Source organism: Thermomonas aquatica (genome assembly GCF_006337105.1).
Taxonomy (GTDB): domain Bacteria; phylum Pseudomonadota; class Gammaproteobacteria; order Xanthomonadales; family Xanthomonadaceae; genus Thermomonas; species Thermomonas aquatica.
This window is the reverse complement of record NZ_CP040871.1, coordinates 566,073-678,166: the sequence shown is the minus strand read 5'-3', so window position 1 is coordinate 678,166 and position 112,094 is coordinate 566,073. Positions and strand designations below refer to the sequence as shown.

Sequence of the window (112,094 nt, the reverse complement as noted above, 5' to 3'; positions counted from 1 at the left end):
CGTGGCGATCAACCGCGGCAATTCCGGCGGCCCGCTGCTGGACACGCGCGGCCAGGTGGTCGGCATCAATTCGCAGATCTTCAGCAATTCCGGCGGCTACATGGGGGTCAGCTTCGCGATCCCGATCGACGTGGCGATGAACGCGGTGCAGCAGCTCAAGGCCACCGGCAAGGTGATCCGCGGGCAGCTGGGCGTGGTGATCCAGGCGATGGATCGCGACCAGGCCCGGTTGCTGGGCCTGGCCGATGGGAACGGTGCGCTGGTGGCCGACGTGCAGCCGGGCAGTCCCGCGGCGCGCGCCGGCATCCTGCGCCAGGACGTGATCCGCGGCATCAACGGGCAAGCGATCCTCGAATCCAGCGACCTGCCGCCGATCGTCGGTGCGATGGCGCCGGGCACCAAGGTGACGGTGGAACTGATCCGCGACGGCAAGCCGCGCACGGTCGTCGCCACCCTCAACACCCTGGATGAGCGCGTGGCCGGCGCGGAGGATGGCGACGACCAGGATGCGCCGCGCCCGGCCGCCGCGGCGCAGGCCAATCCGCTGGGCATCGTCGGCGAGAACCTGGACGCCCAGCAGCGCAGCCGGCTCGGCCTGCAGCCGGGCGAGGGCGTGCTGATCGCGCGCGTGGAAGGGATGGCGGCGCGCGAAGCCGGCCTGCGCCCGGGCGACGTGGTGCTGGCGGTGGGCCGCAACGACGTCGGCAGCGCCAATGCGCTGAACGCGCAGCTGCGCGGGCTCAAGCCCGGGCAGGCGGTCATGCTGCTGGTCCGGCGCGGCGGCGGCACCCAGTACGTCACCGTCGACCCGGGCGAGGAATGAGCCCGCGGACGCCTGCGCCAGCCGAGGCGCAGGCGGGGCTGTGCGATAATCCGGCGTTTATCCAGGCAGGCAGCCGCCCCGCTGCCGCCACCGCCAGAAGCAGCCCTACGTTCATGCAGCAAGACGCCATGCGGGTCATCCGCAACTTCTCGATCATCGCCCACGTCGACCACGGCAAGTCGACCCTGGCCGACCGCATCATCCAGCTTTGCGGCGGCCTGCAGGACCGCGAGATGGAAGCGCAGGTCCTCGACAGCAACCCGATCGAGCGCGAGCGCGGCATCACCATCAAGGCGCAGTCGGTCTCGCTGCCGTACACCGCGAAGGACGGCGTGACCTACCAGCTGAACTTCATCGATACCCCCGGCCACGTCGACTTCAGCTACGAAGTCAGCCGCTCGCTGGCCGCGTGCGAAGGCGCGCTGCTGGTGGTCGATGCCGCGCAGGGCGTGGAAGCGCAGTCCGTCGCCAACTGCTACACCGCGGTGGAGCAGGGCCTGGAGGTGGTGCCGATCCTCAACAAGATCGACCTGCCGACCGCCGACATCGACAAGGTGAAGGAAGAGATCGAGGCCGTGATCGGCATCGATGCCGCCGATGCCGTGGCGATTTCCGCCAAGACCGGCCTGAACGTGCGCGACGTGCTGGAAGCCATCGTCCAGCGCATTCCGCCGCCGCAGCCGCGCGAGACCGACAAGCTGCAGGCGCTGATCATCGATTCCTGGTTCGACAACTACCTGGGCGTGGTTTCGCTGGTGCGGGTGATGCAGGGCGAGATCAAGCCCGGCGACAAGCTGCTGGTGATGTCGACCGGCCGCACCCACCAGGTCGACAAGGTCGGCGTGTTCACCCCCAAGCGCAAGGAGCTGGCGAAGCTCGGCGCCGGCGAGGTGGGCTGGGTGCATGCCTCGATCAAGGACGTGCACGGCGCGCCGGTCGGCGACACCCTGACCCTGGCCGGCGATCCCGCACCTGGGCCGCTGCCGGGTTTCCAGGAAATGCAGCCGCGCGTGTTCGCCGGCCTGTTCCCGGTCGATGCCGAGGACTACCCCGACCTGCGCGAGGCGCTGGACAAGCTGCGCCTCAACGATGCCGCGCTGCGCTTCGAACCCGAGAGCTCGGAGGCGATGGGCTTCGGCTTCCGTTGCGGCTTCCTCGGCATGCTGCACATGGAGATCGTGCAGGAGCGGCTGGAGCGCGAATACGACCTCAACCTGATCAGCACCGCACCGACGGTGATCTACGAGGTGCTGAAGACCGACGGCGGCGTGGTGCCGATGGACAACCCGGCCAAGCTGCCGCCGGTGAACATGGTGGCGGAGATCCGCGAGCCGATCATCCGCGCCAACATCCTGACCCCGCCGGACTACATCGGCAACGTGATCAAGCTGTGCGAGGAAAAGCGCGGCGTGCAGGTCGGCATCACCTACATGGCCAGCCAGGTGCAGGTCAGCTACGAATTGCCGATGGCCGAGGTGGTGCTGGATTTCTTCGACAAGCTGAAGTCGGTGAGCCGCGGCTACGCCTCGCTGGACTACCACTTCCTGCGCTTCGAGGCCGGCCCGTTCGTGCGCGTGGATACGCTGATCAACGGCGACAAGGTGGATGCGCTTTCGATCATCGTCCACCGTTCGCATGCGGATCGCCGTGGCCGCGAGCTGACCGAGAAGATGAAGGAACTGATCCCGCGGCAGATGTTCGACGTGGCGATCCAGGCCGCGATCGGCGCGCAGATCATCGCCCGCACCACGGTCAAGGCGATGCGCAAGAACGTGCTGGCGAAGTGCTACGGTGGCGACGCCACCCGCAAGAAGAAGCTGCTGGAGAAGCAGAAGGCCGGCAAGAAGCGGATGAAGCAGGTCGGCAGCGTGGAGATCCCGCAGGAAGCCTTCCTCGCCGTGCTGCAGATGGACAACAAGTGAGCCCGACGCAACCCCCGGAGAACGCCGCATGATGGTGTGGTTCGAAACGATCTTGGTCGCACTGACCGCGCTGACCGGCCTGATCTGGCTGCTGGACAAGCTGTTCTTCGCCAAGCGCCGCCTGGCCGCCGCGGGCGTGCTGGAAGAGGCGAGGGAGCCGGTGGTGGTCGACTACGCCAAGGCCTTCTTCCCGATCCTGGCGCTGGTGCTGGGCTTGCGCAGCTTCGTCGGCGAACCGTTCCGGATCCCGTCCAGCTCGATGATGCCGACCCTGCTGATCGGCGACTTCATCCTGGTCAACAAGTTCGCCTACGGCCTGCGCTGGCCGATCACCAACAAGAAGTTCCTCGACAACGGCGAGCCGGAGCGCGGCGACGTGGTCGTGTTCCGCCCGCCGCACCACCCGCGCGAGGACTGGATCAAGCGCGTGGTCGGCCTGCCCGGCGACACCGTCGGCTACCACGACAACAAGGTCACCGTGAACGGCAAGGAATTGCCCTACCGCGCCGAGGGCGTGTACCAGGGCACGGGGCAAGGCGCGCGCGAAACCGGCGCGACCAAGCTGACCGAAGGCATGCCCGGACGCCCGCATTTTGTCCTCGAGCGCGAGGATTCGCCGTTCATCCCGCAAGGCGAAGGTGACTGGACGGTGCCGGCGGGGCATTATTTCGTCATGGGCGACAACCGCGACAACAGCGAGGACAGCCGGTTCTGGGGGTTCCTGCCGGAGGCCAACCTGCGCGGCAAGGCGATCCTGGTCTGGATGAACTTCGACTGGAGCGCGGATCGCAAGGTGGATGTCTCCCGCCTCGGCACCAGGATTCCTTGAACGACCACCGCGTAAACGACCATCGAGGGGAGCCTTATGAATCGCAAGCAAAGCGGCATGACCATGCTCGGTTTCCTGATCACCCTCACGGTGGTCATGTTCTTCCTTTACTGCGGCATGAAGGTCGTGCCGATGTACACCGAGTACTACTCGGTGAAGAAGGCACTGGCCAGCATTGCCAGCGATCCGGAAGCAGGGGTGTCCAAGGACAAGATCCGGGCATTGTTCAGCAGGCATATGGAAATCGACTACGTCTCCGTGATCAAGCCGGAGATGTTGCAGATCGAGTCCACCGATACCGGCTACAACATGATCATGGATTACGAACGGCGGACCCCGCTGTTCGCCAACCTCGACGTGGTGGCGAAGTTCCATGCCGAGCAGGCCGTTGCGCGTGGCACAGGCGGGCAATGACGCCACGCGATTGCGGGAATTCGCCGGGTACGCATTCGCGGCTCCGGCCCTGCTCGCGCAGGCCCTGACCCATCGCAGCGCCGGCAGTCCGCACAACGAACGCCTCGAATTCCTCGGCGACGCGCTGGTCAACCAGTTCGTCGCCGAGGCGCTTTATCTGCATTGGCCGAAGGCCGACGAGGGCGCGCTGACCCGCGCCCGCGCCGAACTGGTGCGCGAGTCGGCGCTGGCGGGCCTGGCCCGCGAATTGAAGCTGGGCGAACACCTGGTGCTGGGCCCCGGCGAGATGAAGACCGGCGGCCACCGGCGCGATTCGATCCTGGCCGATGCGCTGGAAGCGCTGGTCGCGGCGATCCACCTGGATTCCGGGTTCGAGGCTTGCCGCGCGGTCGTGTTGCCGTGGTTCGCCCCCCTGATCGAGGCCCTGCCGCCGCCCAACAAGGTCGGCAAGGACGCCAAGACGCGCCTGCAGGAATGGTTGCAGGCGCGCCAGCGGGCGTTGCCGGCGTACGCGCTGGTCGAGGAAGGCGGCGACGACCATGCGCGCATCTTCCGGGCGAGTTGCACCCTGGCCGAACCGGCCGTCCACACCGAAGGCGAGGGCAGTTCGCGCCGCGCCGCGGAACAGCAGGCGGCGGAAGCCGCGCTACGGATCATCGAAGCATGAACAGTGAAGCGCAGCGCAGCGGCGCGGTGGCGGTGATCGGCCGGCCCAATGTCGGCAAATCGACCCTGGTCAACGCATTGGTCGGAGCGAAGATCAGCATCACCTCGAACCGGCCGCAGACGACCCGCCACCGCTTGCTCGGCATCGCCAGCTTCCCGGGTGGCCAGCTGCAATTGGTGGACACGCCCGGCATCCACGGCGAGCAGGGCAAGCGTTCCGGCAAGGCGATGAACCGGATGATGAACCGCGCCGCGCGCGGCGCGCTGGAAGGCGTGGACGCGGCGGTGCTGGTGGTCGAGGCCGGCCGCTGGGACGCCGAGGACGGCCTGGCCTTCGAGGCCCTGCGCGATGCCGGCCTGCCGGTGGTGCTGGTGGTCAACCAGGTCGACAAGGTCAAGGACAAGGGCAGCCTGCTGCCGTTCATCGCCAAGGTCAGCGAAGGCCGAGAGTTCGCCGCGGTGCACCCGCTGTCCGCGCTCAAGCGCAAGGGCCTGGAATCGCTGGTCGAGACCCTGCTTGGACTGGTGCCGGAAGCGCCGCCGATGTATGCGGAGGACGAGATCACCGACAAGAGCCAGCGCTTCCTGGCCGGCGAGCTGGTGCGCGAGCAGCTGATGCGCCAGCTGGGCGAGGAGCTGCCGTACGCGACCACGGTCGAGATCGAGAAGTTCGAGGAAGAGCCCTCGCCCAAGGCCGGGGTGATGTACCGGATCGACGCGGTGGTCTGGGTCGAGCGCGACGGCCAGAAGGCGATCGTGATCGGCAAGGGCGGCGAGCGCCTGCGCGAGATCGGCAGCCGCGCGCGCCAGCAGATGGAACGCCTGTTCGATGCCAAGGTGTTCCTGCAGACCTGGGTGCGCGTGCGCGAAGGCTGGAGCGACAACGAAGCCGCCCTGCGCGAGCTGGGCTACCACGACTGAGCATGCGCTACCTCGCCGAGCCGGCGTTCGTGCTGCATGCGCGGGCCTGGCGCGAGACCAGCCTGCTGGTGGAAGTGCTGAGCGCCGAACACGGGCGCATCGGGCTGGTCGCGCGCGGCGTGCAGGGACCGAAGCGCCACGTGCTGCGCGCCGCGTTGCAGCCGCTGCAGTCGATCCGCTTCGATGCCGTGCAGAAGGGCGAGCTGGCGCAGCTCACATCCGCCGAAGCGGTGGATGCCGCGCCGCTGCTGCAGGGCGATGCGGCGATGGCGGCGTTCTACGTCAACGAGCTGTGCCTGCGGCTGGCGCCACGGCACGATCCGCAACCCGAGTTGCACGCGGCGTACGCGCAGGTGCGCGAGCGCCTGCGCGCCGGCGAACCGCTGGCCTGGACGCTGCGCCGCTTCGAGCGCGACCTGCTGGCGGCGCTCGGCTTCGGCTTCGATTTCGCCAGCGATGGCGATGGCGCGCCGGTCGATCCCGCCGCGCGCTATCGGCTGGATCCGGAACAGGGGCCGCGTCGCGTACTCAGCGAACGCGCGGGCGAACGCCGCGATTCCGCGACCGGACAGGCCTTGCTGGCGCTGGCCGACGACGCCATGCCAACGACGGATGCGATCGCCAGCCTGCGCCAGCCCCTGCGCGCGGTATTGCTGCATCACCTCGGCGGGCGCGGGCTGAAGTCGTGGGAGATGCTGGGCGAGTTGGGGCGGCTGGGCCGACGGGGAGAAACGGGGCCAGGGTGAATTTCGCGTCGACCAGAATCGGTATCGCCGGGTCGCCCGGCCGCAAGACTCCGCGCTGACCCGTTTCTCCTTACAACAAGTCCTCGGTCGCGAACCCGAACTGCCGCAGGGCCCGCGCATCCAGTGGCGCCGCCTGCAGCTCGCGCACTGCGCTCGCCAGTCTGGCCGCGCCGACGAAACCGCAACTGGCCGCCAGCCGGTGCAACTCGGCGCGGACCGCGGCGTCGTCGCCGGCCGCCGCCGCCGCTTCGATGCGCTGGCGCTGGCCGGGCAATTCCTTCACGAACAGGTCGCGCAGCGCATCGACATGCGCCTGCTGGCCGCCGAGCGCGGTCAGCGCCGCGCGGTCGTCCCAATTCGGCTGCTTGCCGCAGGTCGCCGGCGGCGCAAGCTGGCGGCGCAGCGCATCGTGCAGTTCCGCCACCGCCAGCGGCTTGCACAGCACCTCGATGAAGCCCGCGGCGAGCAGGCGTTCGCGCATGTTCTGCTCGTGCGCGGCGGTATGCGCCAGCGCGGGGGTGGCCAGCCCGCGCCCGCGCAGCTCCTGCAGCAGGGTTTCGCCGCGCCCGTCGGGCAGGTTGGCATCGATCAGGTACAGGTCGTGGGCGCGCGCCGTGGCGCAGGCCAGGGCCTCGGCGATGCTGCCGGCAATCTCGGCCCGGGCCGGCAGGGCGGCGGCCGCGTCGCGCAGGAAGGCCGCGCTGACCGGGTCGTCTTCGACCAGCAGCAAGTTCGGCAGGGTGCCCGGGACTGGATTCATCGTTTCGCGATCCGGTGTTTGTATGCTGCCGGGATGTCGCGACCGATCATAGCCGCAACCCTGGGACTGCTGGCCGCGTTGGCTGCGCTGCCGGCATCGGCCAGGGGCCTGCAGGCGAAGATCGCGAAAGTGACCACCCCGGTGGCGACGCTGGAGCAAGTGCGCGTGCGGGTGGATTGGGCGGCGGGCGCGGACAGCGGCGAATTGCAGCTGTGGGCGGGTCGCGTCGAAGCGCCGGACCTGGGCTATCGCTACCGCGACCTGCACTGGCGCTGCCCGCTGCGCCGCGAGGGCAAGGACGGCTGGCGCTGCGAGGGCGAACTGCGCTCCGGGCGCGCCGCGCCATTGCAGCTGGCCCTGCGTTTCGACGCCGCAACCACGCAAGCGTCGCTGGCGCAGGGCAGGGCGCGGATCGCGCTGGATCGCGATGCCGGATCGCCCGACCTCACCGGCATCGACCTCAGCCGCGTGCCGATCCAGTGGGCACAGGCGCTGCTGGCGAAGGCATGGCCGGACGCGAACTTCAAGGCCGGTGAATTCGATGCAAGCCTCGCGATCGAAGCGCCGGCGAACAGGCCGCTGCGCATCGCGGGCCCGCTGACCTTGCGCGGCATCGGCCTGGAGACCGCCGATGCCGCGATCGCCGGGGAAAGACTCGGCGGCCGCTTCGCCATCGATTACCGCACCACGCCCGCGCTGTCGCTGCTCGCGCTGGATGGCGAACTGCGCGGCGGCGAGTTCCTCGCCGGTAATACCTATGTCGCGCTGCCGGCCACGCCGGTCGGCTTGCGCATCGACGCCATGCGGCATGCCGGCGCGGGCTGGGAATTGCCGCGCATCGAATGGCGCGACGGCGATGCACTGAGCGTCGAGGGCGATGCGCGCTTCGCCAGCGATGCCAGCCTGCAGGCGCTCGAGGTCGACGTGCACAGCGGCGACATGTCGCCGTTGCGGCAACGCTACCTGTCCGGCTGGCTCGGCTTGTTCGGGCTGGGCGAGGTCGACCTGCATGGCGCGATGGACATGCACCTGCAGCTGCGCGATGGGCAGCTGCAGGTCGCGGACGCCCGCCTGCATGGGGTGAACCTGCGCGACCCGGGCGAACGCTTCGTGTTCGACGGCCTGCAGGGCGACGTGCGTTATTCGGCCGGTGCGCCGGTGCAGAGCGAACTGCGCTGGGCCAGCGGCAAGCTGTACGGCCTGGAATTCGATGCCGCGCGCCTGCCGTTCGCCAGCGCCGACGGCCTGCTGCGCTTCCGCGAGGATGCGACGGTGCCGATCATGGGCGGCACGATGACTTTCCGCGGCCTGACCATCCGCCCGCCGCAGGGCGAGGCCGGCGCCGACATCCGCTTCGCGCTGGTGCTGGACGACATCGATTTCGGCCGCGTCTCCACCGCGCTGGGCCTGCCCGCGTTCCAGGGCCGCCTCAGCGGCACCATCCCGAACGCGCGTTACGCCAACGAGCGCATCGATTTCGATGGCGGCCTGTCGATGCGGCTGTTCGATGGCCGCGTCGCATTCTCCTCGCTGGCGCTGGAACGTCCGTTCGGCAGCGCGCCCAGCCTGAGCGCGGACATCGCCTTCGACGACCTCGACCTGCTGCGGCTGACCGAAGTGCTCGGCTTCGGCAGCATCACCGGCCGCCTCGACGGCCGCATCGATGGGTTGCGCCTGGTCGACTGGACGCCGGTGGCGTTCGACGCGCGCTTCATCACCGACGCCAAGCCCGGCATCAAGCAGCGGATCAGCCAGCGCGCGGTGCAGAACATCAGCAGCGTCGGCGACGCCAGCTTCGTCACCAGCCTGCAGGGCAAGCTGATCGGCCTGTTCGACGATTTCGGCTATCGCCGGATCGGCATCGGCTGCCATCTGGTGAACGAGGTCTGTTCGATGTCTGGCCTCCATTCAGCAAGCAACGCCTTTACTATCGTGGAAGGCGCCGGTCTCCCGCGCCTGGGCGTGGTCGGCTTCAACAGGCAGGTGGATTGGCCCACCCTTGTCGAACGCCTGGTCGCGGTCGGGTCGGGCGAGGTGAAGCCGGTGGTCGAATGATCGTTCGAGGAGCAATGCCATGAAACAGTTGTTCGGAGTGCCGGTGATCGGGGCGTTGCTGCTGACCGCCTGCGTGACCATCAATGTCTATTTCCCCGCCGCCGAAGCCAAGGCCGCCGCCCGCGAGTTCGTCGAGAAGGTGATCGACGAAGCCGACAAGGTGCAGATCAAGGACGGCAGCGGCGGCGGCATGGCCGCGCTGCGCGAGCGCGTCGATTTCGATCCGTGGATGCTGCTCGGCATCGGCAGCGCGCAGGCGCAGTCGGCGCCCGACATCAGCATCAAGACCCCGGCGATCCAGGCGATCCAGGCGCGCATGGAGTCGCGCTTCAACGGCACCCTGCGCGCGGGCTTCGACAGCGGCGCGCTGGGCTTCACCAGCGACGGCCTGATCAGCGTGCGCGATGCCGGCAAGCTGGAGCTGAAGGATCGGGTGGCGATGAACGCCGCGGTGGCCGACGACAACCGCGACCGCAAGGCGGTCTATCGCGAGGTCGCGGTGGCCAATGGCCATCCGGAATGGGAAAGCCAGATCCGCGACGTGTTCGCCAAGCAGTGGGTGGATAGCGCCCGCAGCGGCTGGTGGTACCAGTCCGGTGGCGGCTGGAAGCAGAAGTAAGCCGGTTTTCCCGTGCTGCCCGCAACGGCCCGCTTCGGCGGGCCGTTTGCATCCGGGGTCCGCGACGGGCATTTCTGCCAAAATATGCGGCCATTCGCAGCATTGAGCCTCGTGGCCCGCCTCGATCATTCCCCCAAGACCCTGTCCATCGTCAACCTCGGCCATGACGGTCGTGGCGTCGGGCGCTGGCCGGAAGGCCATGCCAACGCAGGCAAGACCGTGTTCGTGGCAGGCGCCTTGCCCGGCGAAACGGTGAGCGTGCAGCAAACCGCGCGTTCGCGGCATTTCGACGAGGCGAAGACGCTGGAGGTGCTCGAGGCATCGCCGGACCGCGTCGAGCCGCGTTGCCCGCATTTCGGCACCTGCGGCGGCTGCGTGCTCCAGCACTTCGCCGAAGACCGGCAGATCGAGGCCAAGCAGCGCCAGTTGCTGGACAACCTGCAGCGCATCGGCCATGTCGCGCCGCAGGCGGTGCTGCCGCCGTTGCGCGGCGACAGCTGGGGCTATCGCCGCAAGGGGCGCTTCTCGGTGCGCCGAGTCGAGAAGAAGGACAAGACCCTGGTCGGGTTCCGCGAGCAGGATCCGCGCTTCGTCGCCGACATCGGCGAATGCCATGTCGTGGTGCCGCAGCTCGGCTTCAAGGTCGCGGCGCTTGGCGCGCTGGTCGACGGCCTGGATGCGCGCCGCGACATCCCGCAGATCGAGTTCATCACCGGCGATGCGCATGTCGCGCTGGTGTTCCGCCACCTGCAGCCGCTGTCGGAGGCCGACAAGGCGAAACTCGAGGCCTTCGGTGCCGCCCAGGGCTTCTCGATCTTCCTGCAACCCGGCGGCAACGATTCCGTGCATCCGCTGTCGGGCGATGCGCCGCAGCTGTCGTTCCGCCTGCCGCAATGGGACATCGAACTGCTGTTCCGCCCGCTGGACTTCATCCAGGTCAACGCCAAGCTCAACGAGGCGATGATCGCGCGCGCGCTGGAACTGCTCGACGTGCAGCCGGGCGAGCGCGTGCTCGACCTGTTCTGCGGCCTGGGCAATTTCACCCTGCCGCTGGCGCGTGCCGCCGGCGACGGCGCGGTGGTCGGCGTGGAGGGTGAGGCCGGCCTGGTGCAGCGCGCCCGCGCCAATGCCGAGCACAATGGCCTTGCGAACGTGCAGTTCCATGCCGCCGACTTGTCGCAGGACCTGGCCGCGCAGCCGTGGCTCAAGGCGGGCTTCGACAAGCTGCTGCTGGACCCGGCGCGTTCGGGTGCAATCGAAGTGCTCAAGCAGCTACCGCTCAAGGGCCTGAAGCGGATCGTCTACGTGAGCTGCCATCCGGGTTCGCTCGCCCGTGATGCTGGCTACCTCGTCAACGAGGCCGGCTGGACCCTGCGCGAAGCAGGGGTGATGGACATGTTCCCGCACACCGCGCACGTCGAATCCATCGCCGTGTTCGATCCGCCGAAGAAGGGTTGAGCGATGGGCATCGAGATCGAGCGCAAGTTCCTGCCGGTCGACGACAGCTGGCGTACTGCCGTGCACAAGACCGTGCCGATGGCGCAGGGCTACCTCAACGACCTCGCAATGGTCGAGTCCGGCGCGATGCAGACCTCGGTGCGCGTGCGCATCGAAGGCGAGGCCGCCTTCCTCAACATCAAGTCGCGCGAGGCCGGCCCGAGCCGGCAGGAATTCGATTACGAAATCCCGGTGGCCGACGCGCGCGCGCTGCTGGCGCTGTGCGTGGGCGGCAAGATCGACAAGCGGCGGCATTACGTCGAGCACGCAGGCCACCTGTGGGAGGTCGACGAATTCCTCGGCGACAACGCGGGACTGGTGGTTGCCGAGATCGAGCTGGGCAGCGTCGACGAGGCTTACGCCAGGCCTGCCTGGCTGGGCGCGGAGGCGACCCATGCGCAGCGCTACTACAATCTGGCATTGGCTTCGCGCCCGTATTCGCAATGGGAACAGGCCGAGCGCCTTGCCCTCGACCTCAAGGAATCGCCCGTGGGACACAAACCGTAATGCTCGTCATCGGTATCGCCGGACACGAACTCACCGCGCAGGAACGCGACTGGCTGCAGCACGAAGGCTGCGCCGGCGTGATCCTGTTCACCCGCAATTTCGCCTCCCGGGCGCAGGTCGGCGAACTCACCCGGTCGATCCGCGAGGCCGCGCCGCGCCCGCAGCTGGTCTGCGTCGACCAGGAAGGCGGCCGCGTGCAGCGGTTCCGCGAGGGCTACAGCAAGTTGCCGGCGCTGGAAGGCTTCGACGCACTGCACCGGCGCGACCCCGCCGCCGCGCTGGCGCTGGCGAAGGAACATGCATGGCTGATGGCCAGCGAAGTGCGCGCCACCGGCGTCGACCTCAGCTTCGCGCCGGTGATCGACCTGGGCCGCGGCAACCGCGCGATCGGCAACCGCGCGTTCTCGCCCGATCCGCAGGTGGTCGCGGCGTTCACCCGCGCCTACGTCGAGGGCATGCACAGTGCCGGCATGGCGGCGACCATCAAGCATTTCCCCGGCCACGGCTCGGTGCTGGAAGACACCCACTACGCGGCCGCCGTCGATCCGCGTTCGCTGGAGGAACTGCGCGGCACCGACCTGGTCCCGTTCGTGGCGGGCATCGATGCCGGCGCCGAGGCGGTGATGATGGCGCACGTGACCTATCCGCAGGTCGCGCCCGAGCCCGCCGGGTATTCGCCGACATGGATCAAGGACATCCTGCGCAAGCAGATGGGTTTCGCGGGCGCCGTGGTCTCCGACGACATCGGCATGGCGGCCGCGTCCAGCGCCGGCGGCATCAAGGGCCGCGTGCATGCGCACCTGGACGCGGGCTGCGATGCGGTGCTGGTCTGCCATCCGTCGCTGGTCGAGGAATCGCTGGCGGCGATGGAAGGCCGCGAGCTCGATGCGACGCGCCTGGCGGCACTGGCGGGGCGCGACGGCGGATCGTGGGCGGCGTTGCTGGCCGACGGCCGTTATTCCGCGGCGCAGGCCGCGATCGAACAGGTGCCGGTGTTCGCCAGCGATGCCGGCGCGACTTCCGGCGCCAACGACGAGGCGAACGCGACATGAGCGCACCCAAGCTTGCCGATGCACTGGCCAATTCGCATGTCGTGCACGACCGGGCGACGCTGGAAGCGGCGATCGAACGCATCGCCGGCGAAATCCGCGGCCAATACGCCGACGGCGAGGTGCCGCTGTTCCTGACCGTGATGAATGGCGGCCTGCCGTTCGCCGCGCAACTCGCGTTCGCGCTGGGCGAGCGCGGGCTGGACCTGCAGTTCGATTACCTGCACGCCACCCGCTATCGCGGCCAGACCAGCGGTTCCGGCCTGGCCTGGCTGCACCGCCCGGCCACGCCGATGCGCGGGCGCAAGGTGCTGCTGGCCGACGACATCCTCGACGAAGGCCATACCCTGCTGGCGGTGAAGCACTGGTGCGAAGACCAGGGCGCGGCCGAGGTGCGCATCGCGGTGCTGGCGGAGAAGGTCCACGACCGCTGCGTGGACGGCATCTGCGCCGATCACGTCGGCGTGCAGGTGCCGGATGCCTATGTGTTCGGTTACGGCATGGACTTCCACGAGCAGGGCCGCAACCTGCCGGCGATCTACGCGCTGGGGGAATGATTGTCTGGCGACGCGCATGTCCGGCAGCCCCGGGCGGACGCAGCGTGTGACGTCCGCGCAGGCTGCCCGGCGGCATCCGTGCCGCCGGGCAGCCGCCCGGCGCCACGCCGCGCATGCGCTTCCGATCCTCCAAGGAGCATGCAATGACCCTCGACCTCGCAGTCATCGGCGGCACCGGCGTGTACGCGCTCGGCGAACTGGCCGATGTCGAAAGCCACCAGCCGGTCACCCCGTACGGCGCGCCCTCGGGCCCGATCCGCGTCGGCAGCTATGCCGGCAGGCGCGTGGCCTTCCTCGCGCGGCATGGCGAAGGCCACTCGCTGCCGCCGCACAAGATCAACTACCGCGCCAACCTGGCCGCGCTGAAGGCGGTGGGCGCCACCCGCGTGCTGGCGATGAATACCGTCGGCGGCATCACCGAGCGCTGCGGGCCGCGCGTGCTGGCCTGCCCGGACCAGTTGATCGACTACACCTGGGGCCGCATTTCCACCCTCTGCGAAGAGCCGGGCAGCGAGGTGCTGCACGTCGATTTCGGCGATCCGTACACGCCTGCGCTGCGCAATGAAGTCATTGCCGCGGCGAAACGGGCGAACGTCGCCCTGGTCGATGCCGGCTGCTACGGGGCGACCCAGGGCCCGCGCCTGGAAACCAAGGCCGAGATCGCGCGCATGCGCCGCGACGGCTGCGACCTGGTCGGCATGACCGGCATGCCGGAAGCCGGATTGGCGCGCGAGCTGGGCCTCGACTATGCCTGCCTCGCCATCGTCGCCAACTGGGCCGCCGGCGCCGGCCCCGACGTCGACGAAGTCATCACCTTGCAGGACGTGCTCGACAACGTGAGCGCGGCGATGGACGACGCGGCGCGCCTGCTGCGGGCGATGCTGGCGGTCTGAGCCGCGCGATGGCGCGCCGGCATGTCGCCATCGTCGGTTGCGGCAGTGGCGGGCAAGCCGCCGCGCTGGCCCTGTCGCGGCTGGGCGACCAGGTCGAGATCTTCGAACGGGTCGCCGATCCGGGGCCGGTGGGCGCCGGCTTCCTGCTGCAACCCACGGGCCTGCAGGCGTTGTGGCGTCTTGGCTTGCTGCAAGCCGCATGCGCCCTGGGCACGCCGGTCGAGCGCCTGCACGGCGAGACCGCGCAAGGCCGCGCGGTGATGGACATGCGTTACGCGGATCTCGATCCGCGCTTGAGCGGGATCGGCATGCAGCGCGGCGCGCTGTTCGCCTTGCTGCACCGGGCCATCGCGGGCGAACGGGACGTCGTGTTGCACAGCGGCTGCGCCATCGTCGAACTGGATTGCGATGGCGGGCGCCTGCGCGATGCGCAGGGCCGGTGGCACGGCGGGTACGACCTGGTGGTGATTGCGGACGGCGCAGCCTCGGGCTTGCGCGCCCAGGTCGGCGATGCGCGCATCGACCGGGCATACCCGTGGGGCGCGTTGTGGTGCCTGTTGCCGGAAGGCGACTGGCCATGGCGACGCGAATTGCGCCAGCGTTATCGGCAGGCGCGGCAGATGGCGGGGATGTTGCCGGTCGGCACCACGCCCGACGACCCGCTGCGCAAGCTGAGTTTCTTCTGGAGCCTGCCGGTGGCGGCATTCGACGACTGGCGCATGGCCGGCCGCGACGCCTGGCTGCGGCAGCTGCATGGGTTGTGGCCGAAAGCGCGGGAACGCTTGGGCGATGATTTCGACGCCGCTTGCCTGGCGCGCGCCGCCTATCGCGATGCCATCCCGCGGCGCTGGTGGCGCGGCCGCGCGGTGCTGCTGGGCGATGCCGCGCACGCGATGAGCCCGCAGCTCGGGCAGGGCGTGAACATGGCGCTGGTGGATGCGCTGGCGCTGTCGGCACGCTTGCAAGATGCGCCGGTCTCGGGCCGGGCACTGCACGCCTACGAACACGAGCGTCGCGCGCACCTGGCCGCCTACCATCGCTACAGCCGCTGGCTGACCCCGCTGTTCCAGTCGGGGCAAGACGGTCTCGCGCGGCTGCGCGACCTGGCCTTGCTGCGCGCGGGGCGCATGCCGCTCGCGCGCGGCCACATGCTGCGCGTGCTGTCCGGTACCCAGCATGGCTGGTGGCGGCGCTATCGTCTGGAAGACGGCTTCATCGATGCCTTGGACGCGGCCCTGCGCGCGAACCGCGCGGAATGAAGGCGGGGCGTTGCATGCAGGCGCGGTTGTTGCATACTCGCGCCGTGCGCCGATGCCCCCGCGCGGCGCGCGTTCCGGCAACCCGCTTTGTGAAAAGCCCCGCTTTTTGAAAAGCATTACGCAAGAGGTCATCTATCCATGCAACACGGCACTGTGAAGTGGTTCAACGACGCCAAGGGCTTCGGCTTCATCTCGCCCGAGGATGGCAGCGCGGACCTGTTCGTGCATTTCTCCGCGATCGATGCCAAGGGCTTCCGCAGCCTGCAGGAAGGTCAGCGGGTCAGCTTTGAAGTCACCCAGGGTGCGAAGGGTGCGCAAGCCACCGGGGTCAAGCCCGCCTGATTGCGGCCTCGCACAGGAATTTTGGAGCCCCGCCCCGTGCGGGGCTTTTTTATGCGCAGAATTGACCCGGTAGCAGAGGACGATGCCGATGTCGCGAACCATGTTCGATACCCATGCCGTCGACAACCAGCCGCCGCCGTTGCTGCCGCGCGACCTGTGGGCGGACGACGTCGCGTTGCGCGAAGCGGTGGCGCGCGAGGCCGGCGATGCCTTCGCCGCGCGCCTGTCGGCCTACGGCCGGCTGGCCGGGGATGCGCTGTCGCGGCTCGCCGATGAGGCGCACCGCGATCGTCCCAGGCTGCGCACGCATGACCGATTCGGCAACCGCATCGACCGCGTCGAATTCAACGCGGCCTACCACGAGGTCATGGCGACCGCGATTTCGAACGGCGTCGCCTGCTTGTCCTGGCACGACGCAGGACCTGGTGCGCATGTCGCGCGCGCCGCATTGAGCTACCTGCACTACCAGGCCGAACCCGGCAGCAGCTGCCCGCTGACCATGAGCCATGCCGCGGTGCCGGTGCTGCGCCGCGAACCCGCCCTGCGCGAGTGGGCGGACAAGGCCGCGCAGCCGCATTACGACGGCCGCGACCTGCCGATGGCCGGCAAGCAAGGCATCACCCTCGGCATGGGCATGACCGAGAAGCAGGGCGGCAGCGACGTGCGCGCCAATACCACGCAGGCGGCGCTGCTGGCGGCGGACGGCGAGTACGAATTGACCGGCCACAAATGGTTCTTCTCGGCGCCGATGTCGGATGCGTTCCTGGTGCTCGCGCAGGCGCCCGCCGGCCTGAGCTGCTTCCTGCTGCCGCGCTGGCGGCCGGACGGCAGCAGGAACGCGCTGCGGCTGCTGCGCCTGAAGGACAAGCTGGGCGACTGGTCGAACGCTTCGTCCGAGGTCGAATTCGAAGGCGCGTGGGCGCGGCGGATCGGCGGCGAGGGCCGCGGCATCGCCACCATCCTCGAGATGGTGATGTTCACCCGGCTGGACTGCATGCTCGGTTCCGCCGGCCTGATGCGGATGGCGCTGGCGCAGGCCGCCCACCACGCGCGGCATCGCAGGGCATTCGGCAAGCGGCTCATCGCGCAGCCGCTGATGCGCAATGTGTTGGCCGACCTGGCGCTGGAATCGGAAGCCGCCACCGCGTTCGCCTTGCGGGTGGCGGGTGCGGTGGATCGCGCCGCGACCGATCCGCGGGAAGCCGCGTTCGCGCGGATCGCCACCGCGATCGGCAAGTACTGGATCTGCAAGCGCGCGCCGGGTTTCGCCAACGAGGCGCAGGAATGCCTGGGCGGTGCCGGTTACGTGGAGGAATCGGGGCTGCCGCGGCTGTACCGGCAGGCGCCGCTCAACTCGATCTGGGAAGGCAGCGGCAACATCCAGTGCCTGGACGTGCTGCGCGCGCTGGCGAAGGAACCGGATACCGGTGAAGCGCTGCTTGCCGAACTGCTCGCTGGATCCGGCATCGATGCCGATTTCGATGCCGTGCTTGCCGATGCGCAAGCGCGATTGGCGCAGGGCTTGGACGAAACCGGCGCGCGCGCATTGGTCGAGCAGTTGGCCTTGCTGCTGCAGGCGGCGATCCTGCTGCGCGCAGGCAATCCGCTGGCCGCTGCGCATTGCCGCAGCCGGCTCGGCGGCGGTCGCGGCGCGACTTACGGCACCTTGGTGAGCGGCATCGACGGAGACGCCGCCATCGCCCGCATCTTCGCCGACTAGCGTTTCAGCAGGTCCAGCCGCAGCAGGCTTTCGGCGGTGGCGACCAGCGCGTCCTCGTTGCTGCGCGGCGACCAGCCGAGCACCCGCCGCGCCTTGCCGGCGCTGGCGTTCTTGTCCTTGTCGAGGTCGGGCACGATCTGGCGCACGGTGGGATCGGCCAGCGCCACCAGCCTGACCAGCCAGCTCGGCAATTCGCGCGTCGGTACCTTGCGCGCGGCGTCGCCCAGGCGCGCCTTCAGCGCCAGCGCCATCTCCCGTACGCGCATGAAATCGCCGGCCACGGCGAGGAAGCGTTCGCCGTTCGCCGCCGGATCGGTCATCGCGCGCAGGTGCAGGTCGACCACGTCGCGCACGTCGACCACGCCGAAGCGCAGTTTCGGGCAGCCGGGCAGGGCGCCGTCCATCAGCCGCTGCACCAGCTGGATCGAGGTCGCGTAATCGGGCCCGAGCACCGGGCCGAACACGCCGACCGGATTCACCACCGACAGTTCAAGGCCGCCGCCTTCGCGGGCGATGAACTCCCAGGCCGCGCGTTCGGCCAGCGTCTTCGACTTTGTGTAGGCCGCGATCGGGCCGTCGAGGTTGGTCCACGTGGTTTCGTCGAACGCCGCCCGCCGTTCGGGATGGCCGTAGCCGATGGCGGCGAACGACGAGGTCAGCACCACGCGCGTCGCCCCGGCATCGCGTGCCGCGCGCAATGCACGCAAGGCGCCGTCGCGCGCCGGGACGATCAGTTCGTCCTCGTGCTTCGGGATGCCGGCGGGGAACGGCGAGGCGATGTGCAGCACGTAATCGCAGCCGGCCGCGGCTTCGGCCCAGCCACTGTCTTCGGTGAGGTCGGCGGCGAAGCAACGCAGGCGCGTGTCGTCGGCCCCGTTGGCGCGCAGCAACGCGCGCAGTCCGCCTTCGCGCTGCAGGTTGCGGAGCGTGGTGCGGACATCGTGCCCGGCGCCCAGTGCCTGCAGGATCGCGTGGCTGCCGATGAAGCCGGAACCGCCGGTGACGAGGACGGTCGCCATGGCTCAGTCGAGGAACTGCAGCTTGGCGAGGTCCGCGTACAGCCCGCCCTGCGCCAGCAGCTGTGCGTGCGTGCCTTCGGCGACGATGCGGCCGGCGTCCATCACCACGATGCGGTCGGCCTTGAGCACGGTGGCCAGGCGATGCGCGATCACCAGGGTGGTACGCCCGTCCATCAGGTTTTCCAGCGCGTGCTGCACCGCGCGCTCGCTCTGCGCGTCGAGCGCGGAGGTGGCCTCGTCCAGCAGCAGCACCGGCGCGTCCTTCAGCAGGGCGCGGGCGATGGCGACGCGTTGCTGTTGGCCGCCGGACAGGCGCGCGCCGCGTTCGCCGAGTTCGCTGGCGAAGCCCTGCGGCAGGGCGTCGATGAACGCGTCGGCTTCGGCGGATTCGGCCGCCTTGCGCACCTCGGCGTCGCTGGCGTCGAGCCGGCCGTAGCGGATGTTGTCCATCGCGCTGGCGGCGAAGATGGTCGGCGACTGCGGCACCAGCCCGATCGCGTCGCGCAACTGCGTGGGATCGAGTTCGCGCAGGTCGATGCCGTCCAGCGAGACCGTGCCGGACTGCGGGTCGTGGAAGCGCAGCAGGATCGAGAACACCGTGCTCTTGCCGGCGCCGGAAGGCCCGACCAACGCGACCGTTTCGCCGGGCCGCACGCGCAGCGAGAACTCCACCAGCGCGGCGCTGTCGGGGCGCTGCGGATAGTGGAAGGTGACGTCGTCGAAGGCGATCTCGCCGCGTATCGGTCGCGGCAATGCGCGCGGCTGCGCCGGCGCGACGATGCCGGCCGATTCCTCCAGCAATTCGTTGATCCGGCCCATGCCGCCGGCGGCCTTCTGCAGCTCGTTCCAGACCTCGGCCAGCGCCGCCACCGAGCCGCCGCCGAACAGCGCGTACAGCACGAACTGGATCAGGGTGCCGGCGCTCATGCGGCCGGCGATCACGTCGTGCGCGCCCGACCACAGCACCAGGGTGATCGCGCCGAAGAACAGGGTGATGGTGGTGCCGGTCATCAGCGACTGCGCACCGATCCGCTTGCGCGCGGTGCTGACCGTGTTGGCGACCGCATCGGCGAAGCGGCCGCGTTCGTAGTCCTCGCGCGCATGCGCCTGCACGGTGCGCACCGCGCCGAGGGTTTCGGTGGCCAGCGCGTTGGCGTCGGCGACGCGGTCCTGGCTGCTGCGCGCGATGCGGCGGATCAGCCGCGAGCCGACGATCACCGGCACCACCGCGACCGGGATCCCGACCAGCGCCCACGCCGCCAGCCGCGGGCTGGTGACGAACAGCATCACCAGCGCGCCGATCGCGGTGATCGTGCTGCGCAGCGCGATCGACATCACGCTGCCGACGATGTTGCGGATCAGCTCGACGTCGGAGGTCAGGCGCGAGACCAGTTCGCCGCTGCGGGTGCGGTCGTGGAAGCCGGCATCCAGCCCGATCAGGTGGCCGTAGAGTTTGGTCCGCAGGTCGGCGACCACGCGCTCGCCCAGCAGCGAGACGAAGAAGAAGCGCGCGGCGGTACCGAGCGCGAGCAGCAGGGCCACGCCGAACAGCAGCAGGAAGGCGCGGTCGATGCCGCCGGCACTGCCGCTCTTGAAGCCGTCGTCGATCATGGTGCGGAAGGCGACCGGCAGGCTCAGCGACGCGCTCGAGGACACCGCCAGCGCCAGCAGCCAGGCGATGAACAGGCCGCGGTGGCGGCGCACGAACGGCCAGAGTGCTCGCAGCGAGCCGATGGGCGCCTTCGTCGGCGCCGGGGCGGGGGAATTCATGCGTGCATGGTAGCCGCGCGCCGCGCGGCCGTCAGTGCTCGAGCTTGCGCAGTTCCGGCGGCAGGCTGGCGTCGGGGTAGCGGCGCCTGAATTCCGCCAGGCTGGCCTTGGCATCGTCGTGCTTGCCCTGTTTCAGCAATTCGCCGATGCGGCGCAGCCAGGCGTCGCGTACCTCGGGCGAATCGGCGGTGGCGGGCGGCACGTCTTCGCCGGGGTCGTCGCCGACGTCCACGGTGTCCAGGGTGCTTGCGTCCGCCGCCATCGCCGCCGCCTCCTGCGCCTGCGCCGCGTCGTTGTCCGCGGCGCGTTCGCGCGCAGCGTCCCCGCTGCGGGCGGCCGACTTGGCCATCATCGGCACCTGCGCGCGCGCGGGTGCCGCGATTTGCCCGGCAGACATCGCTGCCGGCGCCGGGCTGTCGGCGACGACCGGCGCCACCGGCGCGGGCGGTGCCGGTGGCGCGGGCGGCGGGACAGCCGCCGGTTGCGGTTCGGCGGGCGCGGCCTGGCGCGCGTCGGCGCCGGCGATTCCTGCGGCGATCGGGGTTTCGGCGGCGGGCGGCGCCGGTTTCATCTGCGCGGATTCCGGCACCGTTGCGACCGAGGCTGGCGGTGGCGGCGCTTCGATGGCTTGCACCATCATCGCATCGCCGCCCGCATCGGGACCGGCGGAATCGGCGGATGCGGCCGCTGCGGGGGCATCGGGCGCCGGTGGCGGCCGCAATTGCCAGGCCAGGCCCAAGGCCAGCATCAGCGAGGCGGCGACCGCGGTCGGTGCGATCCAGCTCCGGCGCGGCCGGCGCGACGCCGGCTGCGGGTGCAGGGCGGCCTGCGCTGCGGCAAGGATGCGTGCATCGAGGTCGGCGCCCGGTTCGGCACGGCCTGGCACGCGCGGCAGCGACGCGGCCAGCGCGCGCTCCTCGGCATCGAGCCGTTCGCTGGGCGGCAGCGGCGGCTGGCGGTTCATGCGGGCAGCCTCGAACGCAGCTTGTCCATGGCGTAGCGCAGGCGCGACTTCACCGTCTCCCGGCCGACGCCGGTGATGTCGCCGATCTCCTCCAGCGTCAGTTCCTGTTCCAGCCGCAACAGCAGTACCTCGCGTTGTTCCTCGGGCAGGTCGTCCAGCGCCAGTTGCAGCTGGCGGCGGCGTTCGAACTCGGACAATACGCGCTCCGGCGTGTCCGGGTCGGCAAGGCGCGCGGTGCGCTCGTCGGCATCGGCCGGTGCCGACGGACGATGCTTGAGGCTGCGCCAATGGTCGCCCAGCCGGTGGTGGGCGATGGTGTACAGCCAGGTGGCGAAGCCGGCGTCCGCGGATTTCGCCGAATTTGTCCAGCCGGCGCGGGCGCTGATCACCCGCTGCCACACGTCCTGGAAGCATTCGTCGGCGAGCGCGTTGTCGCGCAACTGGCGCAACAGGTAGCGGTACAGCTTGCCGCGATGGCGGGCGTACAACTGCTCGAACGCCCCGGCGTCGCCCGCGGCATAGGCAAGCATCAGGGCTTCATCGCTGGCATCCAGGCCATCCATGCGCGCCAGCCTACGGATTGGCGGCAGCGCAGGGAAGGGTGCGGACAGCGCGAGAGGGCGGGCGTGGGCTGGATCCATGTCCCTGTGAACGAATGCGGGCGGCACTCGGGGTTGCCGGGGATTGCACCGTTCCGCGTACTTGGCAGGTATGCTCACTTCCATGAACGGGGGCAGGATCGTGCAGCTGCAGCAGGGCGCAAACGAGGCGCGGGCGCGCCGTGAAGCGCTCGAAAGGGACGAGTTGGTGCGCCTGCTGGACGTGGCCGAGCAACGCATCGAATCCCTGCGCCGCAACGAACGCCTGCAGCTGGCCCTGTACGAGATCGCCGACCTCGCCGGCGGCAGCCTGGACATGCAGGACATGCTGCGCCGGATCCACGCGATCGTCGGCGAGCTCATGTACGCCGAGAACTTCTACATCGTCCTGTACGACGATGCGCGGCAGAAGATGCGGTTCCTGTATTTCGTCGACAAGCTCGACCCCTACGTCAACGACCCGGACACCGAGCTCGACTTCGACCAGGCCGATGCCAACCTCACCGTGACCTTGCTGCGCGGCGGCGTGGCGATGCGCGGGCCTTCGCGCGAACTGCGCGAACGGCACGGCATCGCCCACGACGAGAGCAACGGCCCGGACAGCGCGGACTGGATGGGCGTGCCGATGCTGCGCGAGGACCTGGTGGCCGGCGGCATCGTGGTGCAGAGCTACGAGCGCCCGGGGGTGTACAGCGAGGAGGAGCGCGTGCTGCTGGCCTACGTGGCCCAGCACATCCTGACCGCGCTCGACCGCCACCATGCGCGCGAGCAGCTCGAACAGCGGGTCGAGGAACGCACCCACGAGCTGCGCCAGGCCAACCTCGACCTGCAGGCGGAAGTGCTGGAGCGGCAGCGCTCGCAGGAGCTGCAGCGCGCCTTGTTCCGCATCGCCGAACTGTCGATGACCAGCGAGACGCTGGAACGCTTCTACGCCGAGATCCACAAGGTGGTCGGCGGCCTGCTGTATGCGCGCAATTTCTACATCGCGATGCTGTCGGCCGACCGCACGATGCTCGAATTCCCCTATTCGGTGGACGAACGCGATGCGGTGCGCCGCCCGCGCAAGGCCGCCAAGGGCCTGACCGAATACGTGCTGGGCAGCGGCAAGGCCCTGCTCGCCGACCGTCCGCGCATCGCCCAGCTGGAAGCGGCGGGCAAGGTGCGCAGCATCGGCACCCTGGCGCATTGCTGGCTGGGCGTGCCGCTGCTGCACGACGACCGGGTGGTCGGGGTGATCGCGGTGCAGAGCTATTCGCCCGAAATCGGCTTCAGCAGCCGCGACCAGGAACTGCTGACCTTCGTCGCCTACCACATCGGCAGCGGCCTGGCCCGCAAGCAGGCGCAGGACCGGCTGGTGCAGGCGCATGCAGGGCTGGAGCAGCGGGTCAGCGAGCGCACCCGCGAACTGGCCGAGGCCAACGCCGAGCTGGTCGAGCAGATGGGCGAGCGCATGCGCGCCGAGCGCAAGCTGACCTACCAGGCCACCCACGACGCCCTGACCGGCTTGCCGAACCGGGTGCAGTTGCTGGAACGGCTGGCGCGCGCGATCGCCGGCGCGCGCGGCGATGCCAACGCCTGCTTCGCCGTGCTGTTCCTCGACCTGGACCGCTTCAAGCTGGTCAACGACAGCGTGGGCCATGCGGTCGGCGACGAATTGCTGATCGAGGCCGGCCGCCGGATCGTCGGCACCGTGCGCGGCACCGACATGGTGGCGCGGCTCGGCGGCGACGAATACGCGATCCTCGCCGAGGGGCTGGACGGCCCGGGGATGGCGGAAGAGCTCGGGCGCCGCGTGCTGGCCGCGCTGGGCGCGCCGGTCTGGATCGCCGGGCGCGAGCTGTTCCCCACCGCCAGCATCGGCATCGCCATGTGGCATCCGCGCTACGAGAACGGCGAGGAGATGCTGCGCGATGCCGATGCGGCGATGTACCGCGCCAAGGGCGAGGGCCGCGACCGCTGCGAGTTGTTCGACGAGGCCATGCGCGAGGAAGCCACGCGCACGCTGGACCTGGAGGCGGACCTGCGCCGCGCGATCAACAGCGATGCGTTCGAGCCGCACTACCAGCCGATCGTGCGCATGTCCGATGCGACGGTGGTCGGGTCCGAGGCGCTGCTGCGCTGGCGCCACGAGCAGCGCGGCCTGCTGGCGCCGGGCGCGTTCCTCGACGTCGGCGAGGAAAGCGGCTTGATCGAACAGGTCGACTGGCTGATGTACGCGCGGGTGATCGCCGACATGGCGCGCAGCGACATGCCGGGCTACGTGGCGATCAACGTCTCGCCGCGGCATTTCCGTTCGCCGGATTTCGCCGACCGGCTGCTCGGCCTGGTCGCGGCGGCGGGAGTGGCGCCGTCGCGGCTGCGCATCGAGATCACCGAAGTGGCGTTGCTGGACGACGCGCCGCGGATCAGCCAGAGCCTGAACCTGTTGCGCGAGCGCGGCGTGCTGGCGCAGCTGGACGATTTCGGCACCGGTTTCTCGGCCTTGTCCTACCTGCACCGGTTCCCGATCGCCGCGCTCAAGATCGACCGCAGCTTCGTCGCCGACCTCAATGGCGACGCGCGCGCGGAAAGCGTGGCGGTGATCCGCGCGATCGTGGCGCTGGCGGGCAGCCTGGGCATCGAGATCATCGCCGAGGGCGTGGAGACCCAGGCCCAGCGCGAGCGCCTGCTCGAGCTGGGCTGCACCTATGCGCAAGGCTTCCTTTTCGGGCGTCCAGAGCCGCCGGCCTGAGGCAGGTGCGAAGGCGGTCGCGGTTCAGTCCGCGATCGCGGTGGAACGCGTGGAATCGGCGCCCAGTTGCTGGCGGGCCGCCGCCACCAGTTGCAGGAATTCCGCGCGCAGGCCCCAACGGTCGGCGCCCTGCGCGTTGCGCGCGGCGGCCAGGATGTCGTCCCAGTCCCAGCCCTGCATCTGCGTGCCGCCGCGCAGGGCGTCGGCAAACGCGGCGACCGCGGCGGCGAAGCGCAGCGATTCGCCCGGCCCGGCCTTGAGTTGCGAGCGCAGGACCGGGGTTTCGATCAGCTTGCTGGCTGCGGCATCCGGCAGTTTGTAGCGCAGCCGCAGGTGGGCGATTTCGTCCGCCGTGCCGGCTTCGGGCGGTGTCGCCCGTTTGCCGGCGTAGCGCAGCGGCGGCAGGCGTTCCCCGCCGGAACCGGCCAGGGCGATTTCGTACAGCGCGGTCACTTCATGGCCGGCGCCGATGTCGCCGGCGTCGACCTTGTCGTTGGCGAAATCCTCGTCCTTCAGCGCGCGGTTCTCGTAGCCGATCAGGCGGTACTCGGCGACCTGCGCGGGGTTGAACTCGATCTGGATCTTCACGTCGCGGGCGATGGTCAGCAGGGTCGACTGCATCTCGTCGACCAGCACCTTGCGCGCTTCCTGCAGGGTGTCGATGTAGGCGTGGTTGCCGTCGCCGACGTCGGCCAGGCGTTCGGCCATGGCGTCGTTGTAGTTGCCGTCGCCGAAGCCGAGCGTGCTCAGCGCCACGCCGGACTTGCGCTGGTCGCCGACCAGGGTTTCCAGCGCCTTGCGGTCGCTGATGCCGACGTTGAAGTCGCCATCGGTGGCCAGGATCACCCGGTTCACGCCGCCCTTGGCGAAGCCCTGTTTCGCCATCGCATAAGCCAGCTGGATGCCTTCGCCGCCATTGGTGCTGCCGCCGGCCTGCAACTGTTCCAGCGCGGCCAGGATCTCGCCATGGCGGTCGCCCGGCGTCGGCGGCAGCACCAGTCCGGCCGAGCCGGCATAGACCACGATCGACACCCGGTCCTGCGCGCGCAACTGCGGCACCAGCTGGGCGAACGCCTGCTTGAGCAGCGGCAGCTTGTTCGGTTCGTCCATCGAACCGGAGGTGTCGATCAGGAACACCAGGTTGGACGGCGGCAAGGTGGCCTTGGGCACGTCGTAGCCCTTGATCCCGACCATCAGCAGCTGGCGCTTTGCGTTCCACGGCGCGGGCGCGAGTTCGGTGCTGACCCGGAACGGCGCCTCCCGCGATTGCGGCGCCGGATGGCCGTAACTGAAATAGTTGATGAACTCCTCCGCGCGCACCGAGTCCGCCGGCGGGCGCACGCCCTGGCGCAGCATGCGCCGCACGTTGGCGTAGCTGCCGGTGTCGACGTCGATGGAGAAGGTCGACAGCGGCTGTTCGCTGGCGCGGTGCACCGGGTTGTCCTCGCGGTGCTCGTATTTCTCGGTGTTCTCGTCCTGCCGGTAACCGCCGGCGAACGGTTCGGCGGGCGGCGCCATCATCCGCATCGCGAAGTTGGCCTGCTTGGCCATCGCGGGTGCGGCCACGGCGACGCTGTCGAGGGTCGCGGCATCGGACGCGGGCGCCGGCGGCGCAGGCGGGGCGACGGGATAGGCGATCGCGCCCGCGGCGGCCGCATCCTGCTCGGCGGCCGCGTTTTCGCGGGCGGTGCTGCAGGCGGACAGGGCGATGGCGCAGAGCAGGGCGGTGCACAGGCGATGGCGTTGCATGGCGGGACTCCCGTGGTGGACGGGAGGGTGAACGCGCCATCCCGGCGAACGGGGTTAGGCGCGGTCGCGGATCACCAGCAGCCGTTCCTCGGTCATGTCGGCGATCGCCCAGCGCACGCCCTCGCGGCCCAGCCCGGATTGCTTGATCCCGCCGTAGGGCATGTTGTCGACGCGGAAGCTGGGCACGTCGCCGACGATCACCCCGCCCGTTTCCAGCGCATCCCAGGCGCGCATCGCATGCCCCAGGTCGGCGGTGAACACGCCGGCCTGCAGGCCGAACGCGCTGTCGTTGGCGCGCGCGATGGCTTCGTCGAAATCGTCGTAGGCCTCGATGCAGGCGACCGGACCGAACGCTTCCTTGCGGTACAGGTCGGCATCGCGCGGCACATCGGCCAGCAAGGCGGCGGGCAGCATGTTGCCCTTGCGTGCGCCGCGCACCAGCGCCTTGGCGCCGCCGGCGACGGCGGCATCGATCCAGCCGTCGATGCGTTGCGCCGCCGCCTCGTCGATCACCGGGCCGATGAAGGTGGCCTCGTCGCGCGGGTCGCCGGTCCGCAGCCCGGCCACCGCTGCGGCGAGCCGTTCGCACAGCGCATCGAAGACCGCGCGATGGGCGATGATCCGCTGCACGCTGATGCAGCTTTGCCCGCTCTGGTAATACGCGCCGAACACCAGGCGTTCGACCAGCTCGTCCAGCGGCTGGCCGGGATCGGCGTCGACGATGCAGGCCGCGTTGCCGCCCAGTTCGAGGGTGACCTTCTTGCGCCCCGCGCGCGCCTTCAGCTCCCAGCCGACCAGGCCGCCGGTGAAGCTGAGCAGGGCGATCCGTTCGTCGCTGGTCAGCGCTGCGGCGTCCTCGTTGCTGCAGGGCAGGATCGAGAACGCGCCCGCCGGCAGGTCGGTTTCGGCCAGCACCTCGCCGATGATCAGCGCACCCAACGGGGTTTTCGCCGCCGGCTTGAGCACGAACGGGCAGCCGGCGGCGATCGCCGGTGCGACCTTGTGCGCGACCAGGTTGAGCGGGAAATTGAACGGGGTGATGAAGCTGCAGGCGCCGACCGGCACCCGCTTGGTCATCCCGCGGTAACCGCGGGTGCGCGGGGAGATCCCGAGTTCCAGCACCTCGCCGCCGATCCGGGTGGCCTCGCCGGCGGCGATGCGGAAGGTGTCGACCAGCCGGGTCACTTCGCCGCGCGCATCGCGGATCGGCTTGCCGGCCTCGATGCACAGGGCCAGCGCGAGTTCCTCGCTGCGTTCGCCGAAACGGCGCACGCAATGCTCGAGCACGTCGCGGCGCGCATCCGGCGGGAACGCGGCCATCGCCGCGCGCGCGTCGTATGCGGCGCTGATCGCCGCGTCGATCGCCGCGGCATCGGCGAACGCGGTGCGCGCGGCCACCTTGCCGCTGTACTTGTCGAGGACTTCGAGGCCGGTATTCGCCTGCACCGCGCGATTGGCGAGGTAGTACGGGTAGACGTCGTTCATGCGGGGGGCTCCTTGCCTTCGACGTGCAGGCGCAGCCGGCCATCGTGCAGGCGGCCGTGCAGGGTGTCGCCGACGGCGGCGTCGCCGATGCCGCGCACGATGCGGCCATCGGCGTGCTGGAGGATGCTGTAGCCGCGCGCGACCGTGGCCAAGGGGCTGACCGCATGCAGCGAGCGCGCCAGCCCGCGCAGGTGCAGGGCGTCCTGTTGCAGGCGTTGCGCGAGGATCGCCTGCGGGCGGCCGCGCAACCATTCGAGGCGCGCGCGCGCCAGTTGCAGCCGGCGTTGCGGATGGGTGGCGCGCAGGATCGCGTCGGCGTGGCGCAGCGCCGCGTGTTCGCGTTCCAGCCGGCGCTGCATCGCGTTCGCCAGCCGCGCCTGCGCCTGCCGTGCGCGTTGCGCGAGGGCTTCCAGCCGCGCCTGCGGGCGCAGGGCCTGCAGGCGCAGGAAGGCGCGGTCCGCGCGCTGCATGCGCTGGCGCAGCGCGTTCGCCTGCAGGGCGAGCAATTGCCGATGCAGGCCCTGCAGGCGCGCGGACAGGGTCGCGGCATCGGGCACCAGCAGCTCGGCGGAGGCCGAGGGCGTGGGCGCGCGCAGGTCGGCGGCGAAATCGCTGAGCGAGAAGTCGGTCTCGTGGCCGATGGCGGAGACTACCGGCACCTTCGATGCGGCGATCGCGCGCGCCAAGGCCTCGTCGTTGAACGCCCACAGGTCTTCCAGCGAGCCGCCGCCGCGGGCGAGCAGGATCGCGTCGTAGCGGCCGCTGGCATCCGCGCGTTGCAGCATCGCGCGGACCTGCGCCGCCGCGCCTTCGCCTTGCACCGGCACTGGCAGCAGGTCGACCTCGACCAGCGGGAAACGCCGGCGCAGCACGCTGACGATGTCGCGGATGACCGCACCCGAGGGCGAAGTGATCACTGCCAGCCGGCGCACGAAGGCGGGCAGGGCGCGTTTGCGCTCCGCGTCGAACAGGCCTTCCGTGGCCAGTTTCGCCTTCAGTTCGTCGAAGGCCCGGCGCAGCGCGCCTTCGCCGGCTTCCTCCAGCGAATCGCAGACCAGCTGGTAATCGCCGCGCGCCTCGTACAGGGTCAGGCGGCCGCGCGCGACCACCTTCAGGCCTTCGCGCGGGACGAACTTCAGCCACTGGCTCTTGGGCTTGAACAGGGCGCAGCGCACCTGCGCGCGGGCGTCCTTGAGGGTGAAGTACAGGTGCCCGGAGCCCGGCCGCGACAGGTTGCCGATCTCCCCTTCCACCAGCACCAGCGGGAACGCGCCTTCCAGCAAGTCGCGGGCCAGGGTGTTCAGCTGGCTGGGGGTCAGGACCTGGTCGCGCGGCGGATCGAAGTTCATCCAGCCAGACTAAACTATGCGGCATGAGCACCGCGCCCACGCCCGTCGAACCCTTGCCCTGCCACGATCCCGGCCGCTTCGGCGCGGATCCCCGGCGCGGCACGCGGCAGGTCGAGATCGGCGGCGTGAAAGTCGGCGGCGACGCGCCGGTGGTGGTGCAGTCGATGACCAATACCGATACTGCCGACGTCGCCTCCACCGTCAAGCAGGTCGCCGAGCTGTGGCGCGCCGGTTCGGAACTGGTGCGGGTGACGGTGAACAATCCCGAATCCGCCGCCGCGGTGCCGCGCATCGTCGACAAGCTCGAGATGATGGGCGTCCGCGTGCCGATCATCGGCGACTTCCACTACAACGGCCACACCCTGCTGGCGAACGAGCCGGCCTGCGCCGAGGCGCTGGCGAAGTACCGGATCAACCCGGGCAATGTCGGCTTCGGCAAGAAGCGCGACACCCAGTTCGCGCAGCTGATCGAATTCGCCATCCAGTACGGCAAGCCGGTGCGGATCGGCGCCAACTGGGGCTCGCTGGACCAGTCGCTGGCCGCGCGGCTGATGGACGAGAACCACGCGCGCGCCGAGCCCTGGGATGCGGGCCGGGTGCTGCGCGAGGCGCTGATCCGCTCCGCCATCGATTCCGCCGAGCGGGCGGTCGAGATCGGCCTGCCGCGCGAGCGCATCGTGCTCAGCGCGAAGGTGTCGGGCGTGCAGGAACTGGTGGCGGTCTACCGCGACCTGGCCGCGCGCAGCGATTTCGCCCTGCACCTGGGCCTGACCGAGGCCGGCATCGGCAGCAAGGGCATCGTCGCCTCCAGCGCCGCGCTCGGCGTGCTGCTGCAGGAAGGGATCGGCGACACCATCCGCATCTCGCTGACCCCGGAGCCGGGCGCCTCGCGCACGCAGGAAGTGATCGTGGCGCAGGAACTGCTGCAGACCATGGGCCTGCGCGCGTTCACCCCGATGGTGACCGCCTGCCCGGGCTGCGGGCGCACCACCAGCGAGTTCTTCCAGGAACTGGCCAAGGTCGTGCAGGAGCACGTGCGCGGCAGGATGCCGGAATGGAAGATCAGCCATCCCGGGGCGGAGAACATGACCCTGGCGGTGATGGGCTGCATCGTCAACGGCCCGGGCGAGTCGCGCCACGCCAACATCGGCATCTCGCTGCCCGGCACCGGCGAAACGCCGGCGGCGCCGGTGTTCGTGGATGGCGAGAAGACCGTGACCTTGCGCGGGGACAACATCGCCCATGAATTCGTGGCCCTGATCGACGCCTACGTCGAGCGACGCTACCGGGCGACGTCGCCGGGCTGATTCGCGCGCGCGCGATTGCTAGACTCGGCGGGTCGGACGCGTCGCGGGGGACGCCATGGACGGCAAGCACAAGAGTCTGCCGCTGTACCTCCATATCACCTTGCTGTCGGTCGGCCTGGTGGCGGTGACCGGGCTGGTGCTGCGCCATTTCGGCGACGTGATCCCCGGGCTCGGCGAATTCGGCCTGCTGCTCGGCGCGGTGGCGGTGCTGGCGTTGCTGGCCTCGCGCCGGATCGCCGCGCCGCTGGCGGAACTGGCGAAGCAGGCGGAGGCGGTGCGCCGCTTCGACTTCAGCGACCATCCGCTGATCCGTTCGCCGGTGCAGGAAATCGACCAGCTCGGCGGCGCCTTCGACCTGATGCGCGATGCCGTGCGCCGCTTCCTGCGCATCAATCGCCGGCTGGCGACCGAAACCGACCTCGAGGCGCTGCAGCCGTGGTTGCTGGACAAGATGGTGGACCTCGCCGGCGCGCGCGGTGGCGTGCTGTACCTGGTCGACGGGGTGACCGATGCGCTGGGCGCGACCGCGCTGGATGCCGAGGGCGGCAGGGCCAGGGCGCATCCCGGCTTGCCGTCGCTGCAGCAGGAGGCCTTGCCGCGGCTGATGGCGGATGCGCGGGCGACCATGCAGCCGGCGAACGGGCGGATGACGGCCGCCGAGCTCGAGGCGATCGGGCTGGATGCCGGCTTGGCGTCGTACGCCACCCTGGCGCTGCCGCTGCGCGACCGCCGCGAGCAGTTGCTGGGCATGCTGCTGCTGTTCAAGGACGGCGAGATCGATGCCGCCAACGCCAGTTTCATCGAGGCGCTGGCGGCGAGCGCGGCCACCTCGCTGGAAACGCAGGAACTGCTGCGCGGGCAGAAGACCTTGCTGGAGGCGACCATCCGCATGATCGCCGGCGCCATCGATGCGCAGAGCCCCTATACCGGCGGCCACTGCGAGCGCGTGCCGGAACTGACCTTCATGCTGGCGCGCGCCGCATGCGCGGCGCAGGACGGGCCGTATGCCGGCTTCGGCCTGGATGCCGAGGAATGGGAAGCGCTGCACATCGGCGCCTGGCTGCACGACTGCGGCAAGGTCGCCACGCCGGAACACGTGGTGGACAAGGCGACCAAGCTGGAAACCGTCTACGACCGCATCCACGAGGTGCGCATGCGCTTCGAGGTGCTCAAGCGCGATGCCGAGATCGGGTATTGGCGCGGCCTCGCCGAAGGCGGCGACCAGGCCGCCTTGCGCGAACGCCGCGATGTGCTGCTGGCCGCGCTGGACGACGAATTCGCCTTCGTCGCCGACTGCAATGTCGGCGGCGAATACCTGTCGCCCGAGAAGCAGCAGCGCCTGCGCGAGATCGGCGCGCGGCGCTGGTGGCGCACGCTGGACGAGCGCAAGGGCGTCTCGCGCGACGAGCTCGCGCGCCACGCCGCGCCGCCCTTGCCGCTGCCGGTGGAAGAGACGCTGCTGGCGGACAAGCCCGAGCACCGCATCCCGCGGCCGCCGGAGGAGGCCATCGCGGCGGACAACCAGTGGGGGTTCCGGGTCGAGGTGCCGGAGCTGCTGTACAACCGCGGCGAACTGCACAACCTGTCGATCAGCCGCGGCACGCTCACCGCCGAGGAGCGATACAAGATCAACGAGCACATGGTGCACACGATCCGGATGCTCAGCGAGCTGCCGTTCCCGCGCCACCTGCGCGCGGTGCCGGAGATCGCCGGCGGCCACCACGAGAAGATGGACGGCACCGGCTACCCGCGGCGGCTGGACCGCAGCCAGCTCAGCCCGGTCGCGCGGATGATGGCGATCGCCGACATCTTCGAGGCGCTGACCGCCGCCGACCGCCCGTACAAGCCGGGCAAGACCCTGTCCGAGGCGCTGAAGATCATGGCGTCCATGCGCAAGGACAACCACATCGACCCGGAACTGTTCGAGCTGTTCCTGCGCAGCGGCGTGCACCTGGACTATGCGCGGCGCTTCATGCGCGCCGAGCAGATCGACGAGGTCCGGATCGCGGACTACCTGTAGCCGGCGGCGCGCGCAGCCGCCGGGATGGCATGATCGCGGCCCGCCACCCCTTGCTGCAGCATCGATGCCGAACCTCCACGAGCAGGAAGCCGGCCGCGGCGCGCGCGGCATCGCCGGCGCGATCGGCGAAGACGCGCGCTTCGGCATGGATTTCCTGCGCAGGCGCTGGCGGCGCTTGCTGCTGGCCTTCGCCGGCCTGCTGCTGCCGCTGTGGGGCTTCGGCGAACTGGCCGACGAGGTGCGCGAAGCCGAGGCCTTCCCGTTCGACGCGCCGCTGCTGCAGTTCGCCCGGGCCATCGCCCGCGACGGCTTCGACCGCGCTTTCCTGCTGTTCTCGCAGCTCGGCTACCAATGGGGCGTGGTGCCGTTCGACGCGCTGCTGGTGCTGGCGCTGGCGGCGCTGCGGAAACTACGCGAGGGCCTGTTCGCCGGCATCGCGATCATCGGCTCCGCGCTGCTCAACCTCGGCGCCAAGCAGCTGTTCGCGCGCGCGCGGCCGTCGCTGTGGGAATCGATCGCGCCGGAGAGCACCTTCAGTTTCCCCAGCGGCCATGCGATGGGCTCGATCACGCTGGCGCTGGTGCTGGCCTTGCTGGCCTGGCACACGCGCTGGCGCTGGTGGGTGGCCGCGCCGATGGCGGCATTCGTGGCGATGGTCGGGCTGTCGCGGGTCTACCTCGGCGTGCACTACCCATCCGACATCCTCGCCGGCTGGGCTGCCGCCAGCGCATGGACGGTCGCGGCCTACCTGCTGGTGTTCCCGCACGGCCAGCGACCCTGGCGGGGACGCTGAGGCTCAGGGTTCCACGCAGACCCGGTTGCGGCCTTCGCTCTTGGCGCGGTACAGCGCGGCATCCGCGGCGGCCATCAGTGCGGGCCTGGCATCGCGCCCGGTCGCCAGCGCGGCCACGCCGATGCTGATGGTGATCCGCTGCGGCTCGCCGCCGGGCGCGAACGGCGCGACCGCCACCGCTTCGCGCAGGCGGTCGGCGAAGGCCTGCGCCGCCAACGCATCGCATTCCGGCAACAGCAGGGCGAATTCCTCGCCGCCGATGCGCGCGGCCAGGTCGTCGCTGCGCGCGTGCCGGCGCAGCAGGGCGGCGATCTGGCGCAGGACTTCGTCGCCGGAGATGTGGCCGTAGCGGTCGTTGACCGGCTTGAACAGGTCGACGTCGACGATGCACAGCGACAGCGGCCGCGCGTGGCGCATCGCGCGCGCGATCTCCTTGTCCGCCATCTCGATGAAATGGCGGCGGTTGTACAGCTCGGTCAGCGCGTCGTGGGTGGCGAGCTGGTAGATCTCCTCGTGGTAGCGCGCTTCCACGCTGTCCTGGCTGATGAACTTGAGGATGCTTTCGCCCACCGTCACCTGGTCGCCGTCGGCCAGCGCGGATTCGCCGTCGATGCGGCGGTCGTTGAGGCGGGTGGCGTTGGTGGCGCCGAGGTCGAGGATGCGATAGCCGTCGCCTTCGCGCCAGATCCGGCAGTGCTCGCGCGAGACGCTCTTGTGGGCGATGACCAGGTCGGCTTCCTGCGAACGCCCGACCAGCACCGGCGCCTCGTCGATGTCCGCGCGCCGCCCCAGGCCCTCGCCATGGATCACCACCACGCAGGCCGAGCGCCGCGCCGGCCGCAATGGCCCCTGGCTGAGCATCGTGCGCTGGGTGGTGTCGTTGGGATGCGGGTCGCTGGCCATGGTCCGCGTTCGATCGGCTCCCGCGAGTGTAGCCGCTGCCGGCGACGCGGTCAGGGCCGCCATCGGGCCTTTCGCTAGAATCGCGCGCAGGGCAGGGGACGAGCATGGCGCAGGGCAACCACGACGATCCGGAACGCACCGAATTGCTGGCGACGCGCTCGCCGGCGGCGGGCGTCGGCACCGAGCACGATGCGCTCGCCCCAGGCGCGCGCCTGGGGCGCTACCGCATCGAGAGCCTGCTCGGCCGCGGCGGCATGGGCGCGGTGTACCGCGCCGAGCAACTGGAGCCGGTGCACCGGACGGTGGCGCTCAAGTTGCTGCGCGCGCAGAAGCTGGATGCGCGCCACCTGGCCTATTTCGAGGTCGAGCGCCAGTTGCTGGCGCAGATGCGGCATCCCGCCATCGCCCATGTCTACGACGCCGACACCACTCCGGACGGGCATCCGTTCTTCGCGATGGAGTTCATCGCCGGCAGTCCGATCACCCGCTGGTGCGACCAGCACGCATCGCCGTTGGCGGAGCGCATCGCGCTGTTCATCCGCGTCTGCGAGGGCGTGCAGCATGCGCACCAGAAAGGCGTCATCCACCGCGACCTGAAGCCCGGCAACCTGCTGGTGGACGAAGTCGACGGCCGCGCGTTGCCGAAGATCATCGACTTCGGCATCGCCACCGCCAGCTCGCTGACCGAAGGCCGCGAAATCGCCGGCACCCCCGATTACATGAGCCCGGAACAGGCCGGCGGCGACCAGTCGCTGGTGGATACCCGCAGCGACGTGTACGCGCTGGGGGTGGTGCTGTGCGAACTGCTGACGGGGCAGCGGCCGCCGGCCGCCGGCGAAACCGTCACCGACCACGGCCGCAGCCTGCGCCTGCCTTCGGAACAGCTGTCCACGCTGTCGCCGCTGGATGCGGCGAAACTGGCGCAGGCGCGCGGCGAATCGCTGCCGCGCATGCGGCGCGTGCTGCGCGGCGAACTCGACTGGGTGGTGGCCAAGGCGATGCGCCACGACCGCAACCAGCGTTATGCCTCCGCGGCGGCGCTGGCCGACGATTTGCAGCGCTTCCTCGACCGCCGGCCGCTGCAGGCGGTGCCGCCTTCGCGCGGGTACGCCGTGCGCAAGTTCGCGCAGCGCCATCGCAGCGGGATCGCCGCGGCGTCGCTCGTCGCGCTGGCATTGGTCGGCGGCCTGGCGCTGTCGGTGTACGGCCTGCTGCAGGCGCGCGCGCAACGCGCCATCGCCGAACAGCGCAGCGCGGAGCTGGAGAAGGTGGCGGCGTTCCAGCAGTCGATGCTGGAAGGCATCGACATCGAGGCGATGGGCATCGGCATGGCCACCGGCCTGCGCGAGCAGGTGGCGCAGCAGGCGGCCGCCGACCTGCCGGGGTTCGAGCTGGGCCTGGCGCACGCCAGCACCGCCGATATCGCCCGCGGCCTGGTCGACCGCGACATCCTCGCCAATGCCGAACGCGCGATCGCCCGCGATTTCGCCCGCGAGCCGGCGCTGGCCGCCGACCTGCGCGAATCGGTGGCGAAGGTGCGGCTGGCGCTGGGCCTGCCGAAGGACGCGGCGCGCATCTTCGCCCGGGTCGCCGCTTACCGCGCCGGCGCGCTGGGCGCGGCGGCGCCGGAAACGCTGCGCGCGCGGCAGCAGCAGGCAGCGGCGATGCTGGAGGCGGCCGAACCCAAGGATGCGCTGGCACTGGTGCAGGCCGCCTTGCGCGATGCCGCGCGCCTGCCGCTGGGCGAACCGGTGCGGCTGAAGCTGCGGCTCGGCGAGGCCGAGGCGATCGCCGCGCTGGGCGACCGCCCGCGTGCGCGCAAGCTGATGGAAGGCCTGCGCGGCGACGCCATCGAACTGCGCGGCGAGCGCGACCCGACCACGATGGAAGTCACCAACGACCTCGCCATCCTGCTCGGGCGCATGGGCGAAGCGCAGGCCGGCCGCGCGCTGATGGAAGCGCTGGTGCCGATGCGCATGCAGGTGCTGGGCGCGGACCACGCGGACACCCTGTCGGCGCAGCACAACCTGGCGGTGATGCGGATCATGACCGGCGACAAGGACGGCGCGGTCGCCCTGCAGCGCAGCCTGGTGGCGACGCAGACGCGCCGGCTCGGCGCCGAACACCCGACCACCCTGGGCGAGCGCGGCAACCTCGGCAACATGCTCAACGACAGCGGCAAGCCGGCGGATGCGCTGCCGATCGCCGAGGCGGTGGCCGAGGCGCGCGCGCGCGTGCTGGGCGCGGACGATCCGCAGACCCTGCGCGCCAAGCTCAACCTGTCCTCGATCCTTGCGCGCCTGAAGCGCTTCGACGAATCGATCGCGTTGCAAGGGCAGGTCGCCGCGGCCCGCAGCCGCCTGCTCGGGCCGGCGCATCCGGACACGCTGTTCATCGAACTCAACCGCGGCGCCACCCTGTACCAGGCCGGCCAGGCGAAGGCTGCGCTCGTGCAGCTGGACCGCATCCTGCCGCTTGCGCACAAGGTGCTCGGCGACAAGCACCCGCAGGTGCACATGGGCTACGACATCCGCGCCCAGGCCGCCGACGCACTCGGCGACCACGCGCTCGCCATCGCCTCGTACCGCGAGTTGCTCGCGCTGCGCGAAGGCGCGTTGGGCGCGGACGCAGCGCGCACCATCGACGCGGCCTGGCAACTGGAAGGATTGCTGCGCCGGCAGGGCGACCGCGCGGGCGCCGACGCGTTGCGCGCGCGCTACATCACGCCGCTGCTGCAGGCCAGGGCGGACAGCCTGGACGAGGAACGCGCGGCCAAGCGCAAGGACATCATCGAAACCGAACGCGAGGAAGCGCAGGCCGCGCAGGCCGGCGCGCACTGAGTCATTCGCCAGGTTTGGCGGCTTCGCTCGGCGCCTGCGAGGCGGCCTGGCGCGCCAACCGCGCCTCGCGCTGGGCGATGTAGAAAGTCGCGGAGAGGATGATCGCCGCGCCGAGCAGGGTGTCGCCATCGACGGCCTCGGCGAACAGCAGCCAGCCGGCCAAGGTCACGATCGGCAGTTGCACGAAGCTGATCGGGGTCAGCGCCGATACCTCGCCCAGCTTCAGCGCGCGCGTCCAGAGCACCTGGCCGACGGTGCCGAGCACGCCGGACAGCGCCAGCCACAGCCAGGCGATGCCCTGCGGCGGGTGCCAGACGAACAGCGCGGGCAGCAGCGACATCGGCACCCACAGCACGTAGGTCCAGAACACGATGGTGTCGGCCTTGTCCACCCGCGACAGCTGCTTGATCTGGATCGCGACCAGCGCGTTCATCATCGCCGCGCCCACCGCGACCAGGGTGCCGCCGGTGAACGCGTGCGACCACGGCTGCACGATCACCAGCACGCCGACGAAGCCGGCCGCGACCGCCGCCCAGCGGCGCAGGCGCACGCGTTCGCCCAGCCACAGCGCGGCGGCGATGGTGATGAAGATCGGCGAGGAATACGCCAGCGAGATCGCCTGCGCCAGCGGCAGGTGGCCGATCGCCCAGAACCCGCAGAACATGCTGACGATGCCGATCCCGCAACGGATGAAATAGCGCGGCAGCTGGGTGGTGCGCACGTGCGCGGCGAAGCGCGCCAGCGGGCGCTGGCCGCCTTGGCGCAGCACCGGCCACAGCAGCATGGGCAGCAGCGACAGCAGGCCGAAGGCGTTGCGGAAGAACGCCACTTCCCAGGTCGGTTCGGTCTGCGAGGCCAGGCGGATGCAGATCGCCATCAGGCCGAAGCCGAAGGTGCTGGCCAGCATCAACAGCGCGGCGCGCAGTTGCGTGTTCACGATCGGGCGTGGCTCACCAGCTCGCGCCGATGATGCGCGGTTCGGGCTCGATCGCCACGCCGAAGCGCCCCTGCACCGACGCCGCGATGCGACGGGCGAGGCCCAGCAGTTGCGCCCCAGTGGCATGGCCGTGGTTGACCAGCACCAGCGCATGCGCGGCGGACACGCCGGCATCGCCGTCGTCATCGCGGTAGCCCTTCCAGCCGCACTGGTCGATCAACCAGGCCGCGGACAGCTTGCGGCTGTCCTCGCCGGCACCGCGGAACACCGGCATCGACGCGTGTGCGGCGAGCAATGCCTCCGCCTGCGCGAGCGGCACGATCGGGTTCTTGAAGAAGCTGCCGGCATTGCCCAGCAGCGCCGGGTCGGGCAGCTTGCGCTGGCGGATGCGGATCACCGCTTCGGCCACCTGCGAGGCGCGCGGCGAGCCGTCGATGCCCATCGCCTGCAATTCCTCGGCGATGCCGGCGTACTCCAGCTTCAGTGCCGGCGTGCGCGACAGCGCGAACTCCACCGCGGTCACGATGTAATGCTCGGGATCGCGCTTGAACAGCGAATCGCGGTAGGCGAATGCGCATTCGGCGGCGGTGAAGCGCACGAAGCTGCCGCTGCGGCGGTCGAAGGCGTCCACCGCATGGATGCAGTCGCGCACTTCCACGCCATAGGCGCCGATGTTCTGGATCGGCGCGGCGCCGACCGTGCCCGGGATCAGCGACAGGTTCTCGAGGCCGCACAGGCCGTGGCCCAGCGTCCACAGCACGAAGTCGTGCCAGACCACGCCGGCATCGGCGCGGACGATGGCGGCATCGCCCGCGTCTTCGACGATTTCGATGCGTTGCGCGGTCAGCGACAACGCCGCGCCCGGCGGATCGCCGGCGAACAGCAGGTTGCTGCCGCCGCCCAGCACCAGTACCGGGCCGTCGCGCAGCATCGCGTAGCCGAACAGTTCGGGCAGCGCGGCGGCATCCGCGACCTCGACCAGCATCGGTGCGGTGGCGTGCACGCCGAAGGTGTTGCGCGCATCCAGGCGCGCGTTCTCGACGAGGCGGAAACCCGTGGTCATGCCAGCGGCAGCGGGGTGCTGCTGGGGGCTTCCTTGCGCCGGCGCAGCGCGTCCACGCATTCGCCGATCAAGGCCGGGCCGCGATAGACCAGGCCGGTATAGAGCTGCACCAGGGTCGCGCCCGCCGCCTGCTTGGTGGCGGCGTCCGCGCCGTGCAGGATGCCGCCCACCCCGACCAGCGGGATGGATTCGGGCAGGCGCGTGCGCAGCATGCGCAGCACCGCGGTGGACTTGCCCATCAGCGGCGCGCCGGACAGGCCGCCGACTTCATCGGCATGGCGCGCGCCTTCCACGCCGTCGCGCGAGATGGTGGTGTTGCCGGCGATCACCCCGTCCACCTGCAGGTCGCCGAGCACGCGGCCGGCGGCGTCGATGTCGCTGTCGCTGAGGTCGGGTGCGATCTTGACCAGCATCGGCACCCGCTTGCCGTGCTGCGCGCCGAGCTTCTCCTGCGCCTCGCGCAGGGTGCCGACCAGCCGCCGCAGCGCCTGTTCTTCCTGCAGTTCGCGCAGGCCGGCGGTGTTCGGCGAGGAGATGTTGACCGTGACGTAGTCCGCCAGCGGGTACACGCGTTCCAGGCAGAACAGGTAATCGGCCTCCGCCGATTCGTTCGGCGTGTCCTTGTTCTTGCCGATGTTGATGCCGAGCAGGGCGCGGTCGCGGCGCGAACGTTCGACATTGCGCACCAGCGCATCCACGCCCTCGTTGTTGAAGCCGAGGCGGTTGATGATGGCCTCGTGTTGCGGCAGGCGGAACATGCGCGGCCTGGGATTGCCCGGCTGCGCGCGCGGCGTGGTGGTGCCGATCTCGATGAAGCCGAAGCCCAGCGCCATCAGCGCGTCGATGTGCGCGCCGTTCTTGTCCAGGCCGGCGGCCAGGCCGACCGGATTCTGGAAGGTCAGCCCGAACGCCTTGGTCGGCAGCGGCTTGGCGGCGGCCGCCAACAGCGGGTTCAGGCCGCTGCGGTAGGCGGCCTCCATCGACGCCAGGCCGAGGCCGTGCGCACGCTCGGCATCGAAGGCGAACAGGAACGGGCGGGCGAGTCCGTACAAGGGTCAGTGGTTCGCGAACGCGAGGAACGCCGCAAGGCCGCCGAAGAGCAGGAAGATCGCGACCACCACCAGCACCGCCAGCGCGATCGAGAGGTAGCCCAGCACCAGGCCGGCGACCGCCAGGCCGTCGCCTTCGAGGCGGTCGGGCTGGCGGCGGATCTCGCCGCGCGCCATGTGGCCGAAGATCACCGCGGCGATGCTGCCGAGGAACGGCAGCAGCGTCCAGCCGAGGATGCCGGAGACGAGGCTGATGATGGCGAGCGTGCTGGTCTGGCGGAGGTTGGCATTCATGGCGTTGGCCTCAGAGGTCGAACTTGATGCCCTGCGCCAGCGGCAGCGCGTCGGAGTAGTTGATGGTATTGGTCTGCCGGCGCATGTAGGCCTTCCAGGCGTCGCTGCCGGATTCGCGGCCGCCGCCGGTTTCCTTCTCGCCGCCGAACGCACCGCCGATCTCGGCGCCGCTGGTGCCGATGTTGACGTTGGCGATGCCGCAGTCGCTGCCGGCCGCGGACAGGAAGGCTTCCGCGCGTTTCAGGTTGGTGGTGAAGATCGAGGACGACAGGCCCTGCGGCACCGCGTTCTGCATGTCGATGGCGTCGGCCAGGTCGGTGTACTTCATCACGTACAGGATCGGCGCGAAGGTCTCGTGCTGGACGATCTCATCGGTGTTCTTCAGGCCGGTGACGATCGCCGGCAGCACGAAGTTGCCGGGGCGGTCGATCGCTTCGCCGCCGGTCTCGACCTTGCCACCCGCGGCCTTGGCCTTGGCGATGGCGTCGAGGTAGGCGTCCACGCCGTCCTTGCTGTTGAGCGGGCCCATCAGGTTCTTCGGGTCGGTGGGATCGCCGATCTTGCCTTCGACCTGCTTGTAGGCGGCGATCAGCTTGGCCAGCACGTCGTCGTACACCGATTCATGCACGATCAGGCGGCGGGTGGTGGTGCAGCGCTGGCCGGCGGTGCCGACCGCGCCGAACGCGATCGCCGGGATCGCCAGCTTCAGGTCGGCGGTTTCGTCGACGATGATCGCGTTGTTGCCGCCCAGTTCCAGCAGGCTGCGGCCCATGCGGCGCGCCACGTTCTCGCCGACCATGCGGCCGACCTTGGTGCTGCCGGTGAAGCTGATCAGCGGGATGCGCTTGTCGTCGACGAACTGCTGCGCCAGCTCGCTGCCGGCGTCGTTGAACAGGAAGAAGATGTCCGGGAAGCCGCCCTTGCGCAGCGCCTCGTTGCAGATCTTCATGCTGGCGATGGCCGACAGCGGGGTCTTCGGCGACGGCTTCCAGATGCTGATGTCGCCGCACACCGCCGCCACGAAGCTGTTCCAGGCCCAGACCGCGACCGGGAAGTTGAATGCGCTGATGATCCCGACCAGGCCGATCGGGTGCCACTGCTCGTACATGCGGTGGCCGGGGCGCTCGGAATGCATGGTCAGGCCGTACAGCTGGCGCGACAGGCCGACGGCGAATTCGCCGATGTCGATCATTTCCTGCACTTCGCCGTCGCCTTCCGGCTTGGACTTGCCCATTTCCAGCGCGACCAGCGAGCCCAGTGCGTCCTTGTGCGCGCGCAGCGCATCCGCGCACAGGCGGATCGCCTCGCCGCGGCGCGGCGCCGGGGTGGTGCGCCAGACCTTGAACGCGGCCTGGGCGCGCTCGACGATGGTGTCGTAATCGGCCTTGGAGGAGGCCTGCACGCGGCCCAGCACCTCGCCGGTGGTCGGGTTGACCGGTTCCAGCACGCCGGCATCGCTGGTCTTCGACCATTCGCCATTGCCGAGGTAGGTGCCGGATTCGACGGCCTGCAGGCCGAGCGCGGTGAGGACGGGGTGGGACATTGCGTTACTCCGGGTGTGGCCATGCCCCGCGCATGGCGGGGAGGCGTATTGCGATTGCGGATGGCGACCCCGGCGCGATTCGAACGCACGACCTGTCCCTTAGGAGGGGACCGCTCTATCCAGCTGAGCTACGGGGCCAGAACACTGGCTAAACCGTGACGATTATCGCAGCCGGGCCGGGTCAGGCCAACCCGCGTGACGCCCCTGCATCCGATCGGCCGCATCCTGCGTAGGCATCGGCATTGCTACCCTTGCGGCCATGCCTGATGCCCCAGCCCGCGCCCAGCGAGCGTCCCGCGCCCTTCGAGGCGGCTAGGCGCATGTCCGCGTCCGCCGCCACCGGGCAGGAAGCCAGGGACTGGTCCGACGAGATGGCGGCGGTGGCGGGGCGGCGCGACCGCGACTGCTTCCTGCGCATCTACGACCACTTCATGCCGCGCCTGTGCCTGTACCTGCGCGGGGTGGGCGTGCCCGAGGCGGTGGCCGAGGAGTTGGCGCAGGAATCGCTGCTGCGCCTGTGGCAGCGCGCCTCCAGCTACGATCCGGCGCGCAGCGCGCTGGCCACCTGGCTGTTCCGGATCGCGCGCAACCTGCAGATCGACCGCCTGCGCCGCGAGGCCGGGCATCCGCAGGTCGGCGAGCAGGCGATCGACGCCGAATGGGAGGCCGACCCGGGCACCACCGAGGCGCACGCGGACCAGGTGCAACTGCAGCGCCGGATCGAGGCGCTGCCGCCGGTGCAGGCCAGGTTGATCCGCATGTCCTATTTCGAAGCCAAGAGCCACCAGCAGATCGCAAGCGAACTGGGGATGCCGCTGGGCACCGTGAAATCGCATGTGCGCCGCGCTTTCCTGCGCCTGCAGGGCGAAATGGGAGGCGAGCCGTGAGCCCGCGCCATCACCTGGATGCCGCCACCCTGGTCAGCCACGCGGCGGGCGCGCTGTCGCCGGAGATGTCCGCGGTGGTGGCGCTGCACCTTGCCGGCTGCGCCGAGTGCCGGGCCAGCCTGGCCCGCGCCGACGCGATCGGCGGGGTGCTGGTCGAACAGCAGCATCCCGCGCATGCGCAGGGCGCGCAGCACGCGCGATTGCGCGACGCCATGCTGGCGCGGTTGGACGAACCCGCACCGCAGCCCGCCGCGCCGGCGAACGCCGACGGCGATCCCGATCGCCTGCCGGCGCCGCTGCATCCCTATTTCGGCGCATCCTGGCGGGCGCTGAAATGGCGCTGGATGGGGCCGGGGATGCACTACATCAGGACCCTCGGCCCGAGCGGCGGGACCATGTTGCTGCTGCGGATCGGGCCTGGCCGGCGCATGCCGGTGCACGGGCACCAGGGCAGCGAGCTGACCCAGATCGTGCGCGGCGCCTACGACGATGCGCTGGGGCACTTCGCGGCCGGCGACGTCGCCGACCTCGACGCCGATACCGAGCACCAGCCGGTGACCGCGCCCGGCGAAGCCTGCATCTGCGTGTCCGCGCTGGATGCGCCGCTGCGCTTCCCGGGCTGGTTCGCGCGCCGCTTGCAGCCGCTGTTCGGGATCTGAGCACGACGGCCTGAGCCGCGCGCATCCGGATCGCGCCTTGCCGCGTAGGCGGGATGGGCGATCACGGAACCGCACATGCGCGCAATCCTGCTTCCCGGCCTTGCGATGCTGGCGATGCCGCCGCTGCACGCGGCGGATGCCGCCGGTTGGCAGCGACGCGACGCCGAAGTGCGCAGCGCCGAGGACGCGCGCCTGCTGTACCGCGAATCGCACTTCATCCGCGCGGGCGCGCGCAGCGAGCGCTGGGTGGCGTACCGCTGCCCCGATGGCGCGGCGTTCGCGCGCAAGCATGTGCAGGGTGGATCGGCCGCACCCGCATTCGCGCTGGAGGACGGGCGCGGCTATGCCGAGGGACTGCATGCCGGCAGCGGCACCCGCACCGCCTATGCGGGCGCGGACGGCGATCGCAGCGAGCGCAGCGTGCGCGTGCCCGCGGATGGCGTGGCGGATGCCGGTTTCGACGCCGCGGTGCGCGCGAACTGGGACGCGCTGATGCGCGGGCAGGCGCTGCGCCTGCACTTCCTGGTGCCCAGCCGGCAGCGCTTCTATCCGCTGCGGGTGCAGCGCGCCGGCAGCCTGGACTGGCGCGGCATCCCCGCGGAACGCCTGCGCATGCGCCTGGACAGCTGGTTCGGCTTCGTCGTGCCGGAGGTGCGCCTGGTGTACGCGCGCGACGACCGCAGGCTGCTGGAATTCGCCGGCACCGGCAACATCCGCGACGCGCGTGGCGGCAATCCGCAGGTGCGGATCGCCTTCGAGCCGCGCGCGCGTGCCGTCGACGACGCGCAGGTCGCGGCGCTGCGCGGCGACCCGCTGCGCGGGCGTTGCGCGATCTGATGCGCGCCTTGCATCCGATCCGCGCCCGGCTGCGTAGGCAGGGACGCACACGGGAGAAGGCGATGGCGGCCAGGGACGCGGCGGGACGGAACCATCGGGGCGACAGGGCGCTGGCGGCGCTGCGCGGCTGGCTCGACACGGCCGCAGTGGCGGACGCGGGCGATGCCGGCGCCGACGACGACCGCATCGATTGGCTGCGCGCGCTTCCCTTCATCGGCATGCACCTCGCATGCCTCGCCGTGTTCGCGGTCGGCGTGTCGGCCACCGCGCTGTGGGTCGCGCTGGCGCTGTATGCGCTGCGGATGTTCGCCATCACCGGCTTCTACCACCGCTATTTCTCCCATCGCACCTTCCGCGCCTCGCGTCCGGTGCAGTTCGCGTTCGCGCTGCTGGGCGCGGCTTCGGTGCAGCGCGGTCCGTTGTGGTGGGCCGCCCACCATCGCCACCACCACGTGCATGCGGACACCGCGCGCGACCCGCACACGCCGCGCAAGGGCTTCTGGCGCAGCCATGTCGGCTGGTTCCTGACCCGCGGCGGCTTCCGCACCGACACCTCGCGGATCGGCGACCTGCTGAAATTCCCGGAACTGCGCTGGCTGGACCGCTGGGACACCGCCGTGCCGGTGGCGCTGGCCGCGGCGTTGTACGTCGCGGGCGAAGCGCTCGCGCGCTGGGCGCCGTCGCTGGGCGCCAACGGCCCGCAGTTGCTGGTCTGGGGCTTCTTCGTCTCCACCGTGGCCCTGTTCCACGCCACGGTCACCATCAATTCGCTGGCCCACCGCTGGGGCCGGCGCCGCTTCCAGACCCGCGACGACAGCCGCAACAACCTGTGGCTGGCGCTGTTGACCTTCGGCGAGGGCTGGCACAACAACCACCATCATTTCCCCGGCAGCGCGCGCCAGGGCTTCCGCTGGTGGGAAATCGACATCACCTGGTACGGCCTGCGCGCCCTGCAGGCCCTGCGCATCGTCCACGACCTCAAGCCGGTGCCCGCCGCCGTGCTGGCGCGTGCGCGGGGCGGCCGCTGATGCGCATCGCGGTGGTCGGCAGCGGGATATCGGGCCTGTCCGCGGCATGGCTGTCGTCGCAGCGGCACGAGGTCGTGCTGTTGGAAGCCGACGATCGCCTGGGCGGGCATACCGATACCCACCGCGTCGAGGTCGATGGCCGGCAACTGCAGGTCGATACCGGCTTCATCGTGCACAACCCGGCGCATTACCCGCTGCTGACGCGGATGTTCGACGAGCTCGGCGTCGCCACGCGCCCGACCACCATGAGCTTCTCCGTGCAGGACGCGCGCAGCGGCCTGGAATACAACGCGACCTCGCTGGATGGCCTGTTCTGCCAGCGCCGCAACCTGGCCTCGCCGCGCTTCTGGGGCATGTTGCGCGACCTGGCGCGGTTCTATCGCGAAGCGCCCGCATTGCTCGATGCGCCGGGGCAGGGGCCGTCGATCGGCGAGTACCTCGACGCCCACCGCTACGGCGCGGCCTTCCGCGACCAGCACCTGGTGCCGATGGCCAGCGCGCTGTGGTCTTCGCCGGCGGCCGGCATCCTCGACTTCCCGGCGCAATACCTGGTCCGGTTCATGGCCAACCACCACATGCTGCAGCTGGCCGGGCGGCCGCCATGGCGCGTGGTCGATGGCGGCTCGCGCCGCTACGTCGATGCCCTGCGCGCGCGCTGGGACGTGCAGGTGCGCCTGCGTGCCCCGGTGCGCGGGATCGCGCGCGACGAACGCGGGGTGACGCTGCGGCTGGATGGCGGGATCGAACGCTTCGACCAGGTCGTGCTGGCCTGCCACAGCGACCAGGCGCTGGCCCTGCTCGACGACGCCAGCGATGCGGAGCGCGATCTGCTGGGCGCGATCGCCTACCAGCCCAACGAGACCGTACTGCATACCGACGCGCGCCTGCTGCCGCGTGCGCGCAAGGCGTGGGCGGCGTGGAATGCGCATCTGCCCGCAGACCCGGCGGATGCCTGCACGGTCAGCTATTGCATGAACCTGCTGCAGGGCCTGCCCGGCGACACGCCGCTGGTGGTGACGCTCAACCGCACCCAGGACATCGACCCGGCCCGCATCCTGGCCCGGCGCAGTTACCACCATCCGGTGTACACGCATGCCTCGGTCGCGGCGCAGGCGCGCAAGCGCGAGATCCAGGGCCAGCGCCGCACCTGGTTCGCCGGCGCGTACTGGGGCTGGGGCTTCCACGAGGACGGCATGCGCAGCGGCGTGGAAGTCGCGGCGGGGTTGGGGGTGCCGTGGGCGGCGTCGGGCTGGAAGCGCGAGATCGCGGCCCCGCTGGAGGCAGCCGCGTGAGCGCGCTGGCCAGTGCGATCTACGAAGGCCGGGTGACGCATCGCCGGCATGCGCCGACCACGCATGGCTTCGACTACCGCATGGCCCAGCTCTACCTGGACCTGGACGAACTCGATGCGGTGTTCCGCGAGCGCTGGCTATGGTCTGTCGAGCGCTCGAACCTGGCGTCGTTCCGGCGCGAGGATTTCCTGGGCGATCCCGCCATGCCGCTGGCGCAGGCCGTGCGCGAGCGCGTGCAGGCGGCGACCGGCGAACTGCCGGCCGGTCCGGTCCGCCTGCTCGCCCACTTGCGTTACGCCGGCTACAGCTTCAACCCGGTCGCTTTCTATTACTGCCACGACGGCGAAGGCGCGCTGCATTCGATCGTGGCCGAGATCACCAACACGCCGTGGAAGCAGCGCCATGCCTACGTGCTGCCGGTGTCCGCCGCGCGGCGCCGGGGCAGGGCGCTGCACTGGGATTTCGACAAGGCCTTCCACGTCTCGCCGTTCATGGCGATGGCGCGCCGCTACGCGTGGTCGTTCACGCCGCCGGGCAAGGACCTGCGCGTGCACATGGACGTGTGCGACGGCGACGTGCGCGAATTCGACGCCACCCTGGCGCTGCAACGGCGGAGGCTGGATGCGGCCGGCCTGGCGCGCGTGTTGTGGCGCTATCCGCTGATGACCGCCCGGGTCATCGCCGGCATCCATTGGCAGGCGCTGCGGCTTTGGCTGAAGCGCACGCCGGTCCACGACCATCCTTCCAACGCGGGGCATCGCGCATGAACAGCATCGTCCAACCACGCGCGGCCTCCGGTTTCGGCGCGCTGGACCGCGCCCTGCGCGCGCGCCTGTTGCGGCAACTCGACGGCCTGCGCCAGGGCGACATCGTGCTGGTCGACCCGCTGGGGGACGCCCGCGTGGGCGAGCCCACCGCCGGCATCCCGAGCGTGCGCGTGCAGGTGCGCGACGCCGGCTTCTATCGCGCTCTCGCCGGCAACGGCAGCGTGGGCGCGGCGGAGTCGTACATGGACGGCGACTGGGACTGCGACGACCTGGTCGGGCTGGTGCGCCTGCTGGTGCGCAACCGCGACCTGCTGGACGGCATGGAAGGCGGCGCGGCGCGGCTGGGCGGTTGGGCGATGCGCGCGCTGCACGCACTGCGCCGCAACACCCGCGAAGGGTCGCGCCGCAACATCGCCGCGCATTACGACCTGGGCAACGATTTCTTCCGCCTGTTCCTGTCCGACGACCTGATGTACTCGTCGGCGCTGTACGCGGGCGAGGACGACACGCTGGAGGTGGCCTCCACCCGCAAGCTGGACCGCATCTGCGACAAGCTGGGGATCCTGCCCGGCGACCACGTGGTGGAGATCGGCACCGGCTGGGGCGGGTTCGCCCTGCATGCGGCGCGCAGCCGCGGCTGCCGCGTGACCACCACCACCATCTCGCGCGAGCAGCACGCGCTGGCCTCGCAGCGCGTCGCCCAGGCCGGCCTGCAGGAACGCGTCACCGTGCTGCTGTCCGACTACCGCGACCTGCAGGGGCGGTACGACAAGCTGGTCTCGATCGAAATGGTGGAGGCCATCGGCGCGCAGTACATGCAGGCCTATTTTTCCACCCTGGGCCGCCTGCTCAAGCCGGACGGCCTGGGCCTGGTGCAGGCGATCACCATCGAGGACCACCGCTATGCGCAGGCGCTGCGATCGGTGGATTTCATCAAGCGCCATATCTTCCCCGGCTCCTTCATCCCCTCCATTGCCGCGCTGCTGGACGCGAAGGCGCGCAGCAGCGACCTGGCGCTGGTGCACCTGGAGGACTTCGGGCCTTCGTATGCGCGCACCCTGCGCGACTGGCGCCTGCGCTTCCTGGCCAATCGCGAGCAGGCGCGCGCGCAGGGCCACGACGAACGCTTCCTGCGCATGTGGGCGTTCTACCTGGCCTATTGCGAAGGCGGCTTCCTGGAGCGCTCCATCGGCGTGGCCCACCTGTTGCTGGCCAAGCCGGGGTATCGCGGCGCGTCCTATCTGCCCGGCCTGCTGGAAGCCTGAGATGGCGAACTGGGCCAACCTGCTCGGTTACCAGGCCGCATGGTTCGCCACCGTGTGGAGCGCGGGGCGCGGCATGCCCTGGCTGGGCGTGCTCGCCTGCGCGGCGTTCCTGGCCTTGCAACTCGGCGTGTCGCGGCGACGCGGCGATGACGCGCGCGTGCTGGTCGCGGCGTTGGCCTGCGGCCTTTCCATCGAAGCGGGCCTGTCGCTGGCGGGCCTCCTGCAGCATGCGGCGACACCGCCGGGATGGCCGGCGCCTGCCTGGATCGTGGCGTTGTGGGGCGCGTTCGCCTTGACCCTCAACCATTCGATGGCATGGTTCGCGCGGCATCCCTGGACGGCCGCGGCATTCGCCGGGGTGGGCGCGCCGCTGGCCTACCTGGGCGCGGCGCGCGGGTTCGGCGCGGTCGCGTTCGCGGCGCCGGTCTGGCGGGGCGTGCTGATGCTCGGCCTGGCCTGGGCGATCGCGTTGCCGTTGCTGCTGCGCATCGCCCAACGGCCGCTTCTCCTGCAACGCGAGGCGCACGCATGAACCCGTGGCAGCAACTCCTGTTGGTCTGGTCGCTGGCGGCGGTCGCGCAGGCGCTTGCCTGGCGGCGCCAGCAGCGCACGCGCAATGCCGGCATCGTCGATGTGGTGTGGTCGTTCGGCGTCGGCGGTGCGGCCGTGCTGACGGCGGCCACGGGCCAGGGCGCCTTGTTGCCGCGCCTGTTGTTGGCAGCGCTCGGCGGTCTGTGGGGGCTGCGCCTGGGCCTGCACCTGCTGCACCGCGTGCGCGGCGAGGCCGAGGACGGTCGTTACGCGCAGTTGCGCAAGCGCTGGGGCGATGCGCCGCTGAAGTGGCTGACGATGTTCCAGTTCCAGGCGCTGCTGGTCGCCTTGTTCGCGTTGCCGTTCCTGGCGGTGGCCGCCAACCCGGTGGCGCACTGGAACGCGTGGTTCATGGCCGGCATCGCCGTGTGGATCGCCTGCGTGGCCGGCGAGGCCATCGCCGATCGCCAGCTCTCGCGTTTCCGCGCCGATCCCGCCAACAGCGGCAAGGCCTGCCGCGCGGGACTGTGGCGCTATTCGCGGCATCCCAATTATTTCTTCGAATGGCTGCACTGGTTCGCCTACGTGCTGCTGGCGGCGGGCTCGCCGCTCGCGTGGCTGGCATGGAGCGGACCGGTGGTGATGTACCTGTTCCTGCGCTTCCTCAGCGGCGTGCCGTTCACCGAAGCCCAGGCCCTGCGCACGCGCGGCGAGGACTATGCGCGCTACCAGCGCAGCACGCCGATGCTGATCCCGTGGTTTCCCAAGGAGGAACGATGAACGCAACCGTCGAGGCGATGCAGCCGCAGGACGACCGCGCCGCGCCCGGCCTGCTGGGGCTGGCGGAGCGCGGCCAGCTGCCGGACGCCCTGCTGCGCGCGGGCATCCGCCGGCTGTGCGCGCAACGCCTGCGCGAGGAACATGCGCTGGACCCCGATGCCGCCGCGCGCCGGCATTCGGCGCTGGTCGCGGACTTGCGGCAAAGCGCGGTGGCGCTGCACGTGGATGCCGCCAACCGCCAGCACTACGAACTGCCGCCGGGCTTCTTCGAGCGCTGCCTGGGCCCGCGCCTGAAATACTCCGGCTGCTTCTACCCGACGGGCGACGAGTCCCTGGCACAGGCGGAAGAAGCGATGCTGGCGTTGTACGGCGAACGCGCGCAGCTGGCCGATGGCCAGGACATCCTGGAACTGGGCTGCGGATGGGGTTCGCTGACCCTGTGGATGGCGGAACGCTTTCCCGATGCGCGGATCACCGCGGTGTCGAACTCGGCGCCGCAACGGCAGTTCATCGAGGCGCGCTGCCGCGAGCGTGGCCACGCCAATGTGCGCGTGCTGACCCGCGACGCGAACGCGCTGCAGTTGCCCGCGCAGGCGTTCGACCGCTGCGTGTCGGTGGAGATGTTCGAGCACATGCGCAACTACGCAACGCTGCTCGCGCGCATCGGCACGTGGCTCCGGCCCGGCGGCAAGCTGTTCGTGCACATCTTCTGCCATCGCACCCTGGCCTATCCGTTCGAGACCGCGGGCGACGACAACTGGATGGGCCGCCACTTCTTCACCGGCGGGCTGATGCCGGCCGCCGATACCCTGCTGTGGTTTCAGGACGCATTGCGCATCGAGGACCGCTGGCTGGTCGACGGCACCCATTACCAGCGCACCGCCAACCACTGGCTGGCCAACCAGGACGCGCGCCGCGACGAGGTGATGCCGATCCTGCGCCAGGCCTATGGCGATGCCGCCGGCCTGTGGTGGCAGCGCTGGCGGATGTTCTGGATGAGCTGCGCGGAACTGTTCGGTTACGACCACGGCCGCGAATGGATGGTCGCCCACTACCGTTTCGCCAGGGAGGCATGACGATGAAGGAGGGCTCGATCCTCGCCGCCGCGCTCGCGACGCTGCTCGGCGCCTGCGCCACCCAGGAACCCGCCATCCCGCCGGTGGCCTCGGTCGACCTGCCGCGCTTCATGGGCGACTGGTACGTGATCGCGCACATCCCGTCGCGGCCGGAAAAGGACGCCTACGACGCCGTCGAGTCCTATCGCCTGGACGGCGACGGCAGGATCCGCACCACCTTCAGGCAGCGCAAGGGCAGCTTCGATGCGCCCATCGAGACGATGGAGCCGGTCGGCACCGTGGTGGAAGGCAGCCACAACGCCGTATGGGGCATGCAGTTCGTGTGGCCGATCAAGGCCGAGTACGTGATCGTGGACCTGGCGCCGGATTACTCGCGCACGATCGTCGGGCGCAGCAAACGCGACTATGTCTGGCTGATGGCGCGCACGCCGGCATTGCCGAAGGAGCAGCTGGACGCCGCCATCGCCAGGATCGAGGCGCTGGGCTACGACACGGGCAAGCTGCGCATGGTCCCGCAATCGGGCGCCGCGAAGGACCGATGAACACCGGCATCGTCTGGTTCCGCCGCGACCTGCGCCTGGCCGACCATCCCGCGCTGGAACGCGCGCTGCAGTCGCACGATGCGCTGCTGCTGGTCTACATCGACGAGGACGACGCGCCCTACAGCGCCTCGCGCGCCTGGCTGCGGCGTTCGTTGGCCGCGCTGGCCGCGGACATCGCCATGCGCGGCGGCGAACTGCATGTGCTGGCCGGCGACGCCGAAGTCCTGTTGCCGCGGCTCGCCGCGGACGCGTGCGCCAGCGCCGTGCACATCAGCGCGCTGCACGAGCCGGATGCCGACGCCCGCGATGCGCGCATCGCCAGGCGCCTGTCCGCCGATGGCGTGGCGATGCGCCGCGCGGGCGGGCGCATGCTGACCGATGCCGATGCGGTGCGCACCCGCGCCGAAGCGCCGTATCGCGTGTTCACGCCGTTCTTCAAGGCGGCGTTGCCGACCTGGCGGCATCGCCCGCGGCCGGCGCCGGAACGCTTGGCCTGCATCGGGCTGCCGGCATCGCTGGCGGATGCGAAGCGCGCGATCGCGGCACCCAAGCCCGCCTGGGACGCGGCCTTCTTCGACCGCACGCTGCCCGGCGAGGCGGGAGCGCATGCGCGCCTGCGGGCGTTCCTCGACGGCCTCGACGCGTATCCCGAACACCGCGACCTGCCGGCGCTGGATGCCACCTCGTTGCTCTCGCCGCATCTGCATTTCGGCGAGATCGGTCCCGGCCAGGTGCTGCAGGCGGCACGCGAACGCGGCGGGCCCGGCGCCGGCAAGTTCATCGCCGAATTGGGCTGGCGCGAGTTCGCCTATTACGTCCTGCAGCACTGGCCGGCCAGCGCCAGCGGGAACTTCAATCCGAAATTCGACACGCTGCCCTGGCGCAGCGACCCGGCGGGCTTGCGCGCCTGGCGGCAGGGCTGCACCGGCGTGCCGCTGGTGGATGCCGGCATGCGCCAGCTCTGGCGCACCGGCCGCATGCACAACCGCGTGCGCATGGTGGTGGCGTCCTGGCTGACCAAACACATGGGCATCCACTGGCGCGAAGGCGCGGCCTGGTTCCTGCATACCCTGGTCGATGCCGACCTGGCCAACAACGCGCTCGGCTGGCAATGGGTCGCCGGCACCGGCGTGGACGCCGCGCCGTATTTCCGCATCTTCAATCCGGTCACCCAGTCGCGCCGCTTCGATCCGCTCGGCGACTACATCCGCCGCTGGCTGCCGGAACTCGCCGGACTGGACGCCACGGCCATCCACGCGCCGTGGGAGGCGGGGATCGTCGTGCCGGGCTACCCGCGGCGGCCCATCATCGATCCGGCGCAGGGCCGCGCCGATGCGCTGGCGCGGCTCAAGGCCACGGGCTGAGTCACCAGTCGCGCAATCGCGCGCGCAGGACGTCCTCGTTGTTGGCCAGCGGCTCGGCGCTGCTGGGGCGATCCAGCATCGCCTGCAGTGCGGGCGGCAAGGCCACCGCATCGCCCAGCAGCGGCTCCACCACCTCGGGGAACTTGGCCGGATGCGCGGTGGCGACCACCGCCCAGTCGCCTTGCTCGTCACGCGCGCGCAGGCGGTCCAGCACCTCGGCGGCGCAGGCGGTATGCGGGCAGGCGATGTACTCGCGCGTCGCACGGGTGCGCAGGATGGCCTGGCGGATGGCGTCGTCGCCGACCGCTTCCGCGCGCAGCACGCGGCGCAGTTCGGCGGCATCCGGATACAGCCATTGCAGGCGTTCGAAATTGCTGGGCGCGCCCACGTCCATCGCGTTCGCCAGCGTGGCGATGCTGGCGCGCGGCGCGTATTCGGCGCCGGCGAAGAAGGCCGGCAGCACATCGTTGGCATTGCTGGCCAGCACGATCTCGCCGATCGGCAATCCCAGCCGCTTCGCCAGCAGGCAGGCCAGCGCATTGCCCAGGTTGCCGGTGGGCACCACGAAATTCAGCGCGTTGCCGGTGGCGCGCCAGTGCAGCAGCGCGGCGCGCGCATAGTAGGCGGCCTGCGGGAACAGGCGGCCCAGGCTGATGCTGTTGGCCGAGCCCAGCGGCACCTGGTCGCGGAACGCGGCATCCGACAGCAGCGCCTTGGCCATGCGCTGGCAGTCGTCGAAGCTGCCGTCCACCCGGAACGCGCGGATGTTGTCGCCGAAGCAGCCCAACTGGTGCGCCTGCCGCGGCGAGACGCGGCCATCGGGATAGAGGATCGCCACGCGGATGCCGGGCCGTCCGTGGAAGGCGCCGGCCACCGCGGCGCCGGTATCGCCCGAGGTGGCGACGACGATGGTGAGCGGCTTGCCGTCCGCACGCGGAAGCGCCGCCAGGCATCCGGCCAGGAAGCGCGCACCGTAGTCCTTGAACGCGGCGGTGGGACCGTGGAACAGCTCCAGCACGAAATCGCCGTCCTTCCCGAACGCGCGCAGCGGCGGTTCGACGTGGAAGGCGTCCGCGCAGATCGCCGCCAGTTCCGGCGCCAGCGCATCGCCGGCGAAGAACGGCGCCAGCATGCGCATGGCGACCTGCGCGGTGGTTTCGTCGCCATCGAACTCCGCTGGCGAGAACGACGGCCACGAGTCCGGCATGTACAGGCCGCCATCGGGCGCCAGGCCGGCGGCGATGGCATCGGCGATCGACACCGCCGGCGCGTTGCCGCGCGTGCTCAGCGCCTTCATGCCAGCACCCGCGCGGCCGGGCCGGCGACGGGGGTGAGGTGCGCGTCGCTGTCGAAGCCGGCATCGGCGAAGGCGCGTGCCATCGCCGTGGCGGCGGTGCGCGCCGTGGTTTCGTCCTCGCACCAGGCGAACACGCTGGGGCCGGCGCCGGAGATGCTGGCGCCCATCGCGCCGGCGTCGAGTGCGGCGCGCTTGACCGCGGCGAAGCCGGCGATCAGCGGCGCGCGGCGCGGCTCCACCAGCAGATCGTCGAGGCCGGCGCGCACCAGCGACGCATCGCCGCGTTCGCAGCCCAGCAAGACCTGCGCGAGTTGCGCGCTCTGCGCCACGAATTCGCCCAGCGCGTAGTGGCCGGCGAGGGCGGCGCGTGCATGCTTGGTTTCCAGCACCGCATGCGGATGCACGACCGCGGCATGCCAGTCGGCCGGCACATGGATCTTGGTCAGCCGCTCTGCCGTGGCCAGCACCAGCCCGCCCAGCAGCATCGGCCCGACGTTGTCGCCGTGCTTGCCGCCGCTGGCCACCGCTTCGCCGGTCAGTGCGTGCGGATACAGCGCTTCCGGCGAGAGCGGCGCATCGAGCAGGGCATTCGCCGCCACCAGCGCGGCGACGCAGGACGCGGCGGAACCGCCCAGCCCGGAGCCGAGCGGAATGCCCTTGTCGATTTCGAGTTCGAAGCCGTAAGGCAACGCCAGCGCTTCGCGCAGCGAAATCAGCGCCATGCCGCCGGTATTGCGCTCGGCTTCGAGCGGCAAGTCGGTGACAGCGCCGCGGATGGCGGCGATGCGCACGGTCGGCGCGTCGATGCGGCGCACCGTGGCGATATCGCCGATGCCGGCGATGCTGTGGCCGATGATGTCGAAGCCGACGCCGATATTGCCCACGGAACCCGGCGAGAACGCCCGCACGACGCGGCTCACAGGCGCGCTCCCAGCGCGCCGGCCACGCGCAGCAGGTCGGAGAACACGCCGGCGGCGGTGACCTCCGGGCCGGCGCCGGGGCCTTGCACGATCAGCGGGTTGTCGCAGTAGCGGCGAGTGGTGAATTGCACGCAGTTGTCGGTCAGTCGCAGGTGGGCGAAGGCATGGTCGTTCGGCAGTTCCAGCAACGCAACCCGCGCGCTGCCGTCGTTCTGCAGGCGGGCGACGTAGCGCAGCACGCAGCCGCGTTCGCGCGCGGCCTGCAGGCGTTGCAGCATCGGCGCGTCCATCGCCGCCAGGCCGGCCATGAAGCCGTCGCGGTCGGCATCGCGCAGCGCGGCGGGGACCAGGCTCTCCACCTCGACATCCTGCAGCGACAGCGGCATGCCCGCCTCGCGGGCGAGGATGGTGAGCTTGCGCGCCACGTCCATGCCGGACAGGTCGTCGCGCGGGTCGGGCTCGGTATAGCCCAGCGCATGCGCCTCGCGCACCAGCTCAGAGAACGCCACGCTGCCGTCGAATTTGTTGAACAGCCAGGCCAGGGTGCCGGAGAAGATGCCGTCGATGGCGATGAGTGCGTCGCCGGTGTCGAGCAGGTCGCGCAAGGTGGAGATCACCGGCAGGCCGGCGCCGACCGTGGCTTCGTAGCGGAAGCGCGCGCCGCCGTGGGCGCGTGCGCTGCGGATGGCTGCATAGCGTTCGAGCGGACCAGCACCCGCCTGCTTGTTGGGGGTGATCACGTGGATGCCGGCGGCCAGCCATTCCGCATAGTGTTCGGCGACCGCATTGCTGGCACTGCAGTCGATGATCGCCGCGTGCGGCATGTGGGTATCGAGCAGGTGGCGGGCGATCGCGGACAGGTCGGTCGCGATGGGGGCCTCTTCCATGCGCGTGCGCCAGTCCTTGCTGTCGCGATGTTCGCTCAGCCACAGCTTGCTGCTGGTGGCCAACGCGCGCAGGCGCAGGTCGATGTTGGCCTCGCTGCGCAGGCGCGGCAGCGCGGCCTGCAGCTGGTCGAGCAGGGCGGCGCCGACCTTGCCCGGGCCGATCACCGCCAGCGCCACGGTTTGCGGCGACAGCCAGAACGCCGCATGCGCCGCACGCAATGCGCGGGTCTGGTCTTCGGCGGCGATGGCGACCGAGATGTTGCGTTCGGAGGCGCCCTGGGCGATGGCGCGGATGTTGACCCGTGCGCGTGCCAGCGCACCGAACAGCTGCGCGGCGATGCCGGGCGTGCCGGCCATGCCGTCGCCGACCGCGGCCAGCACGCTGATGCCGGGTACGACCTGCACGCCTTGCACCTGCGCCGAGCCGAGCTCGCGCGCGAATTCGTCCAGCAACACGTCGCGCGCGGCGGCGGCATCGGCTTCGCGCACCACCGAGCAGATCGAATGCTCGGACGAGCCTTGCGAGATCATCACCACCGAGATCTTCGCCGCATGCAGCGCGGCGAACACGCGCTCGGCGGTGCCGGGCACGCCGATCAGGCCGGCGCCTTCCAGGCTGACCAGCGCAAGCCCGGCGTTCAAGGTGAGGCCTTTCACCGGGCCGCCGGCGCCGCCGTCGGCATCGATGCGGGTGCCGGGGAAGTCCGGGTTGAAGGTATTGCGCATCAGGATCGGCAGGCCGCGCGCGATGGCGGGGGTCATCGTCTGCGGATGGATCACCTTGGCGCCGAAGTAGGCCAGTTCGCAGGCTTCCTGGTAGCTCATCGCGGTCAGCGAGACCGCTTCCGGCACCAGCCGCGGATCGGCGGACAGCACGCCGTCGACATCCGACCAGATATGCAGTTCATCGGCATCGAACAGCGCCGCGAAGATCGCCGCGGAGAAATCGCTGCCGTTGCGGCCCAGCACCGTGGGCAGCCCGTCCTTGCCGCCGGCGACGAAACCGGTGGCCACCGCGCGCGCCTGCGGGTGCGCCGTGCGCCATGCGGCGAGGCGCTTCGCGCTTTGCTCCCAATCGACGATCACCCCGAGTTCGCCGGGCTGCACGACGAGCACCTCGCGCGCGTCGAGCAGCGCGTAATCGCCGCCGCGTGCGCGCAGGTGCGCCTGCAGCAGGCGCGAGGACAGCACCTCGCCCATGCCCTGGATGCGTTCGAACGCGGCGCGCCCCGGCTGCCGCAACAGGCCGACCGCACGCAGCAGTTCGGCGAGTTGCGCGAATTGCGCGTCGAGCCAGTCGCGGGTGTCCGCAGGCGCGTCGAGCAGGGCATTCGCGGCATCGAGGTGTTTCTGTCGCAAGGCCTCCAGCGCGGGCCGCCAATCGCTGCCTTCGGCCGCGGCATTGGCGATGCCGATCAGCGCATCGGTCACGCCCTGCATCGCGGACACGACCACGACCTGGCGCGGATCGTCGGCATCCAGCATGAGGCCGGCCACATGGCGGATGCGGCCGGCATCGGCCAGCGAACTGCCGCCGAACTTGTGCGCGCGGCAACGTGCGGCGGGTTTGGATGGTTCGGCGTCGTCCTGCTGCGGCAAAGCGTTCATCGAGGCTCCTGTGGTGCCTCGCATCGCGTCAGGGCGGGGTCTTCGCCCCGTCTCTGTTCGAGTGCGGGGCGGTGTATGTGGAAGACTTATCCAGGCATGACCGACCGCACCGGCGTGGTACCGGTACCGGTAATGGTCGTGGTGGAGGTCGGGCGGCGGGACATGGGCCGACTGTGCTGCAGTGCAGCGAGGGCTGTCAAGCGGTGGTTGCGGGTGGAACCGTTCCGCCATCCCCGCTGCGCGACGCCACCAGCGCATTCGCGGTCATGTCGCCGGTGACGTTGCCGACAGTGGCCAGCACGTCGGGGATCGCGTCCACCGCCATCAGCACCGGCAGCGGGGCGATCGGCAAGCCCATCGCCTGGGTCACCGGCAGGTTGGTGGCGATGAAGATCGCCTGCCCGGGCAGGCCGACCGAGCCCATGCTCACCAGCACCGACAAGGCCACGCCGGTGGCGAGGTGGGCGAAGGTGAGGTCGATGCCCATCGCCCAGGCGATGAAGCTGGCGCTGGCGATGTACTGGATCGGCGAGGTGATGCGGAACAGCGAGACCGCCATCGGCAGCACCAGCCCCGAGACCGACTGCGGGAAGCCGAGCCGCTGCTGCGAACTCTCGAGCATCGCCGGCAACGTGGCCAGGGAGGATTGCGTGCTGGCCGCCACCGCCTGCACCGGCGCGATGCCGGACAGGAAATGACCGAGTTTCTGGCGGCCGGCGGTGACCGCGATCGCGACCAGCAGCACCACCGCCAGCAGGTACAGCGCGCATTCGAGCAAGATGTAGATGCCCAGCGCCTGCAGCATGCCCAGCCCGGCGCGTGCGGTCAGCGCCAGCACCAGCGCGAAGATGCCGACCGGCGCCACCCACAGCACCCAGCGCACGATCACGATCATCGCGTCGCTGATCGCCTGGAAGAAGCCCACGACTTGCGCGCGCTTGTCCGGGTCGATCCGGGTCAGCGCGAAGCCGAAGAACAACGCGAAGGTCACCAGCGGCAGCATCGCGCCGGCGGCGGCGGCGGCCACGGCATTGCTCGGCACGATCGCGGTGAGCGCGCTGGCCCACCCGCCGGTGGCCTGCGGGAGTTCGGCTTCGTGGCCGCGCAGCGCGGCGGCGACCGCGGGGTCGGGCTGCAGCATCGACAGTGCCAGCGGCGCGAGGATCGCGGCCATGGTCGCGGCGGCGGTCAGCAGCACCACGAAGATGATGATGGCGCGGCGGGCGACGCGGCCGGAGTGGGCGACGTCGCTGGCCTGGTTCACCCCGACGATCACCAGCGACAGCACCAGCGGCACCACGGTCATCTGCAACGCATTGATCCACAGCTTGCCGAAGGGTTCGACGATGTTGGCGACGGACGCGGCCAGCGCCGGATCCGTCCACGCCAGCAGGATGCCGATCACGATGCCGGCGACCAGGCCGGTGAGGACGCGCGCGGTGGTGCTCATTGCTCGATCTCCGGCAGCTTCCATGCGCCGCGCAATTGCGCGTACTGCGCCTGCGGCAATTCGACGAACACCGGATGCTGGCGCGCATCCAGCCAGGCCAGCAGCGGCGCCATGTGGTCGGGCGCCATCGCGGTGCAGCCGGCGGTGGCCTCGCCGGGCGCCTTCCACAGATGGGCGAAGATGCAGCTGCCGCCCTGCCGGTTGGCGCCGTCGGCGTTGTGTTCGATCACGAAACCCTCGCGGTAGCGCTGGTCGCCATCGGCGTGCAGGTCGCGGCGCATCGGCTCGCTGGACTTGTCCAGGTACGGTGCCTTGACCAGGCTGCGGTCGACGATCTTGTTGTAGTAGTTCGATTCCGGCACGTCGATGCACCAGTCGTTGCTGCCCATGCCCTTGTACGCGAGCCCGGTGTTGGCGCTGGGCGCATAGCCGAATGCGGTGCCGATGGCGAACACGCCCGCCGGCGCCTTGCCGTCGCCCTCGCGCTTGACCGGGCCGTCGCTGCGCGCGGCGTGCAGGCCGATACCCCAGGCGGTGCCGTTGCGGCCCACGGTGACGTCGAAACCGTCGCCGACCTGCTTCCAGCCGGTGCCTTCGCGTTCGAAATAGCGCAAGGTGCCGGACTGCGCATCCCAGTCGGCGGTGGTGACCAGCACCAGTTGCCGCGCATTGGCCCAGTGCGCGGCTTCGCCGCTCGTGGACGGGGCATGCGCGCAGGCGGCAAGCGCCAGCGGCAACAGGAAGGTCGCGGTTCGGCGGATCGGCATCGGTCGGTTCCAGGGGAACGGTGGTGCGTGGACGGCAAGCATGCCCGAGCGTCGCGGCCGGGTCATCCGTCACGGCTCCAGCAACGGCTGGATCCGTTCGAGGTTTTCCTGCAGCCGGGTGCGGCGCTCGCCGTCCGCCTCGCACAGGCGGATATAGACGCGGTCGAGCAGGTGCTGCAGGGCGGAGTGGTAGAGCAGGGGTTCGATGTGCGCGCGCTCGTCGTGCGCGGAGACCAGCAGGGCCACGTCCGCGTGCGCGCGCAGGGCATTGGAACTGTGCCGGGTGACGGTCACCACCTTGCCGCGTTGCCGCGCGCGGAAGTGGTGGCTCAGGTGGCACAGCGCCGGCTGCATGCCGTGCTCGGAGAACACCAGCAGCACGTCGTTGGCCGCGGCCGCGGACAGGCTGGCGGTCATGTGCGCCGGGTCGAAGTTGTGCACGGTGAGGATGCCGAGCAGCGACAGGCGCAATGCGAACGCGCGCGCATGGATGTCGTCCTCGCCCAGGCCGATGATGAACACCGTGCGCGCGCGGCCGATCGCCGCCGCCGCCGCATCCAGCGACTTGGGCGGATTGATCAGGCGGGTGGTTTCCTCGGCTTCCGACTTGCGCTGCCACAGGCCGGCGGCCGGGCGCGGCGACTCGCCGGCGTCTTCGCCGGAGGCGTCGGCGCCGTTGCCGTTGTCGGCGCGCACCACCGCCTCGTTGATCGACAGCTTGAGGTCGGGATAGCCCTTGAAGCCCAGCTTCTGGCAGAACTTGACCACGCTGGACTGGCTGATCCCCAGCGCATTGGCCAGCTGCTGCGAGGAATAGTCGCGCAGCAGTTGCGCATTCTCGAGGATGAAGTCGGCGATGCGGCGCTCGATCGCCGACATCCGGTCGCGCTCGGAACGGATCTTGACCAGCGCCGTCATCGCGCGCGCCTCAGGCGGCCTTGTCCGCGGCCGGGGCGAGGCCCTCGATGCTGCGGATGCCGAGGCCAGGCGCAGCGGTCACGCTGATCTCCGATTCGTTGAAGATGACGCCGCCGGCCACCGGGTCGTACTGGCACAGCGAGGGGCCGTCGAGGTCGACCTTGCTGATCACGTCGGACTTGGCGACGGCGAGATGCACCGCGGCGGCCACGCCGATGCTGGATTCCAGCATGCAGCCGATCATGCAGTCGACGCCGTACAGCCCGCAGATGTCGGCGATCTTGACCGCGTTGGAGATGCCGCCGGTCTTCATCAGCTTGATGTTGACGATGTCGGCCGCGCGCATGCGGATGAGTTCCACCACCTCGCGCGGGCCGAACACGCTTTCGTCGGCCATCACCGGCGTGTGCACGCGCTCGGTCACGTAGCGCAGGCCGGCCAGGTCGTGCGCCTTGACCGGCTGCTCGACCAGCTCCAGTTTCACGCCCGCATCCTCCAGCGTCTGCAGCGCGAACACCGCCTGCTTGGCGGTCCAGCCCTGGTTGGCGTCGAGGCGGAGCAGGGCGCGGCCCTCGACCGCGGCGTGGATCGCCTTGGTGCGCTCGATGTCGACGCCGATGTCCTTGCCCACCTTGATCTTCAGCGACTCGAAGCCGCGCTCCACCGCCGCCAGCGAATCGGCCACCATCTTGTCGATGTAGTCCACGCTGATGGTGATGTCGGTGGTGATCGCCGGTTCGCCGCCGCCCAGCAGCTGGTACAGCGGCGCGCCGTACAGCTGGCCCCACAGGTCGTGCACCGCGATCTCCACCGCGGCCTTGGCGCTGGTGTTCTTCTCCATCGCGCCCTGGATCAGGCCGGTGATGCGGTTGAGGTTGGCGATGTCCTGGCCGAGGATCCGCGGCGCGATGTACTGGCGCACCGCCTCCACGATCGAGCCGTGGGTGTCGCCGGTGATCACCGCGGTGGCCGGCGCGCTGCCGTAGCCGACGTGGCCGCTGTCGGTATGCACCATCACCACCACGTCCTCGACCTGCTCGACGCTGCGCAGCGCGGTCTTGAACGGCGTCTTCAGCGGCACGCGCAGCATGCCGAAACGGATGTCGGTGATTTTCATTGGCGTTTCGTCACCCGGACGATATTAGTGATGCGGTCGACGTAATCGTGGTCCTTGCCGAAGCGCAATGGCAAGAGCGGGGTCAGCGACACGCCGTTGAGGTGCATCGAATGCAGTTCGCCGTCGGCGCCGAGGGTGCTGCCGCCGTTGGTGTCGTGGATCACGTAGGGCATGCCGTCGATGCGGCCGACGAACATCATCACGTGCCCGGGGATGTAGATCAGGTCGCCGACATCCAGCGCCGCGACCGCGGCCATGCGCTTGGCGCGGGAATCGCCGGCTTCGAAATGGGTACGCGCGAACACCGGGCTGACCGCCTGGTCGCTGGTGTTGCGCGGCAGCTGCACGCCCATGCTGCGGTAGACCTCGGAGACGAAGCCGCTGCAGTCGCGGCCGTTGTACGAATGGCCCCAGCCGTAGCGTTCGCCGAGGAACTTGAACGCTTGGCGGATGATGTTGGCGCGGGTCAGCGGCAGGTAGCCGGGGGCGCTGTCGGCGTTCTTCTGCAGCAGCGCCGGCGCGAAGCCGAGGCCTCCGTCCGCGTTGCGCACCGGCAGGTCGAGGATCCACGCGCTGTACGGATGCTGGCCGTTGACCGGCTCGTCCAGCGGCGCGCCGGCCTGCGGAATGCGCACGCCCATGTCCAGCTGCACTTCGGATACCCGCGGTTCCTCGCGGGTGAACACGGTGCGCGGCTTTGCGCCGGTGATGACGCGGTACGGCGTGCGCTGCGCATAGGCCAGCACGGTGGCCCTGTCGCCGCTGGCGATCGCCTTGGCCTCGACCCATGCCGCATAGCGCGGGCTGACCACGAACAGCCACTGGCCGTCCGCGCTGGCATGGGCGATGGCGACCGGGTCGCCCGGGAACAGCGCGCTTTCCTGGAAGCGGTCGATGTCGGCATCGTCGTCGCTGCTGAACACCCGCAGCGCGGTCGGGAAGGCGCGCAATGCGGCGCGTTGCACGGCCATGCCGTAGCGGGTGGCCTGGTTCGCCGGGATCGCCTCCATCGCGCGGTTGCCGACGATCGCATCGAGGCTCGCCTTCGGCACCGGCTTGCCGGCTTCGTCCCACAGCGGTTTCGCCGGCGGCGAGGCGAGACCCTCGATCCAGCCGGCGACCTGCGCGCGGGTCAGGCTGGCAGGCAGCGCCGAGAGGTCGTGCATCGAATCGTCGTCGCGCAACAGGCGTGCGTTGCGGGCGTCGATCGCGGCCGGCGCCATCAGCGCGCGATTCGCCGCCTGGGTGCGCGCGATCCAGAATCCCGGCGAGAAATACGCATCCTCGACGCCGATGACGCCGCTTGCCGGCATCGCCGGCATCGCCGGCATCGATGCCGGTGCGGTCCTGGCCGGATCGCGCGCCAGTCCGGGCAGGGCGGCGAGCGCAAGCGCCATCGCCAGCATCCGCAACACGGGAAGCGCAGTTCGCTGGCGTCGCATTTCGGTCATGTCCTTCCTTTTTTCCAGCTTGCCACGGCGCCGGCCGGCGCGCGGTTTTGTGCATTGCGGAATAGGTGATTCGAAATATTTATACGCCAAGAATAAATTATTGACCAGCGGTTGCCTGCGTGTTACACAGGCGTGAAAGCAGCAGATCGCCAAGGTCCCGTCCGGGTGTGGCACGCCCCGGATGGCGCAATCCAACCAGATCATCGACCGGGGAGTAGTCATGAGCAGCACCCGCAACTTGCGCAAATCCGTACTCAGCATCGCGATGGGCGTGTGCCTGTCGTCGCTGGCCGTGGTGCCGGCATACGCGCAAAGCGCGACGGGTTCGGTCGCGGGCCGCGCCACTGCCGGCGACCAGGTCACCATCGTGAACAGCGCGACCGGTGCCAGCCGCACGGTCACGGTGGGCACGGACGGCAGCTATCGCCTGAGCCAGCTGCCGGTGGGCGACTACAGCCTGCAGGTGACGCGCGCCGGGCAGGCGGTCGGATCGCCGCTGCAGGTCAACGTGCCGCTGGGCGGCACGGCCACGATCAACCTCGGCGGCGAGGGTGGCCTGACGAACCTCGATACCGTGCAGGTGGTCGGTTCTCGCGTCATCAATCGCGTGGATGTGTATTCGACGGAAACGGCGACCAACATCAGCCGCGAGGAACTGGCGCGGGTGCCGGTGGACCAGACGCTGGGTTCGATTGCACTGCTGGCGCCAGGCGTACTCAGCGGAAATTCTTCATTCGGGGGCATTTCCTTCGGCGGTTCATCGGTCGCCGAGAACTCGGTCTTCATCAACGGCTTGAACGTCACAGATTTCTACCGCCGCCAGAGCTTCTCGACCGTGCCATTCGCCTTCTACGAGGAATTCCAGGTCAAGACGGGCGGCTACTCCGTGGAGTTCGGCCGCAGTACCGGAGGCGTGATCAACGCGGTGACCCGTCGCGGCAGCAACGTATTCAAGGGTGGCATCCAGACCACGTTTGAACCGGCTGCGTGGCATGCCGAGGGCGACGACCACTACTATGCGGATGGTTCGGTCAATGTGCGCTCCAGCCATGATCGCACCAGCTTCACCAAGGCCAATGTCTGGGGATCCGGCCCTCTGGTGAAGGACAGGTTGTTCCTGTTCGCGATGTACGAATGGCGCGATAACCCGTCGCGATTCACCAATGCCGCAGGCAACAGCCTCAGCCGCCGCGAATCGAGCAATGGCTTCTGGGGCGGCAAGCTGGATTGGCAGATCAACGACGACCATTTGCTCGAACTGCTCGCATTTTCGGATGCGGGCGATTCGCTTACCAAGGTCTACACATACAACTTCGACACCGCCAGCGTCGGTGCCGCGGCACCCAGCCAGTCCTCGTCGTCGGGTGGCGGCAAAAACGGGTCGATCACTTATACCGGCCACTTCGGCGAAAATTTCACCGCCAAGGCCATGTATGGCATCAATCGCAGCAGCAGCTTCATCCGCTCGCCAGCGGACGAATTGTGCAATTGGGTGACCTACAACAACGCCTCTTACGGCGCCGTTTACCGCGCAATGGGCAGCCCGGTGCTGGGTTGCCATCCCGGATCCAACGTGATTTCGCACGAGGATGAGCGCAAGGCCAAGCGCCTGGATTTCGAATGGTCACTGGGCGATCACCTGCTCCGCTTCGGCTGGGATCATGAATTGATGACCACCGACCGGGTCACTTTCTATCCCGGCGACGGCAAGCAGTACACCGCCTATGGGCGCACTAGCCCCACCCAAGTGCTGGATAACGGGACGCCGCTGCCGACGGGGGTGAACGCTTTCCTGATGGCGCGGGAACGCGCCGACGGCGGCGTGTTCGACATCGAGGCCAGCGCGCTGTATCTCGAAGACGTGTGGAATATCACACCGAACTTTATGCTGAACCTCGGCCTGCGCCTCGACAACTTCGAGAACAAGACGGCCGCCGGCACCACGTTCTTCGATACCAAGAAGCTGCTTTCGCCGCGTTTGGGCTTCTCCTGGGACATGAAGGGCGATGGCAGCACCAAGCTGTTCGGCAATCTGGGCCGGTATTACCTGCCGATCTCCAGCATCATGAGTTATACCTTCGCCGGCGGGCTGACCGACGAGCGCACCTTCTACGCACTCGATGGCTGGCGCGCGGCGACCAATCCAGTCACCGGCGCGCCCTACATGGAGCCGATCATCGGCGCGCAGATCGGCCCGGTGGACGACACCTTCAATATCTCGGTGGCCGACCTGCGCCAGAGCGTTGACCACGACATCGATGCGGTCTACCAGGACGAGGCGATCTTCGGCTTCCAGAGCGCGATCAGCCCGGCATGGTCGTGGGGCGTCAACGCGACCTACCGGCGCATGCCGAATGCGATGGACGACGTGCGTATCAACGCACTCTGCGGCGTGCGCCACGGCACCCTGTTCCCGATCGCCAACCCAGGTGACGAGTTGACCTTGTGGGGCACCACCGCGATGGGCTGTGCGCAGGACGGATGGGTCACCATCGACACCTCCCGAGAAGGGTACATGACCTCCACCACCAACACGATCATTGGGTACTCCAAGCCCAAGCGTACCTACAAGGCGGTGGAATTCCAGATCGATCGCGCGTGGGATGGCAAGTGGGCGTTCAACGCGTCCTACCTGTGGTCGAAGTCGGAAGGCAACCATGAAGGCCCGGTCAATTCCGATACCAACTATGGCGACACGGGCATGGTCCAGCACTGGGATCACCCCGCCAACAATCAGGACTACGGTCCGCTTTTCAACGACCGCACGCACCAGATCAAGCTGCGCGGCAGTTACGAGCTCAACGAAGTGTGGTCGTTCGGTGCCACCCTCGTCGCGCAGTCGGGCGGCCCGATCAATGCATTCGGCGTGACCTGGCCGAACGACTCGTTGGCCGGCGGCAGCGTTACCTCGATCGGGTCGGGTGGCGGCACGTTCTGGCACTGCATTCCGCCGGCTGGCCTGCCGAATTGCTCGACCGTGCCGGTGGCGAACCGGGTGTACGAATACGCTGGCCGTGGCTGGGGCGGTCGCTTGCCATGGACCTACAACCTGGGTGCGAACGTTACTTGGACCTTGCCGGTGCCGGATATCGATCTGAAGGTGCGCTTCTCGGTGTTCAACTTGCTCGACCAGCAGCAGGTGATCAACGTGAGCCAACGCTATGAAGCGCAGCCGGGCCAGATGCGTTCAACCTGGAATACAGGCACCCGGTGGCAATCGCCGCGTTACGCACAGCTCGTGGTCACCTGGAATTTCTGACCGTCCTTCCCCTCGGGCGGCCCATGCGGGCCGCCTTCTTTTTTTTGGAACAGGCAATGCCGCCGGAAGCGGGTTTTTCCACGTTCGCGGGCGTCGAGCTCGCGGCCCTCGGCGAGCGCGAGGGTACGCCGCTCTACGTGTACTCGGCGCCGGCGATCCGCGCGCGCGTTCGCGCGTTGCAGGCGGCCTTGCACGGGCTCGACGCCGGCATCTGCTACGCGGTGAAGGCCAACGGCAACGGCGCGGTGCTGCGCCTGTTGGCGGGGGAAGGCGCGGGCGCGGACATCGTCTCCGGCGGCGAGTTGCAGCGCGCGCTGCGCGCCGGGATCCCGGCCGAACGCATCGTGTTCTCCGGCGTGGGCAAGTCCGACGCGGAAATCGCGATGGCATTGCGCGCCGGCATCGCGCGCTTCAACGTGGAATCCGGCGCCGAACTCGACGCCATCCAGCGCATCGCGGCGCGAAACCACGCAGTGGCGCGTGCCTCGGTGCGGATCAATCCCGACGTGGACGCGCGGACCCACGCCAAGATCTCCACCGGCAAGGCGGAGAACAAGTTCGGCGTCTCCATCGCCGAGGCGCGCGGCTGGTTCGATGCGAAGGCGCAATGGACGAACGTGCGGCTCGACGGCCTGCACATGCACATCGGTTCGCAGCTGCTGAGCCTGGACCCGGTGCGCGAGGCGTTGCGGCGCATGGCCGCGTTCTGGCGCGATCTCGAAGCCGCCGGCCATGCCATCGCCAGCATCGACGTCGGCGGCGGACTGGGCGTGCGCTATCGCGAGGGCGAACAGGCGCCGGATGCCGGCGAATACGTGGCCGCGATCCGCGAGGCGCTGGCCGGCTTCAAGGGCCGCATCCTGGTCGAACCCGGACGCTGGCTGGTGGCGGAGGCAGGCCTGCTGCTGTCGCGGGTGCTGCTGGAGAAGCAGGGCGATGCGCGGCGTTTCCTGGTGCTGGATGCGGCGATGAACGACCTGCTTCGGCCCAGCCTCTACGAGGCCTGGCACGACATCGTCCGCATCGGCGACAACGCCGGGCGCGAACGCATCGGCTACGACGTGGTCGGCCCGGTTTGCGAAACCGGCGACACCTTCGCCAGCGCGCGCGCATTGCCGCGTTGCCGGGCCGGCGACCTGGTCGCCATCCTCGGCGCCGGCGCTTACGGCGCATCGATGGCCTCGACCTACAACTCGCGTCCCCTCGCGGCGGAAGTGCTGGTCGACGACGGCCGCTACGCGCTGGTCCGCAAACGGCAGACGTTCGATGAGATGATCGCCGGCGAACGCCCGGCCACCGACTGGATCACCGCATGAACCGCGCGGCATCGCGTGCATTGCTCGTATTCGCGCTCGCGGCCGCGCCGTGGGCGCAGGCCGCGGCGCCGGCATCCGGCCCGGCCCCCGGCGCGATCGACGCCGCGGTGCGCGCGACCGTCGAACGTTACAAGCTGCCCGGCATCGCGGTCGGCGTGATCGAGGACGGCAAGGTGGTGTATGCGCGCGGCTATGGCGAAACCGTCGCCGGCAGCGGCGATCCGGTGACCACCAGGACCTTGTTCAAGATCGCCTCCAACAGCAAGGCGATGACCGCCAGCGTGCTGGCGCGGCTGGTGCAGCAGGGCAGGCTGCGCTGGGACGATCCGGTGGTGAAGCACCTGCCGCAGTTCGCCATGCACGACCCCTGGGTCACCCGGCACATGACGGTCAGCGACCTGCTGGTGCACAACAGCGGCCTGCCCGAGGGCGGCGGCGACCTGATGCTGTGGCCGGAACCCAACCTGTTCACCCGCGACGACATCGTCGGCGGCCTGCGCTACATCAGGCCGGCCTATGGCTTCCGCGCCGGCTATGCCTACGACAACCTGCTGTACGTGGTGGCGGGGCAGGTCGCCGCCGCGGCCGGCGGCGCGTCCTACGAGGAACTGGTGCGCCGCGAATTGTTCCAACCGCTCGGGTTGGACGGCTGCCGGGTCGGCGAGTTCGGGCTGGCCGCGGCCGGCAGCGTGGCGCAGCCGCACACGCGCGAAGGCGCGCGCAACATCGCGATGCGTCGCGACGGCGCGACCGTGCCGGCGATCGCCTCCGCCCCGGCGGGCGGCATCCGCTGCAGCCTCGACGACATGCTGGCCTGGGCCGGCAACTGGCTGGCGCCGAACGATGCGCAGAAAGCCTGGCTCGGCGATGCGCAGCGCGCCGAGCTGTGGAAGGCGCGCACGCCGATGCCGATCTCCGCGCAACGCAAACGCTGGGACGGCACCCATTACTACGCCTATGCCTACGGCTTCCGCCTGGCCGATGCCGACGGCGCGTGGACGGTCTCGCACACCGGCACCCTGGGCGGCATGTATTCGATGATGATGCTGTTGCCGGACCGCAGGTCCGGCTTCGTGCTGATGATCAACGGCGATGGCGACCGCGCGCGCAGCATGCTCGGCGAAGTCCTGCTGAAGCTGTTCACCGCTCCGGAAAAATCGCTGGGCGTGGCGGGCTACGCCGACGCACTGGCGAAGCCCCCGGCCGGCGCTGCAGCGCCGGCCAAGCCGAAGCTGCCGGACGTCGCCGCGCGCAAGCCGGTGCCGGCATCGGAGATGCGGGCGTGGCTCGGCACCTGGCGCGATCCGTGGTTCGGCGACGTGCGCCTGTGCCCGGCCGGCGATGGCGTGGAATGGCGCTCGCTGAAGTCGCCGAAGATGCACGGCAGGGTCGCTGCGCTCGATGGCCGCTACCTGCTGCACTGGGACGACATCGCGGTCGATATCGACGCCTGGCTGGATTTCTCCGGCTCGGGCGATGCGCGCCGGCTGCGCATGGCCAAGCTCGACCCGGAGGGCGACTTCAGCTCCGACTACGAGGACCTCGACTTCGTGCGGGTCGGCGCCTGTGACTAGCCGCCGCGCGGCCTTGGCGGCATTGCTGCTCGCGACCATCGGTTGCGCGAGCGTCGCCCGGCAGCCGGAGCCCGTGCTGTCCCCGGCCAGGACCATGGCCGAGGCCGGCATGGTCGACATCCGCGGCCTGGTGCCGGACATCGCGCAGGACATCAAGTATTACGGCCGCGACAACTTCGTCGGCGCGCCGGTCGATGGCTACCGGGCGCCGCGCTGCTGGCTCAAGCGCGAGGCCGCCGAGGCGCTGGCGCGGGTCGAACGCGGCCTGCGCGAACGCCACCAGCGCCTGCGCATCTACGACTGCTACCGGCCGGCGCGCGCGGTCGCGCACTTCATGCGCTGGGCCGCCGATCCCGCCGATCTCAAGACCAAGCCCGTGCATTACCCGGACCTCGACAAGCCGCAGTTGCTGGGCGGCTACATCGCGCCGGTGTCCGGCCACAGCCGCGGGGCCACGCTGGATCTCACCCTGCTGCAGTGCGACGGCCGCGATGCCGGCTGCAGGCCGTTGGACATGGGCACCGACTTCGATTTCTTCGGTACCCGCGCCAACACCGATTCGCCCGAGGCGACCGCCACCCAGCGCGCCAACCGCCACCTGTTGCGCGCTGCGATGGCCGCCCACGGGTTCCGCAACTATCCGATGGAATGGTGGCATTTCACCTTCCAGCCGGAACCCACTCCCCACACCCTGTACGACGTGCCCGTGACTTCGCCCGAACAACCCGAACGACAGGTCCAGATCGACCGCTTGATGCAACGCTACGAGGGCGACGTGCCCGGTGCCTCGCTGCTGGTCGTGCACGATGGCGAAGCGGTGGTGAGCCGCGGCTACGGGCGTTCCGACCTGGAGCTCGGCACCGAGGCCGGCCCGGCGACGAGCTACCGGCTGGCCTCGGTCAGCAAGCAGTTCACCGCCGCCGCGATCCTGCTGCTGGCGCAGGACGGCAAGCTCGGCATCGACGACCGCGCGCGCGCATGGTTGCCGGCGCTGCCGCCGGCGGCGGATGCGGTGACCTTGCGCCACCTCCTCACCCACACCTCCGGCCTGGTCGACTACGAGGACCTGATGGCCGAGCCGTACCCGGGCCAGATCCTGGATGCCGGCGTGCTGGAACTGCTGTCGAAGCAGAACCGGCTGTATTTCCCGCCCGGCAGCGCCTACCGCTACAGCAACAGCGCCTACGCATTGCTGTCGCTGGTGGTGGAGCGCGCCTCGGGCATGGCCTATCCGGAGTTCCTGCGCCGCCGGATCTTCGAACCGCTGGGCATGCACGACAGCCTGGCCCATGTCGCCGGCGGCCCGGAGGTCCCGCATCGGGCCTGGGGCTACAGCGAAATCGATGGCCATTGGCAGCGCACCGACCAGAGTTCGACCAGCGCGGTGCTCGGCGACGGCGGCATCTATTCCAGCATCGACGACCTCGCGCGCTGGGATGCGGCCCTGTACGACGACCGCCTGCTCGGCGATGCCTGGCGCGCGCAGGCCTTCAGCCCGCAGGCCGAGGTGACGGGCGAGGATTACCAGGCGCGATACGGCTTCGGCTGGCGCATCAGCGGCGATACCCTCTGGCATTCCGGCGAGACCGTCGGCTTCCGCAACGTGATCGTGCGCTGGCCGCGACAGCGGCTGACCGTGGTGCTGCTGAGCAACCGCAACGACCCGGAACCCTATCGAACGGCGCTGCAGATCGGCGCATTGTTCGGGGCGGACCGAGCGCTTGCCTGCGCATCGTGCCTCCCTTAGACTTCCAGTCCCCTTGGGGCCATAGCTCAGCTGGGAGAGCGCGTCGTTCGCAATGACGAGGTCGGGAGTTCGATCCTCCCTGGCTCCACCAAACATCCGAAAAAGCCGGCCCATGGCCGGCTTTTTCGTTGCCGGGTCAGGCGCCCGCGCCGCGCTGGTGGTCCAGCACCAGCTGCAGCATCGCGCGGGTACCGACCTTGAGCGCCTCCTCGTCGAGGAAGAATTCCGGCGAGTGGTTGGAGGGCGCCCTGGCCGCATCCTCGCCCCTGGGGGTGGCGCCGACGAAGAAGAAGAACCCCGGCACTTCGCGCGCGTAGAAGCTGAAGTCCTCGGCGCCCATCACCAGGCCCATCTCGACCACGTTGGCGTCGCCCACGGCCTTGCGCAGGCTGGGCACGCTGCGCGCGGCGAGGGCAGGGTCGTTGACGGTGACCGGATTGCCCTTGGTGTCCGGCACCTGCACCACCGCGCTCGCGCCATGCGCCCTGGCCACGTTTTCGGCCACGTTGCGCAGGTCCGCGAACGCCGATTGGCGCATGCCCTCGTCGAAGGTGCGGATGGTGCCGACCAGCTCCACCGAGTCGGGGATGATGTTGTAGCGGATGCCGCCCTTGATCGCGCCGAAGCTGAGCACGACCGGCAGCCTGCTGATGTCCTGGCGGCGGCTGACGATGGTCTGCGCGGTGCCGACCAGGTCGGCGGCGGCGACGATCGGGTCGATCCCGCCCCAGGGCCGCGAGCCGTGCGTCTGCCGCCCGTGCACCACGATGTTGAAACGGTCGGAAGCGGCCATCGCCGGGCCGCTGCGCCAGCCCAGCTGGCCGGCGTTGAGCGTGCTGAACACGTGCAGGCCGAACACCGCCGTGGGCTTGAAGCGCTGGAAGATCCCCTGCGCCAGCATCTCCTCGGCGCCGCCTTCCTCGCCGTCGGGCGGGCCTTCCTCGGCCGGCTGGAAAATGAAGAGGATCTCGCCCGGCAGCGTGGCCTTCTTCGACGCCAGCGCTTCGGCCACGCCCAGCAGGATGCCGACGTGGGCGTCGTGGCCGCAGGCGTGCATGACGCCGACCGGCTCGCCGCGGAAGGTGGCGGTCGCCTTCGATGCGAACGGCAGGCCGCTGCGTTCGGTGACCGGCAGCGCATCCATGTCCGCGCGCAGGGCGATGCGCGGACCGGGCCTGCCGCCGCGCAGCACGGCGGTGACGCCGGTGCTGGCGATGCCGGTGCGCACGTCCTCGAAGCCGAGCGCGCGCAGGCGTTCCGCCACCAGCTTGGCCGTGCGCAGTTCGCGGTTGCCGAGTTCCGGATGCTGGTGGATGTCGCGCCGCCATGCCAGGACGCGGGCGTCGACCTTGCCGGCCAGCGCCTCGACCTCGGCGTCGGCGGCGCAGGCGGGCGGGGGCAGCAGCGCGACGAGCGCGGCGACGAGCAGCGAATGGCGCATCACGACGATCTCCCCCGGGGTCGAAACGATGCTACACCGCGGGCCTTGGCCTCATGCGGCGGGTGCGGCGGCGGCCAGCAGGGGGTGCAGCCGATCCTCCAGCACGCCGCGCCGCCAACCGGCAAGCGGGCCGTTCCAGCCGCCGCCATCCTGCAGGGCTTCAAGCAGCCGGCGCGAGGCCAGCAAGCCCTCGGGCAGGCCGAGGTCAGTCGCCGCCGCCGCCACCGCATCCTGCAGCGCGCGCAACTGTTTCTTGTCGCGGTCGTCGCCGCGCGCGGGCGGGCTTTCGGCTTCGTCCGGCAACGGCGTGGTCAGGGCCTCGAACATCGCCTCGCCCAGGCTGCGCGACGCCTTCGGGGTGCTGTCGAGGATCGCCTGCACGCCGGCGCGATCGCCGGGTGCGGCGCGGGCGATGGCGAACGCCAGCTCGTTGTCGAGGATCCAGCTGCGCGGCCGGTCGCTGCGGCGCGCATGGGCGTCGCGCCAGCGCAACAGGCGCAACAGACGCACTTGCCCGGCGCGATCGAGGAACTGCGCACTGCGCAGCGACAGCTGCGGCCAGCGTTCGCCATGGTCGTCGGCGACCGTGGCGAGCAGGCGCGCGCAGTCTTCCTGCAGCCATGCGCCGCGGTCGCGGGTGGCCAGCAAGGCGTCCAGGTGGCGGTGCAGCGCATGCAGGTGGCGCACGTCGTCCGCCGCGTATTCCAGCTGCGACGCGGACAGCGGGCGGCGCAGCCAGTCGGAGCGGGTCTCGCCCTTGGCCAGCGCCACCCCGGTCACCGCCTGCACCAGCTTCTGGTAACCCATCCCGCCGCCGACGCCGGCCAGCGCCGCCGCGAGCTGGGTGTCGAACATCGGCGCCGGCAACACCCCGCAGGCATGCTTGAACGCGACCAGGTCCTCGCTGGCGCTGTGCATCACCTTCAACACCGCGGGATCGGCCAGCAGCGGCGCGAGGGCATCGCACATCCCGGGCACCAGCGGATCGACCAGCAGGATGTCCCGTTCCGCTTCCCCCAGCGCGATCTGCACCAGCGCGAGTTGCGGCCAGTAGGTGCGTTCGCGGATGAATTCGGTATCCAGGCCGATGATGGCGGGCGGGTTGGCGAGGCGCGCGCGCAGCGCGTCGGGAGTGTCGATCCAATTCGTCATGCGCGCATTATGCGGTCGGTGGCGGGGATGGCTTAACCTAGATGCGCCCGATTCGCCACATGGAGTGCGGTTTGCGCGCAGGCCGGTCCCTCATCGTCGCGCTGTCGTTCGCGCTTGCGGCCTGCAGGCCCGAAGCGCCCGCGCCGGCCGAAAAGCCCGGCGCAGCCGAACCCACGGGCAGCGTGAGCATCAGCGGCGGCGACGAGCTTGCGGGGGTGCTGAGCTGGTCGCTGCCGGCGGTCGAGCTGCAGGCGGGAACCGCCGCCGCCGCGCGCAACAAGGCGAAGCGCGCGATCGCCGCGGGCGATCTGTTCGAGACCGCGGATTCGGCGATCCCCCTGCTGCTCGCGCTGCAACGCCTGCAACCGGACGATCCCGGCATCGCCCGCTCGTTGGCCGAGGCGCGCACCGCGCTGATCGCGCAAGGCGACGCGGCGCTGGCGGCGGACGACGATGGCGACGCACTGCGCGCGGCGCAGCGCAGCGGCGCCGTGCTGCGCAAGCTGTGGCCGCAGGACGGCGAGGTCGCGGCGTATTTGCAGCGGGTGGATCGCGGCGAGCAGGCCTGGAACCGGAATGCCGGCGGCGAAGCGCTGCTGGAGAAAGGGGACTTCGACGGCGCCTTGGCGGCATTCCGCGCCGCCCTGCAATTGCGCCCGGGACAGGCGCGCGCGGCGCAGGGCATCGCGGCGGTCGAAAGCGGGCTGATCCGGCGTGCCGAAATCGCGGCGCAGGACGGCGATTTCGATGCCGCGCACGCCTGGCTGGCGCGCGCCGATGCGGTTCGCCATCATCCCGGCACGATCCCCTCGGCGCGTCACCGGATCGAGGTCATCCGCAGCGAACGCATACGCCGCCTGCGCGACGAAGGCCTGATCGCGCTGGGCGACGATGGCGGCCTGCGCATCGCCCGCGAGCGCCTGGCCGAGATGCTGCGGATCGCCGCGCCCGGCGATCCGGCCAGCGTGGAATTGCGTCAGCGCATCGACCTGGTCGGCCATTACGGGCTGTTCCGGCCGGGCCAGGTGTTCACCGACGGCCTGCAGGACGGCAGCCGCGGGCCGGTGCTGGTGGTGGTGCCGCACGGGGCATTCCGCATGGGCGCACCGGAAGGCGAGCTCGGCGCGACCCCCGCCGAACAGCCGCTGCACGCGGTGCAGCTGGAGCGCGGCTTCGCGATGTCGCGCAACGAGGTCAGCGTCGGCGAGTTCGGGCGCTTCGTGGCGGCGACGGACTACGAACCGCGCGCCACCCAGCGCGGGCATTCGATGGCCTACGACACCCGCAGCGGCAACTTCGTGCGCGGCAGCGGGATCGACTGGCGCTCCGGTTACGACGGCCGGCCGGCGCGTGCCGACATGCCGGTGGTGCACGTCACCGCCCGCGACGCCGAGGCCTATGCCGCCTGGCTGTCCGGGCAGACCGGCGCGCATTACCGCCTGCCCAGCGAAGCCGAGTTCGAATACGCGTTGCGCGCGGGCAGCGGCACCCGCTTCCCGTGGGGCGAAGGCCTGCCGCCGGCTGGCCAGGACAACCTGACCGGCGCGGGCGACCGCTCGCCGCGCGGACGTTCGTGGAGCAACGCCTTCGCCGGCTATGCCGACGGCTGGTGGGGGCCGGCCCCGGTGGGCAGTTTCGCCGCGAATGCATACGGTCTTCACGACATGGCCGGCAATGTGAGCGAATGGATCGCCGATTGCTGGCACGAAGGCTATCGGCGCGCACCGGCGAACGGATCCGCGTGGGTGAATCCGGGCTGCCGCAACCGCATCTACCGCGGCGGCTCGTGGGCCAGCGCGCCGGCGCAGGTGCGCTCGGCCTGGCGGTCGGCCGGCGGCACCGACGTGACCAATGCGCGCGTCGGTTTCCGCCTGGTCAGGCAGTTGTAGTATCCGGATGAACCTCGCGCGGCGTGCCGCGCAAGCCACACAGGAGCAGGCGATGAACCAGGATCCGTTCGGCAACCAGCAATACCAGCAGCAGCCGCGGCGTCGCGGCTTCAACCCGCGCCTGCTGATCCTGGTGCTGTTCGCGGGCTACGCGGCGTACTACTACTTCTCCAACCGCAGCACCGATCCCCTGACCGGCGAGACGGTGCTGATCGACAAGAGCATCTCGCCCGACGACGAGAAGGCGATGGGCCTGCAGGCGTTCGAGGAAATCCTGCAACAGGAGCATCCCGTCGATCCGAACTCCCAGATCGCGCAGCAGATCCGCGGCATCGCCCAGCGCCTGATCGCCAGGGTGCCGCAGGTCACCGATGCGGTCGCCGCCGAGCACGGCATGCAGGCCAACCACATCGAGAAGTCCTTCGACTGGGACGTGGCGGTGCTGAATTCCGAGCAGGCCAATGCGTTCTGCCTGCCGGGCGGCAAGATGGCGGTCTACACCGGCCTGGTGCCGGTCGCGCAGAACGCCGACGCGATGGCGGTGGTGATGGGCCACGAGATCAGCCATGCCCTGTTGCGGCATGGCGCGCAGCGCATGAGCCGCGGCAAGCTGGAGCAGCTCGGGCAGATGGCCGGCGCGGCCAGCGGCATCGATGCCGGCACCATGCAGACCGTGATGTCGGCCTACGGCTACGGCAGCGCCCTGCCGTACGCGCGCAGCCAGGAATCGCAGGCCGACGAACTGGGCCTGATGCTGGCCGCGGCCGCCTGCTTCAACCCGCAGGAAGCGATCCCGCTGTGGCAGCGCATGGACCAGATGTCGGGCGGGCAGAAGCCGCCGGAATTCGCCTCGACCCATCCCAGCGCGGGCACCCGCATGGAACACCTGCAGGCCTTGATGCCGAAGGCGATGGAATACCGGCAGAAGTTCTGCGGGCAGGGCGGGGCCAGCGCTTCGACCAACTGAAGCGCGCTGCATCTTGTTGTTGCACGAACGAACGGGCCGCAAGGCCCGTTCTGTTTTTCCAGCGTCGGGAACGGTCGTGGCAATCCGAGCGGCGGTTGGGTCTGGGCCGGCCTTCCACACGCGGCTGCAGGCAGGGCTTGACGCAACGCAGCATATTTGGTTAATGTATTAGCACATTAATACATTCATCCAGGTGGCGACGATGAAAAGCCGGCCGATCAACCCGCCCAAGCGCGAATCCGACGCGGATTTCCGCGCGTTGTCGCGTGCATTGGCCGCGCTGGACGACCCGAAGCAGGTGGCCGCCTTCCTGCGCGACCTGTGCACGCCGGCCGAGCTGGAAGCCATGTGCGACCGCTGGAAGGTGGTGCCGTTGCTGCGCGCCGGCGAGCCCTACCGCGGCATCCACGACAGGACCGGGGTCAGCGTGACCACCATCGGCCGTGTCGCCCGCACCCTGGAGCAGGGCGCCGGCGGCTACGACGCCGCCATCGAAGCCCAGAACGCCGTCGCCTTCACGAACTGAAAGAGCCCCTGCCATGAGTCCCAAACCCGCGCCGACCGGGCGCGACCGCCTCCGCATCGCCATCCAGAAGAACGGCCGCCTGAGCGAGCCGGCCCGCGCGCTGCTGGGCAGTTGCGGCCTGTCCTGGCGCGAGAGCCCGGACAAGCTGTTCTGCTACGGCGACAATGCGCCGGTGGACCTGTTGCTGGTGCGCGACGACGATATCCCCGGCCTGATCGACAGCGGCCTGTGCGACCTCGGCATCGTCGGCCGCAACGTGCTGGTCGAACAATCCAGCGAACGCGACGAATCCGGCACCCCGGCGAATTTCCGCGAACTGCGCGCGCTCGGCTTCGGCGGTTGCCGGCTGTCTCTGGCGGTGCCGAACGACTGGGACTGGCAGGGTGCCGCGCAATTGCAGGGCAAGCGCATCGCCACCTCGTATCCCGCGCTGACCCGTGCGTGGTTGCGCGAACAAGGCGTGGCTGCGGACGTGGTGGTGTTGAACGGTTCGGTCGAGATCGCGCCCCGCCTGGGCCAGGCCGACGTGGTCTGCGACCTCGTTTCCAGCGGCGCCACCCTCGTCGCCAACCAGCTCAAGCCGGTCTGCGACCTGCTGCAGAGCGAGGCGGTGCTGGCCGGCCCGGTGGCGGAGCTCGACCCGCAGCTGGCCGAGACCGCGCAAATGCTGCTGCGCCGGATCGACGGCGTGCTGCGCATCCGCGACAGCAAGCTGCTGATGTTCCAGGCGCCGCGCGACGCCGTGGCCGACGTGCTGCGCCTGTTGCCCGATGCCGAGCCGCCCACCAGCTATTCGGTCGATGGCGGCGAGCTGCTGGCGATGCAGGCGCTGTGCCACGGCGTGGTCACCTGGCAACGCCTTGAGGAATTGAAGCGCGCCGGTGCGCGCGGGTTGATGGTGCTGCCGGTCGAGAGGATGCTGGCATGAGGCGGGTCGAGTGGAATGTGCTGGACGCGACGACGCAGGCACAGTTGCTGACGCGCCCCACGCGGTCGCTGGCCGCCGGCGTGCGCGGACGCGTCGAGGAAGTGATGGCCGATGTCGCCGCGCGCGGTGATGTCGCCTTGCGCGTGCTCACCGAACACTACGATGGCGTGCGTCTCGAACAATTCGAGGTGAGTGCGGACGAACGCCGCGCCGCGTTCGACGCCGTTGGCCCCGGACTGCGCGCCGCCATCGACGAAGCCGCCTCGCGGATCGAGGCCTTCCACCGCGCCGGCATGCCGCAGGCCTACGCGCTGGACACTGCGCCCGGCGTGCGCTGCGAACGCGTGCTGCGGCCGATCAGCCCGGTTGGCCTGTACGTGCCCGCCGGCAGCGCGCCGCTGCCATCGACCGCGCTGATGCTGGCGATTCCCGCGCAATTGGCCGGCTGCGACGAGATCGTGCTGTGCACGCCGCCGCGCCGCGACGGCAGCGCCGATCCGGCGGTGCTGGTGGCCGCGCAGTACGCGCCGAATGCGCGCATCTTCAAGCTGGGCGGCGCGCAGGCGATCGCCGCGATGAGCCTCGGCACCGACAGCGTGCCGCGCTGCGAAAAACTGTTCGGCCCCGGCAATGCCTATGTCGACGAGGCCAAGCGGCAGGCCACGGAACGCCCCGACGGCCCCGCCATCGACATGCCTGCTGGCCCGTCCGAGGTGCTGGTGATCGCCGATGCCGGCGCGAACCCGGTGTTCGTCGCCGCCGACCTGTTGTCGCAGGCCGAACACGGCCCGGATTCGCAGGTGATCCTGCTCAGCGACGACGCTGCGCTGCTGGATGCGGTGGCGCTGGAAGTCGAGCGCCAGCTTGCCAGCTTGCCACGCGCCGAGATCGCCCGCCGCGCGCTGGAACACTCGCGCCTGATCCGCGTGGCCGATATCGCCGAAGCCATCGCCCTGAGCAACGACTATGCGCCGGAGCACCTGATCCTGAGCGTGCGCGAACCGCGCGCATGGCTCGCGCAGGTGTGCAACGCCGGCACCGTGTTCATGGGCGACTGGACCCCGGAATCGCTCGGCGACTACTGCTCAGGCAGCAACCACGTGCTGCCCACCGGCGGCGCGGCCCGCGCCTGGAGCGGGCTGTCGGTGTCCAGCTTCATGAAATCGCTGACCGTGCAGACCGCCAGCCGCGCGGGGATCGGCGGGATCGGCCCGTGCGCGGTCACCTTGGCCGAGGCCGAAGGCCTGCACGCGCATGCGCGCGCGGTGCAGCTGCGCTTGGCGGTGCCCGAATGAACGGCATGTCGAGTACGGCGGCGACACTGCTGCGCGAGGACCTGCGCGACTTCGCCGGCTACAAGTCCGCGCGCAGCGGCGTCGCGCTGAGTGGCGATGCCTGGTTGAACGCCAATGAATCGCCGTCGGTGTCGCCCGCCGATGCCGCAGGCGCGTTGCGGCGCTACCCCGATCCACAGCCGCAGGCACTGCGCAATGCATTGGCGTCGCTGTACGGCGTCGATGCCGCGCAGCTGTTGGCCACCCGTGGCAGCGACGAAGGTATCGACCTGCTGCTGCGCGCGTTCTGTGCGCCGGGGCAGGGCGCCATCGTCATCGCGCCGCCGGTGTTCGGCATGTACGCGGTCTGCGCCAGGCTGCACGGTGCGCGCGTGGTCGACGTGCCGGCGCAGGACGTGGACGGCAGTTGGCGCAGCGATCTCGCCGCCATGGCCGATGCGGCCCTGCGCGAGGGCGCGAACCTCGTCTTCGTCTGCAATCCGGGCAATCCCACCGGCGAAGCCGTCGCGGAGGGCGAGATCGAACGCCTCGCGCAACGCCTGCGCGGCAAGGCGCTGGTCGTGGTCGATGCCGCCTACGCCGAATTCGCCGATACCGACGCTGCCGCCGCGCTGCTGGCCGGCAACGACAACCTCGTCATCCTGCGCACGTTGTCCAAGGCACACGCGCTGGCTGGCGCGCGGATCGGCAGCGTGCTCGCGTCGCCGGAATTGATCGGCATGCTGCAGCGCTGCCAGGCGCCGTATCCCTTGGCGCAGCCGGCGGTCGCGGCGGCGCTGGCTGCGCTCGCACCGGCGGCGCTGGCGCATGCGCGTGCCGCCGCCACGCAGGCGCGTGCCGAACGCGAACGCCTACGTGCGGGCCTGCTTGGCGCGGCTGGCGTGCGCCGCGTGTATCCATCGCAGGGCAATTTCCTGCTGGCGCGCTTCATCGACGCGCAGGCGGCATTCGATGCACTGCTCGATGCCGGCGTGGTCGTGCGCGACATGCGTGCAACTGCAGGACTGGGCGATGCCCTGCGCATCAGCATCGGCACCCCGGCGCAGAACGATCGCGTGCTGGCGGTGCTGGCGGACGCGAGGCAGGCGGCATGAGCGCGCCGACGCCGATCCTGTTCGTCGACCGCGATGGCACCCTGATCGCCGAACCCGACGATTTCCAGATCGACACCTACGACAAGCTGCGCTTCGTCGAGGGCGTGATCCCGGCCCTGCTGCGCCTGCGCGATGCCGGTTGGCAGTTCGTGATGGTCACCAACCAGGACGGGCTGGGCACCGCGGCCTTCCCGCAAGCGGCATTCGACGGCCCGCACGCGCTGATGCTGCAGGTGTTCGAGAGTCAGGGGATTTGCTTCCGCGAGGTACTGATCGATACCAGTTTCCCGCAGGACAAATCGCCGACGCGCAAGCCCAACACCGGCCTGGTGACGCACCTGCTCAAGGACCGCGGCATCGACTGGACGCGCAGCGCGATGGTCGGCGATCGCGAGACCGATCTCCAGTTCGCCGACAACCTCGGCATCCGCGGCTTCAAGCTGCGCAGCCCGCAATTCGGCGATGGCGTGTCCTGGGCCGACATCGCGCATGCGCTGGTGGATGCGCCGCGCACCGCCACCGTGCGGCGCAAGACCAATGAAACCGACATCGAGGTCGAAGTGGATCTCGATGCGGCGACGAAGCCGGACATCGCCACCGGCCTGGGCTTCTTCGACCACATGCTGGAGCAGCTCGGCACCCATGGCGGTTTCGGCCTGCGCCTGCGCTGCGCCGGCGACCTGCATATCGACGAGCACCACACGGTCGAGGACTGCGCGTTGGCGCTGGGGCAGGCGCTGCGCGAGGCGCTGGGCAACAAACGCGGCATCGCCCGCTACGGCTTCGTGCTGCCGATGGACGAGGCGCAGGCGAGCGCCACGCTGGATCTGTCCGGGCGTCCGTATTTCCAGTTCGACGGCAGTTTCGCCCGCGAACAGGTCGGCGACCTGCCGACCGAGCTGGTGCCGCACTTCTTCCACTCGCTGTGCCAATCCGCCGGGATCACCCTGCATCTGGCCGTGCGCGGCGACAACGCCCACCATCAGGTCGAGGCCTGCTTCAAGGCAGTGGCGCGTGCGTTGCGGATCGCGCTGCGGCGCGAGGGCGATGCCTTGCCCAGCAGCAAGGGCGTGCTGTGAACGACGTGGTGATCATCGATGCCGGCGGCGCCAATCTCGGTTCGGTGCGCGCGGCGTTTGCGCGGCTCGGCGTCGAGCCCGAGGTCAGTCGCGATCCGGCACGCATCGCCGCCGCGCAACGCCTGGTGCTCCCCGGTGTCGGTGCGGCGGCGCCGGTGATGGCGAACCTGCGCAAGGGCGGCCTCGACCGCGCGCTGGCGGCATCGAGTGTGCCCCTGCTCGGCATCTGCATCGGCATGCAGGTGCTGTTCGAGCGCAGCGAAGAAGGTAATGTCGCCGGCCTTGGCCTGCTGCGCGGCGAGGTGCGCAGGTTGCCCGCAGCCGCGGACGTGCGCCTGCCGCACATGGGCTGGAACCGCCTGTACAAGCGCGGTGCGTCGCCGCTGCTGGACGGCATCGACGACGGCGCGCAGGCCTATTTCGTGCACAGCTACGGCGTGGCCGGTAGCGAGGACGCCATCCTCGAGACCAGCCATGGCGCGACCTTCGCCGCCGCGGTCGCGCGCGGCCGCATCGCCGGCGCGCAGTTCCATCCGGAACGTTCCGGCGCGGTCGGTGCGCGCTTCCTGCGCAATTTCCTCGACTGGACCCCGCAATGAGCTTCACCGTCTATCCCGCCATCGACGTCCGCGACGGCCGCGTGGTGCGCCTCGCGCAGGGCGATTACGCGCGCGAGACGCGCTATGCCCTTGATCCGTTCGCGCAGGCGATGGCCTATGCCGATGCCGGCGCGCGCTGGCTGCACCTGGTCGACCTCGATGCGGCGCGCGATGGCGGCTACACCTTGCTGCCGCTGCTGCGTGCGATCGCCGAAGACGGCCGCCTGCAGGTGCAGACCGGCGGCGGCGTGCGCAGTGCGGCGGATGCGCAGCGCATCCTCGAGGCCGGCGCCGCGCGGATCGTGGTCGGCTCGCTGGCGGTGAAGGAACCGCAGCAGGTCGCCGGCTGGCTGGCGCGTTTCGGCGCAGAACGCATTGCGGTCGCGCTGGACACGCGCTGCGATGCCGACGGCAGCTGGCGCTTGCCGGTGCATGGCTGGACCCAGGGCAGCGGCATCGAACTCGATCTGCTGCTGGCGCATTACGCGCGCAACGGCGCACGCCACCTGCTGTGCACCGACATCGCCCGTGACGGCATGTTGAACGGACCGAATGTCGATCTTTATCGGCGCATCACCGCCGCATGGCCGGCCTTCGCCGTGCAGGCCTCGGGCGGCGTGCATGAAGCCACCGACGTCGATGCCTCGCGCATAGCTGGTTGTGCCGGCATCGTGCTGGGCCGCGCCCTGCTGGAAGCACGCTTCGCCCTGGCCGACGTGTTGCCGCAGGCCGCGCCATGCTGAGCCGCCGCATCATTCCCTGCCTGGACGTGCGCGACGGTCGTGTGGTCAAGGGCGTGCGCTTCCGCGACCACGTCGACATGGGCGCGATCGAGGATCTCGCCTTGCGTTATCGCGACGAAGGTGCCGACGAGCTGGTGTTCTACGACATCGGCGCCAGCCCGGAAGGGCGTGGCGTGGATGTGTCGTGGGTGAAGCGCGTGTCGGACCTGCTGGACATCCCGTTCTGCGTGGCCGGCGGCATCGACAGCGTGGAACGCGCGCGCGCGGTGCTGCATGCCGGCGCGGACAAGGTCTCGGTCAATACGCCAGCCTTGCAGCGGCCGGAACTGATCGGCGAGCTGGCCGAAGCCTTCGGCACGCAATGCGTGGTGGTCGGCATCGATTCCCTGCGCGATGCCGATGGCCAATGGCGGGTGCGCAGCCACACGGGCGATCCGGACAGGATGCAGGCGCTGCCGCGACGCACGCTGGACTGGGTCGTCGAAGCACAGCGGCGCGGCGCCGGCGAGATCGTGCTCAACTGCATGGGCAGCGACGGGGTGCGCGACGGCTACGACATCGAGCAGCTGCGTGCGGTGCGCGCGGTCTGCGAGGTGCCGCTGGTGGCATCGGGCGGCGCCGGGGCGCCGCAGCATTTCGTCGACGCCTTCCGCGATGCCGACGTGGACGCCGTGCTGGCCGCCAGCGTGTTCCATTCCGGCGCGGTGGCGATCCCCGCGCTCAAATCCGTGCTCCACGACAATGGCATCGAGGTGCGCCGTGGTTGATTTCGATGGCGACGCCTTGGCCTGGGAGAAGCAGGGCGGCCTGCTGCCGGCCATCGTGCAGGACGCGGATTCGTTGCGCGTGCTGATGCTGGGCTACATGTCGCGCGAATCGCTCGCGGCCACGTTGGCGAGCGGCAAGGTCACCTTCTTCAGTCGCAGCAAGCGGCGCTTGTGGGCCAAGGGCGAAACCAGCGGCAACACTTTGCAGTTGGTTTCGCTGGAAGCCGATTGCGACCGCGACAGCCTGCTGGTGCTGGCGAAACCGCATGGGCCGACCTGCCACAACGGGACTGCGAGCTGTTTCCCGCAGGCGGTTGGCGATGTGGTCGCCGAGCTGGATGCGGTGATCGCACAACGCAAGGTCGATACATCGGAATCGAGCTATACCCGCAAACTGTTCGATGCCGGCATCGCTAGGATCGCCCAGAAAGTGGGCGAGGAGGGGGTGGAAACCGCGCTGGCGGCCGTGACCGCGGACCACGACGCGCTGCGCGGCGAAGCCGCCGACCTCACCTACCACCTGCTGGTGTTGCTGCAGGCGCGCGGGCTGGACTGGAACGCGGTGCGCGCCGAACTGGCGCGCCGCGCAGGGGGCTGACTCAGCGCTTCTGGCTGTTGCGGTCGCGCGGCGGCGGCGCGGCCGGGCTGCCCATGCCGCCGACCAGGTTCTTCTGGAAGTCCTTCCAGAGTTCCATGTTGCGCTCGGTCAGCTGGTTGAGCATGGTCCACGGGGTCTGCCCGATCAGCCCGCCCATCTGCTGGCGGAACTGCTGCTGTTGCTCCAGGAACACCTGCATCGAGCGCTCCAGGTAGTTGCCCATGAAGCCCTGCAGGGAGTCGCCGTAGAAGCGGATCAACTGGCTGAGCAACTGGGTGGACAGCATCGGCTGCCCGTCCTGTTCGTGCTCGGTGATGATCTGCAGCAGCACTTGCCGGGTGAGGTCCTCGCCGGTCTTGGCATCGCGCACCTCGAACGACTCGCCATCGACGATCAGCTGGCGCACGTCTTCGATGGTGATGTAGCTGGAGATTTCGGTGTCGTACAGGCGGCGGTTCGGGTACTTCTTGATGATGCGGATCGCGGACATTGAGCAAACACTCTAGCGGCGCTGGGCGCAGCATGGCGCAGTGCAGCACGGGTTGCAACAAGGTGCAGCAAAGCTGCAGCAAAGCTGCAGCAAAAGACGGGCCGGCAATGCCGGCCCGATGCCGGCCCCCCTGGGCCAGGAGGCGATTCGCGCCGCGGGCGCGAATGGAGGATGTGGAGCGGACGACGCGGCCGAACGCTTGCAGCGCGAAATCCTCCGGGATTCCCGGGCCAGCCCGGGAACCGCACTACCAGCCCATGTGGTGGCCGCCGTTGATGTCGAGGTTGGAGCCGGTGATCCAGCCGGCCTGCTCGTCGGCGAGGAAGCCGACGCCGTAGGCGATTTCCTCCGGCGTGCCGAGGCGCCCGGTCGGGATGTCGGCGACGATCTTGGCGCGCACTTCCTCCGGCACCGCCATCACCATGTCGGTGGCGATGTAGCCGGGCGAGATGGTGTTGACGGTCACGCCGTTGCGGGCGTTCTCGCGCGCCAGCGAAATGGTGAAGCCGTGCATGCCGGCCTTGGCCGCGGCGTAGTTGGCCTGGCCGTACTGGCCCTTCAGGCCGTTGATCGAGCTGATCTGGATGACGCGCCCCCATTTGCGGTCGCGCATGCCCTCGATCACCGGGCGGGTCACGTTGAACACCGAATTGAGGTTGGTGTTGATCACGTCGGTCCACTGCTCGGCCTTCATCCGGTGGAAGGTGCCGTCGCGGGTGATGCCGGCGTTGTTGACCAGGATCTCGATCGGGCCGAGCGTGCTTTCCACTTCGCGCACCATCGCCTCGGCCTCGCCGGGCGAGGTGACGTCGCCCTTGACGATGGCGATGTCGTAGCCGTCGGCCTTCATCTGCTCCTGCCAGCTGCGCGCCTTCTCCTCGTTGCGATAGTTGGTGGCGACCTTGTGGCCCATGTCGGCCAGGCGCTTGACGATGGCGGTGCCGATGCCGCCGGTGCCGCCGGTCACGAAGGCAACTCTGGAAGTCATGTGGATCTCCTGTGGATGTGGGGTGCGGATGCCTGGCTTTCGATTCTAGTCACGCGATGTTGCGGGACTGTTGTGCACTGCGGCGGATGGCGGCGGGACGGCTCGCGGCACCCGATCGAGCCGGAATGCGGCGATCGCGGCGTCGAGCAGGGCCGCGCTCGAGCGCATCGCGGCGGCGGGCAACGGCGCCTGTCCCAGGCAATCCCAGAGCATGCGCAGGGCCGGCAGCGGATCGTCGGCATCGACCGGCAAGGCGGCATCCGACTTGGACAGTTTCCTGCCGTCCGCGCCCGACAGCAGGGGCAGGTGCGCGTAACGCGGCGTCGCCAGGCCGAGCGCGCGTTGCAGCAGGATCTGCCGTGGCGTGGAATCCAGCAGGTCGGCGCCACGCACCACGTCGGTGATGCCCTGGTCGGCGTCGTCGACGACCACCGCCAGCTGGTAGGCCCACAGGCGGTCGGTGCGCAGCAGGACGAAGTCGCCCACGTCGCGGTCCACGCGCTGCACGACTTGGCCGTGCACCGCGTCCTCGAACGCGATCTCGCAGCCGTCGGCCACGCGCAGGCGGATCGCCGGATCCGGCCGTGGCGCATGCGCCACGCAACCGCGATGGATGCCGCCGGCGGCCGCCAGTTCGGCGCGGCTGCAATGGCATTCGAAGGCCAATCCGCGTGCAAGCAGCTGCTCCAGCGCGGCGCGATAGAGATGGCCGCGCTGGCGCTGGAACGCGATCCCGCCATCGTGGCGCAGGCCGAACGCCTGCAGGGTGCGCAGCTGGTCGAGGGCGGCCCCGGCGACTTCGCGCGGCGGGTCGATGTCCTCGATCCGCAGCAGCCATTCGCCGCCGGCCTGCCGCGCCAGCAGCCAGCTGCCCAATGCGGCCAGCATCGAGCCGGCATGCAGCGGCCCGGTCGGCGAGGGCGCGAACCTGCCCCGGTAGGCGTGGCCGCGGGACGCGCTCATGCCCGTGCGCGGTTCAGCTGAAGTCGTGGTTCATGCTCGGCCCGGTGGGGGCCAGGAAATTGCCCTGCACGTAGTCCACCCCGGCCGAGAACAGCATGGTCATGCTGGCCGCATCCTGCACGCGGTCGGCGATGGTGCGGATGCCGCGGCCGTGCGCCTGGTTGGCGATGTTGCGCACCTGCTGCTGCGAATCGGCGCTCTTGGCCAGGTCGGTCATGAATTGCGGGTCGATCTTGAGGAAGGCCGGGTCGAAGTGGGTCAGCAGCTGCATCGAATTCAGGCCGGCGCCGAAGCGTTCCAGGGCGATGCGCACGCCGACCCCGGCCATCGCGCCGACGAAATCCTGGGCCGCGCGCACGTTGGTGAAGACCTTGGCCTCCGGCACCGCCAGCACCAGCAGCTCGCCGGGCACGCCGGCGGTGGCCAGGCGCTCGGCGATGAAGCCGGCCATGCTCGTGTCCTGCACTGCTTCCTGCGACATCGACAGCAGCAGGCTGGTGCGCTTGCCGGCGCGCAGGCGCTCGCCGGCGAGCTCGATGGCGCGGGCGACCGCCCAGCGGTCGATGTCGCCGAGCAGGCCGTGTTCCTCGGCGATGGCGAGGTAGGTGCTGGCCTCGACCGGTTCGCCGTCGCTGCCGTACAGGTGCAGGAACATCTCGTACATCTCGCTGCCGTCGCCGGCCAGCGCGATCACCGGCTGGTAGTCGACGCGGAAGCCGTCGCCTTCCAGCGCGACCTTGATCCGCGCCACCCAGGCGTCGATGCGTTCCTGTTCGGCGCGATCCACCGCGCCCGGGTCGAACAGCTCGACCCGGTTGCCGCCGACGCCGATCGCCGCGACCACGCCCTGGCTGGCCTTGGCCAGCACCTGGCTGGTGCTGGCGATCTTTTCGCCGATCTGCACGCCGCCGATGCTGACCGTGGCGTTGAGCGAGTTTTCGCCGACTTCGAGCACGTGCTCGGCGAAGGCGTCGCGGATGCGTTCGGCCAGTTCGCTGGTGGCCATGTGGTCGCTGCCGCGCACCAGCAGGGCCAGCTGGTGTTCGCCGAAGCGGCCGACGACGGCGCCATTGCCCGCACTCTCGAGGCGCTGGCCCATCGCCGCCATCAGCTGGTCGGCGGCGTCCAGGCCGATCACCTGCAGCAGCTGCGCGTAGTGGTCGGGCTCGATCAGCAGCAGGCCGTGCTGGGCGCCATGGCTGGCGGCCTCGGCGACCGCGGCATCCAGCAGGCCGAGGAAGGTCGGGCGGTTGAGCAGGCCGGTGGCGGCGTCGCGCTGCTTCAGCTGCTCGACCTGGCGCGCCAGTTCCGGGTCCACGTCCTGGGCCTGGCGGCGGAAGATCACCTGCTGGCAGGCCTCGCCTTCGTATTGCGCGGCGGTGAATTCCATCACCGCGGGGAAGTCGTTGCCCTCGATGTCGCGCGCGGTCAGTTCATGCCGCGGCGGCGGCGGTTCGCCCTTGGACAGGCGCTTGAGCAGGGCCTTGAACTCGTCGACGTCCTTGGGCGCGACCAGGTCGAGCAGGGACATGCCCTCGATGTCCTCGAAGGTCTCGTAGCCGAACATCTCCAGGTAGGCCTGGTTGGCGCGGATGTGCATGCCCTCGTGGATGTAGGCGATCGGCTCGCGCGAGGAGTCGATCAGCGCGTCGCAGCGGCGCTCGGTCTCGCGCATCTGCGCTTCCAGCGCGCGCTGCGAGCGGCGCGCGTCGAGGTCGTGCCATTCGGTGCGGACGTTCTTCAGGAATTGCTGGGGCCGGCCGCGCAGGGCCACGGCCTGCGCGCCCTGCGACTGCACGCTGTCCAGGATTTCGTCGGTCACCCCGTCCAGCACCGCCAGCAGCGGCACGTCGCGGCCGCAGCCCATCACCACCATCGCCACTTCGTTGAACGGCATCAGGGTGGAGGCGTGTTCGGCCAGCACCATGTCGACCGGCTGCTGGGCCAGCTGGCTGGCCAGTTCGTCCAGCGATTCCGCGCGCAGCGGGCGCACCGCGATGCCGGCATTGCGCAGGCTGCTGACGATGGCCTCGGCCTCGTTGACCTGGTCGTCGACCAAGATCAGTCGCAGTGCGGTGTCCTTACCGATGGCCATGCGTAGGGGCTTCGTTCGCGATCAGGGGGATGGCGGGAGGCTACATCATTCCGCGGCGGGGATGCTGCCGACATCAGCCATTAACGGCGTCTTGCCGGTGCGACCGGCCACTTCGCGCACCAGCCTGGGCACCAGGTAGCCGGGCAGGCGCGCGGCAAGCGCGGCATGCAGGGCCAGCGCTTCGGCATCGCCGACCTCGAAATGGGCGGCCCCGGCCACGCGGTCCAGCTGGTGCAGGTAATACGGCAGCACGCCGGCGGCGTGGCCGCGTTCGCACAGGTCGGCAAGCGCATCGACCGAGTCGTTCACCCCGCGCAGCAGCACGGCCTGGTTCAGCAGGAGGGCGCCGGCATCGCGCAGGGCGGCCATCGCGTCGTCCACCGCGGCATCGAACTCGCGGGCATGGTTGGCATGCACGACGATCGCCACCGGCCAGGGCAGGCCGCGCAGCCAGGCCAGCAGGCCGGCATCCACGCGCTCCGGCAGCACGATCGGCAGGCGGGTGTGGATGCGCAGGCGGCGCAGGTGCGGGATGCCGCGCAGGGCGGCGGTCAGTTCGGCCAGCTTGTGGTCGGCCAGCGACAGCGGATCGCCACCGGACAGGATCACCTCGTGGATCGAGGCATCGCCCGCGATCAGGGCGACGGCCTCGCGCCAGCCGGCGGCGGCGGCGGTGTCCTCGGCATAGGGGTAATGCCGGCGGAAGCAGTAGCGGCAATGCACCGCGCAGCTGCCGGTGGCGACCAGCAGGGCGCGTCCGTTGTATTTGTGGATCACCCCGCCGCCGCGCCGGGCGGCCGCATCGCCGACCGCGTCCAGGCCGAAGCCGGCGACGATGCGGTCCTCGTCCAGCACCGGCAGCACCTGCCGCAGCAAGGGGTCGTGGCGGTCGCCGTGGCGCATGCGGGCGACGAAGCCGCGCGGCACCCGCAGCGGGAACTGGGCCGCGGCGGCATCGGAAATGCCGGCGGCCAGCGCGTCCAGGCCCAGCATCGCCAGCAATTCGCGCGGGTCGCGCACGGCGTCGCGCCAGGCCTGGCGCCAGTTCGGGGCAGGGGCCGTCTGTTGGACGGCGTGCTGCAAGGCCGCGGGGCCAGCGGGTATCATGTGCGTCTGCGATCCAAATCCGCGGTCCGGCCGAGCCGGAATCCAGAACCCCAGATTTTACCCAACAACACTTAGCCGCCCCAGCGGGTGGCCCCAAGGAGTACCCATGGCCACCCTCGGCATGAACGACGTCAAGAACGGGATGAAGATCCTGGTCAACAACGAGCCTTCCATCATCTTCGAGACCGATTACGTCAAGCCGGGCAAGGGCCAGGCCTTCACCCGCGTGCGCTTCCGCCAGATCCGCACCGGCCGCGTGCAGGAAATCACCATGAAGTCGACCGACTCGGTGGAAGCCGCGGACGTGGTCGATACCGACATGCAGTTCCTGTACGCCGACGGCGAGTACTGGCACTTCATGAACCAGGAAAGCTTCGAGCAGATCCAGGCCGACAAGGCCGGCGTGGGCGATGCCGCCAAGTGGATCAAGGGCGAGGAAGAGTGCGTGGTCACCCTGTTCAACGGCAACCCGATCCAGGTGACGCCGCCGAACTTCGTCGAGCTGAAGATCGTCGAGACCGATCCCGGCGTGAAGGGCGACACCGCCGGCACCGGCGGCAAGCCGGCCACCCTGGAAACCGGCGCGGTGGTCCGGGTGCCGCTGTTCGTCGCCCAGGACGAAGTGATCAAGGTCGACACCCGCAGCGGCGAATACGTCAGCCGCGTGAAGTAAGCCGATGACCGAACTCTCCCCGCAGGCCTGCGATCTCATCATCGAAGCCGGCTGGGTGGTGCCGGTCGTCCCGCACGGCGTGGTCCTGACGGATCACGCCGTCGTCGTTTCCGGCGGCGCGATCGTCGCCGTGCTGCCGGTCGCCGAGGCGCGCGCGCGCTTCGCGCCGAAGGAAACCGTCGCGCGTCCGGATGCGGCGCTGATCCCCGGCCTGGTCAACGCGCACACCCACAATCCGATGACCCTGCTGCGCGGCGTCGCCGACGACCTGCCGCTCAAGGTCTGGCTGCAGCAGCACATCTGGCCGATCGAGGGCGCGGTGATCGGCCCGGATTTCGTCGCCGATGGCGTCACCCTGGCGATCGCCGAGATGCTGCGCGGCGGCACCACCTGCTGCAACGAGAACTACTTCTTCCCCGACGTGCAGGCCGCGACCTACAAGCGCCACGGCTTCCGCGCCCGGGTGGGCCTGCCGGTGATCGACTTCCCAACGGCGTGGGCCAGCAGCGACGACGAATACTTCGACCGCGCCGGCGAAGTGCACGATGCCTGGCGCGGCGACGCGCTGATCGGCACCGCCTTCGCGCCGCATGCGCCGTACACGGTGAACGACGCCAATTTCGAACGCGTGCGCCTGCTGTCCGACCAGCTCGACATCCCGGTCCACCTGCACCTGCACGAGACCGCGCAGGAAGTGCAGCAGTCGGTCGAGCAGCACGGCCAGCGGCCGATCGCGCGGATCGACCGCCTCGGCCTGTTCAACGATCGCCTGATCGCGGTGCACATGACCCAGCTCACCGAGGCCGAAATCCACCTCTGCGCCGAACGCGGGGTCAGCGTGGTGCATTGCCCGGAATCCAACCTCAAGCTGGCCTCGGGGTTCTGCCCGGCCTGCGCGCTGCAACGCGCGGGCGTCACCCTCGCCATCGGCACCGACGGCTGCGCCAGCAACAACGACCTCGACATGGTCGGCGAGACCCGCACCGCGGCGCTGCTGGCCAAGGCCGTGGCCAACGACGCCGCCGGCTTCGATGCGCACGAAGCCCTGCGCGCGGCCACGCTGGGCGGCGCCAAGGCGATGGGCTTCGACCACCTGGTCGGCAGCCTGGAGCCGGGCAAGCAGGCCGACATCGCCTGCATCGACCTGTCGCAGCTCGAAACCCAGCCGCTGCACAACGTGGTCTCGCAATTGATCTACGCCTGCGGCCGCCAGCAGGTCAGCGATGTGTGGATCGCCGGCTGCCACAAGTTGCGCCAGCGCGTGCTGGCCGACATCGACCTCGATGGCGTGCTCGCCAACGCGCGCCAGTGGCGCGACCGCATCGCCACGGTATGCAACGCATGAACGCCGCATCGACCAATTTCTCGCAAGCCGAACTCGACAAGTTCGACGAACTGGCCCAGCGTTGGTGGGATCCGAACGGCCCGCAGAAAGCGCTGCATGCCTTGAACCCGGCGCGCCTGGGCTATGTCGCCGAGCGCGCGCAACTGCGCGATGCCGCGGTGCTGGACGTCGGTTGCGGCGGCGGCTTGCTGAGCGAGGCGCTGGCGCAGTCCGGCGCGCGCGTCACCGCCATCGACCTGGCGCCGAACCTGCTGAAGGTCGCGCGCCTGCACGGGCTGGAGTCGGGGATCAAGGTCGATTACCGCGAGATGCCGGTCGAGGCCTTGGCCGGTGAGGCGCCGGCATCGTTCGACGTCATCACCTGCATGGAAATGCTGGAACACGTGCCGCAGCCGGCCTCGATCATCGATGCCTGCGCCAAATTGCTGAAGCCAGGCGGCCGCCTGTTCCTGTCCACCCTCAACCGCACGCCGGCCGCGTTCGCGCTGGCCATCGTCGGCGCCGAATACGTGGCCCGGGTACTGCCGAAGGGAACGCATCAGTACCGCGATTTCATCAAGCCCTCGGAACTGGCGAAGTGGCTGCGCGAGGCGGGCCTCGAACTCGAAGACGTCAGCGGCCTGATGTACGAGCCGTGGCGCAACAGCGCGCGGGTCATCGCACGCACCGACATCAATTACCTCGCCTGCGCGCGCAAACCGGCATGACGTCGAACATGTTCCCGAAGCTGGTGCTGTTCGACCTGGACGGCACCCTGCTCGACAGCGCGCCGGACATGGCGGCCACGGTGAACCGCATGCGCGCCGCGCGCGGGCAGGGGCCGATGCCGCTGGCCGAACTGCGCCCGCATGTCTCGAAGGGGTCGCGGGCGATGAGCGCGGCGGCGTTCCCGGAACTCGGCGGCGAAGTGAGCGGCGAGGTGATCCGCGAGTTCCTCGACACCTACGAACAGGAGCTCGGCAAGCACAGCGTGCTGTTCGATGGCGTGGCCGAACTGCTGGACGCCATCGAAGCCGACGGCAGCCGCTGGGGCATCGTCACCAACAAGCCGGAATACCTGGCCAGGCAAGTCCTGCCGCAACTCGGCTGGGACACGCGCTGCGCGATCCTGGTCGGCGGCGACAGCCTGCCGCAGCGCAAGCCGCATCCGCTGCCGTTGCTGCATTCGGCGGAAACGCTGGGTGTCGACATCGCCGATTGCGTGTACGTGGGCGACGACCAGCGCGACATCGATGCCGCACGCGCGGCCGGGATGCGTTCGGTCGTCGCGCTGTGGGGCTATCGTCCCGAAGGCGACGATCCGCACGCATGGGGCGGCGACGTGTTGGTCGAATCGGCGCGCGACCTGCTGGATCCGGCACTCTGGAGCGCATTGCGATGAGCGACCGCGAGGCCTTGCAGGGCTTCCTCGACAAGTGGCGGGCGCGATGGCCGGAGTGGGCCGTGGCCGAAGCCTTCGTGCCCGAGGCGCAGCGCGAACGCGCGCAAGCCTGGTTCGCCCTGCGCGACGAATTGAGCGAAGCCGCGTGGGGCGGGGACGATCCGCGCCCGGGCGATGCCAAGCTGGGCTGGTGGGCGGAGGAGCTGGACGGCTGGTCGCGCGGCATCCGCCGGCATCCGCTGGGCCTGGCCCTGCAGAAGGTCGCCGCACCCTGGGACAACCTGGCGATGTGCCTGCCTGCATTGCGCGCCAGCCGTGAACGCCCGGCCAGCCTGGATGCGGCGCTGTTCGCGCTGGAGCCCTATGCCGAGGCCGTGGCCGGGGTGGCCCAGCACCTGTTCGACAGCGTGGCGCCGGCGCCGGCGCGCAACGTGGTGGTCTCGCTGCTGGCCGAACGCGTGCTGCGCCATCCGGATGGCGTCACCCCGCTGGGCGACCTCGACGTGCGCGGCTGGGCGCGCGGCCTGCTGGCGCAGTGGCCGCCGCCGGGCGACGGCAACCGTCCCGGGCGCATCCATGCCGCGATCGTGCGCGGCCGCCTGCAGCGCTACGCCAACGGCAAGTCGCCGGCGTTGGGGCGTTTCGCCGCATTGGCCACGGCCTGGCGGGCGGCCCGGGGCTGATCGCGGCACGCAGCGTTGCAGGGGCGCTCACGCGCCTCCCGGTACAATGCCGCGATGCACAACAGCCCACGCCCAACTCCATTGCCCGATGTCGCCGCGGACGCGGTCGCGCTTGCGCGGCCGTTGGACTGGGTGGGCATGGACGGGATGGCGATGCCGATCCGGCTTGCGGGCGAGGGCGGGCCCGACCTGCACGTGCCGGCCAGCGTCGACGTCGCCGTCGACCTGCGCGATGCCGACGCACGCGGCATCCACATGTCGCGCCTGTACCTGCAGCTGCAGCAGTCGCTGGCCAACGAGGCGCTGAGCGCGCCGTCGCTGCGGCGCCTGCTGGAGACCTGCATCGCTTCGCAGCAGGGGCTGTCGACGCGCGCGCGCCTGCGCCTGCGCTACGAACACCTGCTGCTGCGCAAGGCGTTGCGCACCGACAACGCGGGCTGGAAGCGCTACCCGGTCGAGGTCGAGGCCGAACTGCGCGACGGGCACTTGCAGTTGTCGATGGGCTTCTCCGTCGAATATTCGAGCACCTGCCCGGCCTCCGCCGCCTTGTCGCGGCAGGTCAATGCGGCCCGTTTCGCCGAGGATTTCGCCGGCCTGCGCCCGCTGTCCAACGACATGGTGCGCGATTGGCTGGCCTCCGACCGCGGCCTGGCCGCGACCCCGCACGCGCAGCGCAGCCGCGCCGAGGTGCGGGTCGAACTCAAGCCCGCATTCGACGAACTGCCGCTGCACGCGCTGGTCGATGCCGTGGAAACCGCCTTGGGCACGCCGGTGCAGACCGCGGTCAAGCGCGAGGACGAACAAGCCTTCGCCGAGGCCAACGCGGCCAACCTGATGTTCTGCGAGGACGCCGCGCGCCGCGTGGCCGCCGCGCTGGCGGGCGATGCGCGCGTCGCCGCATGGCAGGCGCGGGTGGCGCACTACGAGAGCCTGCATCCGCACGATGCGGTGGCATCCGTGAGCGGACGCAACGCCTAGCGAAGCGGGCCCCTCGCCTGCGACATCGACGCGTGGGGCGCCTTATTTGCGTTCGAGCACCAGCAGCGGGTCGATGCGCACATCGAACCAGTTCATGCCCCAGTGCAGGTGCGGCCCGGTCGCGCGACCGGTGGCGCCGACCGCGCCGATGATGTCGCCCTGCTTCACCAGGTCGCCGACCTTGGCATCGATCCGCGACAGGTGCAGGAAATTGCTGCTGATGCCGTGGCCATGGTCGAGCACCACGGTGCCGCCGGTGAGGTAGAGATCCGCGTCGGCGAAGGTCACCACGCCATCCGCGGGCGCCTTCACCGGGGTGCCGCTGGCGGCGGCGATGTCCATGCCCGAATGCGGCGCCTTCGGCGTGCCGTTGTACACGCGCTGGTTGCCGAAGCGGCCGCTGATGCGGCCCTGCACCGGCCAGATGAAGGCCTGCGCGAAGCCGGTGCGGTCGTCGTCGCGGGTGCGCACCGCGACCACGCGCGCCTGCTCGCGCTCGATGCGCTCGGCGATGGCCTTGGGTGGGTTCACCGTGGCCGGCGGCACGCCATTGATCTGCTCGATCGGCCAGTCGCGTGGGGTGACCGCGATCGCGAGCGCCTGCGCAGGCGCGTTCGGCGGCGTCACTTCGACCTGCAGCGGACCGGTTTCATCGCGGCCCACGCCGAACACCACGCTGCCGTAGGGCGTGACCCGCAGATCGCGCCCGCCGTAGCGAACCCGGCTGCCGGCGGGCACCTTGCCGATCACCATCGCACCCTGCGATACCGCGGTCGGGAACACGATGCCGAGCACGTCCGCGCGGTCGCGCAGGGTCGGGGGCGGCGGCAGCGCAGTGTCCGCGCGCTGCTGTGCCGGCGCGACGGTGGCGCAGCCCGACAGCAGCAGGGCAAGCAGGAGGCGAAGCGGCATCAGCGATCGAATTGCAGGCGTTGCCCGGCAGGCTCGCCGACCAGCGCTGAACCGTCCCACGCCAGTACGCCGTTGACCCAGGTCGCGGCGATCCGCGAGTGGAAGGTGGTGCCCTCGAACGGCGACCAGCCGCATTTGCTGAGCACGTCCTCGCGGCGCACGGTGAACGGGGTGTCGTCGATGAGGACGAGGTCGGCCGCATAGCCTTCGCGCAGGAAGCCGCGGCCCGCGACATCGAACAATTGCGCCGGCGCGTGCGCGAATTTCTGCACCACCTGCGCGGTGGTCAGGCGGCCTTCGTGGACCAGTTCCAGCGCGGCGTTCAGCGCGAACTGCACCAGCGGCAGGCCGCTCGGCGCGCCCGCGTACGGCTTGGCCTTTTCTTCCAGCGTGTGCGGCGCGTGGTCGGTGGCGAGGATGTCGATGCGGTCGTCGGCCAGTGCGTCGATGATCGCCTCGCGGTCGGCCTCGTCCTTGATCGCCGGGTTGCACTTGATCAGGTTGCCGAGGCGGTCGTAATCCGGGCGGGCGAAGCGGGTGAAGTGCACGCAGGTCTCGGCGGTGATCTGCTTGCGGCTGCCGTCGGCGCGGATCAGCGGGCCCTGCTCGAACAGCGCCAGCTCGTCGGCGGTGCTGATGTGCAGCACGTGCAGCTGGGTGCCGTGCCTGTTCGCCAGCGACAGCGCCAGCCGGGTGGACTTGATGCAGGCCTCGCGCGAGCGGATGTCCGGATGGCATTGCACCGGGATGTCGTCGCCGTATTTCGCCTGGAATTCGGCGAGGGTGGCGTTGATGGTCGGGGTGTCTTCGCAATGGGTGATGATCGGCACCGGGGTGTCGCGGAAGATCGCGTCCAGGGTTTCCGGGTTGTCGACCAGCATGTTGCCGGTGGAGGCGCCCATGAACACCTTCAGGCCCGGGGTGGCCTTGGGGTCGATGGCGCGGACATCGGCCAGGTTGTCGTTGCTGGCGCCCATGTAGAAGCCGTAGTTCGCGCGGCAGCGCCCGTGGGCGCGGCGGTATTTGTCTTCGAGCGCATCGCGGTTCAGCGTCGGCGGATTGGTGTTCGGCATGTCCATGAAGCTGGTCAGCCCGCCGGCCACCGCGGCGGCGGACTCGATCGCCATGTCCGCCTTGTATTCCATGCCCGGTTCGCGGAAATGGACCTGGTCGTCGATCATCCCCGGCAACAGGCGGCGGCCGGCGGCATCGATCACGGTCTCGCCTTCGCGCGCGGTGAGCCCGCTGCCGATCTCGGTGATCAGGCCATTGGCGAAACGCAGGTCGCCGTCGAATTCGCGGCCCTCGTTGACCAGGCGGGCGTTGACGATCAGGGTCGAAGTCATGTCGGTTCCTTGGCGGGCCAGCTTCTAGTTGGGCGGAATCGGGTCGTGCCCGCCGGGGTGCAGGGGATGGCAGCGGCCGATGCGGCGGACCGCCAGCCAGCTGCCCTTGAGTGTGCCGAACCGGCCGATCGCCTGCATCGCATATTCCGAACAGCTGGGCACGAACCGGCAACGGGTGCCGAGCAGGGGGCTGATCCAGCGCTTGTAGCCGCGCAACAGCGCGATCAGCGCGGTACTGGTGAAGGATGGGTCGATCACGAGCCTTGAACGCGGTGCGGCGCAGTCTGCCGCGGTTGCCGCTGTGTGCCCATCAGGGTATAACAGCGCGCTTTCCCGTCTCAAGGGAACATCGAGGAATACCTGCTCGTGGCAGCGAAGAAACCCGTGAAGAAGGCCGCCAAGCCGGCCAAGAAGCCCGCCGCCAAGGCGCCCGCGAAGAAGCCCGTGGCCAAGAAGGCCGCAAAGCCCGCAACCAAGAAGCCCGCGCCGGCCAAGAAGCCGGTGGCGAAGAAGGCCGCGCCGGCCAAGAAGCCCGTTGCGAAGAAGGCGGCCGCGGCCCGGAAGCCGGCCGCCAAGCCCGCGCCGGCCAAGAAAGCCGTGGTTGCGAAGAAGCCGGCCCCGGCGGCGAAGCCGGTCGCGAAGCCGGTTGCCGCCAAGCCCGCTGCCAAGCCGGCCCCGGCGCCCGCGAAGCCGGCCCCGGCAACGACGACGAAGCCCGTCGCCGCGAAGAAGCCCGCCAAGTCGCCGGTCGATCCGCTGCCGAACGCCAGCGGCGTCAAGGCCGCGCTGGCGGCCAATCCCGCATCGCCGGTCACCGTCCCGCGCAAGCCGGGCAAGGTCGCGGTGGCGGTCGCCGCCAAGCCGTCCGCGCCGGTGCCGAAGGGCAAGTACAAGGTCGTGCCGTACCAGACCGACGAAGCCAGCGGCCGTCCCATCGTCCCGCCCGGCTACAAGCCCGGCGCGGACGAGGAGTACATGAGCGCGCTGCAGCTGGAGTATTTCCGCCAGAAGCTGCTGTCGCGCCGCGCCGAGCTGGTCGAGGAATCCAAGCAGACCATCGAGAACCTCAAGGAAGAAGTGCGCGACGTCGGCGACGAAGCCGAACGCGCCAGCCGCGAGACCGAGAACGCGCTGGAACTGCGCACCCGCGACCGCTACCGCAAGCTGATCGGCAAGATCGACAGCACGCTGAAGCGCGTCGATGGCGGCGATTACGGCTACTGCGTGGATACCGGCGAGGAAATCGGCCTGGATCGCCTCGAGGCGCGCCCGCAGGCGGAGCGCACGATCGATGCGCAGGAGCGCTGGGAACACCTGCAGAAGCAGATGGGCGACTGAGATCGGTCGTTGCCCGGTTCGAAAAACCCCGCCTCGGCGGGGTTTTTCTTTACTGGATGTCGCGCAGGTCGAGCTGGCGCAGCTTCGGCGCCCGCCACGCGGTGGCGGCGACCACGCCCATGGTCACGAAGCCGCCCAGCACCACGCTGGGCACCAGTCCGAGCAGCCGCGCCATCGCGCCGGAGTAGAACGCGCCGAGTTCGTTCGACGAGCTGATGAAGATGCTGTTGACCGAGGACACCCGTCCGCGCATGTCGTCGGGGGTGGACAGCTGCAGGATGGTCGAGCGCAGCACCACCGAGACGCCGTCGAACACGCCGGACAGCAGCAGGAAGAAGGCCGACAGCCAGAACAGCTGGCTCAGCCCGAAGCCGACCATGCAGGCGCCGAAGCCGACCACCGCGCCGAGCAGGATGCGCCCGGCATTGGCCTGCAGCGGGCGGCGCGACAGCCACACCGCCACCGCCACCGAGCCCAGCGCCGGCGCGCCGCGCAGGATGCCCAGCGCTTCCGGGCCCGCATGCAGCACGTCCTTGATGAAGGCCGGGGCCAGCGAGATCGCGCCGCCGAACAGCACCGCGAACATGTCCAGCGCCAGCGCGGCGAGCAGCACCTGGTGGCCGAACACGAAGCGCAGGCCCTCGCCGATGCTGGCGAATACCGGGCCGCGCTGCAGTTGCGGCGCGGGTTCGGTGACCGGCATCCGCAGCAGCGCCAGCGCGGCGGCGATGGCGAACCCGGCCGCCAGCGCATACGCCGCCGACTTGCCGGCGGCCCCGACCAGCACGCCGCCGGCCGCCGGGCCCAATACCAGCCCGGCCTGGAACACCACGCTGCCCATGCCCGCGCCGCGCGCGAACTGCTCGCGCTTGAGCACCCGCGCGAACAGGGCGTTGTAGACCGGGCCGAGGAAGGAGCGGCCGATGCCGCCGACCGCGATCGCGGCATAGATCGGCCAGGTGCCGTCGATCGGCAGCCTGCCGGTCGCGATCAGCGCCAGCACCGCGGCGTTCGCGGCCAGCACGCAGCAGGCGGCCGCACCCAGCTTGCGCCGCGGCAGGTGGTCGACCAGGTAGCCGGAGAACGGCGCCACGCAGAAGAACGGGATCACTTCCGCCAGCCCGATCAGGCCCAGCGACCAGGGGTCGCGGGTCAGTTCGTACACATGCCAGCCGACCGTCACCGCGACGATCTGGTAGGAGAGCAGGGTGCAGATGCGGTACAGCAGCAGCCAGCGGAAACCCGGGCCCTGCAGCGGCGACCGGGCGGTTTCGCTCATGCCGGGAGCTGGGCCCTGGCGTGGTCGCGGATGAAGGCCAGCAGCGCGGCCAGGCCGTTGCTGCGGGTCGGCGACAGGTGCTTGGCCAGGCCGATCTTCGCGATGTAGTCCGGCTCGGTGGCGAGGATGTCGCCGGCGCTGCGCCCGGAATAGACGCGCAGGGCGAGGAACACCAGGCCGGAGACGATGGCCGAATCGCTGGCGGCGGCGAAATCGAGTTTCGCGGCATCGCCCGAGGGCACGATCCAGACCATCGACTGGCAGCCGAGCAGGCGGTGTTGCTCGGTCTTCCAGTCGTCCGGGAACGGCGGCAGCTTGCGGCCCAGGTCGATCAGGTACTGGTAGCGCTCCGACCAGTCGCCGAAGAACGCGAACTCTTCGGCGATCGCGGCCTGCGCTTCGGCGGGGGTGGCTTCGAGCGGGAACACGGTGTCGTTCATGCGCGTTTCCAGCGCACGCCCTGCGGCGTGTCTTCCAGCAGGATGCCTTGCTCGGCCAGCTGTTGGCGGATGGCGTCGGCGCGGGCGAAATCGCGCGACTGCTTCGCTTCGATGCGTTCGTCGATCAGCGCCTGGATGCGCGCATCCTGCTCGTTCGAAGCGCCGCGCGCGAACCACGCGGCCGGCGCCTGCTGCAGCAGGCCGAGGACGCGGCCTGCGCCCAGCAACTGCGACTTCAACGCGGCCTTTTCCCCGCTCGATGCCGCCTTGCGCGCTTCGCCGGCGATGCGGGCGACCTCGGCCAGCGCGGCCGGCGTGTTGAGGTCGTCGTCCAGCGCGGCTTCGATGCTCGCCGGGATCTCCGGCTCGGCTTGCACATCGGCGAGGTCGCGCAGCGTCCCGTACAGCCGGTCCAGGGTGCGCACCGATTGCTCGATCAACCCGTCCGACCATTCCAGCGGCTGCCGGTACTGCGCGGAGAGCAGGGCATAGCGCAGCGCTTCCGGCGGGTGCGCGCGCACCAGGTCGTGGATGCGCTCGATGTTGCCGACCGACTTGCTCATCTTGGCGCCGCCGAAGTTGAGCATGCCGTTGTGCAGCCACCAGCGCGCGAACACCTGGCCGCCGTGCGCGCATTCGCTCTGCGCCACTTCGTTTTCGTGGTGCGGGAACTGCAGGTCGATGCCGCCGGCGTGGATGTCGATGGTCGGGCCGAGGTGCGCCTCGGCCATCGCCGAGCATTCGATGTGCCAGCCCGGGCGGCCGCGGCCCCAGGGCGAATCCCAGCCGGGCAGGTCGTCGGTCGAGGGCTTCCACAGCACGAAGTCGCCGGCGTCGCGCTTGTACGGCGCCACTTCCACCCGCGCGCCGGCCAGCATGTCCTCGGGGTCGCGGCGCGAGAGCTTGCCGTAGCCGTCGAAACTGGCCACCGCGAACAGCACATGGCCTTCCGCGGCATAGGCATGGCCGTCGGCGATCAGCCGTTCGATCATCGCGATCATCTGCGGCATGTGCGCGGTCGCGGCGGGCTCGATGTCGGGCGCGAATTCGCCGTCGACGCCCAATGCGGCCATGTCCTCGCGGTAGGCGGCGGCGTACTTGTCGGTGATCGCGGAGATCGGCGCGCCCAGCTCCCTTGCCGCCGCGTTGATCTTGTCGTCGACGTCGGTGATGTTGCGCGCATAGCGCAGGCCGCCGTAGCGCCGCCGCAGCAGCGCGGCGAGCACGCCGAACACCACCGGCCCGCGCGCATTGCCGATGTGCACGTAGTTGTAGACCGTGGGCCCGCAGACGTACATGGTCGGGCAGGCGGGATCGAGCGGCGCGAACGGCTCGACCCGCCGCGACAGGGTGTTGTAGAGGTGTAACCTGTTCAAGGACCGGTTCATGGCGTCACGCGCGTGGGGTCACGCATTGTAGCGGGCCGCACAGCGGCGATTCATCCGCCGTCGACGCCGCACCGATAGACTTGTGGCCATGTTGCGTCTCGCCTTCCGCTGCCTTTGCCTTTCCCTCGCCGGCCTGCTGGCCGCGCCTGTCGCGCAGGCGCAGGATGCCGGCCGCGAGACCGTGGTGCCGCAGGAAAACGTGCGCTTCGACTATGCCCAGGTGCTGGAGGTCAACCCGATCTACCAGACCCTGCGCGCCACGCGGATGGAGCGGGTCTGCGATACCAGGCAACCATCCGGCGGCGGCCTGTCGAAGGTGGTCAGCGCGGTCAAGGACCGGCTCACCGGCACCACCACCAGGGAAGAGCGCGAGGCGGGCCTGAGCAATTGCCGGATGGCGCCGGTGGTGCGCGAATATCGCCGCCCGATCGCCTTCGATGTGGACTACGTCTACAAGGGCAGCAAATTCCGCACCCGGCTGGCGCAGGACCCCGGCAATCGCCTGCGCGTGCGCGTCTCGATCACCCCGCAGCCGATGGCGGAGCCCTGAGCGGCCTCGAAACCCTTGCATGCTGCAGCGCGGCATGCGAGCATCCGCGCCTGATGCACGCCCACCTCGCCACGCGCCACGCTGACGCCGCCCGGATGGCCTCCGGCATGACCTCGCGCGCGCGCCGACCGGACACCTCATTCGCTGGGTAGCCGGAGCGCAACACTGTTGCAGCATTCTTCCGAACCCAGCCCTCGCGCTGGGTTTTTTCGTTTTGGCTTTCAGGAACCGGGATCGACGATGAAACACTTCCTCAACACGCAGGACTGGAGCCGCGCCGATCTCGACGCGCTGCTGGCGCGCGCCGCCATGTTCAAGCGCAGCAAGCTGGGCGACGACCTCAAGGGGCGATCCATCGCCCTGGTGTTCTTCAACCCGTCGATGCGCACCCGCACCAGCTTCGAGTTGGGCGCGTTCCAGCTGGGCGCGCATGCGGTGGTGCTGCAGCCGGGCAAGGACGCCTGGCCGATCGAGTTCGACCTCGGCACGGTGATGGACGGCGATACCGAGGAGCACATCGCGGAAGTGGCGAAGGTGCTGGGCCGCTACGTGGACCTGATCGGCGTGCGCGCCTTCCCGAAGTTCGTGGACTGGTCGCGCGACCGCGAGGACATCGTGCTGAAGTCGTTCGCCAAGTATTCGCCGGTGCCGGTGATCAACATGGAGACGATCACCCATCCCTGCCAGGAACTGGCGCATGTGCTGGCGCTGCAGGAGCACTTCGGCACCACCGACCTGCGCGGCAAGAAATACGTGCTGACCTGGACCTACCACCCGAAGCCGCTCAACACCGCCGTCGCCAACTCCGCGCTCACCATCGCCACCCGCATGGGCATGGACGTGACCCTGCTGTGCCCGACGCCCGAATACGTGCTCGATGAGCGCTACATCGGCTGGGCGCACGACAACGTCGCCGAAAGCGGCGGCTCGTTCGCGATCAGCCACGATATCCAATCCGCCTATGCCGGCGCCGACGTGGTCTACGCCAAGAGCTGGGGCGCGCTGCCGTACTTCGGCAACTGGGCGCCGGAAAAGCCCATCCGCGACCAGTACCAGCACTTCATCGTCGACGAAGCCAAGATGGCGCTGACCAACAACGGGGTGTTCTCGCACTGCCTGCCGCTGCGCCGCAACGTCAAGGCCACCGACGCGGTGATGGATTCGCCCAACTGCATCGCCATCGACGAAGCCGAGAACCGCCTGCACGTGCAGAAGGCGATCATGGCCGCGCTCGCGTCCCAATAATTCCCCCGGAACTTTCCCTACATGAGCAATCCCAACGACTCCCGCGACATCGTCCTGGCCTTTTCCGGCGGGCTCGACACCAGCTTCTGCGTGCCCTACCTGAAGGAGCGCGGCTGGAACGTGCACACCGTGTTCGCCGACACCGGCGGCGTGGATGCCGAGGAGCGCGCCTATATCGAGCAGCGCGCCGCCGAGCTCGGCGTGGCTTCGCATGTCACCGTCGATGGCGGCCCGGCGATCTGGAACGGCTTCGTCAAACCGTTCGTGCAGGCCGGCGAGGCCTACCAGGGCCAGTACCCGCTGCTGGTCAGCGACCGCTACCTGATCGTCGATGCCGCCCTGGCGCGTGCCAAGGACCTCGGCACCAATGCCATCGCCCACGGCTGCACCGGCATGGGCAACGACCAGGTGCGTTTCGACCTGGCGGTGAAGGCCAGCGGCGACTACCGCATCGTCGCGCCGATCCGCGAAATCCAGAAGGAGCACACCCAGACCCGCGCCTACGAACAGGCCTACCTGGAAGAGCGCGGCTTCGGCGTGCGCAGCAAGCAGAAGCAGTACACGATCAACGAGAACCTGCTGGGCGTGACCCTGTCCGGCGCCGAGATCGACAGCTGGGAAGCGCCGGGCGAGGGCGCGCGCGGCTGGTGCGCGCGTCGCGAGCAGTGGCCGGCCGAGGCGCTGGAAGTCAGCCTGCGCTTCGTCGAAGGCGAGGCCGTCGCGCTGGATGGCAACGAACTGCCCGGCGAGAAGATCCTGGCCAAGCTCAACACCATGTTCGCGCAGTACGGCGTGGGCCGCGGCCTATACACCGGCGATACCACCATCGGCCTCAAGGGCCGGATCGTGTACGAGGCGCCGGGCCTGGTCGCGCTGCTCACCGCGCATCGCGCGCTGGAGGAAGCGGTGCTCAGCAAGCAGCAGAACCGCTTCAAGCCGGACGTGGCGCGCAAGTGGGTGGAGCTGGTGTACGAGGGCTTCTTCCACGATCCGCTGAAGACGGATCTGGAAGCTTTCCTCGCCTCGTCGCAGCGCATGGTCAACGGCGAGGTGCTGTTGCGCACCACCGGTGGCCGCGTCGATGCGGTGGCGGTGCGTTCGCCGCACATCCTGAATTCCAAGGGCGCGACCTACGCGCAGTCCGCCGACTGGGGCGTGGAAGAGGCCGAGGGCTTCATCAAGCTGTTCGGCATGAGCAGCACGCTGTGGGCGCAGGTCAATGGCGAAGGCGGGAATGGCTGAGATGCTGGATGCCGTCCTCCGCCATCTCGAGGCGCTGGTGTCGTTCGACACCCGCAACCCGCCGCGCCTGATCGGCACCGGCGGGATCTTCGACTACATCCGCGCGCAGCTTCCGGACTTCAAGATCGAGGTCGTCGACCATGGCGAAGGCGCGGTCTCGCTGTTCGCCGTGCGCGGCAAGCCGACGCGCGTGTTCAACGTGCACCTCGACACGGTGCCGTCGTCGGAAGCGTGGACGGCCGATCCGCATGTGATGCGCCGCTTCGAGGATCGCGTGGTCGGCCTGGGCGTTTGCGACATCAAGGGCGCGGCGGCGGGCCTGATCGCGGCCGCCAACGCCACCCAGGGCGATGCCGCGTTCCTGTTCTCCTCCGACGAGGAAGCCAACGACCCGCGCTGCATCGCCGGCTTCCTCGCCGGCGACCACGGGTTTTCCGAGGCGATCATCGCCGAGCCCACGCGCTGCGAGGCGGTGCTGGCGCATCGCGGGATCAGCTCGGTGCTGATGAAGTTCAAGGGCGAGGCCGGGCATGCGTCCGGTGCGCATGCGCTGAGCGCGAATGCGCTGCACCAGGCGATGCGCTGGGGCGGCCAGGCACTGGACCTGGTCGAGGCCGAGGCGGCTTCGCGCTTCGGCGGCCTGAGCGGACTGCGCTTCAACATCGGCAAGGTCGAGGGCGGGATCAAGGCCAACATGATCGCGCCGAGTGCGGAAGTGCGCTTCGGCTTCCGTCCGCTGCCGTCGCACGACATCGACGCGCTGCACCTGCGTTTCGGCGCCTGCGCCGCCGCCGGCGCGCTGGAACGCTACGAGGAAACCTTCCGCGGTCCCTCGCTGCCGGCCGGCGACACCGCCTCCGCGGAAGAACGCCGCCTGGCCGCGCGCGACCTCGCCGACGAACTCGGCCTGCCGATCGGCAATGCCGTCGATTTCTGGACCGAAGCCTCGCTGTTCTCGCAGGCGGGCATGACCGCGCTCGTGTACGGGCCGGGCGACATCGCCCAGGCCCACACCGCCGACGAATTCGTCACGCTGGAACAACTGCAGCGTTACGCCGGCACCATCACCCGCCTGCTTCAAAACAATATGTCTGGAACCACCACGCCGTGACGCCGATGTTGACCTCGAATGCCATCCACGATCCGCAGACCCGCCAGACCATCGTGCGGCTGCTGTCGAGCATGGGCAGCGCCAAGGAAATCAACCAGTACCTCAAGCGCTTCTCGCAGCTGGATGCGGCGCGCTTCGCGGTGGTCAAGGTCGGCGGCGCGGTGCTGCGCGACGACCTCGACGCGCTGGTGTCCTCGCTGGCCTTCCTGCAGGACGTGGGCCTGACCCCCATCGTCATCCACGGCGCCGGCCCGCAGCTGGATGCGGAGCTGTCCGCCGCCGGCATCGTCAAGCAGACCATCGACGGCCTGCGGGTGACCTCGCCGGAAGCGCTGGCCATCGTCCGCCGCGTGTTCCATGCGCAGAACCTGAAGCTGGTGGAAGCGCTGCAGGCCAGCGACGCGCGCGCGACCAGCATCGTCTCCGGCGTGTTCGAGGCCGATTACCTCGACCGCGACCGCTACGGCCTGGTCGGCGAAGTGAAGCGCGTCGACCTGGCGCCGATCCAGGCCAGCCTGCAGGCCGGTTCGATCCCGGTGATCGCGTCCTTGGGTGAAACCGTCGGCGGGCAGATCCTCAACGTCAACGCCGACTTCGCCGCCAACGAACTGGTGCAGGTGCTGCAGCCGTACAAGATCGTGTTCCTGACCGGCACCGGCGGCCTGCTGGATGCCGACGGCAAGGTGATCGATTCGATCAACCTGTCCACCGAATACGAGCACCTGATGCAGCAGCCGTGGATCGAAGGCGGCATGCGGGTGAAGATCGAGCAGATCAAGGATCTGCTGGATGGCTTGCCGCTGGCCTCGTCGGTGTCGATCACCAAGCCGGCGGAACTGGCCAAGGAACTGTTCACCCACAAAGGTTCGGGCACGCTGGTGCGGCGCGGCGAGCGCGTGCTGGAAGCCGCCGACTGGAGCGCCTTCGACCTGCCGCGCCTGCGCGGGCTGATCGAGTCCGCGTTCGGGCGCAAGCTGCTGCCCGATTACTTCGAGACCACCACGCTGCATCGCGCCTACGTCAGCGAGAACTACCGCGCGGCGGTGATCCTGACCAAGGAAGACGCCGGCATCTATCTCGACAAGTTCGCGGTGCTGGACGAGGCGCAGGGCGAAGGCCTGGGCCGCGCGGTTTGGCAGGTGATGCGCGAGCAGAACCCCACGCTGTTCTGGCGCTCGCGCCACGGCAATCCGGTGAACCCGTTCTACTACGCCGAATCCGACGGCTGCATCAAGCAGGACAAGTGGAAGGTGTACTGGTACGGGCCGGCGGGCTTCGACCTGATCGAACGCTACGTGCGCACCTGCGAGGCGCGCCCGGCCACCCTGGAGGAACCGGCTTGAGCATCTTGCGCATCGGCATCGTCGGAGCCCGCGGACATGTGGGCGGCGAATTGATCCGCCTGCTGGCGGCGCATCCGCAGTTCGAGCTGGCCTATGTCACCTCGCGCGAGCTGGTGGGGCAGCCCGTGTCCGCCCACATCGACGGCTACGGCGGCGATGTGCATTACACCTCGCCCGCCTACGAAGACTTGCCGGAACTCGGTGCCGACGCGGTGGTGCTGGCGTTGCCGAACGGCAAGGCCGCGCACATCGTCCAGCAGTTCGACGATGCCGGCGCCGACGCGGTGATCCTGGATCTTTCCGCCGACTACCGCTTCGATCCGTCCTGGTACTACGGCCTGCCGGAACTGACCCGCGCGCAATACGCGGGCCAGCGCCGGATCAGCAATCCCGGCTGCTACGCCACCGCGATGCAGCTGGCGATCGCGCCGATGCTGGGCGTGCTGGACGGGCCGGTGCAGTGCTTCGGCGTGTCCGGGTATTCCGGCGCCGGCACCACGCCCAGCGACAAGAACAACGTCGAACTGCTGCGCGACAACCTGATGCCGTATGCGCTGACCGGCCATGTGCACGAGCGCGAAGTGTCGAAGCAGCTTGGCCATCCCATCGAGTTCATGCCGCATGTCGCACCGCATTTCCGCGGCCTGACCATCACCGCCAACCTGCACCTGTCGATTCCCTTCGACATGGACGAGGTGCTGGCGCGCTACCGCGGCCGCTATGCCGATGAGCCGCTGGTGCGCGTGCAGGACGATGCGCCATGGGTCAGCCGCATCGCCGGCGCGCACCATGTCGATCTTGGCGGCTTCACCCTGGGCGGCGACGGCAAGCGCCTGGTGGTGGTCGCGACCGAGGACAACCTGCTCAAGGGCGCCGCCACCCAGGCGCTGCAGAATCTCAACATGGCGTTTGGTTTTGACGAGTTCGCCGGTATTCCGATGGAAGATGCAGCATGAGCGACTTGCTTTGGCAAAAGCCCGGCGTGGCGGTGGACGCGCAGATCCAGGCCTTCCTGGCCGGCGACGACGTGCTGCTGGATCGCGAATTCTTCCTGCACGACATCGCCGCGAGCGCGGCGCATGCCGAAGGCCTGCAGCGGATCGGCATCCTCAGCGTCGATGAGCTGGATGGGTTGAAGCGCGAGCTGGCGGTGCTGGCCGAGGATTTCCGCAACGGCAGTTTCGTGCTGGACGAGCGCTACGAGGACGGCCATTCCGCCATCGAGGCGCGCCTGACCGAACGCCTGGGCGATGCCGGCCGCAAGATCCACACCGGCCGCAGCCGCAACGACCAGGTGCTGGTCGCCACCCGCCTGTGGCTGAAGGAAAAGCTGGCGCGCGTGGCGGAACTGAGCCGCGAGATCGCCAAGGTCGCGCTGGATCGCGCCGAGGCCGAAACGAACCTGCCGATCCCCGGCTACACGCATATCCAGCGCGCCGTGGTGTCGTCGGCGGGCATGTGGTGGGCGGGCTGGGCCGAGGCCTTCATCGACGATGCGATCCGCGCCGCCGACACGCTGAAGCTGGTCGATGCCAATCCGCTCGGCACTGCCGCGGGCTACGGCGTGAACCTGAAACTGGATCGCGAGCACACCACGCAAGCGCTCGGTTTCGCGCGCATGCAGGTCTCGCCGATCTACGCGCAGCTTTCGCGCGGCAAGTTCGAACTGGCGGCGCTGGAAGCGCTGGGCAGCGCCACGCTGGACCTGCGGCGCCTGGCCTGGGACCTGTCGCTGTACACCACTGCGGAGTTCGGTTTCGTCGCCTTGCCGGCGCAATACACCACCGGCAGTTCGATCATGCCGAACAAGCGCAACCCGGACGTGATCGAGCTGATGCGCGCGACCCATGCCAGCGTGGCCGCGGCGCGCACCGAGATCGAGCAATTGCTGTCGCTGCCGTCCGGCTACCAGCGCGACCTGCAGGCCAGCAAGGGCGCGATCTTCCACGGCTTCGGCCGCGGTCTGGCCGCGCTGGAACTGTTGCCGGCCCTGCTGGCCAACCTGGAATGGCGCGAAGGCCGCATCCGTGCCGCCATCGATTCGGGCATGTACGCCACCGATGTCGCGGTGGAAGCCGCCATCGCCGGTGTGCCGTTCCGCGAGGCCTACAAGGCCGCCGCCGCGTCCGCCGACAGCGCAGGGCAGGGCCGCACGCCGGAAGACTCGCTCGCGGCGCGCACATCGCCCGGCGCAGCCGCCGATTTGCGCCTGGACGAATTGCGCACGCGCTTGCAGGCATTGGGCTGAGCCATGGCCGACTTCGCGCCGCAATCGTTGCCCCACTGGCGTCGCGCGGTGCTGAAGGTCGGCAGCAGCCTGCTGGCCGGCGCCGGCGGGCTCGATCCTTTGCATGCGCGCGGGTTGGCGGACTTCATCGCCGCGTCGCGCGCGCAGGGCCGCGAGGTCGTGCTGGTCTCGTCCGGCGCGGTCGCCGCGGGGCGCGGGCGCATCGGCGCGGCGGGCAACGGCATCGTCCAGCGCCAGGCCCTGGCCGCGCTTGGGCAGGCGTCGCTGATGGGGTTCTGGCAGGCTTTGTTCGCAGCGCCGGTGGCGCAGGTGCTGCTGACCCATGACGACCTGCGCAACCGCCGGCGCTACCTCAATGCGCGCACCGCGCTGCAGGAACTGCTGCGGCTGGGTGCATTGCCGGTGGTCAACGAGAACGACACCGTCGCCGTCGACGAACTCAAGCTGGGCGACAACGACAACCTGGCCGCCGCGGTTGCCTCGCTGGTGGAGGCCGACCTGCTGCTGATCGCCACCGACATCGCAGGCCTGTACAGCGGGCATCCGCTGCACGATCCCGCCGCGCGGCCGATCGAACGCGTCGATGCGGTCACGCCGGCGCTGCTCGCGGTGGCCGGCGATGCTGGCGTGCTCGGCACCGGCGGCATGCGCACCAAGCTGGAAGCCGCGTCCAAGGCCTCGGCGGCGGGCATCGCCACCGCGCTGTTCTGCGGGCGCGATGCGGCGACCGTCGCCGCGCTGGGGCAGGGCAGGTTGCACGGCACCTTCATCGCCGCGCATGGCAACCGGATCAGCGCGCGCAAGCAGTGGCTGCGGCATGCGCCGGCCACGGGCACGCTGGAGGTGGACGCCGGCGCCCAGGCGGCGCTGCTGCGCGGCGCTTCGTTGCTGCCCGGTGGCGTGCGCAGGGTGGACGGCGATTTCCGCCGCGGCGACGTGGTCGAGGTGCGCGCCGCCGACGGCACGCTGCTGGCGCGCGGGCAGGCGCAGTACAACGCCGGCGAAAGCGCGCGCATCGCCGGCCGCCACAGCCGCGACATCGAGGCCATCCTCGGCTTCCGCTACGACGAGGCGATGGTCCATCGCGACGACCTGGTGCTGCTCCAGCACATCGACACCCACAACGAGGCGACGGCATGAGCTACGTGCGCGGACTGGCAGTGGCGGCGCGCGACGCGCAGGCGGCGATCGCATCGGCCGATGGCGCGACCCGCCGCCGCCTGCTGCAGTCGATGGCCGAGCAGTTGCGCGCCGGACAGGCCGCGATCCTGGCCGCGAATGCCGACGATCTTGCGCAGGCCGCCGCCAACGGCGCCAGCAAGGCCACGCTGGATCGCCTCGGATTGGACCCGGAACGCGTGCAGGGCATGGCCGAGGCCTTGCGCGAGGTCGCCGCGCAGGCGGATCCATTGGGCGAAGTGACGCGTCGCGAAGTGCGGCCGAACGGCATCGTGGTCGAACGCCAGCGCATCCCGCTGGGGTTGGTGGCGATGATCTACGAGGCGCGCCCGAACGTGACCGCCGAGGCTGCGGCGCTGTGCCTGAAGGCCGGCAATGCGGTGCTGCTGCGCGGCGGTTCCGAGGCGGCGCGCAGCAATGCCGCGATCGCCGCCTGCCTGCACGCGGCGCTGCGTGAGCTCGGCTTGCCGGAAGCGGCGGTGTCGCTGGTCGCCGACACCGCCCGCGAGCACGTGCTGGAACTGCTGCAACTGGCCGATCTCATCGACCTCGCCATCCCGCGCGGCGGCGAGAGCCTGATCCGCTTCGTCGCCGAACACGCGCGGGTGCCGGTGATCAAGCACTACAAGGGCGTTTGCCATCTGTACGTGGACCGCGCCGCCGGCATCGACACCGCCATCGGCCTGCTGATCGACGGCAAGGCCTCGCGGCCGGGCGTGTGCAACGCGCTGGAGACCGTGCTGGTGCATCGCGACATCGCCGCGGCCTTCCTGCCGCGCGCGCTGGCGGAACTGCATGCGCGCGGCGTCGAGGTGCGCGGCGACGCGGTGACGCGCGCGTTCGATGCGGGCGCGCTGGCGGCGACGGAAGACGACTACGCGGCCGAATTCCTCGACCTCGTCATCGCCGCGCGCGTGGTCGATTCGCTGGACGAGGCGATCGCGCACATCCGCCGCCACGGCTCCGACCATACCGAGGTGATCGCCACCGAAGACCCGGCCGCGGCGGACGCCTTCGTCCGCGCCATCCGCAGCTCGGCGGTGATGGTCAACGCCTCTTCGCGCTTCAACGACGGCGGCCAGCTTGGCCTCGGCGCGGAGATCGGCATCTCCACCACGCGCCTGCACGCCTACGGGCCGATGGGCGTGGAATCGCTGACCATCGAGCGTTTCGTGGTGCGGGGCACGGGGCAGGTGCGGCATCCGCGTTGATGCCTCACGTGGCTGAACAGGGCTTCCTATAGCCTGCATACGGGCTGCGGCGCGCTTTCCGGACACGCGCGCCTAGCCAAAACGGACTATGCCTTACCGCGAATGGGCCATGTCCCGTGCGCTTCCTAGACTCCGTTGGACCTACATG

100 protein-coding genes and 2 tRNA genes (1 of these 102 only partly in view) are annotated in these 112,094 nt (G+C 69.8%); 66 read left to right on the top strand and 36 right to left on the bottom strand.

Annotation, left to right across the window (positions count from 1 at the left end):
* From FHQ07_RS03065 to recO, 7 genes are all read left to right on the top strand, one after another.
* Nucleotides 1-823: the 3' portion of a DegQ family serine endoprotease gene (locus FHQ07_RS03065; protein ID WP_139715294.1), read on the top strand. 719 nt of this gene lie to the left of the window's left edge; 823 of the gene's 1,542 nt are visible here — the last part of the coding sequence; its start codon lies off the left edge, out of view; it ends in the stop codon at nucleotides 821-823.
* A 128-nt stretch (nucleotides 824-951) separates the two neighbouring features.
* A complete protein-coding gene (lepA, locus tag FHQ07_RS03060; RefSeq protein ID WP_168191589.1) occupies nucleotides 952-2,745 on the top strand; it encodes a translation elongation factor 4 in 1,794 nt (597 codons plus the stop codon).
* Between the two features lie 31 nt (nucleotides 2,746-2,776).
* Nucleotides 2,777-3,574 carry a signal peptidase I gene (lepB, locus tag FHQ07_RS03055; RefSeq protein ID WP_139717852.1) on the top strand — a complete coding sequence of 266 codons (798 nt, stop codon included), beginning with the start codon at nucleotides 2,777-2,779 and terminating at the stop codon, nucleotides 3,572-3,574.
* Nucleotides 3,575-3,610: 36 nt separating this feature from the next.
* Nucleotides 3,611-3,988 carry a DUF4845 domain-containing protein gene (locus FHQ07_RS03050; protein ID WP_139715292.1) on the top strand — a complete coding sequence of 126 codons (378 nt, stop codon included), beginning with the start codon at nucleotides 3,611-3,613 and terminating at the stop codon, nucleotides 3,986-3,988.
* Nucleotides 3,948-4,655: a ribonuclease III gene (gene rnc / locus FHQ07_RS03045; RefSeq protein WP_139715291.1), complete on the top strand. Its 708-nt coding sequence runs from the start codon at nucleotides 3,948-3,950 to the stop codon at nucleotides 4,653-4,655. Before FHQ07_RS03050 ends, rnc begins: the two co-directional genes overlap by 41 nt.
* Nucleotides 4,652-5,575, top strand: a complete 924-nt coding sequence (gene era, locus FHQ07_RS03040) for a GTPase Era (protein ID WP_139715290.1) — start codon at nucleotides 4,652-4,654, stop codon at nucleotides 5,573-5,575. Before rnc ends, era begins: the two co-directional genes overlap by 4 nt.
* Before the next feature lie 2 nt (nucleotides 5,576-5,577).
* Entirely contained in the window at nucleotides 5,578-6,321 is a 744-nt protein-coding gene (gene recO / locus FHQ07_RS03035; protein WP_139715289.1) for a DNA repair protein RecO, read from the top strand.
* 70 nt (nucleotides 6,322-6,391) lie between these two features.
* Here the strand turns inward: recO and FHQ07_RS03030 are convergent, their stop codons facing one another.
* A complete protein-coding gene (locus tag FHQ07_RS03030; RefSeq protein ID WP_139715288.1) occupies nucleotides 6,392-7,081 on the bottom strand; it encodes a response regulator in 690 nt (229 codons plus the stop codon).
* A gap of 33 nt (nucleotides 7,082-7,114) precedes the next feature.
* Here FHQ07_RS03030 and FHQ07_RS03025 point away from each other — a divergent pair, with 33 nt between their 5' ends.
* From FHQ07_RS03025 to FHQ07_RS02980, 10 genes are all read left to right on the top strand, one after another.
* Entirely contained in the window at nucleotides 7,115-9,136 is a 2,022-nt protein-coding gene (locus FHQ07_RS03025; RefSeq protein ID WP_139715287.1) for an intermembrane phospholipid transport YdbH family protein, read from the top strand.
* A gap of 19 nt (nucleotides 9,137-9,155) precedes the next feature.
* Nucleotides 9,156-9,755: a YdbL family probable chaperone protein gene (locus FHQ07_RS03020; RefSeq protein ID WP_139715286.1), complete on the top strand. Its 600-nt coding sequence runs from the start codon at nucleotides 9,156-9,158 to the stop codon at nucleotides 9,753-9,755.
* Nucleotides 9,756-9,866: 111 nt separating this feature from the next.
* Complete coding sequence (rlmD, locus tag FHQ07_RS03015; RefSeq protein ID WP_425476939.1) at nucleotides 9,867-11,213, top strand: 23S rRNA (uracil(1939)-C(5))-methyltransferase RlmD; 1,347 nt, start codon at nucleotides 9,867-9,869, stop codon at nucleotides 11,211-11,213.
* 3 nt (nucleotides 11,214-11,216) lie between these two features.
* Nucleotides 11,217-11,759 carry a CYTH domain-containing protein gene (locus FHQ07_RS03010; RefSeq protein ID WP_139715284.1) on the top strand — a complete coding sequence of 181 codons (543 nt, stop codon included), beginning with the start codon at nucleotides 11,217-11,219 and terminating at the stop codon, nucleotides 11,757-11,759.
* Nucleotides 11,759-12,811, top strand: a complete 1,053-nt coding sequence (gene nagZ, locus FHQ07_RS03005; protein ID WP_139715283.1) for a beta-N-acetylhexosaminidase — start codon at nucleotides 11,759-11,761, stop codon at nucleotides 12,809-12,811. The genes FHQ07_RS03010 and nagZ overlap by 1 nt, the downstream gene beginning before the upstream one ends.
* On the top strand, nucleotides 12,808-13,365 hold the full coding sequence (locus FHQ07_RS03000) for a hypoxanthine-guanine phosphoribosyltransferase (RefSeq protein ID WP_139715282.1): 558 nt from the start codon (nucleotides 12,808-12,810) through the stop codon (nucleotides 13,363-13,365). Before nagZ ends, FHQ07_RS03000 begins: the two co-directional genes overlap by 4 nt.
* A gap of 113 nt (nucleotides 13,366-13,478) precedes the next feature.
* Nucleotides 13,479-14,258, top strand: a complete 780-nt coding sequence (locus FHQ07_RS02995) for an S-methyl-5'-thioinosine phosphorylase (RefSeq protein ID WP_139715281.1) — start codon at nucleotides 13,479-13,481, stop codon at nucleotides 14,256-14,258.
* An 8-nt stretch (nucleotides 14,259-14,266) separates the two neighbouring features.
* Nucleotides 14,267-15,517: an FAD-dependent oxidoreductase gene (locus tag FHQ07_RS02990; RefSeq protein ID WP_139715280.1), complete on the top strand. Its 1,251-nt coding sequence runs from the start codon at nucleotides 14,267-14,269 to the stop codon at nucleotides 15,515-15,517.
* Between the two features lie 138 nt (nucleotides 15,518-15,655).
* Nucleotides 15,656-15,859, top strand: coding sequence for a cold-shock protein (locus FHQ07_RS02985; protein ID WP_139715279.1), 204 nt, complete (start codon nucleotides 15,656-15,658; stop codon nucleotides 15,857-15,859).
* A gap of 88 nt (nucleotides 15,860-15,947) precedes the next feature.
* Nucleotides 15,948-17,579: an acyl-CoA dehydrogenase family protein gene (locus FHQ07_RS02980; protein ID WP_425476957.1), complete on the top strand. Its 1,632-nt coding sequence runs from the start codon at nucleotides 15,948-15,950 to the stop codon at nucleotides 17,577-17,579.
* Here the strand turns inward: FHQ07_RS02980 and FHQ07_RS02975 are convergent.
* The 4 genes from FHQ07_RS02975 to FHQ07_RS02960 are packed head-to-tail and all read right to left on the bottom strand — an operon-like array spanning nucleotide 17,576 to nucleotide 21,895.
* Complete coding sequence (locus FHQ07_RS02975; RefSeq protein WP_139715277.1) at nucleotides 17,576-18,598, bottom strand: SDR family oxidoreductase; 1,023 nt, start codon at nucleotides 18,596-18,598, stop codon at nucleotides 17,576-17,578. The two genes, FHQ07_RS02980 and FHQ07_RS02975, sit on opposite strands and share 4 nt — an antisense overlap.
* A gap of 3 nt (nucleotides 18,599-18,601) precedes the next feature.
* Nucleotides 18,602-20,368 carry an ABC transporter transmembrane domain-containing protein gene (locus FHQ07_RS02970; protein ID WP_139715276.1) on the bottom strand — a complete coding sequence of 589 codons (1,767 nt, stop codon included), beginning with the start codon at nucleotides 20,366-20,368 and terminating at the stop codon, nucleotides 18,602-18,604.
* Nucleotides 20,369-20,399: 31 nt separating this feature from the next.
* Entirely contained in the window at nucleotides 20,400-21,332 is a 933-nt protein-coding gene (locus FHQ07_RS02965) for a hypothetical protein (RefSeq protein WP_139715275.1), read from the bottom strand.
* Nucleotides 21,329-21,895: an RNA polymerase sigma factor gene (locus FHQ07_RS02960; RefSeq protein ID WP_139715274.1), complete on the bottom strand. Its 567-nt coding sequence runs from the start codon at nucleotides 21,893-21,895 to the stop codon at nucleotides 21,329-21,331. The genes FHQ07_RS02965 and FHQ07_RS02960 overlap by 4 nt, the downstream gene beginning before the upstream one ends.
* A gap of 160 nt (nucleotides 21,896-22,055) precedes the next feature.
* Between FHQ07_RS02960 and FHQ07_RS02955 the strand changes: the two genes are divergently transcribed.
* Nucleotides 22,056-24,662 (top strand): sensor domain-containing diguanylate cyclase, encoded by a 2,607-nt coding sequence (locus tag FHQ07_RS02955; protein ID WP_240703539.1) that lies wholly within the window; start codon nucleotides 22,056-22,058, stop codon nucleotides 24,660-24,662.
* A 24-nt stretch (nucleotides 24,663-24,686) separates the two neighbouring features.
* On the opposite strand, the gene FHQ07_RS02950 is transcribed toward FHQ07_RS02955, so the two are convergent.
* From FHQ07_RS02950 to xseA, 3 genes are read right to left on the bottom strand one after another with little or no spacing between them, the layout of a single operon-like run.
* Complete coding sequence (locus tag FHQ07_RS02950; protein ID WP_139715272.1) at nucleotides 24,687-26,411, bottom strand: vWA domain-containing protein; 1,725 nt, start codon at nucleotides 26,409-26,411, stop codon at nucleotides 24,687-24,689.
* Nucleotides 26,412-26,465: 54 nt separating this feature from the next.
* Nucleotides 26,466-27,896: an aldehyde dehydrogenase family protein gene (locus FHQ07_RS02945; protein ID WP_139715271.1), complete on the bottom strand. Its 1,431-nt coding sequence runs from the start codon at nucleotides 27,894-27,896 to the stop codon at nucleotides 26,466-26,468.
* Nucleotides 27,893-29,245, bottom strand: coding sequence for an exodeoxyribonuclease VII large subunit (xseA, locus tag FHQ07_RS02940; RefSeq protein WP_139715270.1), 1,353 nt, complete (start codon nucleotides 29,243-29,245; stop codon nucleotides 27,893-27,895). Before xseA ends, FHQ07_RS02945 begins: the two co-directional genes overlap by 4 nt.
* Before the next feature lie 23 nt (nucleotides 29,246-29,268).
* Between xseA and ispG the strand changes: the two genes are divergently transcribed.
* The 3 genes from ispG to FHQ07_RS02925 all read left to right on the top strand — a co-directional run bounded on the left by ispG (nucleotide 29,269) and on the right by FHQ07_RS02925 (nucleotide 33,365).
* Nucleotides 29,269-30,552, top strand: a complete 1,284-nt coding sequence (gene ispG, locus FHQ07_RS02935) for a flavodoxin-dependent (E)-4-hydroxy-3-methylbut-2-enyl-diphosphate synthase (protein ID WP_139715269.1) — start codon at nucleotides 29,269-29,271, stop codon at nucleotides 30,550-30,552.
* A 55-nt stretch (nucleotides 30,553-30,607) separates the two neighbouring features.
* Complete coding sequence (locus tag FHQ07_RS02930; RefSeq protein WP_139715268.1) at nucleotides 30,608-32,572, top strand: HD domain-containing phosphohydrolase; 1,965 nt, start codon at nucleotides 30,608-30,610, stop codon at nucleotides 32,570-32,572.
* A gap of 145 nt (nucleotides 32,573-32,717) precedes the next feature.
* A complete protein-coding gene (locus FHQ07_RS02925) occupies nucleotides 32,718-33,365 on the top strand; it encodes a phosphatase PAP2 family protein (RefSeq protein ID WP_139717851.1) in 648 nt (215 codons plus the stop codon).
* A gap of 3 nt (nucleotides 33,366-33,368) precedes the next feature.
* Here the strand turns inward: FHQ07_RS02925 and FHQ07_RS02920 are convergent, their stop codons facing one another.
* A complete protein-coding gene (locus FHQ07_RS02920; RefSeq protein WP_168191452.1) occupies nucleotides 33,369-34,268 on the bottom strand; it encodes a GGDEF domain-containing protein in 900 nt (299 codons plus the stop codon).
* Nucleotides 34,269-34,372: 104 nt separating this feature from the next.
* Here FHQ07_RS02920 and FHQ07_RS02915 point away from each other — a divergent pair, with 104 nt between their 5' ends.
* On the top strand, nucleotides 34,373-37,108 hold the full coding sequence (locus FHQ07_RS02915) for a serine/threonine-protein kinase (RefSeq protein WP_139715266.1): 2,736 nt from the start codon (nucleotides 34,373-34,375) through the stop codon (nucleotides 37,106-37,108).
* A 1-nt stretch (nucleotide 37,109) separates the two neighbouring features.
* On the opposite strand, the gene FHQ07_RS02910 is transcribed toward FHQ07_RS02915, so the two are convergent.
* From FHQ07_RS02910 to FHQ07_RS02885, 6 genes are all read right to left on the bottom strand, one after another.
* Nucleotides 37,110-38,015 (bottom strand): DMT family transporter, encoded by a 906-nt coding sequence (locus tag FHQ07_RS02910; protein WP_139717850.1) that lies wholly within the window; start codon nucleotides 38,013-38,015, stop codon nucleotides 37,110-37,112.
* Between the two features lie 43 nt (nucleotides 38,016-38,058).
* Nucleotides 38,059-39,108 (bottom strand): UDP-N-acetylmuramate dehydrogenase, encoded by a 1,050-nt coding sequence (murB, locus tag FHQ07_RS02905; RefSeq protein WP_139715265.1) that lies wholly within the window; start codon nucleotides 39,106-39,108, stop codon nucleotides 38,059-38,061.
* Nucleotides 39,105-40,160, bottom strand: a complete 1,056-nt coding sequence (locus FHQ07_RS02900; RefSeq protein ID WP_139715264.1) for a quinone-dependent dihydroorotate dehydrogenase — start codon at nucleotides 40,158-40,160, stop codon at nucleotides 39,105-39,107. Before FHQ07_RS02900 ends, murB begins: the two co-directional genes overlap by 4 nt.
* A gap of 3 nt (nucleotides 40,161-40,163) precedes the next feature.
* Nucleotides 40,164-40,451: a DUF4190 domain-containing protein gene (locus FHQ07_RS02895; RefSeq protein ID WP_139715263.1), complete on the bottom strand. Its 288-nt coding sequence runs from the start codon at nucleotides 40,449-40,451 to the stop codon at nucleotides 40,164-40,166.
* Nucleotides 40,452-40,461: 10 nt separating this feature from the next.
* Nucleotides 40,462-41,994, bottom strand: coding sequence for an L-piperidine-6-carboxylate dehydrogenase (gene amaB / locus FHQ07_RS02890; protein ID WP_139715262.1), 1,533 nt, complete (start codon nucleotides 41,992-41,994; stop codon nucleotides 40,462-40,464).
* A 61-nt stretch (nucleotides 41,995-42,055) separates the two neighbouring features.
* Nucleotides 42,056-42,132 (bottom strand) — tRNA-Arg (locus FHQ07_RS02885).
* A gap of 182 nt (nucleotides 42,133-42,314) precedes the next feature.
* On the opposite strand from FHQ07_RS02885, the gene FHQ07_RS02880 reads away from it, so the two are divergent.
* From FHQ07_RS02880 to FHQ07_RS02825, 12 genes are all read left to right on the top strand, one after another.
* Entirely contained in the window at nucleotides 42,315-42,881 is a 567-nt protein-coding gene (locus FHQ07_RS02880; RefSeq protein WP_139715261.1) for a sigma-70 family RNA polymerase sigma factor, read from the top strand.
* Nucleotides 42,878-43,540 carry a ChrR family anti-sigma-E factor gene (locus FHQ07_RS02875; RefSeq protein ID WP_139715260.1) on the top strand — a complete coding sequence of 221 codons (663 nt, stop codon included), beginning with the start codon at nucleotides 42,878-42,880 and terminating at the stop codon, nucleotides 43,538-43,540. Before FHQ07_RS02880 ends, FHQ07_RS02875 begins: the two co-directional genes overlap by 4 nt.
* 75 nt (nucleotides 43,541-43,615) lie before the next feature.
* The gene (locus tag FHQ07_RS02870; RefSeq protein WP_139715259.1) at nucleotides 43,616-44,377 is read left to right on the top strand and encodes a hypothetical protein; all 762 of its coding nucleotides are present in this window, start codon (nucleotides 43,616-43,618) and stop codon (nucleotides 44,375-44,377) included.
* A 62-nt stretch (nucleotides 44,378-44,439) separates the two neighbouring features.
* Entirely contained in the window at nucleotides 44,440-45,405 is a 966-nt protein-coding gene (locus FHQ07_RS02865; protein ID WP_139715258.1) for an acyl-CoA desaturase, read from the top strand.
* Entirely contained in the window at nucleotides 45,405-46,697 is a 1,293-nt protein-coding gene (locus FHQ07_RS02860; protein ID WP_139715257.1) for an NAD(P)/FAD-dependent oxidoreductase, read from the top strand. Before FHQ07_RS02865 ends, FHQ07_RS02860 begins: the two co-directional genes overlap by 1 nt.
* 5 nt (nucleotides 46,698-46,702) lie before the next feature.
* Nucleotides 46,703-47,464 (top strand): DUF1365 domain-containing protein, encoded by a 762-nt coding sequence (locus FHQ07_RS02855; RefSeq protein WP_139717849.1) that lies wholly within the window; start codon nucleotides 46,703-46,705, stop codon nucleotides 47,462-47,464.
* Nucleotides 47,461-48,729: an SAM-dependent methyltransferase gene (locus FHQ07_RS02850; RefSeq protein WP_139715256.1), complete on the top strand. Its 1,269-nt coding sequence runs from the start codon at nucleotides 47,461-47,463 to the stop codon at nucleotides 48,727-48,729. The genes FHQ07_RS02855 and FHQ07_RS02850 overlap by 4 nt, the downstream gene beginning before the upstream one ends.
* A 1-nt stretch (nucleotide 48,730) precedes the next feature.
* Nucleotides 48,731-49,261: a DUF2878 domain-containing protein gene (locus tag FHQ07_RS02845; RefSeq protein WP_139715255.1), complete on the top strand. Its 531-nt coding sequence runs from the start codon at nucleotides 48,731-48,733 to the stop codon at nucleotides 49,259-49,261.
* Entirely contained in the window at nucleotides 49,258-50,040 is a 783-nt protein-coding gene (locus FHQ07_RS02840) for a DUF1295 domain-containing protein (RefSeq protein ID WP_139715254.1), read from the top strand. The genes FHQ07_RS02845 and FHQ07_RS02840 overlap by 4 nt, the downstream gene beginning before the upstream one ends.
* 17 nt (nucleotides 50,041-50,057) lie before the next feature.
* Entirely contained in the window at nucleotides 50,058-51,116 is a 1,059-nt protein-coding gene (locus tag FHQ07_RS02835; RefSeq protein WP_240703579.1) for an SAM-dependent methyltransferase, read from the top strand.
* A gap of 2 nt (nucleotides 51,117-51,118) precedes the next feature.
* Nucleotides 51,119-51,658, top strand: a complete 540-nt coding sequence (locus FHQ07_RS02830; RefSeq protein ID WP_139717848.1) for a lipocalin family protein — start codon at nucleotides 51,119-51,121, stop codon at nucleotides 51,656-51,658.
* A complete protein-coding gene (locus tag FHQ07_RS02825; protein WP_139715252.1) occupies nucleotides 51,655-53,022 on the top strand; it encodes a cryptochrome/photolyase family protein in 1,368 nt (455 codons plus the stop codon). The genes FHQ07_RS02830 and FHQ07_RS02825 overlap by 4 nt, the downstream gene beginning before the upstream one ends.
* A 1-nt stretch (nucleotide 53,023) precedes the next feature.
* Here the strand turns inward: FHQ07_RS02825 and thrC are convergent, their stop codons facing one another.
* From thrC to FHQ07_RS02785, 8 genes are all read right to left on the bottom strand, one after another.
* Complete coding sequence (gene thrC / locus FHQ07_RS02820; protein WP_139715251.1) at nucleotides 53,024-54,319, bottom strand: threonine synthase; 1,296 nt, start codon at nucleotides 54,317-54,319, stop codon at nucleotides 53,024-53,026.
* Nucleotides 54,316-55,239, bottom strand: a complete 924-nt coding sequence (locus FHQ07_RS02815; protein WP_139715250.1) for a homoserine kinase — start codon at nucleotides 55,237-55,239, stop codon at nucleotides 54,316-54,318. The genes thrC and FHQ07_RS02815 overlap by 4 nt, the downstream gene beginning before the upstream one ends.
* Nucleotides 55,236-57,734: a bifunctional aspartate kinase/homoserine dehydrogenase I gene (gene thrA / locus FHQ07_RS02810; RefSeq protein ID WP_139715249.1), complete on the bottom strand. Its 2,499-nt coding sequence runs from the start codon at nucleotides 57,732-57,734 to the stop codon at nucleotides 55,236-55,238. Before thrA ends, FHQ07_RS02815 begins: the two co-directional genes overlap by 4 nt.
* Nucleotides 57,735-57,930: 196 nt before the next feature.
* A complete protein-coding gene (locus FHQ07_RS02805) occupies nucleotides 57,931-59,184 on the bottom strand; it encodes a dicarboxylate/amino acid:cation symporter (RefSeq protein WP_139715248.1) in 1,254 nt (417 codons plus the stop codon).
* Nucleotides 59,181-59,951, bottom strand: coding sequence for a L,D-transpeptidase family protein (locus FHQ07_RS02800; protein WP_240703538.1), 771 nt, complete (start codon nucleotides 59,949-59,951; stop codon nucleotides 59,181-59,183). Before FHQ07_RS02800 ends, FHQ07_RS02805 begins: the two co-directional genes overlap by 4 nt.
* A gap of 69 nt (nucleotides 59,952-60,020) precedes the next feature.
* The gene (locus tag FHQ07_RS02795; RefSeq protein ID WP_139715247.1) at nucleotides 60,021-60,869 is read right to left on the bottom strand and encodes a MurR/RpiR family transcriptional regulator; all 849 of its coding nucleotides are present in this window, start codon (nucleotides 60,867-60,869) and stop codon (nucleotides 60,021-60,023) included.
* Nucleotides 60,870-60,879: 10 nt separating this feature from the next.
* Nucleotides 60,880-61,986 (bottom strand): dipeptide epimerase, encoded by a 1,107-nt coding sequence (locus tag FHQ07_RS02790; RefSeq protein WP_139715246.1) that lies wholly within the window; start codon nucleotides 61,984-61,986, stop codon nucleotides 60,880-60,882.
* Nucleotides 61,983-63,437 (bottom strand): C40 family peptidase, encoded by a 1,455-nt coding sequence (locus tag FHQ07_RS02785; RefSeq protein ID WP_240703537.1) that lies wholly within the window; start codon nucleotides 63,435-63,437, stop codon nucleotides 61,983-61,985. Before FHQ07_RS02785 ends, FHQ07_RS02790 begins: the two co-directional genes overlap by 4 nt.
* Nucleotides 63,438-63,657: 220 nt before the next feature.
* On the opposite strand from FHQ07_RS02785, the gene FHQ07_RS02780 reads away from it, so the two are divergent.
* The 5 genes from FHQ07_RS02780 (at nucleotide 63,658) to FHQ07_RS02760 (ending at nucleotide 71,424) form a co-directional block, all read left to right on the top strand.
* Complete coding sequence (locus FHQ07_RS02780) at nucleotides 63,658-66,696, top strand: TonB-dependent receptor (protein WP_139715245.1); 3,039 nt, start codon at nucleotides 63,658-63,660, stop codon at nucleotides 66,694-66,696.
* 56 nt (nucleotides 66,697-66,752) lie between these two features.
* Nucleotides 66,753-68,012 (top strand): diaminopimelate decarboxylase, encoded by a 1,260-nt coding sequence (gene lysA, locus FHQ07_RS02775; RefSeq protein ID WP_240703536.1) that lies wholly within the window; start codon nucleotides 66,753-66,755, stop codon nucleotides 68,010-68,012.
* Complete coding sequence (locus tag FHQ07_RS02770) at nucleotides 68,009-69,586, top strand: serine hydrolase (protein ID WP_139715243.1); 1,578 nt, start codon at nucleotides 68,009-68,011, stop codon at nucleotides 69,584-69,586. Before lysA ends, FHQ07_RS02770 begins: the two co-directional genes overlap by 4 nt.
* Nucleotides 69,489-71,333, top strand: a complete 1,845-nt coding sequence (locus FHQ07_RS14700) for a serine hydrolase (RefSeq protein WP_425476938.1) — start codon at nucleotides 69,489-69,491, stop codon at nucleotides 71,331-71,333. Before FHQ07_RS02770 ends, FHQ07_RS14700 begins: the two co-directional genes overlap by 98 nt.
* A 15-nt stretch (nucleotides 71,334-71,348) precedes the next feature.
* Nucleotides 71,349-71,424: transfer RNA gene (locus FHQ07_RS02760), tRNA-Ala, on the top strand.
* Nucleotides 71,425-71,469: 45 nt separating this feature from the next.
* On the opposite strand, the gene FHQ07_RS02755 is transcribed toward FHQ07_RS02760, so the two are convergent.
* Together FHQ07_RS02755 and rnd are read right to left on the bottom strand one after the other, a co-directional pair.
* Entirely contained in the window at nucleotides 71,470-72,774 is a 1,305-nt protein-coding gene (locus FHQ07_RS02755; RefSeq protein WP_139715242.1) for an amidohydrolase, read from the bottom strand.
* A gap of 51 nt (nucleotides 72,775-72,825) precedes the next feature.
* A complete protein-coding gene (gene rnd, locus FHQ07_RS02750; RefSeq protein WP_139715241.1) occupies nucleotides 72,826-73,926 on the bottom strand; it encodes a ribonuclease D in 1,101 nt (366 codons plus the stop codon).
* Nucleotides 73,927-73,985: 59 nt separating this feature from the next.
* Between rnd and FHQ07_RS02745 the strand changes: the two genes are divergently transcribed.
* The 11 genes from FHQ07_RS02745 (at nucleotide 73,986) to hisIE (ending at nucleotide 84,411) form a co-directional block, all read left to right on the top strand.
* Nucleotides 73,986-75,815 (top strand): SUMF1/EgtB/PvdO family nonheme iron enzyme, encoded by a 1,830-nt coding sequence (locus FHQ07_RS02745; protein ID WP_139715240.1) that lies wholly within the window; start codon nucleotides 73,986-73,988, stop codon nucleotides 75,813-75,815.
* A 52-nt stretch (nucleotides 75,816-75,867) separates the two neighbouring features.
* Nucleotides 75,868-76,782 (top strand): M48 family metallopeptidase, encoded by a 915-nt coding sequence (locus FHQ07_RS02740; RefSeq protein ID WP_139715239.1) that lies wholly within the window; start codon nucleotides 75,868-75,870, stop codon nucleotides 76,780-76,782.
* Nucleotides 76,783-76,984: 202 nt separating this feature from the next.
* Complete coding sequence (locus FHQ07_RS02735; RefSeq protein WP_139715238.1) at nucleotides 76,985-77,308, top strand: YerC/YecD family TrpR-related protein; 324 nt, start codon at nucleotides 76,985-76,987, stop codon at nucleotides 77,306-77,308.
* A gap of 13 nt (nucleotides 77,309-77,321) precedes the next feature.
* Nucleotides 77,322-78,236: an ATP phosphoribosyltransferase gene (hisG, locus tag FHQ07_RS02730; RefSeq protein ID WP_139715237.1), complete on the top strand. Its 915-nt coding sequence runs from the start codon at nucleotides 77,322-77,324 to the stop codon at nucleotides 78,234-78,236.
* Nucleotides 78,233-79,531: a histidinol dehydrogenase gene (gene hisD / locus FHQ07_RS02725; RefSeq protein WP_139715236.1), complete on the top strand. Its 1,299-nt coding sequence runs from the start codon at nucleotides 78,233-78,235 to the stop codon at nucleotides 79,529-79,531. The genes hisG and hisD overlap by 4 nt, the downstream gene beginning before the upstream one ends.
* Nucleotides 79,528-80,625: a histidinol-phosphate transaminase gene (gene hisC / locus FHQ07_RS02720; protein WP_139715235.1), complete on the top strand. Its 1,098-nt coding sequence runs from the start codon at nucleotides 79,528-79,530 to the stop codon at nucleotides 80,623-80,625. The genes hisD and hisC overlap by 4 nt, the downstream gene beginning before the upstream one ends.
* Entirely contained in the window at nucleotides 80,622-81,704 is a 1,083-nt protein-coding gene (hisB, locus tag FHQ07_RS02715) for a bifunctional histidinol-phosphatase/imidazoleglycerol-phosphate dehydratase HisB (protein ID WP_139715234.1), read from the top strand. The genes hisC and hisB overlap by 4 nt, the downstream gene beginning before the upstream one ends.
* Entirely contained in the window at nucleotides 81,701-82,303 is a 603-nt protein-coding gene (hisH, locus tag FHQ07_RS02710) for an imidazole glycerol phosphate synthase subunit HisH (protein WP_139715233.1), read from the top strand. The genes hisB and hisH overlap by 4 nt, the downstream gene beginning before the upstream one ends.
* A complete protein-coding gene (locus tag FHQ07_RS02705) occupies nucleotides 82,300-83,046 on the top strand; it encodes a 1-(5-phosphoribosyl)-5-[(5-phosphoribosylamino)methylideneamino]imidazole-4-carboxamide isomerase (protein WP_139715232.1) in 747 nt (248 codons plus the stop codon). The genes hisH and FHQ07_RS02705 overlap by 4 nt, the downstream gene beginning before the upstream one ends.
* Nucleotides 83,040-83,813 (top strand): imidazole glycerol phosphate synthase subunit HisF, encoded by a 774-nt coding sequence (hisF, locus tag FHQ07_RS02700; protein WP_139715231.1) that lies wholly within the window; start codon nucleotides 83,040-83,042, stop codon nucleotides 83,811-83,813. Before FHQ07_RS02705 ends, hisF begins: the two co-directional genes overlap by 7 nt.
* On the top strand, nucleotides 83,788-84,411 hold the full coding sequence (hisIE, locus tag FHQ07_RS02695; RefSeq protein ID WP_139715230.1) for a bifunctional phosphoribosyl-AMP cyclohydrolase/phosphoribosyl-ATP diphosphatase HisIE: 624 nt from the start codon (nucleotides 83,788-83,790) through the stop codon (nucleotides 84,409-84,411). Before hisF ends, hisIE begins: the two co-directional genes overlap by 26 nt.
* Nucleotide 84,412: 1 nt before the next feature.
* On the opposite strand, the gene phaR is transcribed toward hisIE, so the two are convergent.
* The 5 genes from phaR to epmB all read right to left on the bottom strand — a co-directional run bounded on the left by phaR (nucleotide 84,413) and on the right by epmB (nucleotide 90,054).
* Nucleotides 84,413-84,901: a polyhydroxyalkanoate synthesis repressor PhaR gene (phaR, locus tag FHQ07_RS02690; RefSeq protein WP_139715229.1), complete on the bottom strand. Its 489-nt coding sequence runs from the start codon at nucleotides 84,899-84,901 to the stop codon at nucleotides 84,413-84,415.
* A gap of 247 nt (nucleotides 84,902-85,148) precedes the next feature.
* A complete protein-coding gene (gene phbB / locus FHQ07_RS02685) occupies nucleotides 85,149-85,889 on the bottom strand; it encodes an acetoacetyl-CoA reductase (protein ID WP_139715228.1) in 741 nt (246 codons plus the stop codon).
* Between the two features lie 45 nt (nucleotides 85,890-85,934).
* Nucleotides 85,935-86,852: a tRNA glutamyl-Q(34) synthetase GluQRS gene (gluQRS, locus tag FHQ07_RS02680; protein ID WP_139715227.1), complete on the bottom strand. Its 918-nt coding sequence runs from the start codon at nucleotides 86,850-86,852 to the stop codon at nucleotides 85,935-85,937.
* A gap of 13 nt (nucleotides 86,853-86,865) precedes the next feature.
* Nucleotides 86,866-88,947, bottom strand: a complete 2,082-nt coding sequence (locus FHQ07_RS02675) for an EAL domain-containing protein (protein WP_139715226.1) — start codon at nucleotides 88,945-88,947, stop codon at nucleotides 86,866-86,868.
* A gap of 45 nt (nucleotides 88,948-88,992) precedes the next feature.
* Complete coding sequence (gene epmB, locus FHQ07_RS02670) at nucleotides 88,993-90,054, bottom strand: EF-P beta-lysylation protein EpmB (protein ID WP_139715225.1); 1,062 nt, start codon at nucleotides 90,052-90,054, stop codon at nucleotides 88,993-88,995.
* Between the two features lie 106 nt (nucleotides 90,055-90,160).
* Between epmB and efp the strand changes: the two genes are divergently transcribed.
* Genes efp through folE2 form a run of 6 tightly spaced genes read left to right on the top strand, consistent with a single transcriptional unit; the run spans nucleotide 90,161 to nucleotide 95,114 of the window.
* A complete protein-coding gene (efp, locus tag FHQ07_RS02665) occupies nucleotides 90,161-90,727 on the top strand; it encodes an elongation factor P (protein ID WP_139715224.1) in 567 nt (188 codons plus the stop codon).
* Nucleotides 90,728-90,731: 4 nt separating this feature from the next.
* Nucleotides 90,732-92,072, top strand: a complete 1,341-nt coding sequence (locus FHQ07_RS02660; protein ID WP_139715223.1) for a TRZ/ATZ family hydrolase — start codon at nucleotides 90,732-90,734, stop codon at nucleotides 92,070-92,072.
* Nucleotides 92,069-92,779: a bifunctional 2-polyprenyl-6-hydroxyphenol methylase/3-demethylubiquinol 3-O-methyltransferase UbiG gene (gene ubiG, locus FHQ07_RS02655; RefSeq protein WP_139715222.1), complete on the top strand. Its 711-nt coding sequence runs from the start codon at nucleotides 92,069-92,071 to the stop codon at nucleotides 92,777-92,779. The genes FHQ07_RS02660 and ubiG overlap by 4 nt, the downstream gene beginning before the upstream one ends.
* Nucleotides 92,758-93,453, top strand: coding sequence for a phosphoglycolate phosphatase (gene gph / locus FHQ07_RS02650; protein ID WP_425476956.1), 696 nt, complete (start codon nucleotides 92,758-92,760; stop codon nucleotides 93,451-93,453). Before ubiG ends, gph begins: the two co-directional genes overlap by 22 nt.
* Nucleotides 93,450-94,136, top strand: coding sequence for an isoprenoid biosynthesis enzyme family protein (locus FHQ07_RS02645; RefSeq protein ID WP_139715220.1), 687 nt, complete (start codon nucleotides 93,450-93,452; stop codon nucleotides 94,134-94,136). The genes gph and FHQ07_RS02645 overlap by 4 nt, the downstream gene beginning before the upstream one ends.
* Nucleotides 94,137-94,190: 54 nt before the next feature.
* Entirely contained in the window at nucleotides 94,191-95,114 is a 924-nt protein-coding gene (gene folE2 / locus FHQ07_RS02640) for a GTP cyclohydrolase FolE2 (protein ID WP_139715219.1), read from the top strand.
* Between the two features lie 42 nt (nucleotides 95,115-95,156).
* On the opposite strand, the gene FHQ07_RS02635 is transcribed toward folE2, so the two are convergent.
* From FHQ07_RS02635 to yidD, 3 genes are read right to left on the bottom strand one after another with little or no spacing between them, the layout of a single operon-like run.
* Entirely contained in the window at nucleotides 95,157-96,026 is an 870-nt protein-coding gene (locus tag FHQ07_RS02635) for a M23 family metallopeptidase (RefSeq protein ID WP_139715218.1), read from the bottom strand.
* Nucleotides 96,026-97,372, bottom strand: coding sequence for a dihydroorotase (locus tag FHQ07_RS02630; RefSeq protein ID WP_139715217.1), 1,347 nt, complete (start codon nucleotides 97,370-97,372; stop codon nucleotides 96,026-96,028). The genes FHQ07_RS02635 and FHQ07_RS02630 overlap by 1 nt, the downstream gene beginning before the upstream one ends.
* Nucleotides 97,373-97,396: 24 nt before the next feature.
* A complete protein-coding gene (gene yidD, locus FHQ07_RS02625; protein ID WP_139715216.1) occupies nucleotides 97,397-97,630 on the bottom strand; it encodes a membrane protein insertion efficiency factor YidD in 234 nt (77 codons plus the stop codon).
* 108 nt (nucleotides 97,631-97,738) lie between these two features.
* Between yidD and dksA the strand changes: the two genes are divergently transcribed.
* Nucleotides 97,739-98,710, top strand: a complete 972-nt coding sequence (gene dksA, locus FHQ07_RS02620) for an RNA polymerase-binding protein DksA (RefSeq protein ID WP_139715215.1) — start codon at nucleotides 97,739-97,741, stop codon at nucleotides 98,708-98,710.
* Nucleotides 98,711-98,759: 49 nt separating this feature from the next.
* On the opposite strand, the gene FHQ07_RS02615 is transcribed toward dksA, so the two are convergent.
* The 3 genes from FHQ07_RS02615 to cysS are packed head-to-tail and all read right to left on the bottom strand — an operon-like array spanning nucleotide 98,760 to nucleotide 101,817.
* Complete coding sequence (locus tag FHQ07_RS02615; protein WP_139715214.1) at nucleotides 98,760-99,989, bottom strand: MFS transporter; 1,230 nt, start codon at nucleotides 99,987-99,989, stop codon at nucleotides 98,760-98,762.
* Entirely contained in the window at nucleotides 99,986-100,429 is a 444-nt protein-coding gene (locus FHQ07_RS02610; protein ID WP_139715213.1) for a SufE family protein, read from the bottom strand. Before FHQ07_RS02610 ends, FHQ07_RS02615 begins: the two co-directional genes overlap by 4 nt.
* Nucleotides 100,426-101,817, bottom strand: coding sequence for a cysteine--tRNA ligase (gene cysS / locus FHQ07_RS02605; RefSeq protein WP_139715212.1), 1,392 nt, complete (start codon nucleotides 101,815-101,817; stop codon nucleotides 100,426-100,428). The genes FHQ07_RS02610 and cysS overlap by 4 nt, the downstream gene beginning before the upstream one ends.
* 88 nt (nucleotides 101,818-101,905) lie before the next feature.
* Here cysS and FHQ07_RS02600 point away from each other — a divergent pair, with 88 nt between their 5' ends.
* The 9 genes from FHQ07_RS02600 (at nucleotide 101,906) to FHQ07_RS02560 (ending at nucleotide 111,946) form a co-directional block, all read left to right on the top strand.
* Nucleotides 101,906-102,367, top strand: coding sequence for a hypothetical protein (locus FHQ07_RS02600; RefSeq protein ID WP_139715211.1), 462 nt, complete (start codon nucleotides 101,906-101,908; stop codon nucleotides 102,365-102,367).
* Nucleotides 102,368-102,607: 240 nt separating this feature from the next.
* The gene (locus FHQ07_RS02595; RefSeq protein ID WP_139715210.1) at nucleotides 102,608-103,612 is read left to right on the top strand and encodes an N-acetylornithine carbamoyltransferase; all 1,005 of its coding nucleotides are present in this window, start codon (nucleotides 102,608-102,610) and stop codon (nucleotides 103,610-103,612) included.
* A 21-nt stretch (nucleotides 103,613-103,633) separates the two neighbouring features.
* Nucleotides 103,634-104,854, top strand: a complete 1,221-nt coding sequence (locus tag FHQ07_RS02590; protein ID WP_139715209.1) for an argininosuccinate synthase — start codon at nucleotides 103,634-103,636, stop codon at nucleotides 104,852-104,854.
* A complete protein-coding gene (locus tag FHQ07_RS02585) occupies nucleotides 104,847-105,965 on the top strand; it encodes an acetylornithine deacetylase (RefSeq protein WP_206202341.1) in 1,119 nt (372 codons plus the stop codon). Before FHQ07_RS02590 ends, FHQ07_RS02585 begins: the two co-directional genes overlap by 8 nt.
* 5 nt (nucleotides 105,966-105,970) lie before the next feature.
* Complete coding sequence (locus FHQ07_RS02580; protein ID WP_139717843.1) at nucleotides 105,971-107,308, top strand: acetylglutamate kinase; 1,338 nt, start codon at nucleotides 105,971-105,973, stop codon at nucleotides 107,306-107,308.
* Nucleotides 107,305-108,264, top strand: a complete 960-nt coding sequence (gene argC / locus FHQ07_RS02575) for an N-acetyl-gamma-glutamyl-phosphate reductase (RefSeq protein WP_240703533.1) — start codon at nucleotides 107,305-107,307, stop codon at nucleotides 108,262-108,264. The genes FHQ07_RS02580 and argC overlap by 4 nt, the downstream gene beginning before the upstream one ends.
* Nucleotides 108,261-109,556 (top strand): argininosuccinate lyase, encoded by a 1,296-nt coding sequence (argH, locus tag FHQ07_RS02570; protein ID WP_139715208.1) that lies wholly within the window; start codon nucleotides 108,261-108,263, stop codon nucleotides 109,554-109,556. The genes argC and argH overlap by 4 nt, the downstream gene beginning before the upstream one ends.
* 3 nt (nucleotides 109,557-109,559) lie before the next feature.
* The gene (proB, locus tag FHQ07_RS02565) at nucleotides 109,560-110,696 is read left to right on the top strand and encodes a glutamate 5-kinase (protein WP_139715207.1); all 1,137 of its coding nucleotides are present in this window, start codon (nucleotides 109,560-109,562) and stop codon (nucleotides 110,694-110,696) included.
* Entirely contained in the window at nucleotides 110,693-111,946 is a 1,254-nt protein-coding gene (locus tag FHQ07_RS02560; RefSeq protein ID WP_139715206.1) for a glutamate-5-semialdehyde dehydrogenase, read from the top strand. The genes proB and FHQ07_RS02560 overlap by 4 nt, the downstream gene beginning before the upstream one ends.
* Nucleotides 111,947-112,094 lie beyond the last annotated feature (148 nt).

What these genes read in the sequence shown, in the direction of transcription:
- phaR (WP_139715229.1), bottom strand. Translation starts at nt 84,901, where the DNA reads ATGTCCGCGATCCGCATCATCAAGAAGTACCCGAACCGCCGCCTGTAC.
- FHQ07_RS02645 (WP_139715220.1), top strand. Translation starts at nt 93,450, where the DNA reads ATGAGCGACCGCGAGGCCTTGCAGGGCTTCCTCGACAAGTGGCGGGCG.
- FHQ07_RS02850 (WP_139715256.1), top strand. Translation starts at nt 47,461, where the DNA reads ATGAACAGCATCGTCCAACCACGCGCGGCCTCCGGTTTCGGCGCGCTG.
- FHQ07_RS02805 (WP_139715248.1), bottom strand. Translation starts at nt 59,184, where the DNA reads ATGAGCACCACCGCGCGCGTCCTCACCGGCCTGGTCGCCGGCATCGTG.
- cysS (WP_139715212.1), bottom strand. Translation starts at nt 101,817, where the DNA reads ATGAACCGGTCCTTGAACAGGTTACACCTCTACAACACCCTGTCGCGG.
- phbB (WP_139715228.1), bottom strand. Translation starts at nt 85,889, where the DNA reads ATGACTTCCAGAGTTGCCTTCGTGACCGGCGGCACCGGCGGCATCGGC.
- FHQ07_RS02610 (WP_139715213.1), bottom strand. Translation starts at nt 100,429, where the DNA reads ATGAACGACACCGTGTTCCCGCTCGAAGCCACCCCCGCCGAAGCGCAG.
- FHQ07_RS02950 (WP_139715272.1), bottom strand. Translation starts at nt 26,411, where the DNA reads ATGCAACGCCATCGCCTGTGCACCGCCCTGCTCTGCGCCATCGCCCTG.
- FHQ07_RS02870 (WP_139715259.1), top strand. Translation starts at nt 43,616, where the DNA reads ATGCGCGCAATCCTGCTTCCCGGCCTTGCGATGCTGGCGATGCCGCCG.
- FHQ07_RS02835 (WP_240703579.1), top strand. Translation starts at nt 50,058, where the DNA reads ATGCAGCCGCAGGACGACCGCGCCGCGCCCGGCCTGCTGGGGCTGGCG.
- FHQ07_RS14700 (WP_425476938.1), top strand. Translation starts at nt 69,489, where the DNA reads ATGCGCGCCGGCTGCGCATGGCCAAGCTCGACCCGGAGGGCGACTTCA.
- hisD (WP_139715236.1), top strand. Translation starts at nt 78,233, where the DNA reads ATGAGGCGGGTCGAGTGGAATGTGCTGGACGCGACGACGCAGGCACAG.
- FHQ07_RS02945 (WP_139715271.1), bottom strand. Translation starts at nt 27,896, where the DNA reads ATGAACGACGTCTACCCGTACTACCTCGCCAATCGCGCGGTGCAGGCG.
- FHQ07_RS02740 (WP_139715239.1), top strand. Translation starts at nt 75,868, where the DNA reads ATGAACCAGGATCCGTTCGGCAACCAGCAATACCAGCAGCAGCCGCGG.
- FHQ07_RS03050 (WP_139715292.1), top strand. Translation starts at nt 3,611, where the DNA reads ATGAATCGCAAGCAAAGCGGCATGACCATGCTCGGTTTCCTGATCACC.
- FHQ07_RS02915 (WP_139715266.1), top strand. Translation starts at nt 34,373, where the DNA reads ATGGCGCAGGGCAACCACGACGATCCGGAACGCACCGAATTGCTGGCG.
- FHQ07_RS02990 (WP_139715280.1), top strand. Translation starts at nt 14,267, where the DNA reads ATGGCGCGCCGGCATGTCGCCATCGTCGGTTGCGGCAGTGGCGGGCAA.
- FHQ07_RS02840 (WP_139715254.1), top strand. Translation starts at nt 49,258, where the DNA reads ATGAACCCGTGGCAGCAACTCCTGTTGGTCTGGTCGCTGGCGGCGGTC.
- FHQ07_RS02790 (WP_139715246.1), bottom strand. Translation starts at nt 61,986, where the DNA reads ATGAAAATCACCGACATCCGTTTCGGCATGCTGCGCGTGCCGCTGAAG.
- FHQ07_RS02675 (WP_139715226.1), bottom strand. Translation starts at nt 88,947, where the DNA reads ATGGCCATCGGTAAGGACACCGCACTGCGACTGATCTTGGTCGACGAC.
- xseA (WP_139715270.1), bottom strand. Translation starts at nt 29,245, where the DNA reads ATGAACTTCGATCCGCCGCGCGACCAGGTCCTGACCCCCAGCCAGCTG.
- FHQ07_RS02590 (WP_139715209.1), top strand. Translation starts at nt 103,634, where the DNA reads ATGAGCAATCCCAACGACTCCCGCGACATCGTCCTGGCCTTTTCCGGC.
- nagZ (WP_139715283.1), top strand. Translation starts at nt 11,759, where the DNA reads ATGCTCGTCATCGGTATCGCCGGACACGAACTCACCGCGCAGGAACGC.
- FHQ07_RS02860 (WP_139715257.1), top strand. Translation starts at nt 45,405, where the DNA reads ATGCGCATCGCGGTGGTCGGCAGCGGGATATCGGGCCTGTCCGCGGCA.
- FHQ07_RS02630 (WP_139715217.1), bottom strand. Translation starts at nt 97,372, where the DNA reads ATGACTTCGACCCTGATCGTCAACGCCCGCCTGGTCAACGAGGGCCGC.
- FHQ07_RS02925 (WP_139717851.1), top strand. Translation starts at nt 32,718, where the DNA reads ATGGATTTCCTGCGCAGGCGCTGGCGGCGCTTGCTGCTGGCCTTCGCC.
- FHQ07_RS02780 (WP_139715245.1), top strand. Translation starts at nt 63,658, where the DNA reads ATGAGCAGCACCCGCAACTTGCGCAAATCCGTACTCAGCATCGCGATG.
- FHQ07_RS02895 (WP_139715263.1), bottom strand. Translation starts at nt 40,451, where the DNA reads ATGAATGCCAACCTCCGCCAGACCAGCACGCTCGCCATCATCAGCCTC.
- hisG (WP_139715237.1), top strand. Translation starts at nt 77,322, where the DNA reads ATGAGTCCCAAACCCGCGCCGACCGGGCGCGACCGCCTCCGCATCGCC.
- FHQ07_RS03000 (WP_139715282.1), top strand. Translation starts at nt 12,808, where the DNA reads ATGAGCGCACCCAAGCTTGCCGATGCACTGGCCAATTCGCATGTCGTG.
- FHQ07_RS02615 (WP_139715214.1), bottom strand. Translation starts at nt 99,989, where the DNA reads ATGAGCGAAACCGCCCGGTCGCCGCTGCAGGGCCCGGGTTTCCGCTGG.
- FHQ07_RS02745 (WP_139715240.1), top strand. Translation starts at nt 73,986, where the DNA reads ATGGAGTGCGGTTTGCGCGCAGGCCGGTCCCTCATCGTCGCGCTGTCG.
- FHQ07_RS02785 (WP_240703537.1), bottom strand. Translation starts at nt 63,437, where the DNA reads ATGACCGAAATGCGACGCCAGCGAACTGCGCTTCCCGTGTTGCGGATG.
- FHQ07_RS02635 (WP_139715218.1), bottom strand. Translation starts at nt 96,026, where the DNA reads ATGCCGCTTCGCCTCCTGCTTGCCCTGCTGCTGTCGGGCTGCGCCACC.
- folE2 (WP_139715219.1), top strand. Translation starts at nt 94,191, where the DNA reads ATGCACAACAGCCCACGCCCAACTCCATTGCCCGATGTCGCCGCGGAC.
- FHQ07_RS03020 (WP_139715286.1), top strand. Translation starts at nt 9,156, where the DNA reads ATGAAACAGTTGTTCGGAGTGCCGGTGATCGGGGCGTTGCTGCTGACC.
- FHQ07_RS02985 (WP_139715279.1), top strand. Translation starts at nt 15,656, where the DNA reads ATGCAACACGGCACTGTGAAGTGGTTCAACGACGCCAAGGGCTTCGGC.
- FHQ07_RS02910 (WP_139717850.1), bottom strand. Translation starts at nt 38,015, where the DNA reads ATGCTGGCCAGCACCTTCGGCTTCGGCCTGATGGCGATCTGCATCCGC.
- FHQ07_RS03025 (WP_139715287.1), top strand. Translation starts at nt 7,115, where the DNA reads ATGTCGCGACCGATCATAGCCGCAACCCTGGGACTGCTGGCCGCGTTG.
- FHQ07_RS02585 (WP_206202341.1), top strand. Translation starts at nt 104,847, where the DNA reads ATGGCTGAGATGCTGGATGCCGTCCTCCGCCATCTCGAGGCGCTGGTG.
- FHQ07_RS02825 (WP_139715252.1), top strand. Translation starts at nt 51,655, where the DNA reads ATGAACACCGGCATCGTCTGGTTCCGCCGCGACCTGCGCCTGGCCGAC.
- amaB (WP_139715262.1), bottom strand. Translation starts at nt 41,994, where the DNA reads ATGTCCCACCCCGTCCTCACCGCGCTCGGCCTGCAGGCCGTCGAATCC.
- FHQ07_RS02865 (WP_139715258.1), top strand. Translation starts at nt 44,440, where the DNA reads ATGGCGGCCAGGGACGCGGCGGGACGGAACCATCGGGGCGACAGGGCG.
- FHQ07_RS02930 (WP_139715268.1), top strand. Translation starts at nt 30,608, where the DNA reads ATGGACGGCAAGCACAAGAGTCTGCCGCTGTACCTCCATATCACCTTG.
- era (WP_139715290.1), top strand. Translation starts at nt 4,652, where the DNA reads ATGAACAGTGAAGCGCAGCGCAGCGGCGCGGTGGCGGTGATCGGCCGG.
- epmB (WP_139715225.1), bottom strand. Translation starts at nt 90,054, where the DNA reads ATGATACCCGCTGGCCCCGCGGCCTTGCAGCACGCCGTCCAACAGACG.
- FHQ07_RS02795 (WP_139715247.1), bottom strand. Translation starts at nt 60,869, where the DNA reads ATGACGGCGCTGGTCAAGATCCGTTCCGAGCGCGACCGGATGTCGGCG.
- lepB (WP_139717852.1), top strand. Translation starts at nt 2,777, where the DNA reads ATGGTGTGGTTCGAAACGATCTTGGTCGCACTGACCGCGCTGACCGGC.
- ispG (WP_139715269.1), top strand. Translation starts at nt 29,269, where the DNA reads ATGAGCACCGCGCCCACGCCCGTCGAACCCTTGCCCTGCCACGATCCC.
- FHQ07_RS02995 (WP_139715281.1), top strand. Translation starts at nt 13,479, where the DNA reads ATGCGCTTCCGATCCTCCAAGGAGCATGCAATGACCCTCGACCTCGCA.
- FHQ07_RS02660 (WP_139715223.1), top strand. Translation starts at nt 90,732, where the DNA reads ATGACCGAACTCTCCCCGCAGGCCTGCGATCTCATCATCGAAGCCGGC.
- FHQ07_RS02880 (WP_139715261.1), top strand. Translation starts at nt 42,315, where the DNA reads ATGTCCGCGTCCGCCGCCACCGGGCAGGAAGCCAGGGACTGGTCCGAC.
- lysA (WP_240703536.1), top strand. Translation starts at nt 66,753, where the DNA reads ATGCCGCCGGAAGCGGGTTTTTCCACGTTCGCGGGCGTCGAGCTCGCG.
- murB (WP_139715265.1), bottom strand. Translation starts at nt 39,108, where the DNA reads ATGACCACGGGTTTCCGCCTCGTCGAGAACGCGCGCCTGGATGCGCGC.
- ubiG (WP_139715222.1), top strand. Translation starts at nt 92,069, where the DNA reads ATGAACGCCGCATCGACCAATTTCTCGCAAGCCGAACTCGACAAGTTC.
- FHQ07_RS02960 (WP_139715274.1), bottom strand. Translation starts at nt 21,895, where the DNA reads ATGGATGGCCTGGATGCCAGCGATGAAGCCCTGATGCTTGCCTATGCC.
- FHQ07_RS02600 (WP_139715211.1), top strand. Translation starts at nt 101,906, where the DNA reads ATGTTGCGTCTCGCCTTCCGCTGCCTTTGCCTTTCCCTCGCCGGCCTG.
- FHQ07_RS02970 (WP_139715276.1), bottom strand. Translation starts at nt 20,368, where the DNA reads ATGAATTCCCCCGCCCCGGCGCCGACGAAGGCGCCCATCGGCTCGCTG.
- hisC (WP_139715235.1), top strand. Translation starts at nt 79,528, where the DNA reads ATGAACGGCATGTCGAGTACGGCGGCGACACTGCTGCGCGAGGACCTG.
- FHQ07_RS02755 (WP_139715242.1), bottom strand. Translation starts at nt 72,774, where the DNA reads ATGCGCCATTCGCTGCTCGTCGCCGCGCTCGTCGCGCTGCTGCCCCCG.
- thrA (WP_139715249.1), bottom strand. Translation starts at nt 57,734, where the DNA reads ATGAACGCTTTGCCGCAGCAGGACGACGCCGAACCATCCAAACCCGCC.
- FHQ07_RS02975 (WP_139715277.1), bottom strand. Translation starts at nt 18,598, where the DNA reads ATGGCGACCGTCCTCGTCACCGGCGGTTCCGGCTTCATCGGCAGCCAC.
- FHQ07_RS02705 (WP_139715232.1), top strand. Translation starts at nt 82,300, where the DNA reads ATGAGCTTCACCGTCTATCCCGCCATCGACGTCCGCGACGGCCGCGTG.
- rnd (WP_139715241.1), bottom strand. Translation starts at nt 73,926, where the DNA reads ATGACGAATTGGATCGACACTCCCGACGCGCTGCGCGCGCGCCTCGCC.
- gluQRS (WP_139715227.1), bottom strand. Translation starts at nt 86,852, where the DNA reads ATGAGCGCGTCCCGCGGCCACGCCTACCGGGGCAGGTTCGCGCCCTCG.
- FHQ07_RS02980 (WP_425476957.1), top strand. Translation starts at nt 15,948, where the DNA reads ATGTCGCGAACCATGTTCGATACCCATGCCGTCGACAACCAGCCGCCG.
- proB (WP_139715207.1), top strand. Translation starts at nt 109,560, where the DNA reads ATGGCCGACTTCGCGCCGCAATCGTTGCCCCACTGGCGTCGCGCGGTG.
- FHQ07_RS02920 (WP_168191452.1), bottom strand. Translation starts at nt 34,268, where the DNA reads ATGGCCAGCGACCCGCATCCCAACGACACCACCCAGCGCACGATGCTC.
- thrC (WP_139715251.1), bottom strand. Translation starts at nt 54,319, where the DNA reads ATGAAGGCGCTGAGCACGCGCGGCAACGCGCCGGCGGTGTCGATCGCC.
- FHQ07_RS02955 (WP_240703539.1), top strand. Translation starts at nt 22,056, where the DNA reads ATGAACGGGGGCAGGATCGTGCAGCTGCAGCAGGGCGCAAACGAGGCG.
- hisF (WP_139715231.1), top strand. Translation starts at nt 83,040, where the DNA reads ATGCTGAGCCGCCGCATCATTCCCTGCCTGGACGTGCGCGACGGTCGT.
- FHQ07_RS02595 (WP_139715210.1), top strand. Translation starts at nt 102,608, where the DNA reads ATGAAACACTTCCTCAACACGCAGGACTGGAGCCGCGCCGATCTCGAC.
- FHQ07_RS02800 (WP_240703538.1), bottom strand. Translation starts at nt 59,951, where the DNA reads ATGCCGATCCGCCGAACCGCGACCTTCCTGTTGCCGCTGGCGCTTGCC.
- FHQ07_RS03030 (WP_139715288.1), bottom strand. Translation starts at nt 7,081, where the DNA reads ATGAATCCAGTCCCGGGCACCCTGCCGAACTTGCTGCTGGTCGAAGAC.
- FHQ07_RS02735 (WP_139715238.1), top strand. Translation starts at nt 76,985, where the DNA reads ATGAAAAGCCGGCCGATCAACCCGCCCAAGCGCGAATCCGACGCGGAT.
- recO (WP_139715289.1), top strand. Translation starts at nt 5,578, where the DNA reads ATGCGCTACCTCGCCGAGCCGGCGTTCGTGCTGCATGCGCGGGCCTGG.
- FHQ07_RS03010 (WP_139715284.1), top strand. Translation starts at nt 11,217, where the DNA reads ATGGGCATCGAGATCGAGCGCAAGTTCCTGCCGGTCGACGACAGCTGG.
- efp (WP_139715224.1), top strand. Translation starts at nt 90,161, where the DNA reads ATGGCCACCCTCGGCATGAACGACGTCAAGAACGGGATGAAGATCCTG.
- FHQ07_RS02845 (WP_139715255.1), top strand. Translation starts at nt 48,731, where the DNA reads ATGGCGAACTGGGCCAACCTGCTCGGTTACCAGGCCGCATGGTTCGCC.
- hisIE (WP_139715230.1), top strand. Translation starts at nt 83,788, where the DNA reads ATGGCATCGAGGTGCGCCGTGGTTGATTTCGATGGCGACGCCTTGGCC.
- FHQ07_RS02770 (WP_139715243.1), top strand. Translation starts at nt 68,009, where the DNA reads ATGAACCGCGCGGCATCGCGTGCATTGCTCGTATTCGCGCTCGCGGCC.
- rnc (WP_139715291.1), top strand. Translation starts at nt 3,948, where the DNA reads ATGCCGAGCAGGCCGTTGCGCGTGGCACAGGCGGGCAATGACGCCACG.
- FHQ07_RS02560 (WP_139715206.1), top strand. Translation starts at nt 110,693, where the DNA reads ATGAGCTACGTGCGCGGACTGGCAGTGGCGGCGCGCGACGCGCAGGCG.
- FHQ07_RS02830 (WP_139717848.1), top strand. Translation starts at nt 51,119, where the DNA reads ATGAAGGAGGGCTCGATCCTCGCCGCCGCGCTCGCGACGCTGCTCGGC.
- hisB (WP_139715234.1), top strand. Translation starts at nt 80,622, where the DNA reads ATGAGCGCGCCGACGCCGATCCTGTTCGTCGACCGCGATGGCACCCTG.
- argH (WP_139715208.1), top strand. Translation starts at nt 108,261, where the DNA reads ATGAGCGACTTGCTTTGGCAAAAGCCCGGCGTGGCGGTGGACGCGCAG.
- FHQ07_RS02580 (WP_139717843.1), top strand. Translation starts at nt 105,971, where the DNA reads ATGTTGACCTCGAATGCCATCCACGATCCGCAGACCCGCCAGACCATC.
- FHQ07_RS02965 (WP_139715275.1), bottom strand. Translation starts at nt 21,332, where the DNA reads ATGAACCGCCAGCCGCCGCTGCCGCCCAGCGAACGGCTCGATGCCGAG.
- lepA (WP_168191589.1), top strand. Translation starts at nt 952, where the DNA reads ATGCGGGTCATCCGCAACTTCTCGATCATCGCCCACGTCGACCACGGC.